The sequence below is a fragment of the Streptomyces sp. NPDC045695 genome, assembly GCF_056432025.1.
Genome location: NZ_JBWKJU010000006.1, coordinates 1 through 114591 on the forward strand (window position 1 = coordinate 1; position 114591 = coordinate 114591).

92 protein-coding genes and 6 pseudogenes (1 of these 98 only partly in view) are annotated in these 114591 nt (G+C 71.2%); 42 read left to right on the plus strand and 56 right to left on the minus strand.

Annotated elements, in window-relative coordinates:
• Positions 1-266: 266 nt before the first annotated feature.
• From AC07DU_RS12705 to AC07DU_RS12745, 9 genes and pseudogenes are all read right to left on the minus strand, one after another.
• A pseudogene (locus tag AC07DU_RS12705) lies at positions 267-575 on the minus strand (NUDIX hydrolase); the annotation flags it as partial.
• Positions 576-623: 48 nt separating this feature from the next.
• A complete protein-coding gene (locus AC07DU_RS12710) occupies positions 624-1421 on the minus strand; it encodes a class I SAM-dependent methyltransferase (protein ID WP_479111175.1) in 798 nt (265 codons plus the stop codon).
• 36 nt (positions 1422-1457) lie between these two features.
• On the minus strand, positions 1458-1676 hold the full coding sequence (locus AC07DU_RS12715; protein ID WP_479111177.1) for a hypothetical protein: 219 nt from the start codon (positions 1674-1676) through the stop codon (positions 1458-1460).
• A 6-nt stretch (positions 1677-1682) separates the two neighbouring features.
• Positions 1683-1946, minus strand: coding sequence for a class I SAM-dependent methyltransferase (locus tag AC07DU_RS12720; protein ID WP_479111179.1), 264 nt, complete (start codon positions 1944-1946; stop codon positions 1683-1685).
• Positions 1947-2548: 602 nt separating this feature from the next.
• Positions 2549-3445 carry a VOC family protein gene (locus tag AC07DU_RS12725; RefSeq protein WP_479111181.1) on the minus strand — a complete coding sequence of 299 codons (897 nt, stop codon included), beginning with the start codon at positions 3443-3445 and terminating at the stop codon, positions 2549-2551.
• A gap of 167 nt (positions 3446-3612) precedes the next feature.
• Complete coding sequence (locus AC07DU_RS12730; protein WP_479111183.1) at positions 3613-4026, minus strand: GFA family protein; 414 nt, start codon at positions 4024-4026, stop codon at positions 3613-3615.
• Positions 4027-4490: 464 nt separating this feature from the next.
• On the minus strand, positions 4491-5447 hold the full coding sequence (locus AC07DU_RS12735) for an NUDIX hydrolase (protein ID WP_479111185.1): 957 nt from the start codon (positions 5445-5447) through the stop codon (positions 4491-4493).
• An 82-nt stretch (positions 5448-5529) separates the two neighbouring features.
• On the minus strand, positions 5530-7551 hold the full coding sequence (locus AC07DU_RS12740; RefSeq protein ID WP_479111187.1) for an ATP-binding cassette domain-containing protein: 2022 nt from the start codon (positions 7549-7551) through the stop codon (positions 5530-5532).
• Positions 7552-8357: 806 nt separating this feature from the next.
• Positions 8358-9554, minus strand: a complete 1197-nt coding sequence (locus AC07DU_RS12745) for an MFS transporter (protein ID WP_479111189.1) — start codon at positions 9552-9554, stop codon at positions 8358-8360.
• A gap of 61 nt (positions 9555-9615) precedes the next feature.
• Between AC07DU_RS12745 and AC07DU_RS12750 the strand changes: the two genes are divergently transcribed.
• Together AC07DU_RS12750 and lepB are read left to right on the plus strand one after the other, a co-directional pair.
• Positions 9616-10617, plus strand: a complete 1002-nt coding sequence (locus AC07DU_RS12750) for an ArsR/SmtB family transcription factor (RefSeq protein WP_479111191.1) — start codon at positions 9616-9618, stop codon at positions 10615-10617.
• Between the two features lie 162 nt (positions 10618-10779).
• Positions 10780-11430 carry a signal peptidase I gene (lepB, locus tag AC07DU_RS12755; protein ID WP_479111193.1) on the plus strand — a complete coding sequence of 217 codons (651 nt, stop codon included), beginning with the start codon at positions 10780-10782 and terminating at the stop codon, positions 11428-11430.
• Here lepB and AC07DU_RS12760 read toward each other — a convergent pair whose 3' ends face one another.
• From AC07DU_RS12760 to AC07DU_RS12770, 3 genes are all read right to left on the minus strand, one after another.
• Complete coding sequence (locus AC07DU_RS12760) at positions 11431-12069, minus strand: SMI1/KNR4 family protein (protein ID WP_479111195.1); 639 nt, start codon at positions 12067-12069, stop codon at positions 11431-11433.
• Between the two features lie 321 nt (positions 12070-12390).
• Entirely contained in the window at positions 12391-13254 is an 864-nt protein-coding gene (locus AC07DU_RS12765; protein ID WP_479111197.1) for a haloalkane dehalogenase, read from the minus strand.
• A 63-nt stretch (positions 13255-13317) separates the two neighbouring features.
• Positions 13318-14133, minus strand: a complete 816-nt coding sequence (locus tag AC07DU_RS12770; protein ID WP_479111199.1) for an NAD(P)H-binding protein — start codon at positions 14131-14133, stop codon at positions 13318-13320.
• Positions 14134-14214: 81 nt separating this feature from the next.
• Between AC07DU_RS12770 and AC07DU_RS12775 the strand changes: the two genes are divergently transcribed.
• Positions 14215-14793, plus strand: a complete 579-nt coding sequence (locus AC07DU_RS12775) for a TetR/AcrR family transcriptional regulator (RefSeq protein ID WP_479111201.1) — start codon at positions 14215-14217, stop codon at positions 14791-14793.
• Between the two features lie 547 nt (positions 14794-15340).
• Here the strand turns inward: AC07DU_RS12775 and AC07DU_RS12780 are convergent.
• Positions 15341-15745 carry a type II toxin-antitoxin system PemK/MazF family toxin gene (locus AC07DU_RS12780; RefSeq protein ID WP_351408166.1) on the minus strand — a complete coding sequence of 135 codons (405 nt, stop codon included), beginning with the start codon at positions 15743-15745 and terminating at the stop codon, positions 15341-15343.
• A gap of 225 nt (positions 15746-15970) precedes the next feature.
• Between AC07DU_RS12780 and AC07DU_RS12785 the strand changes: the two are divergent.
• Positions 15971-16294: pseudogene (locus AC07DU_RS12785) on the plus strand (transposase); the annotation flags it as partial.
• A gap of 133 nt (positions 16295-16427) precedes the next feature.
• On the plus strand, positions 16428-16775 hold the full coding sequence (locus AC07DU_RS12790; RefSeq protein ID WP_479111203.1) for a VOC family protein: 348 nt from the start codon (positions 16428-16430) through the stop codon (positions 16773-16775).
• Positions 16776-16778: 3 nt separating this feature from the next.
• Here AC07DU_RS12790 and AC07DU_RS12795 read toward each other — a convergent pair whose 3' ends face one another.
• Positions 16779-16994 carry a hypothetical protein gene (locus AC07DU_RS12795; RefSeq protein WP_479111205.1) on the minus strand — a complete coding sequence of 72 codons (216 nt, stop codon included), beginning with the start codon at positions 16992-16994 and terminating at the stop codon, positions 16779-16781.
• A gap of 1276 nt (positions 16995-18270) precedes the next feature.
• The gene (locus tag AC07DU_RS12800) at positions 18271-18402 is read right to left on the minus strand and encodes a hypothetical protein (RefSeq protein ID WP_479033713.1); all 132 of its coding nucleotides are present in this window, start codon (positions 18400-18402) and stop codon (positions 18271-18273) included.
• 180 nt (positions 18403-18582) lie between these two features.
• Between AC07DU_RS12800 and AC07DU_RS12805 the strand changes: the two genes are divergently transcribed.
• Complete coding sequence (locus tag AC07DU_RS12805; protein WP_479033228.1) at positions 18583-18735, plus strand: hypothetical protein; 153 nt, start codon at positions 18583-18585, stop codon at positions 18733-18735.
• Between the two features lie 68 nt (positions 18736-18803).
• On the opposite strand, the gene AC07DU_RS12810 is transcribed toward AC07DU_RS12805, so the two are convergent.
• A complete protein-coding gene (locus AC07DU_RS12810; protein ID WP_479111207.1) occupies positions 18804-19493 on the minus strand; it encodes an Hsp20/alpha crystallin family protein in 690 nt (229 codons plus the stop codon).
• A 289-nt stretch (positions 19494-19782) separates the two neighbouring features.
• Here AC07DU_RS12810 and AC07DU_RS12815 point away from each other — a divergent pair, with 289 nt between their 5' ends.
• Positions 19783-20154, plus strand: coding sequence for a hypothetical protein (locus AC07DU_RS12815; RefSeq protein ID WP_479033231.1), 372 nt, complete (start codon positions 19783-19785; stop codon positions 20152-20154).
• Positions 20155-20194: 40 nt separating this feature from the next.
• On the opposite strand, the gene AC07DU_RS12820 is transcribed toward AC07DU_RS12815, so the two are convergent.
• On the minus strand, positions 20195-20620 hold the full coding sequence (locus tag AC07DU_RS12820) for an STAS domain-containing protein (RefSeq protein ID WP_479111209.1): 426 nt from the start codon (positions 20618-20620) through the stop codon (positions 20195-20197).
• 299 nt (positions 20621-20919) lie between these two features.
• Here AC07DU_RS12820 and AC07DU_RS12825 point away from each other — a divergent pair, with 299 nt between their 5' ends.
• Positions 20920-21165, plus strand: a complete 246-nt coding sequence (locus tag AC07DU_RS12825) for a hypothetical protein (RefSeq protein ID WP_360896934.1) — start codon at positions 20920-20922, stop codon at positions 21163-21165.
• 169 nt (positions 21166-21334) lie between these two features.
• On the opposite strand, the pseudogene AC07DU_RS12830 reads toward AC07DU_RS12825, so the two are convergent.
• Positions 21335-21666, minus strand: a pseudogene (locus tag AC07DU_RS12830) (hypothetical protein).
• A gap of 124 nt (positions 21667-21790) precedes the next feature.
• Positions 21791-22049, minus strand: a pseudogene (locus tag AC07DU_RS12835) (hypothetical protein); the annotation flags it as partial.
• Positions 22050-22076: 27 nt separating this feature from the next.
• On the opposite strand from AC07DU_RS12835, the gene AC07DU_RS12840 reads away from it, so the two are divergent.
• Complete coding sequence (locus AC07DU_RS12840) at positions 22077-22214, plus strand: hypothetical protein (RefSeq protein WP_479111211.1); 138 nt, start codon at positions 22077-22079, stop codon at positions 22212-22214.
• A gap of 29 nt (positions 22215-22243) precedes the next feature.
• On the opposite strand, the gene AC07DU_RS12845 is transcribed toward AC07DU_RS12840, so the two are convergent.
• Complete coding sequence (locus AC07DU_RS12845) at positions 22244-22561, minus strand: hypothetical protein (RefSeq protein ID WP_360896940.1); 318 nt, start codon at positions 22559-22561, stop codon at positions 22244-22246.
• Between the two features lie 201 nt (positions 22562-22762).
• Here AC07DU_RS12845 and AC07DU_RS12850 point away from each other — a divergent pair, with 201 nt between their 5' ends.
• Positions 22763-23296: a VOC family protein gene (locus AC07DU_RS12850; RefSeq protein ID WP_479111213.1), complete on the plus strand. Its 534-nt coding sequence runs from the start codon at positions 22763-22765 to the stop codon at positions 23294-23296.
• 496 nt (positions 23297-23792) lie between these two features.
• Here AC07DU_RS12850 and AC07DU_RS12855 read toward each other — a convergent pair whose 3' ends face one another.
• Entirely contained in the window at positions 23793-23990 is a 198-nt protein-coding gene (locus AC07DU_RS12855) for a hypothetical protein (RefSeq protein ID WP_479111215.1), read from the minus strand.
• Positions 23991-24467: 477 nt separating this feature from the next.
• Here AC07DU_RS12855 and AC07DU_RS12860 point away from each other — a divergent pair, with 477 nt between their 5' ends.
• Positions 24468-25868 carry an outer membrane protein assembly factor BamB family protein gene (locus AC07DU_RS12860; protein WP_479111217.1) on the plus strand — a complete coding sequence of 467 codons (1401 nt, stop codon included), beginning with the start codon at positions 24468-24470 and terminating at the stop codon, positions 25866-25868.
• 260 nt (positions 25869-26128) lie between these two features.
• Here AC07DU_RS12860 and AC07DU_RS12865 read toward each other — a convergent pair whose 3' ends face one another.
• The 4 genes from AC07DU_RS12865 to AC07DU_RS12880 all read right to left on the minus strand — a co-directional run bounded on the left by AC07DU_RS12865 (position 26129) and on the right by AC07DU_RS12880 (position 29101).
• Positions 26129-26935: a hypothetical protein gene (locus AC07DU_RS12865; protein ID WP_479111219.1), complete on the minus strand. Its 807-nt coding sequence runs from the start codon at positions 26933-26935 to the stop codon at positions 26129-26131.
• Positions 26932-27465: a SigE family RNA polymerase sigma factor gene (locus tag AC07DU_RS12870; RefSeq protein WP_360896960.1), complete on the minus strand. Its 534-nt coding sequence runs from the start codon at positions 27463-27465 to the stop codon at positions 26932-26934. Before AC07DU_RS12870 ends, AC07DU_RS12865 begins: the two co-directional genes overlap by 4 nt.
• 103 nt (positions 27466-27568) lie before the next feature.
• Complete coding sequence (locus AC07DU_RS12875) at positions 27569-28516, minus strand: expansin EXLX1 family cellulose-binding protein (RefSeq protein WP_479111221.1); 948 nt, start codon at positions 28514-28516, stop codon at positions 27569-27571.
• Positions 28517-28639: 123 nt separating this feature from the next.
• Positions 28640-29101, minus strand: a complete 462-nt coding sequence (locus AC07DU_RS12880; RefSeq protein WP_479111223.1) for a helix-turn-helix transcriptional regulator — start codon at positions 29099-29101, stop codon at positions 28640-28642.
• A gap of 94 nt (positions 29102-29195) precedes the next feature.
• On the opposite strand from AC07DU_RS12880, the pseudogene AC07DU_RS12885 reads away from it, so the two are divergent.
• Positions 29196-29511 (plus strand): annotated as a pseudogene (locus tag AC07DU_RS12885) (phytanoyl-CoA dioxygenase family protein); the annotation flags it as partial.
• Between the two features lie 204 nt (positions 29512-29715).
• Here AC07DU_RS12885 and mmsB read toward each other — a convergent pair.
• From mmsB to chvE, 3 genes are all read right to left on the minus strand, one after another.
• On the minus strand, positions 29716-30951 hold the full coding sequence (gene mmsB, locus AC07DU_RS12890; protein ID WP_360896969.1) for a multiple monosaccharide ABC transporter permease: 1236 nt from the start codon (positions 30949-30951) through the stop codon (positions 29716-29718).
• A 3-nt stretch (positions 30952-30954) separates the two neighbouring features.
• Positions 30955-32520: a multiple monosaccharide ABC transporter ATP-binding protein gene (gene mmsA, locus AC07DU_RS12895; protein WP_479111225.1), complete on the minus strand. Its 1566-nt coding sequence runs from the start codon at positions 32518-32520 to the stop codon at positions 30955-30957.
• Between the two features lie 126 nt (positions 32521-32646).
• Complete coding sequence (gene chvE / locus AC07DU_RS12900; protein ID WP_453371569.1) at positions 32647-33741, minus strand: multiple monosaccharide ABC transporter substrate-binding protein; 1095 nt, start codon at positions 33739-33741, stop codon at positions 32647-32649.
• Positions 33742-34568: 827 nt separating this feature from the next.
• Here chvE and AC07DU_RS12905 point away from each other — a divergent pair.
• The 3 genes from AC07DU_RS12905 to yicI all read left to right on the plus strand — a co-directional run bounded on the left by AC07DU_RS12905 (position 34569) and on the right by yicI (position 40997).
• Complete coding sequence (locus AC07DU_RS12905; RefSeq protein ID WP_479111227.1) at positions 34569-37412, plus strand: glycoside hydrolase family 3 C-terminal domain-containing protein; 2844 nt, start codon at positions 34569-34571, stop codon at positions 37410-37412.
• A gap of 73 nt (positions 37413-37485) precedes the next feature.
• Positions 37486-38469 carry an acetylxylan esterase gene (locus AC07DU_RS12910; protein ID WP_479111229.1) on the plus strand — a complete coding sequence of 328 codons (984 nt, stop codon included), beginning with the start codon at positions 37486-37488 and terminating at the stop codon, positions 38467-38469.
• 245 nt (positions 38470-38714) lie between these two features.
• Entirely contained in the window at positions 38715-40997 is a 2283-nt protein-coding gene (gene yicI / locus AC07DU_RS12915; protein WP_479111231.1) for an alpha-xylosidase, read from the plus strand.
• Positions 40998-41053: 56 nt separating this feature from the next.
• Here yicI and xylA read toward each other — a convergent pair whose 3' ends face one another.
• Positions 41054-42226, minus strand: coding sequence for a xylose isomerase (gene xylA, locus AC07DU_RS12920; protein WP_479111233.1), 1173 nt, complete (start codon positions 42224-42226; stop codon positions 41054-41056).
• Positions 42227-42318: 92 nt separating this feature from the next.
• Here xylA and xylB point away from each other — a divergent pair, with 92 nt between their 5' ends.
• Both xylB and AC07DU_RS12930 read left to right on the plus strand, forming a co-directional pair.
• Positions 42319-43749, plus strand: coding sequence for a xylulokinase (gene xylB, locus AC07DU_RS12925; RefSeq protein ID WP_479111235.1), 1431 nt, complete (start codon positions 42319-42321; stop codon positions 43747-43749).
• Positions 43750-43764: 15 nt separating this feature from the next.
• Positions 43765-44979: an ROK family protein gene (locus AC07DU_RS12930; RefSeq protein WP_479033283.1), complete on the plus strand. Its 1215-nt coding sequence runs from the start codon at positions 43765-43767 to the stop codon at positions 44977-44979.
• A gap of 42 nt (positions 44980-45021) precedes the next feature.
• Here AC07DU_RS12930 and AC07DU_RS12935 read toward each other — a convergent pair whose 3' ends face one another.
• On the minus strand, positions 45022-45510 hold the full coding sequence (locus tag AC07DU_RS12935; RefSeq protein WP_479111237.1) for a GNAT family N-acetyltransferase: 489 nt from the start codon (positions 45508-45510) through the stop codon (positions 45022-45024).
• A gap of 62 nt (positions 45511-45572) precedes the next feature.
• Between AC07DU_RS12935 and AC07DU_RS12940 the strand changes: the two are divergent.
• Positions 45573-46106, plus strand: a pseudogene (locus AC07DU_RS12940) (GH12 family glycosyl hydrolase domain-containing protein); the annotation flags it as partial.
• 117 nt (positions 46107-46223) lie between these two features.
• Here the strand turns inward: AC07DU_RS12940 and AC07DU_RS12945 are convergent.
• From AC07DU_RS12945 to AC07DU_RS12965, 5 genes are all read right to left on the minus strand, one after another.
• Positions 46224-47240 carry a LacI family DNA-binding transcriptional regulator gene (locus AC07DU_RS12945; RefSeq protein ID WP_479033301.1) on the minus strand — a complete coding sequence of 339 codons (1017 nt, stop codon included), beginning with the start codon at positions 47238-47240 and terminating at the stop codon, positions 46224-46226.
• Between the two features lie 234 nt (positions 47241-47474).
• A complete protein-coding gene (locus AC07DU_RS12950; protein ID WP_479111239.1) occupies positions 47475-49229 on the minus strand; it encodes a cellulase family glycosylhydrolase in 1755 nt (584 codons plus the stop codon).
• 43 nt (positions 49230-49272) lie between these two features.
• Positions 49273-50784: a glycoside hydrolase family 43 protein gene (locus AC07DU_RS12955; RefSeq protein WP_479111241.1), complete on the minus strand. Its 1512-nt coding sequence runs from the start codon at positions 50782-50784 to the stop codon at positions 49273-49275.
• Between the two features lie 81 nt (positions 50785-50865).
• Positions 50866-52851, minus strand: a complete 1986-nt coding sequence (locus AC07DU_RS12960; RefSeq protein ID WP_479111243.1) for a beta-galactosidase — start codon at positions 52849-52851, stop codon at positions 50866-50868.
• Between the two features lie 257 nt (positions 52852-53108).
• Entirely contained in the window at positions 53109-53270 is a 162-nt protein-coding gene (locus tag AC07DU_RS12965; protein ID WP_479111245.1) for a hypothetical protein, read from the minus strand.
• A gap of 4 nt (positions 53271-53274) precedes the next feature.
• Between AC07DU_RS12965 and AC07DU_RS12970 the strand changes: the two genes are divergently transcribed.
• A complete protein-coding gene (locus AC07DU_RS12970) occupies positions 53275-54165 on the plus strand; it encodes an SGNH/GDSL hydrolase family protein (RefSeq protein WP_479111247.1) in 891 nt (296 codons plus the stop codon).
• A 50-nt stretch (positions 54166-54215) separates the two neighbouring features.
• Here the strand turns inward: AC07DU_RS12970 and AC07DU_RS12975 are convergent, their stop codons facing one another.
• Positions 54216-56651, minus strand: a complete 2436-nt coding sequence (locus AC07DU_RS12975) for a SpoIIE family protein phosphatase (protein WP_479111602.1) — start codon at positions 56649-56651, stop codon at positions 54216-54218.
• A gap of 325 nt (positions 56652-56976) precedes the next feature.
• Here AC07DU_RS12975 and AC07DU_RS12980 point away from each other — a divergent pair, with 325 nt between their 5' ends.
• Together AC07DU_RS12980 and AC07DU_RS12985 are read left to right on the plus strand one after the other, a co-directional pair.
• Entirely contained in the window at positions 56977-59712 is a 2736-nt protein-coding gene (locus tag AC07DU_RS12980; protein WP_479111249.1) for a beta-L-arabinofuranosidase domain-containing protein, read from the plus strand.
• Positions 59713-59763: 51 nt separating this feature from the next.
• Positions 59764-59937, plus strand: a complete 174-nt coding sequence (locus tag AC07DU_RS12985; protein WP_479111251.1) for a hypothetical protein — start codon at positions 59764-59766, stop codon at positions 59935-59937.
• Positions 59938-60919: 982 nt separating this feature from the next.
• Here the strand turns inward: AC07DU_RS12985 and AC07DU_RS12990 are convergent.
• The 4 genes from AC07DU_RS12990 to AC07DU_RS13005 form a co-directional block, all read right to left on the minus strand.
• On the minus strand, positions 60920-61261 hold the full coding sequence (locus tag AC07DU_RS12990) for a hypothetical protein (protein WP_479111253.1): 342 nt from the start codon (positions 61259-61261) through the stop codon (positions 60920-60922).
• A gap of 81 nt (positions 61262-61342) precedes the next feature.
• Positions 61343-62254, minus strand: coding sequence for a helix-turn-helix domain-containing protein (locus AC07DU_RS12995; RefSeq protein WP_479033327.1), 912 nt, complete (start codon positions 62252-62254; stop codon positions 61343-61345).
• A gap of 414 nt (positions 62255-62668) precedes the next feature.
• Positions 62669-64180, minus strand: coding sequence for an L-arabinose isomerase (gene araA, locus AC07DU_RS13000; protein WP_479111255.1), 1512 nt, complete (start codon positions 64178-64180; stop codon positions 62669-62671).
• 83 nt (positions 64181-64263) lie between these two features.
• Entirely contained in the window at positions 64264-65958 is a 1695-nt protein-coding gene (locus tag AC07DU_RS13005) for a ribulokinase (RefSeq protein WP_479033332.1), read from the minus strand.
• 517 nt (positions 65959-66475) lie between these two features.
• On the opposite strand from AC07DU_RS13005, the gene AC07DU_RS13010 reads away from it, so the two are divergent.
• From AC07DU_RS13010 to AC07DU_RS13030, 5 genes are all read left to right on the plus strand, one after another.
• Positions 66476-67474: an ABC transporter substrate-binding protein gene (locus AC07DU_RS13010; RefSeq protein ID WP_479111257.1), complete on the plus strand. Its 999-nt coding sequence runs from the start codon at positions 66476-66478 to the stop codon at positions 67472-67474.
• 246 nt (positions 67475-67720) lie between these two features.
• Positions 67721-69280, plus strand: a complete 1560-nt coding sequence (locus AC07DU_RS13015; RefSeq protein ID WP_479111259.1) for a sugar ABC transporter ATP-binding protein — start codon at positions 67721-67723, stop codon at positions 69278-69280.
• A complete protein-coding gene (locus AC07DU_RS13020) occupies positions 69277-70437 on the plus strand; it encodes an ABC transporter permease (RefSeq protein ID WP_479033341.1) in 1161 nt (386 codons plus the stop codon). The genes AC07DU_RS13015 and AC07DU_RS13020 overlap by 4 nt, the downstream gene beginning before the upstream one ends.
• Positions 70434-71456, plus strand: coding sequence for a galactofuranose ABC transporter, permease protein YjfF (gene yjfF, locus AC07DU_RS13025; RefSeq protein ID WP_360897017.1), 1023 nt, complete (start codon positions 70434-70436; stop codon positions 71454-71456). Before AC07DU_RS13020 ends, yjfF begins: the two co-directional genes overlap by 4 nt.
• A gap of 132 nt (positions 71457-71588) precedes the next feature.
• Positions 71589-72713, plus strand: a complete 1125-nt coding sequence (locus AC07DU_RS13030) for an aldose epimerase family protein (protein WP_479111261.1) — start codon at positions 71589-71591, stop codon at positions 72711-72713.
• Between the two features lie 147 nt (positions 72714-72860).
• Here AC07DU_RS13030 and AC07DU_RS13035 read toward each other — a convergent pair whose 3' ends face one another.
• Positions 72861-73937 (minus strand): LacI family DNA-binding transcriptional regulator, encoded by a 1077-nt coding sequence (locus tag AC07DU_RS13035; protein WP_453371553.1) that lies wholly within the window; start codon positions 73935-73937, stop codon positions 72861-72863.
• 320 nt (positions 73938-74257) lie between these two features.
• On the opposite strand from AC07DU_RS13035, the gene araD reads away from it, so the two are divergent.
• The gene (araD, locus tag AC07DU_RS13040) at positions 74258-74995 is read left to right on the plus strand and encodes an L-ribulose-5-phosphate 4-epimerase AraD (RefSeq protein WP_392055620.1); all 738 of its coding nucleotides are present in this window, start codon (positions 74258-74260) and stop codon (positions 74993-74995) included.
• Between the two features lie 98 nt (positions 74996-75093).
• Here the strand turns inward: araD and AC07DU_RS13045 are convergent, their stop codons facing one another.
• From AC07DU_RS13045 to AC07DU_RS13055, 3 genes are all read right to left on the minus strand, one after another.
• Positions 75094-76518, minus strand: coding sequence for an endo-1,4-beta-xylanase (locus AC07DU_RS13045; RefSeq protein ID WP_479111263.1), 1425 nt, complete (start codon positions 76516-76518; stop codon positions 75094-75096).
• A gap of 353 nt (positions 76519-76871) precedes the next feature.
• The gene (locus tag AC07DU_RS13050; protein WP_479111265.1) at positions 76872-78167 is read right to left on the minus strand and encodes a glycoside hydrolase family 6 protein; all 1296 of its coding nucleotides are present in this window, start codon (positions 78165-78167) and stop codon (positions 76872-76874) included.
• 132 nt (positions 78168-78299) lie between these two features.
• Positions 78300-79271 (minus strand): glycoside hydrolase family 6 protein, encoded by a 972-nt coding sequence (locus AC07DU_RS13055; RefSeq protein ID WP_479111267.1) that lies wholly within the window; start codon positions 79269-79271, stop codon positions 78300-78302.
• Positions 79272-79539: 268 nt separating this feature from the next.
• On the opposite strand from AC07DU_RS13055, the gene AC07DU_RS13060 reads away from it, so the two are divergent.
• Positions 79540-80571 carry a LacI family DNA-binding transcriptional regulator gene (locus AC07DU_RS13060; RefSeq protein WP_479111269.1) on the plus strand — a complete coding sequence of 344 codons (1032 nt, stop codon included), beginning with the start codon at positions 79540-79542 and terminating at the stop codon, positions 80569-80571.
• Between the two features lie 149 nt (positions 80572-80720).
• On the opposite strand, the gene AC07DU_RS13065 is transcribed toward AC07DU_RS13060, so the two are convergent.
• The 3 genes from AC07DU_RS13065 to AC07DU_RS13075 are packed head-to-tail and all read right to left on the minus strand — an operon-like array spanning position 80721 to position 85489.
• Positions 80721-82238, minus strand: a complete 1518-nt coding sequence (locus tag AC07DU_RS13065; protein ID WP_479111271.1) for a glycoside hydrolase family 43 protein — start codon at positions 82236-82238, stop codon at positions 80721-80723.
• Entirely contained in the window at positions 82235-84454 is a 2220-nt protein-coding gene (locus tag AC07DU_RS13070) for a glycoside hydrolase family 3 N-terminal domain-containing protein (RefSeq protein WP_479111273.1), read from the minus strand. The genes AC07DU_RS13065 and AC07DU_RS13070 overlap by 4 nt, the downstream gene beginning before the upstream one ends.
• Before the next feature lie 9 nt (positions 84455-84463).
• On the minus strand, positions 84464-85489 hold the full coding sequence (locus AC07DU_RS13075; protein WP_360897046.1) for a LacI family DNA-binding transcriptional regulator: 1026 nt from the start codon (positions 85487-85489) through the stop codon (positions 84464-84466).
• Between the two features lie 233 nt (positions 85490-85722).
• Here AC07DU_RS13075 and AC07DU_RS13080 point away from each other — a divergent pair, with 233 nt between their 5' ends.
• From AC07DU_RS13080 to AC07DU_RS13095, 4 genes are all read left to right on the plus strand, one after another.
• Positions 85723-87015, plus strand: coding sequence for an extracellular solute-binding protein (locus AC07DU_RS13080; protein WP_479111275.1), 1293 nt, complete (start codon positions 85723-85725; stop codon positions 87013-87015).
• Positions 87016-87127: 112 nt separating this feature from the next.
• A complete protein-coding gene (locus tag AC07DU_RS13085; protein ID WP_479111604.1) occupies positions 87128-88033 on the plus strand; it encodes a carbohydrate ABC transporter permease in 906 nt (301 codons plus the stop codon).
• Positions 88030-88860 carry a carbohydrate ABC transporter permease gene (locus AC07DU_RS13090; RefSeq protein ID WP_453371544.1) on the plus strand — a complete coding sequence of 277 codons (831 nt, stop codon included), beginning with the start codon at positions 88030-88032 and terminating at the stop codon, positions 88858-88860. The genes AC07DU_RS13085 and AC07DU_RS13090 overlap by 4 nt, the downstream gene beginning before the upstream one ends.
• A 55-nt stretch (positions 88861-88915) precedes the next feature.
• A complete protein-coding gene (locus tag AC07DU_RS13095; RefSeq protein ID WP_479111278.1) occupies positions 88916-90391 on the plus strand; it encodes a non-reducing end alpha-L-arabinofuranosidase family hydrolase in 1476 nt (491 codons plus the stop codon).
• Between the two features lie 101 nt (positions 90392-90492).
• Here the strand turns inward: AC07DU_RS13095 and AC07DU_RS13100 are convergent, their stop codons facing one another.
• The 4 genes from AC07DU_RS13100 to AC07DU_RS13115 all read right to left on the minus strand — a co-directional run bounded on the left by AC07DU_RS13100 (position 90493) and on the right by AC07DU_RS13115 (position 95088).
• Complete coding sequence (locus AC07DU_RS13100) at positions 90493-91314, minus strand: 2OG-Fe dioxygenase family protein (RefSeq protein ID WP_479111280.1); 822 nt, start codon at positions 91312-91314, stop codon at positions 90493-90495.
• Positions 91315-91357: 43 nt separating this feature from the next.
• A complete protein-coding gene (locus tag AC07DU_RS13105) occupies positions 91358-91759 on the minus strand; it encodes a hypothetical protein (RefSeq protein WP_479111282.1) in 402 nt (133 codons plus the stop codon).
• Positions 91760-91843: 84 nt separating this feature from the next.
• Positions 91844-92899, minus strand: a complete 1056-nt coding sequence (locus AC07DU_RS13110) for an ArsR/SmtB family transcription factor (RefSeq protein ID WP_479111284.1) — start codon at positions 92897-92899, stop codon at positions 91844-91846.
• A gap of 86 nt (positions 92900-92985) precedes the next feature.
• A complete protein-coding gene (locus AC07DU_RS13115) occupies positions 92986-95088 on the minus strand; it encodes a SpoIIE family protein phosphatase (protein ID WP_479111286.1) in 2103 nt (700 codons plus the stop codon).
• Between the two features lie 308 nt (positions 95089-95396).
• On the opposite strand from AC07DU_RS13115, the gene AC07DU_RS13120 reads away from it, so the two are divergent.
• From AC07DU_RS13120 to AC07DU_RS13130, 3 genes are all read left to right on the plus strand, one after another.
• The gene (locus tag AC07DU_RS13120; protein WP_479111288.1) at positions 95397-96953 is read left to right on the plus strand and encodes an alpha/beta fold hydrolase; all 1557 of its coding nucleotides are present in this window, start codon (positions 95397-95399) and stop codon (positions 96951-96953) included.
• Between the two features lie 12 nt (positions 96954-96965).
• Positions 96966-98570, plus strand: a complete 1605-nt coding sequence (locus AC07DU_RS13125; RefSeq protein ID WP_479111290.1) for an alpha/beta fold hydrolase — start codon at positions 96966-96968, stop codon at positions 98568-98570.
• Positions 98571-98690: 120 nt separating this feature from the next.
• On the plus strand, positions 98691-99587 hold the full coding sequence (locus AC07DU_RS13130) for a DUF4436 family protein (protein ID WP_479111292.1): 897 nt from the start codon (positions 98691-98693) through the stop codon (positions 99585-99587).
• 48 nt (positions 99588-99635) lie between these two features.
• Here AC07DU_RS13130 and AC07DU_RS13135 read toward each other — a convergent pair whose 3' ends face one another.
• Complete coding sequence (locus AC07DU_RS13135) at positions 99636-100889, minus strand: NAD(P)/FAD-dependent oxidoreductase (protein WP_479111293.1); 1254 nt, start codon at positions 100887-100889, stop codon at positions 99636-99638.
• Positions 100890-100920: 31 nt separating this feature from the next.
• The gene (locus AC07DU_RS13140) at positions 100921-101661 is read right to left on the minus strand and encodes a helix-turn-helix transcriptional regulator (RefSeq protein WP_479111295.1); all 741 of its coding nucleotides are present in this window, start codon (positions 101659-101661) and stop codon (positions 100921-100923) included.
• Between the two features lie 120 nt (positions 101662-101781).
• Between AC07DU_RS13140 and folE the strand changes: the two genes are divergently transcribed.
• On the plus strand, positions 101782-102432 hold the full coding sequence (folE, locus tag AC07DU_RS13145) for a GTP cyclohydrolase I (RefSeq protein WP_479033398.1): 651 nt from the start codon (positions 101782-101784) through the stop codon (positions 102430-102432).
• A 55-nt stretch (positions 102433-102487) separates the two neighbouring features.
• Here folE and AC07DU_RS13150 read toward each other — a convergent pair whose 3' ends face one another.
• The 3 genes from AC07DU_RS13150 to AC07DU_RS13160 form a co-directional block, all read right to left on the minus strand.
• The gene (locus AC07DU_RS13150; RefSeq protein ID WP_479033401.1) at positions 102488-104605 is read right to left on the minus strand and encodes a SpoIIE family protein phosphatase; all 2118 of its coding nucleotides are present in this window, start codon (positions 104603-104605) and stop codon (positions 102488-102490) included.
• Positions 104606-104742: 137 nt separating this feature from the next.
• Complete coding sequence (locus AC07DU_RS13155) at positions 104743-105225, minus strand: hypothetical protein (protein WP_360902570.1); 483 nt, start codon at positions 105223-105225, stop codon at positions 104743-104745.
• On the minus strand, positions 105222-107096 hold the full coding sequence (locus AC07DU_RS13160) for a glycoside hydrolase family 15 protein (RefSeq protein ID WP_479033404.1): 1875 nt from the start codon (positions 107094-107096) through the stop codon (positions 105222-105224). The genes AC07DU_RS13155 and AC07DU_RS13160 overlap by 4 nt, the downstream gene beginning before the upstream one ends.
• Positions 107097-107342: 246 nt before the next feature.
• On the opposite strand from AC07DU_RS13160, the gene AC07DU_RS13165 reads away from it, so the two are divergent.
• From AC07DU_RS13165 to AC07DU_RS13190, 6 genes are all read left to right on the plus strand, one after another.
• On the plus strand, positions 107343-107807 hold the full coding sequence (locus AC07DU_RS13165) for a hypothetical protein (RefSeq protein ID WP_479033406.1): 465 nt from the start codon (positions 107343-107345) through the stop codon (positions 107805-107807).
• Positions 107804-109612, plus strand: a complete 1809-nt coding sequence (locus AC07DU_RS13170; protein ID WP_479111297.1) for an alpha/beta hydrolase — start codon at positions 107804-107806, stop codon at positions 109610-109612. Before AC07DU_RS13165 ends, AC07DU_RS13170 begins: the two co-directional genes overlap by 4 nt.
• Positions 109609-110199, plus strand: a complete 591-nt coding sequence (locus AC07DU_RS13175; RefSeq protein ID WP_360902558.1) for a hypothetical protein — start codon at positions 109609-109611, stop codon at positions 110197-110199. The genes AC07DU_RS13170 and AC07DU_RS13175 overlap by 4 nt, the downstream gene beginning before the upstream one ends.
• A gap of 118 nt (positions 110200-110317) precedes the next feature.
• On the plus strand, positions 110318-110962 hold the full coding sequence (locus AC07DU_RS13180; protein WP_360902555.1) for a dihydrofolate reductase family protein: 645 nt from the start codon (positions 110318-110320) through the stop codon (positions 110960-110962).
• Between the two features lie 326 nt (positions 110963-111288).
• Positions 111289-112830, plus strand: a complete 1542-nt coding sequence (locus tag AC07DU_RS13185; RefSeq protein ID WP_479111299.1) for a cellulase family glycosylhydrolase — start codon at positions 111289-111291, stop codon at positions 112828-112830.
• Positions 112827-114591: the 5' portion of a glycoside hydrolase family 6 protein gene (locus AC07DU_RS13190; RefSeq protein ID WP_479111301.1), read on the plus strand. It continues 20 nt past the right edge of the window; the window shows 1765 of its 1785 coding nt (coding positions 1-1765); the start codon lies at positions 112827-112829; its stop codon lies off the right edge, out of view. Before AC07DU_RS13185 ends, AC07DU_RS13190 begins: the two co-directional genes overlap by 4 nt.

A 114591-nucleotide genomic window follows, 5' to 3' on the forward strand; every position in this document is an offset into this window, starting at 1 on the left:
AAGGCCTCCGTGCGGTGAGTTCCTAGACAGCTCCCACCACACCGGAGGTCTTCGCCATGTTCAAGACCTGCCGAGTGTCAACAACGCTCGTGATCCATACACCTAGGTCCTGTGGTCAAAGTGGCGCCGGTCAGGCCCGCGGTGTCTGGTGCCGTGCATCGCAAGGCGGAGGGGCGCTCGTGTACGGGACGTACTCGGGCGCCCCGACAACGCGGCGCGGTGCGGTGCCGGACACCGCGGGCCAGGCGGGACTGTGACGACAGGACCTAGGGCTGGCCGGGCTGTTGGTAGGGCTGGAAGTGGGCGGGCGCGTGGTCGAGGGGGAGGGTGGGGTCCCAGGCCGTCAGGCACTGGGCGCTCGGCACGAAGAGCGGCTGGGGCAGTGCGTCGGCGGGCCAGAACCTCCAGGACCTCAGGGCTTCCTCACGCTGGTGGGGGATGCCGGTCCAGTGGGTGACGAGGACGGGGGCCGTGATCCGGACGACGTCGCCCACCCGGTCCAGGAGTGTGCCCAGCACCTGCACGGCATCGGGGTCGGCCACGATCCCGGCCTCCTCGTGGAGTTCACGGACAGCGGCCTCGGCAAGGCTTTAGCCTGGCTCCACAGTTCCGCCGGCGAGCTCCTAGGCTCCGCGGCGGTGCAGCCCGAGCAGGACGCCCTGCGGGCTGTGGACGATCACGCCGACCCCCAGCGCTGCCGTCGGCGCGGGTGGAGCGCTGCTGCGTGGGCGGGTCGGTACCCGCTCGGGGCGGCGTGCCGAGTACAGCCGGTAGGAGACCGTGCTGTCCGGCTGCGGGGAGTCGATCGCGGTGACCGACTCCATGATGAGGCCGCGTTCGCCGAGGAGGTCCTCCCACAGCTGCGGAGTCAGCGTCCACATGTTCACGGGGTGGTCTTCGGTGGTGCCGGGCAGCCGCAGGATCTCAGGCCGCGCAGCCACCCGGGTAGCGGGGCCGACCCCGGCGGAGTTCGTGTGCAGCGCGGAGAAGAGCAGGCGCCCGCCGGGCCGAAGAGCGTTCGTGAGGGCGGGCAGGAGCCGGGCCGGGTCCAGGTACGGGACCGAGCAGACGGAGTAGATCAGGTCGTACGGACGTGAGTCCCGCAGGTGGGTCACGGCGTCAGCGCGGACCAGGTGCAGGCCCGGAGTCTCCGGGTATCGGGCGAGGGCGCGCTCGTGCTGTGCGGGGGAGGCGTCCACGGCGGTGACGTCGGCGCCCGCGGCGGCCAGGCGGGCGGCGTGCCGGCCGAGACCGTTGCCGAGGTCGAGGACCCGAAGTCCCGAGACCTCGCCGAGGACCTCGATGCCGGGCCCGGCGCCCTCGATTCCCCAGTGCCACTTCTCCAGTTCGGGCAGCTCGATCCCGCGGGCCATTTGGTGTGTCCCGTAGGTGTTCCAGATTGCGACGGTGTCCTTCTCCATGGTCGACAAGTCCTCCTTCAGGAAGCGGGGCGGGGGTCAGGGGCGTAGGGCGAAGCAACGGAGCACATCGAGGTCGGCGCTCTGGACGCTGGACCAGCCGGAGGTGAGGAGTTCGGTCTCGGCGGGACTGATCCCGAGGCTGCGGAGGGGGTCGGTGTCCTCGCGGCGGCCCGCGATCTCGGTGACCACCCAGAAGACCCCACCGGGTGCGAGGAGATGGCGGACGCGGCTGAGGAAGGCCCCATTGTCGTCCATCCACCGCTACACCAGACGGCAGGTGATGACCGCGTACGCGGGATCCGGCAGGGCCGTGAGATCACCGGTGGCGATATCGGTGCACTGCCAGGCCGGCCCCGAACCGGGCCGTGCGTCATGGGAGGCGGCGAGCGCGACGGCACTGGGGGAGATGTCGATGCCGGTGGTGCGGTATCCGAGGTCGTGGTGGAGATGGCGGGCCAGGGAGCCGTCACCGCAACCGATGTCGAGGGCCGGGCGTCCGCGGCCGGCGCCGAGACGCTCGTCCATCAGGCGCGCTTCGGTACCGTCCAGGCGCCGGTAACGCCGGCCCCCGGACCACAGCGCCTCCCAGTACCAGACGGACCGGACGGACGGGCGGCACGGCGTTCCGCGCGAGCGGGGAAGGCATCTCCCGCAGCGCGCGGACCGGGGAGAGGACCAGGAGGACCACCGGGACGACCTGGAGGATCGCGCCGACGGCGAGGGTGCCGCGTACGCCCAGGAGGAGGACCAGAGCGCCGGCGACCGCGGCGGCGACGGGTCGGGCACCGGCGGTGAGCGTGGTGCTCACGGCCTGCATGCGGCCCTGGAAGCGTGGCTCGCACAAGGTCTGTCTCAGGGATCTCTGACTCGTCCCGGAGGCCGTCGCCCAGAACAACTGTGCGGTCAGCGCCGCTGCGAGGGCGATCTGCCAGGCGAGGCCGGTGCCGGCCAGCAGGAGGGGGATGTGGGCCAGCGGGCTGACAGCGAAGCCGATGATGATCGTCGGTCCGATGCCGATACGGGAGGCGATGCGCGGGGCGAGGAGCGCCCCGGCCAGGCTGCCGGCCCCGCCCCCCCGCGCTGGCCACCACGGACAAGAAACCCTAGCCGCCCGAGTAGCTCACTGGTCAGATCGTGACTGGGCCGTGGGCGGTGGCGAACTCGACCGAGACGAGGCCCGGTTCCTCGTCCCCGACCCAGGTGACGTCGATCTGGTCGAGGGGGTGGTCGGCCGGTTCGCCGAGGAATTCGGCGATGGAGGCGGCGTCGCCGGCGATGGAGACCCCGTGGATGGTGGTGGGGGTGCGCGGGTCGGCGCTCGGGCGCTCCTCGGTGGGCACCAACCACTGGAGGAAATAGGGAAGTTGGGGGTCGTCCAGCAGTTCCAGCAGGCCGATCTGCTTCCACCTCAGGTCGTACCCGTCGGGGCGGACTCGGTGGCCCTCGGCCGAGGTGCGGCCGAGGCGGCCCTCGACCGGGGTGATGTCGTCGACGGAGACCACCCAACCGAGCCAGCCGCCGCCCTCGGCGGCGCGGCGCGCGACGGCCTGGCCGAAGGGGGCGCGGTCGGCGGCGGGGTGGTCGAGTGTGGTGACGACCTCGACGTAGGTGCCGCCGCTCAGCGGGAGAATGAAATTGCGGGTGCCGAACCGCGGGTGCACGCCCCCGTCGACGAACCCGGCGCCGAGGGCCGATCCGATCCACTGGACGGTAGAGACGAAGCTGTCGCGGGCCACCGCATAGGACACGTGATCAAGTCGCACCGCGCCATCATCACCCGACAACCCGCACACATCCCGACGCCACGCCAAGGAGACCCCCGTCGCGTGCACGATCCGGCCGATGGTCTGCTCGGCGAACACGCGCAGCCGCTGCGGCGGCTCCACCTCACCGGTCGGCGGGCCGGGTAGGAGGCGCGTGCGGCCCGGCGTGACAGCAGGAGCTCGGGGCCGTTCCCGCTGTCGTTCGCGGCGCAGGACGAGGTGGACGTCGACCGGCACGGTGTGCCGGTGCCCGCCGCTCACCGCGGCGTCCCGGGGCGGTGAGCGAGCAGCGCGGTGAACACGCCGTCTTCGTGCAGGACCGCGTCGTGGTGGGGGCGGGCGGAGGGGTGGTCAGCCGAGTCGAACGGGGTCACGTCTCTCCGATCTCCAAGCGCGGGCCGCGAGCAATCGGCCGAGCCTCGCGGTGTTCAGCGGTCGGGGTGGTGCCGGGTGTCGGTGACCTGGGTCAGCCACGGGACGGCGGTGTCGCGGAAGCTCTGGTGGACCGGGATCAGGTCGGGCGGGTTGCCCAGCGCGGTCAGGGTGACGGCGATGCTGGTGGCACCGTCGTCGAGCGCGCACAGCTGGCTGCCGCAGGCCGGGCAGAAGCCGCGCCGGGAGTCCGGCCACGTGTAGTGCCACGTCGGCTCGCTGCCGCCGTTCCAGGTCAGGCCGCCCAGGGGGAAGGAGACCCAGGACATCATCGGGGCCCCGGACAGCCGCTGGCAGTGTGGGCAGCTGCAGGTGTGGGGGTAGTCGGGGTTTCCGGTAACCGTGAACTGGATCGTGCCGCACTGGCAGCCGCCGGCCCGCGGAGTCTCGGTGGGAGGGGGAGTGGTCATGGGGTCGCTTCCTTCGGTGCGTGGTGGTCGGGGTGGAACTCGTGGGGTGGGTGTGGCGCCTACCGCTTCGGGGCTGAGGGGAGCGGCCAGGAGAGTTCCGCCGTCCTGCGACATCGCCGACATCGCCGACATCGCCGACAGCGAACCGTCCGAACGCGGGCCCGGCACCCGGCCCAGGATCGGCTCACCGTCGTGCTGGATGAGCACGCTCTGGCCGCCGTACAGCAGACCGAGCATCTCCTCCCGGCGTAATGCCAGGAAGGCGTCGGGATCGGGCCCTGTTGGAGGTGGCCGGCGGCTTCCAGCCCGGCGATCATCGCCGCCCGGGCGGTCTGCGTTCTCTCCTCGAGGAGGGGTTCGGAATGGCTAGACGGCATGGCGGGCGGCACGGTGGAATCGGGCACGTACGACTCCTCACGTCGGGGTCGGAGGGACCCCGGACGGCGGGCAGAGCGGGGAGACGGTCAGGTCCAGCCGAGTTCGGTGTAGGTGCGGCCGGCCCGGATGCCGTCGATCGCGGCGCGGGTGTAGGGGACGATCCGGTCGGGGAGGGCGTCGGCGGGCCACCAGTCCCAGGAGACGCAGCGGTCCGGCTCGCGCACCTGCGGTGTGCCGGTCCACCGTCGGGCGCGGAAGACGAGCTGCATGCGGGGCTGCCCGCCGGGATGATCCACGACGTGAACGACGTGCACGAGCTCGACGTCGCCCGGATCCACGTCGATGCCGGCCTCCTCCTGCGCTTCGCGGACCAGGCAGGCGACGGCGGACTCCTGCTCGCAGTGGCCGGCGAGGAAGTGGTGGGTGGAGCCCGCGTATGCGGAGTCGGGGTGCCGTAGGCCGAGGAGTACCCTGCCGTCCTGCTCCAGATAGAGGTGGACGCCCACGACGTTGAGGCGCGCCCGCCCTCCGGCACGGGCTTGCACCGGTACCGGGACCACGGTGGGGGCAGGGGCAGGGGCAGGGGCAGGGGCAGGGGCAGGGGCAGGGGGATGGGGATGGGCATGTACCTGGGCGTGGTGGAGGTCGATGACCTCCTTCGTCCACGGGCACATCGTCAGATACCGGATGGTGCCGGCGTCGAAGTGCCGGAACATGATGCCCTCGGGACACGGCAGGCTGTCGGCGTCGCCGTCCCAGGATCCGAGGTACACGCGGATACGGCCCTTGACCCCGTCGGGGCCCCGGCTGTCGACCACCGTGAACTCCTCCAGCGGGACCACCAGGCCGGTCTCCTCCAGCAGTTCGCGCTCCACCGCTTCCCGGCAGGACTCCGCTCCTTCGCGGCCACCACCCGGGATGCTCCAGGTCCCCGGGTCGCAGATCCTCTTGTTGGCGTCCCGCAGGTGCAGCAGGTAGCGGCCTCGGGAGTCGACCAGCAGCGCGGCGGTTCCGCTGGGGTCGTCGGGCGTGGTCACGGTCATCACAGGCTCCTTGAGGTGGGGATGCGGCGGATGCGCCGGTAGAGCGGTCGGCGGCAGACGGAAGGTGGGACGGCGCCCGTGCTCACGAACGGTCCCTTGCGGCCGGTGTGTCGTGGTCACCGGTGGGCTGCCCCGGGACGGAGGCGTCGAAGGCTGAGGCCTGGACCAGGTAGGCGTCGCGGAAGTCCCCGGTTCCTGTCTTCGCGTGCATCAGCTCGGCGAAGGTCCCCGACGCGGCGACCCGGCCGTCCTTGAGGACGTGGATCAGGTCGGCGTGACGTACGGAGTGCAGGCGGTGGGTGATGAGCACGATGGTCTGCCCGGTGGTCGCGGCGAGAGCCCGGATCTGGTCGAAGACGCGTTGCTCGGCGATCGCGTCGAGGGCGCTGGTGGGCTCGTCCACGATCAGGATGTCGGCTTGCCGGTACTTGGCGCGGGCGATGCCGATGCGCTGCCACTGGCCGCCGGAGATCTGGTGGCCGCCGCGGTAGCCGCGTGCCAGCAGGGTGCCGAGCCCCCGGGGCAGGTCCGCGAGGACCTCGTCGGCCCCGGAGAAAGCGGAGGCCCTCTCCACCGCCGGGTCGTCGATGGCCTGGCCGGCCTGGCCGATGCCGACGTTGACGCGGAAGGTGAACGGCCATTGGTAGAAGTCCTGTGACATCAGGGCGACGCGTCCGAAGACCTGGTCGCGGTCCGCGGCGGCGGCGTCGACGTCGTCCCACCAGATCGTCCCGCTGCCCTCATCGGGCAGGTACAGGCCGGCGAGCAGTTTGACCAGGGTGGACTTGCCGGAGCCGTTCTCACCCACCAGCGCGATGATCTTTCCCGTGGGGAACGCCAGGCTGACGTCGCGCAGCGTGGGTGATGGCTCCTCGGAGCCGCTGCCGGGGTAGGTGAAGGTCACCGCCTCGAACCGGACCTCCCGCAACCGCTCGGGCAGCGGCAGCCTGCCCACGGGGATGGCCCGGGTCCTCGCCTCCCGGCACAGCCGCTCGAAGTCGGCGACGAACAGCGATTCCTGGTGCAGGTCGGTGATCTGCAGCACCAGGGTGTCCAGGCTCGCGGCGCCGGTACGGATGGCCAGGACGGCCGTGCCCGCGACGGCGAGTTCCATCGCCCCGCCCCAGAGCAGCGCGCCCAGCGCTCCGTAGGCGAGGAGGGTGGCGATACCGCCGGCGCCGTCGGCGATGAGGCCGATGCGCGCGGCGCGGCGGGCCAGCCGGGTCTGCTCGCGTTCGCCGGTCTCGGCCATGGCCCGGAAGTGGCCCAGCAGGAACGGGCCGACGCCGTGGACGCGGACCTCCGCCGCCGCCTCCTTCTGGGTCAGCAGCTGCCCGAGCAGATGCCCGGCGCGGGCGTGCTGGACGAAGGCGTGGAAGGAGATGTACCGCTGCTTGGCGATCGTCAGCGAACTCCAGGCGCTGGGCAGGGTCATCAGGACCAGCAGCGGGAGCAGTACCGGGTGCAGGACGGTCAGCACACCGGCCGCGGCGATGAGCGAGACAGCGGAGTTGAGGGTGTTGGTGCAGTAACGGATCATGCGCCGGGCGGAGTCGGCCCCGTACCGGGCCGCGTCCAGGAGCCGGTGGAACTCGTCGTCCTCGATCGCTGCGAGCTCCGTACGGTGCACCAGCCCCAGGTACTGCTCGGTCGCGACCCGCTGCACCTTCGGCTCCAGCGCCCCTGTGGCGGCCGTCGACGCCGACCGCAGCAAGGACCCGAGTAATGCGGTGACGGCCACGACGACGAGCGCGGGCACTGCCTGAGTGAGCCGCGCGTTGGTGCTGCCGGTGCCGAGGATGTGGGCGAGCACGCTGTTGACCGCGACGAGTCCCACGGCCTGGGCGATGCCCCGGCCGGCCTCGGAGGCCAGGACGATGCGCAGGGCCCGGCCGTCGGCCAGGTGCGCGAGCCGCAGGCCGGTCCCGGCCAGGCGCGGCAGTTGCTTGGCCATGGTCCACAGCCCGAGCTTCAGCCAGGCACCCTCGTGCCGCTCCCAGCCGATGTCGTAGGCGAGCTCGCCGCCGAAGAGGAGCCGCTCGGACTCCGACACCCGCGCGGCGCCCGATCCAGATCCGGATCCGGTCTTCTCGTGCTCGCTCATGCGGACCTCCCGGTGGCCAGTCGTGACGCACCGGAGCGCGTGGGGAGCGCGTCAACGTGGCGCCCGTGCGCCGGGCGGGGGCGGAGGGCGGCCTTGGCTTGTTCGATTGCGGCAGGCGCTGCGTGGTGGGGCGGCGACGGATTCACGAGGTCCTCCGGACGGGCGTACGGCTGGTACTGGTGCTCTAAGAACGGCTGCCGATCGGGTCCGTCACGGCCGATCCGGGGGCGAAGGGTGAACGAATGTTCTCGTCGGCTCGGGTGGGCTTGGCGTACCTGTGGTGGCGGAGCTGAAACTCGCTCGAACAGGGTGGACTCACCCGGCCGGGGGATTGTCGGCTGTGGTGCGGTCGCCCGGTTCCGCGGCCTTGCGCGGGCATGCAGGGGGCAGTGTCTTCCGCGCCTGGGCCGGGATGTTGGCATAGGGGGTCAGCCAGCCCGCCGGCCCGCTGCAGTGAGGGTGCGTGAGCCGTCGGCGAGGTCGTTTCCGACTTCGCCTCCCTGCGCCTGCCCCGTGCAGGAAACCAGGGGTTCCGAAAGCTGCTCCGGTAGAGCTGAGACGAGACGATGTCAGGGCTCGGGCAATCCCGAAGTCGAGCACACGCGGCCCGTCGTCCGCCCCGCCCAGCCGTCGGCGGACGGTGCTTTTCGTCGCCGAACCGGCCACCCTGCACGCCGACGCCCTCCACGTCCTGCGGGGCGCGGCCTCGGCCCGAGAGGCAGGACCACGGACCTGAGCCGGCATCCGCAAGCGGTATCCGGTGTCCGGCAACCGGCAACCGGCATCCGGCAACGGTCATCCGGCAATCAAACGCCCGCCAAGTCCGTGGCGGCGTCGCCCGCCGCAGTGCCCCCGCGTAGCCCTGGCGCGAGAAGCAAGGTCGCGGCCAGCGAGGCCGCCGCCGTCACCACGATCCCGGTGGCCGGTGACGTCAGCTCGGCCACGGCCCCGGCCACTGCCGCGCCGATCCCCTGCATGGTGAGCATCCCGGAGCTGTGGAGGCCCAGCGCCTGCCCGCTGAGGGCGTCAGGCGTCAGCGCCATCAGCCGTTCCTGGAGCAGGAGTCCCGCCGCGTACCCGAACGTGGCGACGGTGGCCAGCGCCAGGGCGACGGGCAACCCCGGGCTCAGGGAGAAGAGCAGGTAGGGGGCGGCGAGCAGGACGCACAACGGTACGGTCAGCCGCTCTCGCCACCGGGCCGGCAGGAAACGGCCCGCGGCGACGTCCCCGACGAGCATCCCCACAGCCCCGAAGGCGAAGAGGAGGCCCGCGTCATCGGGCGAGTACGGGACGTACAGCGACTCGACCCCGACGATCAGTCCGTTCGGTACCCACAGCGCGAGGTAGACGTACCGCCGGGGCACCGACGACCAGAGCCGTGCGTTGGTGCGCCAGCTCTCGGCGACCGAGGCCCTCCCCGTGCCCCGGGGCGGCCGGCTGCTGAGACCGCAGCCCGCCGCCACAGCGGCCAGCACGTACAGGCCGGCGGACAGGAGCAGCGTGCCGCGCGCCGAGAACACCGTCACCAGCGCGCCGCCGAGCGCGAAGCCGAAGATCTGGACGACCCCGGCCGACATGTTGAGGACGGAGCGCCCCAACAGGTAGCCGTCCCGGGTCAGGACCTCGTTGAGCAGCCCGTACCTCACCCCGCCGCTGACCGACCCGACCACGCCGAGCCCCAGGAGGACCCCGAACACGGCCCAGACCGGCAGCCCGGGAACGGCCTGCACGGCTGTGCCCGCACCGAAGAGGAGGCTGAGGACCGTCATGGCGGCGCGCGGTGGCAGCCGATCCGCACCGGACAGTACGGTGGCCGCCCCCACGACCTGGGCGAACGCGGTACCGAACATGGCCAGGGAGGACAGCAGGGCCGAGTCCGTCTGCTGGTACACCAGGACGCTCAGGGCCAGCCCGCTCACCGTCTGGGCCATGGTCTGCCCGGCCGAGGCGAGGAAGAGGGGGGTGAACTCGCCGGTACGAAAGAGCTTCCGATACGAACGCATGTCGGGCAGCCTCTCCGGCATGCGAGCCCGGTCGTTAGATTTTCGCGGGGAGGCGAAACCAATGGGCTGGTGGCGAGTCGATACGGGCACTCTTGCCGGGAGCCATTTCGTCATCTCTCCGCTGGCCGAGGTGCTCGCCGGCCTGAAGACCCTGCATCGCGGCCGCGGCGCACACGTCGGTGAGCACCGGTGGCTCGCCGCTCACCTCTCCGGCTACCGGAACCGTCTTGCCGGTGACCGCGTCACAGCCACCCTGATCAGGGCCGGGCTCGGGCGCCGGTGGAACGCAACCTTCCTCACTCCCACCCCCTCGGGCGACGGCGGTCGCGCGTTCGCCGAGGAGTTGGAGCAGATCCGCAGCAGTGAACCTGCGGCCGTTCGCACCGACCTCGAGGAGTCACTGAACGGCTCGCTGCCGACCCTCCTGCGCCGCGATGACCTGGCCCAGCGGGCTGCGGACCTGTTGGAGTGGGTGTGGACGGAGGCCGTCGAGCCCACCTGGCCGCGCCGGCTTCGGATGATCGAGGCGGACATCGTCGCCCGTACCGCGCAGCTCGGGCTGCACGGCTGGGCCACCGCTCTGAACGAGATGCGCCCGGGCATGCGCTGGCTCGGGGACGACCGTCTGCAGATCACCGTTTGCGACAGCCCACCGCTGGAGCTTTCACGCGGGCAGCTGATGTTCGTCCCGGTCACTCCGAGCCAGAGCTGGGTTTGTTGGGACGTCCCGTCCGCCGACCCCCGGCGCTCGCGTTCCGCCCCGCGGCACGCGGTCGTCTACCCGTGCTCGGGGGTCCTGGCCGACGACGACCTCCGCGCGCCGCCGCAGGCTCTGGCCGCTCTACTCGGCCCCGCCCGGGCCGAACTCCTCACCCTGCTCGACACTCCGAAGAGCACGACCCAGCTCGTGGCTCTCACCGGCCTCCCCCTGGGCTCGGTGGGCCGGCACCTGCGCATCCTGCGCGAGGCCCGTCTGGCCCAGCGCCGGCGCGCGGGCCGCTCGGTCCTCTACTTCCGCACTCCGACCGGCCAGACCCTCGTTGCAGCACAATTCACCGGGTGAGGACGGGCATGCCCAGGTCGACCAGCTGTGGCCGGCCGGCGGTGGGAGCGGCCGGCGGTGGGGGCGGCCGTCGGTGGGGGCGGCCAGGGCCCCTGTGTCGTGTGGTTTCGGCCAGACCGTAGTCTTCTGGCCATACGCACGGGTGGGAGGGGGTATGGATTCATGGCACGCAAACCTGGACGTCGAAGGGGCATTTGGGCGATCGCCCTGCTGGTGCTGGGCGTCGCACTGATCGGCGGACCGATCGCGTTCATGCTGAGCTCGTTCACCGCGACGCATCAATCCGGCGACAGCATGCGGCCCACGTTCGCGCCGGGGGATCTCATCGTCCTGCGCAAGGATCCGGCCGAGGTCCGGCGCGGAGACGTAGTGGTCTACGATTCCGGCGAGTGGGGGATGCAGGGCCTGCTCCTGGGACGAGTGGTAGCGGTGGGTGGAGACCGCATCTCCTACGCCCTGGGGAACGCGGCCCTGACCCTGAACGGTCAGCCGCTCGGCGAGCCGTACGTGAACGGCGCTCCCGGTGACGGTGGGGTGCCCTTCGACGTCGAGGTGCCGAAGGACCGGGTATTCATCCTGGGCGACAACCGCGGCAACGCCGCCGACTCGCGCTTCCATCAGGACAGCAACAGGGGCACACTGCCGGAATCGGCCGTGACGGGGGTCGAAGAGGACCAGGAGGGCACGGTGTCCATGGGCCTCGGCTTGGCGCTGTTCGCGGGGATATGCCTGCTGCCCGTGGGGGTGGGTTTGGGGATTTCCGCACGTGTGGTGCGGCGGCGGGAGTCCGTGCCGGCGGCGGTCCGGTCCTGATCAGGGCCAGTCCTCGGTGATGGGGTACATGTGGGCGTAGGGGTTTGGCTCCCCTGTGGAGGGATCCAGCCCGGCCCTGAGCCGTCGATGTTGCTCTCGCCAGCTGACGAACGTGTCCGTCCGCTTCCACAGCGACGCATCGCCGAGTGGGCACGCCTCGAACTGGCCCAGCATCATGCGGGTGATGAACTGGACCATGTTGCAGTCGAACAACGCCCATGGCGCCTCGCCCCACGAATGGTGCCGGCGCCAGGCTATGACGGGCCACCTGTCCGGATCTGGGCCGTTCATGAGCCAACCCATCTCGTTGGCGTTCATTCCAGAACCCCAGGGCAGGATGGCATCGCCACCCAGCGTCACGTCCTGGACTCCTCCCTCGTCCTCCCAGAGCTGGCGCAGGCCGACCGCCATGCCCCCGATGTGACACCCTTCCCACCCGCGCACGTCACTCGGGAGCGGGGGCAGAATGACGAGGTCTCCGAGATCGCCCACGCCGTACGTGTCCAGCAGAGCCTTGTAGTCACTGGGCAGCTTGGCGCCCAGCGCCGCTTCTGCCGCAGCCCAGTCGATCTGCTCGCCGCCTGCGAGGTCTGCCGGCACAAGGTCGAGCAGTCCCGCGACGTCGGGATGAACACCCATGACGAAGCCCCCCCTTGGATCAGTGGTCCCCACCTTAGTTGTGTGGTCTGACACCGACGTCACACCATGAAGTCGCACCGACGTCGCACCGCGGCATCGGGCCGACCGCACTGTCGCTCAGTGGCACTCATCGTCCTCTCGATTGGGGCTCGAGCCGCCGGTTCGCGGCCGGCTACTGGCAGGCCCACAGACGTACGGTCAGCACCGACACGACGGCGGCCGCGCGACCTCGCTTGGCGTCCGACGCGGGGGCTCACCGTGCTCGGCGGCTCAATGATCGCCGGGCACCCGGCCGGGCGGCGGCCGGGGGAGCGGCCGTACTCAGTGAAGGGCGTGCCGGTCCGCCCAGGCGGTGAGGGCGGCGGCGATCGTGAGGGGCTGGTCCTCGGGGGTGTGGTGACCGGCGACCGCGTCGTGGTGCTCGATCTCGAGACCGGCGATGTTGCGCGCGCACCAGTCGACTATCTCCGGGCCCATCATGGTGCCGGGCCCGGCCGCGAAGGTGAGCAGCAGTTTGGGTACGTCCGTACTGGTGGCCAGCCACTTGTCGTAGTCCTGGATCCGGGCGACGACGTCGGTGGGTTCGCCTCCCAGTGGCATCGAGCGTGGCCACTGCAACAGCGGGCGGCGGCTCTCCCTGGTGGGGAACGGGCGCCGGTAGACGTCCAGGTCGGCCGGGTCGAGCGGGGTGGCGACGGTCCCGGGCAGGGCCTGCTCGATGAAGGTGTTGTCATCGAGGATCATGGCCTCGCCAATCTGAGGCGTCTTGATCGCCCGGAACATCGGACGACCGCCCTCGGGGAACTCCTCCCAGGTCATGGGCTTGACGATGGTCTCGGTGAACGCGACGCCCCGCACGCGCCCGGGGTGCCGGGCGGCCCAGTCGAAGGCAAGGGCACCGCCCCAGTCATGCCCGACCAGCACCACGTCGTCGAGGCCGAGCGCATCGAACCAGGCGTCCAGGTAACGGGCTTGGTCGGCGAAGGTGTAGCGGATGTCGGGCTTGCCCGAGACCCCCATTCCGATCAGGTCCGGGGCCAGCAGCCGGCCCGGTGCGCCGACGGTGGGCAGGACGTTGCGCCACAGATGGGAGGAGGTGGGGTTGCCGTGCAGGAAGACCATCGGCGCACCGGCGCCGAGTTCGCGGTGGTACATGGTGGAGTCGAGAACGGGCTGAACGGGCAAGGTCGTTGCTCCTGGCGGGGCGTGGTTCCGGGGGCTTGGTACTCAGTGCTCGGTGCTGGGAGGTCAGCGGAAAGCGGGCGCGGTGCGTGCGGCCCAGTCCGCGAAGGTGCGCGGCGCCCGGCCGAGGAGGTGCTCGACAGCGGGGCTGGGCCGCTGCTCGGCGGGCAGCGGCTCGCCGAGGATGGCGAGGGTGCCCTCCACCACCGGTTCGGGCATGAAGGCCAGCATCTGCGCGCGGGCCTCTTCGCGGGACTGCTCGACGAACCGCACCGGCGTACCCAGGGCCTCGCCGATCACGGTGGCCCGTTGACGCGGTGTCACGGGGGCGGGTCCGGTGAGGTCATACGTGCTGCCCGCGTGGCCGGTCCCGCGCAGAACCGCAGCCGCGACCTCGGCGACGTCCGCCGGGTCGACGGTGGGTAGTCCTACGTCGCCGAACGGCGCGGCAGCCGTACGGTTCGCGCGGATCGTTCCGGCCCAGGCGAAGGTGTTGGAGTTCAGGCCACCGGACCGCAGGATCGTCCAGTCGAGCCCCGACTGGCGCACGGCCTCTTCGAAGGCCACGTGGTGCCGGTAGACCTCCGGCCGTGTGCCAGCCCCTTGCGAGGAGAGCAGGACCACCCGCCGTACTCCGGCTGTCCTGGCGAGGTCGAGGATGCCCTGCGGGTCCTCGCCGGCCACCAGCAGGAACAGCGCCCGGGCGCCGTCGAGTGCGGGGCGCAGGCTCTGCGGGTCGGCCAGGTCGGCGGCGAAGTGCCGTACGCCGTCGGGGCGTTCCTCTGCGTGACGGGAGACGGCGGTCACCTGCTCGCCGTCCTCGGCGAGGATCCGGACCAGCACCCGGCCGACGTTTCCGGTGGCACCCGTGACAACGAACATGAAGACTCCCTGTGTAAGTTAGTTGGCTGACTTAAAACGGGATCGTAGCCCGCATCGCGTCAGGCGTCTACAGTTAGTCAGGTGACTCACTCAAAGAATGTCCGTCGCTCATCGGGCAAGCGGGAACGGCTGGCGGCCGCGGCGGCGCAGGTGCTGCACGAGAAGGGCGTCGAACAGACCACGCTCGCCGACATCGCCCGCGCGGCGGACGTCCCGGTCGGCAACGTGTACTACTACTTCAAGACCAAGAACGAGCTGGTCGAGGCGGCGATCGACGCCCACATGCAGGGGCTGCGGGCCGCGATCGACGCGCTCGACGCACTGCCCACCCCGCAGGAGAGGCTGAAGGCTCTTCTGCGGGACTGGGTGGAGCAACGCGACGTCACCGCCCGGTACGGCTGCCCCACCGGGAGCCTCGCCTCGGAACTCGACAAGCGGGCCGACGGCCTCGACACGGCGGTGGCCAAGGTGATGCAGCACCTCATCGACTGGGCCGCAGAACAGTTCCGGGCCATGGGTCGCGAGGACTCGGGCGAGCTCGCGGTCGCCCTGGTCGCCGCGTACCAAGGGATCTCCCTCCTCACCAATACGTTCCGCGACCCCGACCTGATGACGGCCGAAGGGTGCCGCCTGGAACGGTGGATCGACTCGCTCACCTGATGCGGCGCCGTCGGCCGGAGGCGCGGGGCAGTGGTCCTGGGGACCTGGGCGTGCGGGTATCGCCGTAGCCGGTGGCGGCGTGAACGGCCGAACCGGCGCCCCCGGCGTGCGGCGGCGCGTTGTGGATCCGGCCCGGGTGAAGGCGATAGCGATGGCTGGGGGAGGGGCGGTGGCGATGGGGGAGGGGCGGCGGCCGGGCACCCGGACGTCTCCGTCTTCGCCGCCGCCCGGCAGGGCCAGGCCCGGATTCCCAGATGCCCGAGATGTCATCACGAAGGTGGAGCAGGTAGCGCCCGACGCCGTCGTGGAGGAGCGCAGGCGCGTTAACCGGCTCGATCCGGCCGTCGAGCCCCGGAGAGATCAGCTTGGCCCGCAGGCTGGGGTATGCGCCCTCGTCGAAGGGGGGCCACCCACTATGCCCCCGATACCTAGTACTCCAGCCGTAGTTCGTGATCTCGATCGTGAGGGGCGCCGAGGAGGCAGCTGGCAGCGTCGATCATCTGGACGAGACCGACCACGCCGTCGCGGGCGTCCGTTCCTTCTCCGCCTACCCGAGTCCACCGAGACGGAGGGCGTTCCTTATCTCGCTGAGCTTCGCGGTCGTCGCCGGGGTCCACTCCTTCGCCTGCTCACCGAGACGGAGGGCGTTCTCAATCTCGCTGAGTTTCGCGGAGGACAGAACGCCCGCTCGCTCGATCAGGTCGTCCCGGGACACGGTGGTCAGCCACGTGCAAGGGGTAAAGCCCGGACGTGGCAACGCGAACCGCAGCACGCCTTCAAAGGGCAGTCCTTCCACGGCGCCTACTGCCACTTCGACGCCCAGACCGGTGATGTCGACACCCGCCCGAGCGACGACCTGCATCACCCGGATCCCGGAGGCGTCGTCTCCCGACAGCAGCACGACGGGCCGCCGCTCGTCGAACTCCACCCACCAGACTTCGCCACGTTGCACATGTCCTCCTGACACAGGAACGGCGGGCGGACGCTGCGCGACCCCGACGCGCTGTGGAAACGGGTGCGGCGACCCGTTGATCATCGGTGTGTGAAGACAAACGATCACGCGGTGGCCACAGGTCACAGCGTAGACCCTGCCCGCTGGCAGGAGGCGTTCGAGGGCCTGATGAGCCGGATAGCGGGACGGTTCACAGGGGTCGAAGCCCGGTGCCGGGTCTAGAAGTTGGTGCTCGGACTGCTGTCGGATCTGCCGCGCAAGAACTGCTGGACCATCGCCGAATGGGCCGGGGAGAGGACCCCGGACGGCATGCAGCACCTGCTCGGCCGGGCCAAGTGGGACGCCGACCGGGTCCGCGACGATGTGGGTGACTACGTGGTCGACCACCTGCACGACGACCAGGCGGTAGTGGTGGTCGACGAGACCGGGGACGTGAAGAAGGGCACCGGCACGGGCGTCCAGCGCCAGTACACCGATACCGCGGGCAGGATCAAAAATGCCCAGCACGCGGCAGTGGACCGGGAACTGTACGTCCCGCGTTCCAGAACGCTCGTGATGACTCACGGCATCTTGATCCAAACGAAGCGACCTAGTTGGGCGTGTATCGAAAGTGCGTGTGGCGACAGGTGTGGCGTAGTACTCCTGGAGACCTCAGGACATGCCTCTTCACTTGGAGCTGTTGATGGCCATTCGCCGTGTCGTACCCAATGTCCAGTCGGAGGCTGTGCAGGAGAGCCGGGAGTTCTACGGCCTGCTCGGGTTCGAGGAGGTCATGAATCACGGCTGGATCATGACGCTCGGCTCCCCGTCCAGCCCGGCGGCGCAGGTCAGTTTCATGGCCAGCGACAAGACCGCACCAGTCACACCCGACATGAGTGTCGAGGTGGACGATGTGGACGCGGCCTACGAGGTCATGCAGGCGAGCGGCGCGGAGATCGTGCACCCGTTGCAGGACGAGGAATGGGGCGTGCGCCGGTTCTTCGTCCGTGACCCCAACGGCCGGGGGGTCAACGTGCTGGGCCACCGCTGACACTCATTCCGGCCGCGCGACAGTCGATCTTGCCGAGTGCTGGCGGACGGCCGCCGTGGGAGCCCGTTTCTTGCGGGAGGCGTACGCCTTGTCGGCCTGCACCCCGTCGGGCCGGGTGCGCGGCCTGCCGGGACCGATACGACGCACCCGGATCTTCTTCAGCTCGGGCTCGCACTGAGGGGAGCCACCGTGCTGTCCGGCAGCGATCATCATCGACATGGGCTCCTGGCCCTGCTCGATGGCCAGGGCGGCCGCGCGAGTGTCCTAGTCCCCTTTTTCCGCGCTCTGGCGGCGTGCTAATGAGCCCGACAGGCCGTGGAGTTGACGTGACGTCCAGGTGATCAGCTGCTTCACGTCGGTCTACGCCTGGGCCTGGGGTCCGGCGAAGATGGGCTGCCAAGTGCCCCTCCGGCTGCCAGCGGCGGAACAGGTTGTACACCCGGGCCCATAAGCCGCGACCCACCAGGCGATCGCTTCATTGGTTTCGGACCGTTCGGCTCGCCGACCGGACCCGCCGCAAGCCGAGCACCGATAGCGTGCTCGCCCGGCGGGCCGCCTGCCGATCAACCACCAGCCGACCCGCCAGGCCAGCATGCCCAGACCTCAATCGCGGACCAAGTCGTAACCGGCTGGACGCCGTGGTTGGCGTAGTTGCGAGGCAGGGACGGCAGGAGCGGGGAGGCTGAAGACGGCGTAGGCGTGCGACTCAGGACCGGCGGGCCATCCTCGGCTCAACCCCCGTGAGTGCCCGGAGCGGTTCGATGTCGGCGGCGGCCACGGCGGCCCGGCATCATGGGCGCCGCGACGAAGGGGAGGTGGGTGGGGGGCGTCGTCAGCATTGATCGCTGAACGGGTCCATTGGGGCGTCCTGGTCCGCCGCCCTTGGTCGGGTACCTGTCTGGTTCCTGCCTGTGAAGTCACCGGCTGGTCCGGTGTCGGTCAGCACCAGGCGGTGCCGTCGTGGCTGGCTGTCAGTTCGATGGTGTACTCGCTCGGTTTCGCCTGGGGTTCACCCGGGATGTTGAAGGCGTCGGGAAAGGACATCGAGAGACCCGGTAGTGGGCGATGAGGTCGTCGCGACTTCCGGGGTGGTCAAAGGTCCGGCCGGCGTACGCGAAGCCGTCGTCTTCGTCGCACCCGCTGTAGGGATCACCGACCTGTGTGGACCCGGGCCACGCGGCAGTCAGAATCGGATCCTCTTGCAGTTCGTCTGCAAGGTGCGCATCGCGCTGCGAGCAGCCGATCATGGTAGACGCCGCTACCCACACCCCTGCGCAGCAGGCTGCGGGCACGGCGAGTGCCAGCAGGACTACGGCAGCACGCTTGAGTATTTGCATAGCCGAGGAGCCTAACCAGCCCGCCCATGGCTGCAACACTTCCTCGACCTCCGGGTGTGGCCGGGGCTGCGAGCATCGCGGGACGGACGTCGCATCGCTGCTGTCCCGACAGCTCTCGGGTGAGCTTCGGCGGTACTCGGTCCGACTGCGGTGGCACGTCACGTCGTACGTGGCAACAGGCCGACGCCCTGCCCGTCCCGGAAACGCTGCGGCGCCTCGTCCGAGCCGTCCTCAGGCACCATGACGGTCGGCTCGGCGACGACGCCGCTGTCCTGCTGTGCGAATGGCACGACCGCCGGACCCGGTACCCGCAACAGTCCCCATGCCGCCCGGCGCTCCCTGATCCCTGAAGCAGGTGCCCCTGGCGGCAATATCTGCCGGTTGTCCGTCTATCGGACAGGGCATTGCGTCGTGTCCCTGGTACGCCCAGACTGAGCGGATTACCAGCCGACAGAACAGCAGGTACCGTCATGGATCAACACATACACGTCCGCGTGAAGGACGGCGTGAACGTGTCTGCTGTCGGGGAACTGGTCGAGACCTACCGCTGCAAGTGCGGCAGTACCTGGACGAAGATCTACCAGGTAGAGGGCCGGGAGCCGGACGCGCTGCCGGGCGCCTGAGGGGCCCTGACCCGGATTCCTCCGCGATCCGCACCCTCGGCGCCCAGTTTTCTTGCGCGGCCGTTTCCTTACGCCATGTCCCCCGTAAGACCCAGACCCGTCGAACCCTGCTCTCCTTCAGTCGTGCGGGATCCCTCCGCGCGGCCGGGCTCCTGGAACCCCTGAGTGCCCCGCATGCTCTGAGGGGTCTCGGTCGCGGTCTGCATGCCTTGAGCGGACCCGCTTCCCTGGGCGCCCTGCATTCCCTGCATTCCCTGCGCTCCCTGGCTTCCCTGCGTTCCCTCGATGCCCTTGGATCCCTTGCTCTTGAGCTCGATCTTGTGCCGCCTGCTTTCGGACGCCTTCGGAATACGAACCGTGAGTAGTCCCTCACTGAGGTCAGCGTCGCACTCGTCCGCGTTGACTGTGCCCGGCAGGCTGGTGCGGTAGGAGAACTTGCCGGTCCTGCGGGAGAGGACCTTGCCCCGGTGCTCCTCGGAGACCTCGCCGGTGATACTCAGTTCGTTGTCGTCTATTTCGATGTTCACGTTCTCGCCGGGTACGCCGGGCAGCTCCATCGGCACGACGTACGCGTCATCCGTCTCTTCTTCCTCGGCCATCGGCAGCCACTGGCCGCCGCCGACGGTGGCTGCCGGCGCAGCGGCCTGCTCCAGCAGCCGGCCCATCTCACCCCACATGTTCTCGAAATCCCGGAACGGGTCCCACGACGGCCGCAGCCGCTCGGAAAGACCGCCTCCGCGCCGAATGGGCAGCGCCATTGTTGACACCTCCATGTCATGCGACCGGGAGGTCGAACGAGAAGCAGCCACCAGGACCGCTTCCTGCTCCCGGTATTCGGCCCTGTCCGCCCTGTCGTCGGCTAAACCAGCGCCACCGAAGCAATCGGTTGCCGGTTCCAACGGCCGCTGGAACCCTTGGGGTGACAGCGCGTACGGGACCTGGAGGGAGCCGGAGCAGGACAGCCCGGGTAGGTGCGCTGCTCCGGCAAGGTAACAACGCCGTCTGCCCGTCCGGGGTCACGCCCGCGGCGGCGAAAGGAGTCCTCCCATGGCACGGATAGTGGTGCGGGGCGCCGAGATCGTCGTGTGCCTGTCGTGGTGGGAGAAGCTCCTCACGCGCTCCCGCGGGGTACGGGTCCCGCTCTCCGCGCTCCGCCGTGTGTACGTCCAGCCCGACTGGTGGCGTGCGCTGCGGGGCACCTGTGGCAGGGGAACCCGGATCCCGGCGCGGCGATGTGCCGGCGTGCGGCACGTGGGACAGCTGAAGGACTTCGTGGTCGTCCGTGCCGACGGGCCGGTCCTGTGCGTGGAACTCGGCCCTTCGGCTCCCTTCAGTCGCCTGGCTGTCTCGGACCCCGAGCCCCACAAGGCGCTGAGAGCCCTGGAACCCCACGTCCCGGACAGCCTCCTTTCGGGCTGATGCGCACAGACCTGCACTGGCCCCGCGCCGCCTCGTCCGACTACCGCAGGGGCAGCGGGGGAATCCCCGCCCGGTCGGCGGCGGTCCACTGGTGCTCGGCCCGCTGCTGGATCAGGCGGCGGAAACCGACAAGGGTGCTGTGCCGGACGGCGTACGGTCCGTCGTCGTCTGGGGGGAGACCGGCGACGCGGCTCATGAGGCGCTGCGGCTGCGGCTGCCACCCCACGACCAGGACGCGCAGGCCGCCGAGTTCCAGGCGCCGGTGCAGGTCGAGGAGGAGCAGCAGGCCGGTCGAGTCCATGAACGGCACCCCGTGCACGTCGATCAAGGCGACGGTCGTCCCCGTCGGCACGGCGTCGGGCACATGGCGGAGGGACGGTTCGGCGGCCGCGTCCAGGTCCCCGATGGCGGCGACCATGACCGTAGGTGCGGTGTGCTGGATCGCCGTCTCGAAGGTGGTCTTCATGGTGGTGTCCTCCGGCTGCCAGTTGCCCTGCCCCGGGCTGATGCGTCTGGCAGGGTCATCCTGCCGGTGCGGGAGGCGGCCTGAATACGAGGCGCGCCAAGGCGGAGACGGGCCCGTCGCCTGAGGGGCGGCAGCTCAGGGCGCCATTCGGGTACCGGACGGGGGTAATCCCCGGCAAACCTGGCGATGGCCGATTTCCCCCTGTTGGCCTACGTCCGTTGGCCTCTTTGGAGCAGGGGCGCTCTCATGGTCAGGGACGGCCGGTTGATCCGGCCGCCACGGCAGAAAGGGAACGGCCCATGTACGAAATGCGCGCCGAGTTCACCCCCGAACGATCTGAAACGCTGTGGCACGTCCTCGCCAAGCGGCAGACCACGACCACGCTCTGCGGCTACGTGCTACCGCAAGCGTCGACGGTCGCCGCGCTCATGTCGGAAGGAACGGCGGAGCGCTACTGCGCCCGCTGCATGGCCGCCTTCCGCAGCATGGTGGGGCAGGACGCCGATCCTGCGGCCGAGGCCGGAAGGGAGTCGGCGGCGGTCTGACCGCGGTCCGGTGCGTTGCGTCTCCACGGGGGTTTGGGCACGTGGTGGGGGCGGCGAGAAGCCAGGAAGAGCAGGTGTTTCGCCGACCACATCAGTGCCGACCTGTCCCACGGCGTGCTCACCGTGCGGATCCCCAGGGCGCCGAGCGGCACGTCCCACCGCATCGAGCTCACCAGCCGGTGAGCCCGGGTCCGGCTTCCGGGGGCTGCCAGGCGACGGTGAGGTGATCGTCGCCGACGTCCAGGGTCACGGTGGAGCCGTCGGCGACATCACCGGCGAGCAGGGCGCGTCCGGTACGGGTCTCCACCTCGCGCTGGATGAACCGGCGCAGTGGCCGGGCTCCGTAGACCGGTCGAAGCCTTCGGCCGCGATGTGGCGGCGGGCGGCTTCGGTCAGGAGCAGTTCGAGGCGGCGGTCGGCGAGCCGGTGGCGCAGGTCCTCGGTCAGCAGGTCCACGACCTGCTCGATCTCCGGCAGTGTCAGCGGTTTGAAGAGGACCACGTCATCGACGCGGTTGAGGGACTCCGGGGGGAAGTGGGCGCGCAGTTCGGCCGTGACCGCGGCGCGGGCCTCGTCCTTGGCTTGCGGCGTACGGCCTCGTCGATCTCGGTGCGCAGCATGGCGCAGCCTCGTCGACGAGGTCGATGGCCTTGTCGGGGAGGAACCGGTCGGGGTTGTAGCGGTGGGAGAGCGTGACCGCGGCGACCAGGCCCCGTCCTGGATCTGCACGCCGTGGAAGACTTCCAGGCGCTCCCGGAGGCCGCGGAGGACGGAGACGGCGTCTTCCTCGCTGCGCTCGTCGATCATGACGGGCTGGAAGCGGCGCTCCAGTGCCGCGTCCTTCTCGACGTGTTGCGGTACTCGTCCGGCGTGGTCGCGCCGATACGTCCGCGACCTGAAGGCCGCCACCGATGCGGCTGTCGAACAGGGCGGCAGCGGCGTCCCCGGCGACGGCCGTGGCCGAGCGCCAGGTCACCGTATGCGACCCGGACGGCGCCCTGTTCACGCTCGACCAGTCGCTCACCGCCCCTTGGCCCGTCGTGCCCTGACGGCAGAGGGCAAGCCCGAAGTCTGCTTCTCAGCCCAGATCTTCGCCGGCCAGCCGGAGCGCCAGTTCCTGGAGGATCCCCTCGGTCTGCGGCTCGGCGCCCGTCTCGTCGTAGGCGTCCGCGACCGCCTCGAAGGCGGTGATGAACCCGCTGACCAGGGCGCTCAGCGGCTCGGACAGCTGACTGAGCACGGCGAAGCCAACCTCTTCGGGCCCCGCTTCCGCCGGAACCGTGAACTGGTCCGGGATGACCTCGCCCAGCAGATCCGAGACGAGGCCCTCGTCGACGTCGGCGCGCAGAGCCGTCAGGGCGGCAATGGCCTTGAGCTTGATCTCGTTCTCGGTCATGTTCCGAGGATGCCTTGGAGGTGGCGCAGGAGAGCGGAAATGGATGCCCAGGTTCCGGAGATTGCGCGGTCCCGGGGCTCAGTCTCGCGTTCGAGGGCGCCGGTGGCCTCCAGCGGTTCCACACGCTGATCGAGGGCCGAATCTGTCCTAGATGGCCTCTACCGTCCTCACATCACGACATCACGCAGGACCACAGGAAGGATGAGGCCGATGAGTCACACCGCGCCCGACGGCTATACCAGCGTCGCGCCGTGGGTGGTCACCGACGATACGGGGGCACTGATGGACTTCATCACCGCCGCGTTCGGCGGTGAGGAGATCGCACGGGTGGCGGTCGAGGACGGCACCATCGGCCACGGTGAGATCCGAGTCGGCGACACGGTCGTGCTGGCTTTCGACCGACGGCCCGACTGGCCGGTCATGCCCTCGCTGCTGCGGGTCTACGTTTCGGACGCGGACGGCGCCATGAGGGCTGCTGTCGCCCACGGGGCACGGGTGATCACTGAGATCGCCGACAGCGCCTGGGGGGACCGCGGCGGCAGAGTGCAGGACCCGTTCGGCAACATCTGGTGGATCATGAGTCGGGAGGAGCAAGTCCCCCCGGACCTCGCCTGGAAGCGCATGTCCGAGCCGAAGTACGCCGACGCGATGCGCACGGCGCAGGAAACCCTGGACGCCACGCTCAGCGGCCGCGGGACGGGAGTGGCCAGCGCCCCGCAGCGCCCGACCGGCTGAGCGGGCTCGCGGCTGCACCCAGCAGGCGAAGGGCGTAGGGCCCCGTAGCGACGTACGGGGCCCTACGGTCAGCGAACTGAGTGGTCATCGTACTGAGAAGGGCCGCCGTGGCGCCGCGGCCGAACGGCGTCGGCTCAGAAGCTGCACACGACCATGCCGGCGGTGGCTTCGCCCAGCAAGCCGAGAACGCCGCCGGGGACAGCGCCGACGCCTGTCGTGAAGAAGCCTGGAAACCGGGCCGACCCTCGCGTCCCAGGCGGTGATCAGGGCCTTGGTGCGGAGCTTGCCGTCGTAGGAGGCCACGGCCGCGCCGCGGCGGGAGCGCGGGGCCGTGTGGAGGGCCGTTTCGTCCTGGGCCGTGCCGGGTGAGAGGGGAGCGCCGCCCGTCCATGCCCTGCCGTCGTAGGTGGCGTGCCGCAGGAGCGACTCGACGGGTCCTTCCCGGCAGACCACGTGCAGCTTTCCGCCGTGGGCGGCCAGCGCCGGGCTGCCGGAACTACTCCCAGAACTCGAAGGCCCGCACCTGGCTCAGGGCCGGCCAGCGGTCCGTGGGCATCGACCAGCCGTCGTGGTCCGCGTCACGGACGAGGTGCCTGACCAGGCCGTTGTAGCGGTCGGCGTAGACGAGGTGGACGGCCCCGTCGTACACGGCCAGGGCCGGCCGAGCGGCAGCTGCCTCGTCTCCTCCGGCCATGCCGACTGCTGCCCTTCCCAGGGCCCCTCGTCGTCTCCGGAGGAGATGACGACGCGTGGCTCGGCCCATACGGCCTCGCCGTCGCGATGCTCCAGGGCGTCGGCCGCGGCCCGCCGCTCGGCGTTCCACCGCTCGGTCTGCTCGGCGGTGGCATCCGCGGGCAGCGCCTTGCCGGCCGCCTCGAGAGCGGCGACGAACGGCTGGGTGGCCGGCGGGGTGAACGAGGTCCGGCGCACCGGCGGCTGGTCCTCGCTCCTCGATCCCACCCCGGTGGGCGCAGTACAGGGTGCCGCGGAGCTCGGCCAGGGCCGGGGCGGCCGCGCTGACGTGGTCGGCGAACATCACACCGGGAGACCATCCCCCGTCGGTGCTGAACACCGCCCGCCGCAGATTCTGGTCGTCTTCCTGCTGGGCCTCGGCCACAGCAGTCCGCGCGTGGCCGTATCGCGGCTAGGCTGCCGGCCGGGGGGATAGATCATGAACGCGTCACCGCCGCTCGTGAAGCGGCTCCGGGACCACGTACGGCTCGCCGCGGCCTGCGCCTTCAGCGCCGTCGCGGTGATGTACGCCGTCCTGTGCCTGAAGTTGAACCTCGTGGACATGTCCCCCGACGCCGTGTGCAGTTCCGGCGGCTGCCCGCGCGGGCTGGGATGGCTGACGCTGTGGACGCTGGTCGCCGGGCTCGCCGCGGGCGGCCTGTGGTGGTCGGCCGTGAAGGGACGCGGGTACCGCTCCGCCGTCGGCTGGGTCGCAGCGGTCGCCGTCGCGCTCGTCGCGCTGTGGCCGGGCTGGCTCGGTTTCTCGTGGCTGAGGGGCCCGCACATGGACCTCTTCTCGTACCAGGTACCGGACGGCACGGGCGTGGACAGGCCGATCGGCTCCTGGCCGGGGACCCCGGGGACGGGGTTCGTGATCCGGGGACGCGCGGACGTCGTGACCGGCTACGACGGTGAGGGCCGCCGCGGCTGGAGTCTGCCCGCCCCGGCCGGCGGCGCGGTGTGCGCGATGAGCAGCGGCGCCCCCTCCGGCACCGGCCTGCTCACCGTGACCACCGCGGAGAGCACCTGCGGCAACCGGCTGGTGGCGGTGGACGTCTCGTCCGGCGAGCAGCGCTGGACCAAGGACATCCCGAAACTCGTGGGCCGGCCGTCCGCGAGCGGCTCCCTGGCCGTGACGGCGACCGCGGACGCCGTGTTCGCCCACGACCTGGTCACCGGTGCCGAGTCGTGGCGCTCCCCGCTGCCCGCGGGCGCCGTCGCCTCGGAGGTCGTCGCCGGCCCCGACCGGGTCCTGCTCCTGGCCCGGACCGACCAGGGCGTCGAGCTGTTCGCGCTCGACGCCCGCAGCGGCGCCCTCGCCTGGCGGTTCGCGATGCCGGTCGGGACCGAGCCTCCGCGCATCGTGTCGGCCTCCCCGGCCGCCGCCGTCGGTGACGGGCGCCTGCTGACGTTCGACGAGTCCGGCCGCCAGAGCGCGCAGTCTGAGGGGTCGTACGTCCCGGCCAAGGACGCCACCGAGTGGCTGGTCGTCGGCGAGGTGCTGTACGCGCCGGTCTGGGAAAGGGAGAAGCGGGAGGTCCTGGCCGCCTTCTCCCTGAAGGACGGCCGCCGCTTGTGGACCCGCGCCTTCGACCACGACTGGCGGGTGCGCGCGCTGGCCGCCGACCGGAGCGGCCGGATCGCCGTGGTCACGGAGGGCGCGTACTTCCACCTCTGGCACGTCGACCCGGGCACCGGGAAGCCGGGTGGCGAGTCGACGGTCCTGCGGGGCCTGCGGCTGGGCACGTCGTTCGCCCTCTACGGCAGGACCTTCGTCAACCTCGACGACGACGGCCGCCTCCCGCCGATCTTCGACGTGGCGCCGACGGTCGGCTGGTGAGTCAGGCCCGGCCGAACGGGGCCCGGCCGAAGGGGGCTCGGCCGAACGGGGCCCGGCCGAACGGGGCTCGGCCGAACGGGGCCCGGCCGAACGGGGCTCGGCCGATCACCTGTGACCGGGCTTCATCGTGGCCTTCGTCCTCTCGGGCGCGGGGATCGTCCTGACGGAGGCAGGCGCCACGAAGGCATACCTCGGCTCGTTCTGACGCCCCCTGGAAACCGCCGCCCCGCCGGGGCTTCACCGAGGCCAGGGGCACGGCCTCAGCGCGCCGGGGTGAAGCCGCCCCACACCGAGAGGGCGCCGCGGGCGCCGTTGGCGTCGACGCGGTAGCGGTCGTTGCCCGCCTCGCGCTCGCCGGCGGCGTGGTTGTACTGCCCGGCGAAGACGTGCTGTCCCGCCGGGACGGTGCGGCCCGGCTTGAGGGTCCAGCGGTAGACCACGGCCGCGGCCTCCTGCTGCACGGTGACGGTGAAGTCTTCGGCGGGCAGGGTCCGCCAGCTGCCGGTGCTCTGCACCCCGCCGGTCTGCGCGACGCGCAGTTCCACGGTGAGCGCGGTGAGCGGCTGGGCGGTCTTGAGGGTGATGTCGCTCTGCGCCCAGTAGGTGTTTCCGCCCGGGTTCAGGGAGCCGGCCGACGACAGGGGTCCGTCCTGGACGCGCGCGCCGTCGGGCCGGGCCGAGCCCGCGCCGCCCGACGCCGCGGGGCCCGGGCTCGGCGGGGACGGGCGGTCCGGCGCGGTCGGGCCGCCGGTGGCGGGCGCCGACGGTGTGGAGCGGGGAGTCCCGGACGCGGGCGGGGCGGAGGGCGTGGCCGGCGCGGCGGGGGTGGCCGGGACGGCCGGAGGGGACTGGACGATGGCGGCGACGGCGAAACCGCCGACCGCCAGGACGCTGACCGCGGCGAGGGAGGCGAGCGCCACCCTGGGCCAGGGCATCGCGCCGGACGACCCGCGGTGGTGGTCGGGGGCGCCGGACATGCCGCGTTCCACGCGTGCCAGGATGCGCGCGCGGTCGGGCTGGTGGGCCTCGGCGGCTGCGCGCAGCCGCCCGGTGAGGTCCTCGTTCACCGGCTCCTCCTTCCCGCCAACAGTTCCCCGGCTGCGCCCGTGCTGCCCAGCATCCGTTCCAGTTCGGCCATCCCCTTCGAGGTCTGGCTCTTCACCGTACCGACCGATATTCCCAGGGCCAGAGCGGTGTCCTTCTCCGAGAGGTCGAAGGCGTGTCGCAGGACCACGCACGTGCGCTTGCGGAACGGCAACCGGGCGAGAGCCGTACGCACGTCCACCGCCGCGGCCACGTCCGGTCCCTCCGACGGCTCCTGACCGCGGGACCAGAACAGGGCGATCCGGCGGCGCTCGCGCACCGCGCTGCGGATCCGTGACCGTACCAGGTTGGCCACCACGCCGCGGGCATAGGCGAGCGGGTGCTCGGCCTGGCGCATCCGGTCCCAGCGCTGCCACAGCGCGATCAGGGCGTCCGCCGCCAGGTCGTCGGCACCGTCCGCCTCACCCGTCAGGAGATGGGCAAAGCGGGCGAGTTCGGCGTAGTGGCGTTCGAAGAAGTCGTGGAACTCCGCGGACGCGTCATCGAGGACCATGTCCGTCGATCGCCCCCTCCGGCAAAATGTGTGCGCTAACATCCGGGCGGCAGCGTACCAGCGCCCGGCCGCGGCGCGGTGTGAGTGCCGTGCCAGTGCGGTCTCAGTGCGGCGTGAACTGGACTCGGGTCGGTTGTATGACGTCCGGCAGCAACGCCGTCCCGTCGACCGTCAGTTGCTCCCCGTAGATGTCGGTGATCCTCATCGCGCCGCCGCACCCGCTGCCGTCGGCGGCGAGGAAGTAGTTGTACACGGTGCGGGGCAGTGCGCGCCAGCCCTTGGCGGTGCGCACCTCCAGCCGCGCGACCGGGTTCCGGTGGCCGAGCACCTGGATGCCGCACCAGTGGGGGCTGGAGCCTGTCTTGTACCGGACGGAGAGGGGGCCGGACGTGGGGGAGCTCAGCAGGCTCCAGGTGATCGGGACGCGGCCGAGCTTGGGATCGGCCAGTTTCGCGAAGGCCTGTTCACTGAGGTCCAGTTGGCCCGGTGCGCAGGGCAGCGGGCATTCGTTGGTGATCCGGACCGTGATCGAGGCGCCGCTCGCGGCGCGGACGCGTACGTAAGCGCCGCACGCCCTGGACGACTCGTAGTCGGTGGTGTTCATCGCCGCGACCATGAGGTCGTCGCTCGGGCCGAACAGGCAGGCGCCGTTGCCGTCGCCGGCGGCGTATGCGGTGGCGACGCCCTTGTAGGTGGTCCCGGGCCGGATGCGTCCCGGCGAAGGCGCCGTGCCGGACGCCGCCTGCGGGCTCGCCTCCACCGAAGGCCGTGGCGCCTCGGTGGCCGTACCGGCGGCCGCGGTCGGGGTCGCGGTCGCCGCGGCAGGCGGGCTGTCCGTCGGCGGCGCGGGGGCCGTCGGGGCCGAGGGCGTGGCGTCCGGCTGGCTGACGGCGGGCGCGGCCGTGCCGGCCGCGGTCCCGGCCTCCTGGCCGGGGAGCATGGCCGTCACGAGGCAGACGAGCACGCCCGCGGCGGTCATCACCACCGCCGTACCCGTGATCAGCCTGAGTCTGCGCCTGCGCTGCCGCGCGGCCTGCCGTGCAGTGTGCATGTCGGTCCGTTCGAAGGTCGAGTCGAGTGCACTGCCTGGTCGCCGCAGGATGCGAAAAGGTTGCCGACGGGGCGCAGGCGCGCGGCGGATCTTCCCGGGCAGCCGCGTCCGGTGCCGGCCCGCTCACTCGGCGGCGGAGCGGGGCGAGAGGGGCCGAGAGGCACGGACGGCCCGGGGAGACGCTCCGAGTACGCGGCGGCAGGCCTTGTTGAGCGCCTGGAGGTCGGGAATGCCGACCGATGCGGCGACGGCGGGGACGGAGAGCGTGGTGGCCTGGAGGAAGTGGCGGGCCCGTTCCATGCGCCGGGCCCGGATGTAGCCGACGACCGTCTCTCCCGTCGCGGCGCGGAAGAGCCGCGTCAGGTGGTTGTGGGAGACACCGGCCGCCGCCGCGATGTCCGGCACCGTCAGGGGCTGACCCAGCCGCGCCTCGATGAGGGCCACGGCGGCTGCGACCGCCGGATGAGCGGCCCGCGTGTTCCGTTCCCGCGCAGGGGTGAGCTGCGAGACCCGCCACAGGGCGGCCCACACCTCGGCGGCGGCCCGTGCCGGGGTGTTCGGCCTTGCGGCCAGTGCGTGCCGCAACGGGTGGTGAGCAGAGCGAGATGAGGCCCGGCGTGCTGAACGACCGGAATGCAGCGTGGGGTTCCACCCGCGCCCAGACGGAGGGGGACGCGGTTTGCTGGAGGTCCCGCAGGTCGCGGGGGCCCGGCACAGCCTCGGGGGCCCGGAGCCGTGGGTGGACCACCACTTCGTACACATCCGCGAGCCCCACGGCGGCCACGCGCAGCCGTTGCACGGGGACGCCATCATCGACGTCCGCCAGGACGCCTTCGACGTGCCAGTTGATGTACTTTCCGCAGGCGGTGACGCTGGAGAGGGGCGGAACGCCCAGCGTGCCGGGCAGCCACCTCCGGCGGATCAACGAGTCCGACACCAGCCGCTACCAGAACCTGCTCGGCCAGGACCGGCTGGTCTGCCCCGCCGGGACAGTCGGCGCTGGACTCCCATGTCGTCGGCCGGTCCGTGTACGACGGCACGGGCCGCACCTCGCCCACCACGGGCGACGGCGACGAGCCGCCGAGTTCTTCTTCGAGCGGATCGTGGACGCGCGAGCGGAGCCGCACGAGGAGGGCCACCGGTAGGCGGGGCACCCTTCCTCGTGCGGGCTGCGGCGCCCGGCCCAGGAAGCGGCGGGGTCAGCCTCCGGCCTTGCGCTTGTTGTAGACGTCGAAGCCGACGGCCGCCAGCAGCACCAGGCCCTTGATCACCTGCTGGTAGTCGGTACCGACGCCGACCAGCGACATGCCGTTGTTCAGCACCCCGAGCACCAGACCGCCGATGAGGGCACCGAGTACGGTCCCCACACCGCCGCTCGCGGAGGCGCCTCCGATGAAGGCGGCGGCGATCGCCTCCAGCTCGAAGTTGATGCCGGCCTGCGGCGTACCGGCGTTGAGGCGCGCCGCGAAGACCAGCCCGGCGAGGGCCGCGAGGACGCCCATGTTCACGAAGGCCAGGAAGACGACCCGCTTGCTCTTCACCCCGGACAGCCGCGCCGCGGCTTCGTTGCCGCCGATGGCGTAGGTGTGCCGGCCGAGGATCGAGTTGCGCATCACGTAGCCGAAGCCGACCAGCAGGACGCCGAGGATCAGCAGTACGACCGGTACGCCGTGGTAGCTGGCCAGCAGCAGCGTGAAGGCCACCACGGCCGCCGTGATCGCGCCGAGCTTCATCAGGAACAGTCCCGCCGGGAGCGGTTCCAGCCCGTACGAGACGGCCCGGCGCCGTCCGCGCACCTCTTGCAGGATCGCGACGGCCCACACGACGAGGCCCAGCAGCAGGGTGAGGTTGTGGTAGTCGGTGTGCGGACCGACCGCGGGGAGGAAGCCGCTGCTGATGTTCTGGAAGGACTTGGGGAACGGCGCCACCGACTGGCCCTGGAGGAGGATCTGGGTCCCGCCGCGGAACAGCAGCATGCCGGCCAGCGTGACGATGAACGAGGGGATCCCGAGGTAGGCGATCCAGAACCCCTGCCAGGCTCCGGCGAGGGCACCGATCAGCAGCGCGGCCACCAGCGCCACGGGCCACGGCACGTGGTGCTTGACCATCATCACCGCCGCGGCCGCCCCGACGAACGCGGCGAGCGACCCCACCGACAGGTCGATGTGCCCGGCGATGATGACGATCATCATGCCGATGGCCAGGATGAGGATGTAGCCGTTCTGCTGGATCAGATTGGTGATGTTGAGCGGCTGGAGCAGGATGCCGTCCGTCCAGAACTGGAACAGCAGCACGATCAGCGCCAGCGCGACCAGCATCCCGTACTGGCGCAGATTGCCGCGCAGCGCTCCGGCCAGTACGGCACCGGCCGACGGCCGTGGGCCGGTGGGCCGTGTGCCGGGCTTGATGTCGGGGGTGGTCTGGGTCTGGGCCATGCCTCACACCTGCTTGTCGGGGTATGCGGGGCTCATGGTCATGAGCCGCATGAGGGATTCCTGGGTGGCGTCGGCACGGGGCACCTCACCGGTGATCCGGCCTTCGGCCATGGTGTAGATCCGGTCGCACAGGCCCAGGAGTTCGGGGAGTTCCGAGGAGATGACGAGGATCGTCTTGCCCTGGGCGGCGAGGTCCGCGATGACGGTGTAGATCTCCGCCTTGGCGCCGATGTCGATGCCCCGGGTGGGTTCGTCGAGGATCAGCACCTCCGGGTCGGCGAAGATCCACTTGCTGAGGACGACCTTCTGCTGGTTGCCGCCGCTGAGCTTGCCGGTCTGCGCGAACACCGAGGGGGCTTTGATGTTCATGGTCCGCCGGAACGATTCGGCGATCCGCGCCTCCTCGTGCCGGTTGACCCAGCCCCGCCGGGCGACCTTGCCGAGGGAGCTCAGCGAGATGTTCCGGCTGATGTCGTCATTGAGGTCGAGGCCGAGCTGCTTGCGGTCCTCGGTCACGTACGCGATGCCGTGCCCGATCGCCTCCGGTACCGTCCGGGTGCGGATCTCCCGGCCGTGCAGCCGCACCCGGCCGCCGGTCCACCGTCCGTAGGAACGGCCGAAGACGCTCATGGCCAGTTCGGTGCGGCCGGCGCCCATGAGGCCGGCGATGCCGACGATCTCGCCGCGGCGCGCGTTCAGCGAAGCGCCGTCGACCACCTTGCGCCGGTGGTCGATCGGGTGCCGGACGCTCCAGTCCTCGATCTCGAAGGCGGGCGCGCCGATCTCCGCCCCTGGTGCCGAGTAGGGCTGCCGCTCGGGGTAGCGGTGTTCCAGGTCGCGGCCGACCATGCCACGGATGATCCGCTCCTCTGAGATGCCCCCGGAGCCGATCGCGAGGGTCTCGATGGTCCGCCCGTCGCGCAGGATGGTGACGGAGTCGGCGACGCGCGCGATCTCGTTCAGCTTGTGCGAGATCAGGATGCAGGAGATGCCCTGTGCCTTGAGTTCGACGATCAGGTCGAGCAGATTGCGGCTGTCCTCGTCGTTCAGGGCGGCCGTCGGCTCGTCCAGGATGAGCAGCTTGACCTTCTTGGCGAGCGCCTTGGCGATCTCGACCAGCTGCTGTTTGCCGACGCCGAGATCGGCGATCCTCGTGTGCGGGCTCTCGTCGAGTCCGACCTGCCGGATCAGTGCGGCGGCGTGGGTCAGCGTACGGTGCCAGCTGATGACGCCGCGGGTGGCGTGCTCGTTGCCGAGGAAGATGTTCTCGGCGATGGACAGGTAGGGCACCAGCGCGAGTTCCTGGTGGATGATCACGATGCCGCGCTGCTCGCTGGCGCGGATGTCCCGGAACCGGCAGGGCTCACCCTCGAAGTAGATGTCGCCCTGGTAGCTGCCGTAGGGGTGGACCCCGCTGAGCACCTTCATCAGGGTGGACTTGCCGGCGCCGTTCTCACCGCAGACGGCGTGGACCTCACCTGCGGCGACGGTCAGGTTGACCTCGGAGAGGGCCTTGACACCGGGAAACGTCTTGCTGATCGACCGCATCTCGAGAACGGGTCGGGCCATGGTTGTGCATCCGTATCGTCGGGGCGGTGCGGTGCCGGGCGCTCTCCCGGGCATCGCACCGCCGGTTCGGCCGGGCATCGCGCCGCCGGTTCGGCGTCGCCGGACCCCTCGGTTCGGCCCCGTGGGCTACTTGAGCTGGTCCGCGGTGTACTGGCCGCTGTCCACCAGGACCTTCTGGTAGTTCTCCTTGTCGACGCTGACCGGCTGGAGCAGCTGCGCCGGGACGGTCTTGACACCGTTGTCGTACTGACTGGTGTCATTGACCTCGGGCTTGCCGCCGGTCAGCAGTGCGTCGCCCATCTGGACGGCGGCCTTGGCCAGTTGGCGGGTGTCCTTGTAGACGGTCTGGGTCTGCTCGCCCGCGATGATCGACTTCACCGAGGCCAGCTCGGCGTCCTGGCCCGTGACGACGGGCAGTGGCTGGCCGGCGCCGTAGCCGACGCCCTTGAGCGAGGAGATGATGCCGATCGAGATGCCGTCGTACGGGGAGAGCACGGCGTCGACGCGGGCGGCGGTGTACGACTTGCTCAGCAGGTTGTCCATCCGGGACTGGGCGAGACCTCCGTCCCAGCGCAGCGTGGCGCTCTGGTTGAAGGAGGTCTGGCCGCTCTGCACGACCAGCTTCTTGTCGTCGACGTACGGCTTGAGGACGCTCATCGCACCGTTGAAGAAGAAGGTGGCGTTGTTGTCGTCCGGTGAGCCGGCGAACAGCTCGATGTTGAACGGGCCCTTGCCGTCCTTGAGGCCGAGCTTGTCGACGATGTAACTGCCCTGGAGGACGCCGACCTTGTAGTTGTCGAAGGTCGCGTAGTAGTCGACGTTCCCGGTGCCGCGGATCAGCCGGTCGTAGGAGATGACGGGGATGTGGGCGTCGGCGGCCTTCTGCAGCACGTTGGTGAGGGAGGAGCCGTCGATGGCGGCGATCACCAGCAGCTTGGCCCCCTTGGTGATCATGTTCTCCACCTGGGAGACCTGGTTCTCCACGACGTTGTTGCCGTACTGGAGGTCGGTCTTGTACCCCTTGGCCTGGAACTCCTTGACCATGTTGTTGCCGTCGTTGATCCAGCGCTCCGACGACTTGGTCGGCATCGCGATGCCGACGAGGCCGCCCTTGGCGTCCCCTCCGCCCCCGCCGTCGCCCGCTCCGTTGGCGCTCTGGCCGCAGGCTGCCAGCGACAGCGTGAGACCCACGGTGACAAGACCCGCTGCAAGCTTCCGCACAGTTCCTCCAGTGATGTTCCGCGACCGGCACGGTGCGACCCGGTGGGTGACCGGAAGCGGTCGAGCGGGGCCGGCCGGGAGTCGTTTCCTCGCGCGGGGCGAAGTCGCGTGGGAGCGGCTCCGGCCTGGCGATACCTGAGTGTTAACGCTCACAAGAGTGTCGTCAAGAGTCTGTTCGGATCGCCGTCGACCAAGACCGGGGCGGGCCCTCAGCAACCCCGGCGGGGGCCTGTCTTCAGATCGGGCCAGGGCGGCCCTGTGCGACCCCGCCCCGACGCCTGAAGGTGTCGAGCGGGCGGCGCGCCGTGCGGGGCGTCTCGGCGGGGTGCGGGAATCCGGCGCCCAGGCGGCGACCAGGCACTTGATCGATCTGGCACCGCACCGCGCGCCACCGGACCGGCCCCTCGGCCCCCCTCGGGCCGGCGTCTCCGGTCCCGTCGCCGGCCGCCGCGCCGGCCCGGGCCCCGCGTCGCGGCGGTCGCCCTCCGGCGAGGCTCGACGGGCTCCTTGTCGGCAAGATTGTGAGCGCTAACATCGAGGGGCGGTGGCCCATTGGCCCGCTCGTGCCGCCCGCCGTCGCACCGACCCCACCGTGATAGCCCGGGGGAGAGGTGCCGCTCCCGTGCCCGCCCCGGCCCTTTCCGTCGACGTTTCGAAGCGCTTGGACATCGCCGCGCCGCTGACAGACGGGTCACGCATCCGGCAAGAAGCCTGAGTAAATACAAAACTGGTTTAACCAGCGACAGTTGACAGTGGCACTGGTTCATGTCAGCGTCGAAGCGCTTCGACAAATACTCGTCACATCAACCTGCCGAGGGGTCGTCCACGTGAGTTCCCTGTTCGCGCCCGCAGCCGGTCCGCCTCCTTTCCGCAATCCGGCGCTCCCCCTGCGCGAGCGCGTCGACGACCTGCTCGAACGGCTCACGCTCGACGAGCGGACCGCGATGCTGCACCAGTGCGCACCGGCCGTCCCGCGCCTGGGCGTCGGCCCCTTCCGCACCGGCAGCGAGGCCCTGCACGGTGTCTCCTGGCTGGGCGTGGCGACCGTCTTCCCGCAGGCCGTCGGCCTCGGCGCCACCTGGGACGAGGGCCTGGTGCGCCGGGTCGCCGAGGCGGTCTCGACCGAACTGCGCGCCTTCCACCGCCACCGCCCGCCCGCCGTCGGCAGTGCTCCGCACAGCCTCCAGGCCTGGGCGCCCGTACTGAACCTGCTGCGCGACCCGCGCTGGGGGCGCAACGAGGAGGGGTACTCCGAGGACCCGGTGCACACCGCCCGCCTCGGAGAGGCCTTCTGCCGGGGCCTGTCCGGCGACCACCCGGCCTACCTGCGGACGGCTCCGGTGCTCAAGCACTTCCTCGCCTACAACAACGAGGACGACCGTTGCACCACCTCTTCCGGGCTGCGCCCGCGCGTGCTCCACGAGTACGACCTGGCCGCCTTCCGCCCCGTCGTCGCATCCGGCGCCGCGACCGGTGCCATGGCCGCCTACAACCTCGTCAACGGCCGCCCCTGCCACGTGAGCCCGCTCATCGAGCAGCAGCTGCGCCGCTGGGCGGCGCCGACCGGCCACGAGCTGTTCGTCGTCAGTGACGCCGAAGCCCCGTCCAACCTGGTCGACCCGGAGGAGTACTTCGACGACCACGCCGAGTCCCACGCGGCGGCGCTCAAGGCCGGCATCGACAGCTTCACCGACCACGGTGAGGACAGCGCGACCCCGGTCGGCCGGCTGCGCGAGGCCCTGGAGCGCGGCCTCATCGACGCGGCCGACGTGACCCGCGCGGTCCGCCGCCAGCTGGAACTGCGCTTCCGGCTCGGCGAGTTCGACCCCGAACTGGACCCCTACGCCGGCATCGGTCCCGAGGTCATCGACTGCACCGAGCACCGTGAGCTGGCGCGGCATGCCGCCACCGAGTCGGTGGTGCTGCTCAAGAACGAGGGCCTGCTGCCGTTCGATGCGGGGCGGTCACCGCGGATCGCCGTCATCGGCCCGCTCGCCGACACGCTGTACGAGGACTGGTACAGCGGCACCCTGCCCTACGAGGTCGGCGTCGCCGCCGGACTCGCCGAGGCGCTCGGCGTCCACGGCGGCGAGGTGGTGTGCGAGGAGGGCGCCGACCGGATCGCGCTGCGCTCCACCGTCACCGGGGAACTGCTGGGCAAGACCGCCTTCGACGTGGCCGACTGGGGACGCGGCGTACTGACCCTGCGCGCCGCCGACACCGGCCGCTACCTGAGCCTCAAGGACGACGACACCCTGGCGGCCGACCGGGAGGTGCTCAAGAGCTGGGAGATCCACGAGACCTTCCGGCTCGAACCGGCCGGGGACGGCGTCGTGGTGCTCCGGTCCGTGCTCACCGGACGCTACGCCGCCGTGGACCCGGACGACGGCGCGGTGAGCGTCACCGCCCTGACCCCGGACGCCGCCGAGCGCTGGCAGCGGGAGCTGCTGCGCGACGGCGCGGCCGAGGCCCGGGCGGCCGCCGAGACGGCCGACGTGACGGTCGTCGTCCTCGGCAACCACCCGATGGTCAACGGCCGCGAGACCGAGGACCGCGCGGGCATCGGCCTGCCCGAGACGCAGGAGGCACTGCTGCGCACGGTCGCCGCCGCCTGCCCCGCGACGGCGCTGGTGGTCATGAGCAGCTACCCGTACGCCGTCGACTGGGCCGACGCGCACCTGCCCGCCGTGGTGTGGACCTCCCACGGTGGGCAGGAGACGGGCCACGCACTGGCCGCGGTGCTGCTGGGGGAGGCCGAGCCCGCCGGGCGCCTGCCGCAGACCTGGTACCGGGGCGAGGACCCGCTGCCGGACCCGCTCGACTACGACATCATCAAGGCCGGCTGGACCTACCAGTACCACCGGGCCGCACCCCTCTATCCCTTCGGCCACGGGCTGTCCTACACCGACTTCGCCCACCGCGGCCTGACCCTGTCGCAGCCGTCCATCGGCCAGGACGGCTCGGTCGACGTCACGGTGACCCTGGCCAACACCGGCCGACGGGCCGGCAGCGAGGTGGTCCAGCTCTACGTCCGGGCACTGGACACCCGCTACGAAGCCCCCCGACGGCGCCTCGCCGACTTCCGCAAGGTCCGCCTGGAGCCGGGCGAGACCCGGGAGCTGACGTTCCCGATCCCGGCCGAGCGGCTCGCCCACTGGGACGTGGCGGCCGGCGCCTTCACCGTCGACCCCGGCCGCTACGAGATCACCGTCGGCCGCTCCGCCGAGCACCCGGTCCTCACCGCACAGCTCGCGGTGACCGGGACGGCCCCCGCCCCCCGCGTGGTCGTCGGACGACGAACCCTGACCGTCGACTTCGACGACCACGCGGGCACCACCATCGTCGACGCCACCCGCACCTGCGGGGACGCGATGAGTCCGGCCGACCCGACGCGGCCCGCGACGCTCCTCTTCCGCGACGTCGACCTCTCCGGGGCGGCCCGGGTCGAGGCCGAGACCGCCCGGGAGAACGCGGGCACCACCCCGGCCCGGCTGGAACTGCGCACCGACGGCGTGCTGTTGGCCGCCCTCGATGTTCCCGTCACCGGCAGCCGCTATGCGTGGACCACCGTCGGGGCCGAGCTCGCCGCTGCGCCGGACGGCGTCCACGACTTGGAGCTGACACTGCACGGCGGCTTCCGCCTGGCCGCCTTCGGCTTCACGGCCTTGTGAGACCGCCGCGCACCGTCACCCCGTCACCCCGTCACCCCGTCACCCCGTCACCACTTCGACCGAGGAAGCCCCCATGCCGCTCACAGACCTCGGTGCGGACGAACTGGTCAACTACCGCCCCGCATTGTCCGAGCCCACGGACTTCGACGCCTTCTGGCGGCGGACCCTTGTTGAAGCCCGCTCGCAGGACGGGGCGGTCAAGGTGGACCGGGTCACCGCCCAGCACCTCCTGCACACCGTCGAGGTCGACGACGTACGCTTCCCCGGCTGGAACGGCGAGCCGGTGGCCGCCTGGCTGCTGCGCCCGCGCGACGCGGCCGGACCGCTGCCGGTCGTCCTCACCTACATGGGCTACAAAGGCGGTCGGGGACTGCCCACCGACCACCTGTTCTGGTCCGCCGCGGGCTACGCCCACCTCGTCGTCGACAGCCGGGGCCAGGGCCACGACACCCCGGACCGGGGCGAGGGCGACGGCACGCAGTGGGCCGAGGGCTTCATGACCCGAGGCATCGACTCTCCCGACCACTATTACTACCGGCGACTGATCACGGACTGCGTGCGAGCCGTGGACGCGGTCGCGGAGCTGCCCGGACTCGACAGCACTCGGATCGTGGTGACCGGGGGCAGCCAGGGCGGCGGTCTGGCGCTCGCCGTCGCCGCTCTCGCGGGCGGCCGCGTGGCGGCGGCGATGCCGGACGTCCCGTTCCTGTGCCACTTCCGCCGCGCCGCCGCGATCTGCGGCGACGGGCCGTACCAGGAGATCGCCCTGTACCTGCGCTGGCACAGCCGCCACCGCGTGGAGCCCGCCTTCGCCACCCTCGACCTCTTCGACGGCGTCCACTTCGCCCGGCGGGCCACCGCGCCGACGCTGTTCAGCGTGGGCCTGATGGACCCGGTCTGCCCGCCCTCCACGGTCTACGCCGCCTTCAACCGGTACGCGGGCGAGGACCGCACCATGACCGTCTGGCCGTTCGGCGACCACGGCGGCGGCTGCGGCTCCAACCCGCCCGTCCAACTGGCCTGGCTGCACGAGCGCGGCCTGACACCGAAGCTCTGACCGCCTGGCCCGCCCCTCCCCGCACCACCGGACCGGTCAGACCGCGCCAGGGCGGCCCGCGCCAAGGCGGCCCGCTTCTTTCGCCGTCGCCCACGCCGTCTGCGCAGGGTGGGCGCGCGCTGACGGCCAGCGCTTCGCCCTGGTCCACGTCGACTACGACACGCTGACCCGAACGCCCAAGGACCGTTACCACTGGTTCAGGGGCCTGATCACCGCGCACCGCGCGCGGGCGGAGGAACCACCCGATGAAGTTCACCGAAGGCTACTGGCTGATGCGCCCGGGCGTCACCGCGAGGTACGCCGCCGAGGTCGCGGACGTCCGGGCCGACGAGCACCGGATGACCCTCCACGCGCCGGTGAAGCACGTGCGCGGCCGCGGCGGCATGCTCAACAGCGCGCTCCTGACGGTCGATTGCTGGTCACCGGCCGAGGGTGTGATCGGGGTGCGCGTCACCCACCACGCCGGTTCGGTGCGGCGCGAGCCGGAGTTCGCGCTGCCCGGCGCGCAGCAGGACAGCGGGAAGGTGCACCGGGACGGCCCGGTGGTCGAACTCAGGGCGGGTGAGCTGTCGCTGCGGGTGGACACCTCGCAGCCGTGGCACCTGGAGTTCACCGCCGGCGGGCAGGTGCTGACGTCCGTCGGCGAACGCGGTACCGGATTCGTCACGGACGACACCGGGCGGCACTTCATGCTCGGGCAACTCGCCCTCGGTGTGGGGGAGCTGGTCTACGGCCTGGGGGAGCGGTTCACTCCGTTCGTCAAGAACGGTCAAGCCGTGGACATCTGGCAGGCCGACGGCGGCACCAGCAGCGAGCAGGCGTACAAGAACATCCCCTTCCACCTGACGAACCGGGGCTACGGTGTCTTCGTCAACCACCCCGGCAAGGTCAGTTACGAGGTCGGCTCCGAGTCGGTCGGTCACGTGCAGTTCAGCGTCGAGGACCAGTCGCTGGAGTACTTCGTCGTCCACGGCCCGACCCCGAAGCAGATCCTGGAGCGCTACACCGCGCTCACCGGCCGCCCCGCCCTGCCCCCGGCCTGGGCGCTGGGCCTGTGGCTGACCACCTCGTTCACGACCGACTACGACGAGGCCACCGTCAACCGCTTCGTCGCCGGCATGGCCGAGCGCGGCATCCCGCTGAGCGTCTTCCACTTCGACTGCTTCTGGATGCGCGGCTACCAGTGGTGCGACTTCGCATGGGACTCCGACACCTTCCCCGACCCGGCCGGCATGCTGACCCGCCTGGGGCAGCGGGGCCTGCGGATCTCGGCCTGGATCAACCCGTACATCGCGCAGAAGTCGGAGGTGTTCGAGGAAGGCATGCGCGAGGGTTATCTGGTGCGGCGCCCGGACGGCAGCGTGTGGCAGTGGGACCTGTGGCAGCCCGGCATGGCCTTGGTGGACTTCACCAATCCGGCCGCCCGCGCCTGGTACACCGGCAAGCTGAAGACGCTGCTCGACCAGGGCGTCGACTGCTTCAAGACCGACTTCGGCGAGCGCATCCCCACGGACGTCGTCTGGCACGACGGCTCCGACCCCGAGCGCATGCACAACTACTACACCCACGTCTACAACCAGGCCGTCTTCGATCTGCTGCGGGCCGAACGCGGCGAGGGCGAGGCGCTGCTCTTCGCCCGCTCCGCCACCGCCGGCGGCCAGCAGTACCCCGTGCACTGGGGCGGCGACTGCGAATCGCACTTCAACGCCATGGCCGAGTCGCTGCGCGGCGGTCTCTCCCTGGGCATGTCCGGATTCGGCTTCTGGAGCCACGACATCGGCGGCTTCGAGGGCACCCCGACCCCCACCGTCTTCAAGCGCTGGGTGCAGTTCGGCCTGCTCTCCTCGCACAGCCGCCTGCACGGCAGCAAGTCCTACCGCGTGCCGTGGGACTACGGCGAGGAGGCCGTCGAGGTCACCCGGGAGTTCACCCTTCTCAAGCACCGCCTCGCCCCGTACCTCCAGCGCGCCGCCCAGCAGGCCCACACGACCGGCATCCCCGTCATGCGCGCCATGGTGCTGGAATTCCCCGACGACCCGGCGGCCGCCGCGCTGGAGCGGCAGTACCTGCTCGGGGAGGACCTGCTCGTCGCCCCCGTGTTCACCGACGACGGCACGGTCGAGTACTACGTGCCGGAAGGGACGTGGACCAACGTCCTGACCGGTGCCCAGCTCACCGGCCCCCGCTGGATCCGAGAGCAGCACGGTTTCCACACCCTGCCGCTGCTGGCCCGCCCCGACTCGGTCATCCCGCTCGCCGCCGACGACCAGCGCCCGGTCTCCGCCTGGGCGGACGGCGTCGAGCTGCGGGTGCACGCCTTCGCCGACGGCGCCGAGCGCACCGTGGTGATCCCGCGCTCCGACGGCCCCGGCGAGGCGGCCCGCTTCCACCTGCGCCGCCGGGGCGAGCGCCTCCACGTGACCACCGACAGCCCGCACCCCTGGCAGCTGCGGATCGGCGGGCCGGCCGGAACCGTCCACCCCCAGCCCGCCGGCACCCTGGAGGCCGAGCTGCCCCACCCCGCCTGAGGGAGGGCTGAGCCGGGCCGTGGAACCGTCACGGCCCGGCTCGCGGGCGCACCGGCTCAGCGGGCGCCGAGGAGGTGTTCCAGGGCGAGCTGGTCCAGCTGTTCGAAGGCCATGCCGCGCTGGGCGGCGGCGTCGGCGTCGAACTCGTCGAAGGCGGACCGGTCGGCCAGGAGCCCGGCCAGGCCGTCCTCCGCGGTGGGCAGGGCGAGGTCGGGCAGCCGGGAGGCGGCGAGCGCCGCCTGGACCTCCGGATCGGCCCGGAAGGCCCGCGAACGCTCTGCCAGGAGCAGGTAGTTGCGCATGCAGGCGGCCGCCGAGGCCCACACCCCGGCGGAGTCCTCCGTGCGCGGCGGCTTGAAGTCGAAGTGGCGGGGGCCGTCGTAGCCCGCCGACTCCAGCAGGTCGACCAGCCAGAAGGCCTGGCGCAGGTCGCCCGCGCCGAAGCGCAGGTCCTGGTCGTACTTGATGCCGGTCTGGCCGTTGAGGTCGATGTGGAACAGCTTGCCGTGCCACAGGGCCTGGGCGATGCCGTGCGGGAAGTTCAGCCCGGCCATCTGCTCGTGGCCGACCTCCGGGTTGAGGCCGACCCGCTCGGGCCGGTCCAGCTCGTTGATGAACGCCAGGGCGTGGCCGATGGTGGGCAGCAGGATGTCACCGCGCGGCTCGTTGGGCTTGGGCTCGATCGCGAAGCGCAGGTCGTAGCCCTGGTCCTCGACGTACTCGCCCAGCAGGTCGAATGCCTCCTTCAGCCGGTCCAGGGCGGTGCGCACGTCCTTGGCCGCGCCCGACTCCGCGCCCTCGCGGCCGCCCCAGGCGACGTAGACCGAGGCGCCGAGCTCCACGGCCAGGTCGATGTTGCGGATGGTCTTGCGCAGCGCGTACCGGCGCACGTCCCGGTCGTTGGCGGTGAAGGCGCCGTCCTTGAACACCGGGTGGGTGAAGAGGTTGGTGGTGGCCATCGGCACCTTCAGCCCGGCCGTGTCGAGCGCCGTGCGAAAGCGCTTGACCGCCTGCTCGCGGGCGGCGTCGCCGGCGCCGAAGGGGATCAGGTCGTCGTCGTGGAACGTGACGCCGTAGGCGCCGAGCCCGGCCAGCCGCTCCACGGTCTCGACCGGGTCGAGGGCGGGGCGGGTGGCGTCGCCGAAGGGGTCCCGCCCCTGCCAGCCGACGGTCCACAGGCCGAAGGTGAACCTGTGCGCGGGGGTGGGGACGAGCGGGTCGCTGGTCATGAGGCGCTCCGGATCAGGCCGAGGTCTATTTGTAATGACGAAAAACAAATTAGTATGCCGGGACGCCAGAAGGAACCCCACCGGAGGAACGCATGTCTGCTCAGCGTGTCGTCATCGGTGTCGACAGCTCGACCCAGTCCACCAAGGCCCTCGCCGTCGACGTGGACACCGGCGCCGTCCTGGGCGAGGGCCGCGCCGCGCACGCCGTCAGCGCGGGCGCCGGACGCGAGAGCGACCCCGAACAGTGGTGGACGGCGCTCGGCGAGGCCGTGGCGGCCACCGGCTGGGCCGATCGCGCCGCCGCCTGCTCGATCGCCGGCCAGCAGCACGGCCTGGTCACCCTCGACACGGCCGGGCGGCCGGTGCGCCCCGCGCTGCTGTGGAACGACGTCCGCTCCGCCCCCCAGGCCGCCGAACTGACCGCCGCCTTCGGCCCGGCCGAGCTCGCCCGCCGCACCGGCAGCGTCCCGACGGCCGCCTTCACCTCCGCCAAGTGGGCCTGGCTCCACGCGAACGAGCCGGCCGCCGCCGAGCGCGCCGCGGCCGTCCGCCTTCCCCACGACTTCCTTACGGAGCGGCTGACCGGCGAGGCGGTGACGGACCGCGGTGACGCGTCGGGAACCGGCTGGTGGGGCCCGGACGGCTACGACCAGGACGTCCTCGGCCGGATCGGCCTCGACCCCGCACTGCTGCCCCGGGTCCTGCCGCCCGGCGCCCCGGCGGGCACCGTCCGGGCCGGGACGCCCCTGCGCGAAGGCGCGTTGGTGGCCACCGGGACCGGGGACAACATGGCCGCCGCCCTCGGGCTGGGCCTGACCCCCGGACGTCCGGTGCTGAGCCTGGGTACCTCCGGCACGGTCTACGCCGTCGGCCGGACCCGGCCCGCCGACCCCGGCGGAACCGTCGCCGGCTTCGCCGACGCCCTCGGCGGCTGGCTGCCGCTCGCCTGCACGCTCAACTGCACCCTCGCCGTCGACCGCCTCGCCGCCCTCGTCGGACGCGACCGCGAGGACGTGGAGGCGGGCGGCACGGTGGTGGTGCTTCCCTATCTGGACGGCGAGCGCACTCCGGACCTCCCGGGAGCCTCCGGCCTGGTCCACGGTCTGCGCCACGACACCACGCCGGGCCAGCTGCTCCAGGCCGGCTACGACGGCGCCGCCCACGCCCTGCTCGCGGCCCTGGACGAGGTGCTGCGCGCCGGAGGCGAGAGCCCCGCCCCCGACGAACCGCTGCTGCTGATCGGCGGCGGCGCCCGCGGCAGGGCCTGGCAGCGGACCGTCCTGCGGCTGTCCGGCCGAGCGGTCCAGGTGCCCGAGGCCCGGGAACTCGTCGCACTCGGGGCCGCCGCCCAGGCCGCCGCTCTGCTCACCGGCGAGCCCGCCGACGCCGTCGCCCGGCGCTGGCGGACCGCCGAGGGCCGGGTGCTGGACCCCCTGCCCCGCGACGACGACACGCTCGAACGGATCACCAGTACGCTGCGGCGGGCGCGGGCCTTGCAGGAGGCCGCGCCGGAACAGGGATAGGGAGGGACCGGCTCAATGACCGGGATGGGCAGGGCGAGCGGGGGCGCGGAGGCCGCGCCCGCCTCGCAGCAGGGGATGCGGCGGCAGAACCTCGCGGTGGTGATCGGCGCGGTCGCCGCGCACGGCCCGCTCTCCCGCGCGGACGTCGCCGGGCACACGGGCCTGACCAGGCCCGCCGTCTCCTCCCTGGTCGACGAGCTCATCGGACGCGGAGCGGTCACCGAGACGGAGACCGCGCCCAGCGGACGGGTCGGGCGCCCCGGACGTGCACTGGCCCTCAACGACCGTGGCCCCGCGGGCCTCGGCCTGGAGATCGGCGTCACCCACCTCGCCGCGTGCGTCGTGGACCTGCGCGGTGAACCCAGAGTGTGGCGCCGGGTGGAGCGGGCCAACGCGGGCCGGCCGGCCGGGCAGGTGCTGGCGGAGGCCGCCGCGCTGGGCGCCGAGGCGGAGGCGGAGGCCGCCGCCCTCGGCCTGCGCGTCGCGGGCCGCGTCCTGGCCGTGCCGGGAGTGGTGCCGAACGAGCCGGGCGGGCTGATCGGACACGCCCCCAACCTGGGCTGGCAGGCCGTCCGCCCCGCCGACCACTGGCCCGACCCGGACACCGTGCCCGAGCCGGAGAACGAGGCCAACCTCGGGGCGCTGGCCGAGCAGTGGCACCAGGGACACCCCGCCGAGACCTTCGTACACGTCTCCGCCGAGGCCGGCATCGGCGCCGCACTGGTCGTCGGCGGGCAGCTGTTCCGCGGCGCCCGCGGCTTCGCGGGCGAACTCGGCCACCTGCCCGTGCACCCGGAGGGCGCGCTCTGTGCCTGCGGGGCACGCGGCTGCCTGGAGCAGTACGCGGGCGAAGCGGCCGTGCTGCGCGAGGCCGGACTCGCGCACGTCGGCGACCCGGTGGCCCTGCTGGCCGAGCGGGCGGGCGCCGGGGACGCGGCGACCCTGCGCGCCCTGGACCGTGCGGGACGGGCCCTGGGCCTCGCCCTCACCTCGGCGGTGAACCTGATCGACCCGGACGCCCTCGTGCTGGGCGGCGCCTACGCCGAACTCGCCGACTGGCTCCTCCCGTCCGTCCGCGCCGAACTCGCCGCCCGGATCACCGTCCGGCCCTGGACCCCGGAGGCGGTACGCCCCTCCGCCCTGGGCCGACGCGGCCCGGTGTTGGGCGCGGCCTGGTCGACGGTCCGCCGCATCATCGCCGACCCCAGCCGTCTGCCGGAGCGCTCCTAGGCCGACGTCAGGGCTGTGGCCGTGCGGTGCGTCCGACCCGGCTCACCGGGCGGCATCCGACGGCTCGTAGCACAGGCTCGTCATGGGGGAGCGCACGGTCCAACCCAGCGAGGAGTAGAGCGCCCGGCCCTCGGGAGTGCCGACCAGGAGGCCGGTCCGTGCACCGGCCTCGTACGCGGTGCTCTGCAGCGTGCGCATCACCAGGCCGCCCAGGCCCTTGCGCCGGTGCTCGGCGGCGCTCTCGACCTGGTCGACCACGGCGCCGTGGCCGACATGGGCTATCTGTCCACGGGCGGCGAAGTGCCCGTCGCGCGTACGGACCAGCACCCGGCTGAGGCCGCCCCGGGTCCAACGGGTGAGCGTATAGCCGGCTGGCACCTCGGTGCGCTCCGGTTCAAGGCGACAGGTCATCAGGAAGCCGGGACCGTCGAGCCGCCAGCCCGGCCCGACCCAGGGCAGGACCGCCTGCTCCTCGGCGAACAGCTTCAGCCACGTCCCGGGCGCGCTCGTCGCGGCGACGATCTTGCGCACATCACCCTCGGAGGGCTCCGGCAGCACGTGCCGGGCGACGTGCTGGGGCTGTCCGACGTCGAGGCAGTCAGTGCCTGTGGGCCAACTCCGGCACCAGCTGGGGCGTCTGGGCCGACCACCCCAACACCGGGGGCATCAAGTCCTACCCCAACTCCACGAAAGCGATCAACAAGACGATCGACTCCCTCGGCTGGCTCACGAGCGACTACGACGTCAGCGTCCCGTCGTCCGGCGCGTACAACACGTCGTACGACATCTGGGACACCGACCACCAGTACGAGATCATGCTCTGGGTCAACTACAACGGAGCCGTCGGTCCGATCGGCACCTGGCAGGCCAACGTCTCGCTCGGCGGACACAACTGGAACGTGTACAAGGGCACCAACGGGTCGAACCAGGTGTTCTCGTTCCTGCGGACGTCCGACTCCAGCTCCGGCACCGTGGACGTCAAGCCGATCCTCCGGTGGATCGCGCACACCAGGGGCTGGATGTCCGGCGGCAAGACCATCGGCGACGTGCAGTTCGGCTATGAGATCACCTCGTCGTCCGGTGGCCTCAACTTCACCACCAACAACCTGACGGTCAGCGGAGGCTGACCCCGCATCAGGGCAGAGGCCGGTCCGCGCCCTCACCGGGGCCCGGACCGGCCTCGGCCGCCGTGCGTTCAGGTGTCCACGGGCGCGGCGGGAGTGCCTCGGGAGGAAGGCCTCGGGTCAGGAGGCGGCGGAGGGAGCCGGCCCCGTGCTCTCGCGCTCCGTCAACTCGGGTGCTATGAGCACGACTTCATCAGTGCCCCGGCCGTCCAGCTTGGCGACCAGACGCTCCACCGCGTGCCGGCCCATCTCCTGTGCGGGGATGGAGACCGACGTGAGCCGGACCGAGGCCTGGACGGCCACCTGGTCCGGGCAGATGGCGACCACCGACACGTCCTCGGGCACGGCGCGGCCCTGCCGGCGCAGCAGGGCGAGCAGCGGCTCGACGGCCTGCTCGTTCTGCACGACGAACCCGGAGGTGCCCGGACGCTCGTCGAGGATGCGGGCGAGGGTGACGGCCATCGCGTCGTAGCCGCCCCCGCACGGCCGGTGCAGCATCCTGATGTCCCACGTGCGTGCCCGGGAGCGCAGTCCGTCGAGGGTGCGCTCGGCGAAGCCGGTGTGCCGTTCGTAGACCGCGGGGGCCTCACCGATGACGGCGATGTCGCGGTGGCCGAGCTTCGCCAGATGCTCGACGCACAACGCGCCGGTCGCCTTGAAGTCGAGGTCGACGCAGGTCAGCCCCGAGGGGTCGGCGGGCAGCCCGATCAGCACGGACGGCAGGTCGGTGCCGCGCAGCAGCGGCAGCCGCTCGTCGTCGAGTTCCACGTCCATCAGGATCATCGCGTCCGCGAGTCCGCTGCCGGTGACGCGGCGGACGGCGTCGGGGCCCTCCTCGCCGGTCAGCAGCAGCACGTCGTACCCGTGCGTCCGGGCCGTCGTGGCGACCGCGATGGCGATCTCCATCATCACCGGCACGTACATGTCGGTGCGCAGGGGAACCATCAGCGCGATGATGTTCGACCTGCTGCTGGCCAGGGCGCGAGCGCCCGCGTTCGGGTGGTAGCCCAGCTCGCGGATGCTCTCCTCCACCCGCAGCCGGGTGGTCGCGGAGATGGACCGCTTGCCGCTGAGGACGTAGCTCACCGTGCTCGCCGACACTCCGGCGCGCTGAGCGACCTCGGCGAGGGTGACCATCCAGTTCTCCCAGGTGTGTAGAACGCTTCGACAGTGCGGGTCGACAGTGCGGGTCGGCAGTGCGGTTCGGCAGTACGCGCGTCCTTACGCGAGTAAGGACGCGCGCGTCATGTACGCCGACCCTACTGCCGGCCCGAGGGGGTGTCCATCTCTGGCGTCGAAGCGCTTCGACTAGCGCCAGGCCCCTGCTCCGGCCGCCGCGGGGGCGGGCGGCCGGAGCGGGGACCCGGTAGGTCAGGAGACCGTGCCGGTGACCGAGCTCCCGGACTTGGTGACGTGGTAGGTGACGGTGGCGCCGCTGTAGAAGTGGAAGACCAGCGTCGCCGGTTCTCCGTCGCGGAGCGCGTTCAGGAAATCGGGGGTCAGCACGATCGCGCCGTTCGCGTAGTCCGGGGAGAACGCCTTGTTGAACTCCTGGAACGGAGTCCAGTCGGTCGGGCCGGCGTTGCCGCCGTCGGCGTACGTGGCGTGCAGGGTGGCCACGTCGTTGCCCCGGTACTGGGTGGGAACGGAGAACGAGCCGGTGGTGCCGCCCGCGTCCGACACCGTCGGGGCGTCGTGGGTGACGATGTCGATGTTCCAGGGCAGCCCACTGGTGAACCGGGCCTGGAGCGTCGCGTTGACGCCGTAGGCGCGGTCGCCGACCAGACGGGTCAGCGTCTTGGCGGTGAAGGTGAGCTGGGCACCGGAGACGGTGTAGTCCCGTCCGGCCATCAGCTTGGTGCCGCCCTGCCACACCCCCCGGAAGTAGGTGCCGTTGAGGTTCAGGGTGAGCGACTTGGCGGTGACCGGGCTGGACTTCGGCACGAAGACCTTGTCGAAGGAGGCCGTGCCCGAGCGGGTGGTCCAGCTCGACTTGATCACGGCGAACAGCGCCGGATCACGCCACTGCAGGGTCTCGCGGTTCAGGTAGGAGAACGGGTCCCACAGGGCGGTGGTGATGCCGTACTTGCGCGCTCCGTAACCCACGTGCTCGAAGTACTTCAGCGCCTCGCCCCGCTCTATACGGGAGGGGGCGAAGTGGTTGGGGTAATCGAGCAGACCGTACTCGCCGAGATAGAGCGGGATGCCGCGGGCGACGAAGGTGCGGTGCAGGTTGGCGAAGGTGTCCTCCAGGTGCTTTTGCGCGACGGCGTCGTACAGGGTGCCGCCCGCGACGTTCACGCTGAACGGGTACCAGCTGTAGAAGTGCACCTGCGCGATGAGCTGGCGGTCCTTCAGCGCGGCGATGGTGTTGTACAGGTTGTCCAGGTGGACCTGGTCACCACTGCCGCCCGGTGTGGTCAGCGACAGCATGCGGCTCGCGTTCGCACCGCCCGAGGCGCGGACCACGGAGTGGAACGAGGTCTGCAGCTCCTTCAGGTAGGAGGCCTTCTGCGCGTCCGTGGCGTTGGCGAAGCTCGGCTCGTTGATGCCCTCGAAGATCAGAGTGCGCGGCGCGTCACGGAAGACCGTGGAGATCTGGGACCAGGTGGAGTTGAACCGGGCCATCACGTTGTCGTGGTCGCTCGTGATCTTCTCGACCCACAGCCACGAGTCGTGGTGGACGTTCAGCACCACGTACAGGCCGTCGGCCAGCGCCCAGTCGACGAGCTGCTCGACCCGGGCCATGTAGGCGGCGTCGACGGTGTACGGCGCGGTGGTGGACTGGTGGTCGGTCCAGGTCACCGGGATGCGCACGCTGCGGAACCCTTGGGCGGCGATGGTGTCGAAGGTCGCCTTGGTGGTCTGCCCGTTGCCCCAGGAGGACTCGTTGGGGAAGGCGTCCAGGGTGTTGCCCAGGTTCCAGCTGGGCTGCATCTGCGCGACGGCGTCCATGGGGTCGTCCGGAACCCTGACCGCCGGCCACGAGGGCTTGCGGTGGGCGTCGGGCGCGGCCAGGGCGGTGCCGCCGGTCAGCCCCAGCATGACGACCAGCGTCAGCAGGAGGGCGGCCAGGCGGCCCGTGCCCCTGCCGCGGTGCCGCGCGCGGTGCCGTATGTCGTTCATGTGGCATGCCTTTCGGTCGGTGGTGCGAAGGGAGGCTCTGGGTTCAGCCGTCGAGGGGCTCGTAGTCGAACCAGTCGAAGTGGACGGTGCCTTCGGCGGCGTACATGCCGATGACGCGGCCGGTGAAGCCGCCGGCGACCTCGGTCGACAGGTAGCGGCCGTCGAGGCTCGCGAGCTCGGCGAACGTGCCGTCGGGCTGCTCGACGCCGAAGGAGACGACGTCGGGTCCGCCGCACGGTCCGTCCGCGGGCGGCTGCGTGACCGTGACGGCGAGGACCACCGGCCCGGCGGACACCGGCCGTGCCGCCACGACCGTGCGCAGCGGGCCGACGCGCGCGATGACCCGTACCTCCGCGGCGGACGCCTCGATCGCGTAGTGGTGCTGCTCGTCGAGCCGGACGGCGAGGCCGCCGCGCCCTTGCGAGGAGTCGGTCAGGGTCCGCGCCCGGCACGCGAGGTGCTGCTGGCGCCGGCCGGTGAACACCGCGTCGGGGTCGTCCAGGGAGCGGCTCCGCGCGCGGAGCGTCAGCCAGCCGGGGCGCTCCTTGGTGGTGCAGTGTGCGGCGGGCCGGTCGCGCAGGGAGATCCAGGACGGTCGCAGCCCGGCGAGCTCGAAGTCGTCCCGCTGCTCCTCCACGGGCCCGGGGGAGAGCGGCCACGGGAGCTCGGGCAGCTCCAGGGCGACCTGGCCAACGATCGGCCAGCCGTCCACCCAGGTCACGGGGGTCAGGAAGGTCTCCCGGCCGAGCACGTGCCAGCCCGGCGTGCCGCCGCCCGGCCGGACGCCGAGCAGGACCATCCACCAGGAGCCGTCGGGGCCTTGGACCAGATCGGCGTGCCCGGTGTTCTGGACGGGGTGGTCGGTGCCGCGGTGGGTGAGGACCGGGTTGGCCGGGCACGGCTCGAACGGGCCGGCGGGCGTGGGCCCGCGGGCGATCGACACGGCGTGGCCGCGTTCGGTGCCGCCCTCGGCGATGAGCAGGTACCAGTGGTCGCCGATCCGGTACAGGTGCGGCGCCTCCGGGGCCTTGGCGTCCGGCCCGCCGGACCAGACCTGGTGCGGGGTTCCGTACGTCTGCCCGGTGTACGGGTCGATGCGGACCTGCGAGCCCCCGGCGACCGTGCACCAGCAGGTGCCGTCCTCGTCCCAGACCAGGTCGGGATCGATGCCGGGGACACCCGGCGCCCGGACGGGCTCCGACCACGGTCCGGCGGGATCGGTGGCCGTGACGATCAGGTTGCCGCCGCCCTCGCTGCAGTTGGTGACGATCAACCAGAAGCGGCCGTCGTGGTGGCGCAGCGTGGGGGCGTAGATCCCGCCGGAGGACAGCATGGAGAACGGCAGACGCAGTTGCTCCGGCCGGTCCAGGGCGTTGCCGATCTGCGTCCAGTGCACCAGGTCCCGGCTGTGGAAGAGGGGGACGCCGGGGAAGTACTCGAAGCTGGAGCAGGCCAGGTAGTAGTCGTCGCCGACACGGCAGACGCTGGGGTCGGGGTGGAGGCCGGGGAGCACGGGGTTGGCGGGGCGTCGGTCCGGCTGGCGCAGCGGGGGCACCCGAGGGGTCCTCTCGTCGGTTCGCGATGCGTGGGTGGGGTGGTGCGGAGCCTGTGTGGGCCGGTGGCCCCCGGGCGGGGGTCAGTGCCCGCGCAGAACCGCGCAGCCGCCGGGCGGCAGCTCGTGCGCGACGGCGTCGGTGAGCAGGTCGTAGGCGGGTACCGGCAGGGACACGGCCTCGGCGGTGTGGTTGAGCAGGATCTGCCAGCGGCGGCCGTCGGACGCGTGCCGGGTGACGGCTTCGACACCGGCCGGCAGGCCCGGCACGTCCGGTCCGACCCCCGCCTCCTTCAGCAGGCGGCCGACCAGGGCGGCGTAGTCGGCGCCGTCCAGGCGGGTGGAGAGGTACCAGCCCTGTCCGGTGCCGGAGCGGTGCCGGGTGAGGGCGGGGCTGCCCGTGAGCATGCCGTGGGTGTAGGCGGCGAGCGTCTGCGCGCCCTCCGTGCGCAGGCACTCGCTCCAGACCGTGCCGTGCGACCCGTCCGACAGGGTGATGCGTTCGTCCGTCCGCAGCGGCCGGTGCTCCTCGACGCGGATGCCCAGCGCCTCGCGCAGCGGGCCCGCCGGGTAGCCGCCCAGCCGGGCGTGCACGCGGCCGTCGACGAATCCGCTCGCGTGCTGGACGAGGAGCGTGCCGCCGCCCTCGACGTACCGGCGCAGATTGTCGGCGCCCTGGTCGGACAGCAGGAACAAGGACGGGGCGATGACCAGCCGGTAGCCGCCCAACCCGTGCTCCGGGTGGGCGAAGTCGGCCGTGACGCCCGCGTCCCACAGCGCCCGGTGCGCCTCGGCGAGCGGCGCGTGGTACTCCAGCCGGGCGGAGGGCAGGCCGTCCACCTCCAGCGCCCACATGGCGTCCGGGTCGTCGAGTACGGCGACCTGCGCGGTGACCGTGGATCCCGCCAGCTCGCCGAGCCGGGCGACCGCCTCGCCGGTCCGGGTGACCTCGCGGAAGATGCGGCTGTCGGGACCCGCGTGCGGCATCATCGCCGAGTGCCAGGTCTCGGCGCCGGCCCGGGCCTGGCGCCACTGGAAGAAGAGCGCCCCCTCCGACCCGCGCGCGATGTGGCCGAGGCTGTGGCGCAGGATCTCGCCGGGTTCCTTGCCGATCACCTGGTCGCCGTCGTATACCGTGCTGGTGCCCTGTTCCATCAGCAGCCACGGGCGGCCGCCGGCCAGGGAGCGGGAGCGGTCGGCGTAGAGGGCGACGTGGGCGGCGGAGTCCAGGCCCGGCTCGGACGGGTACTGGTCGGAGGTCACGACGTCGAGTTCACGCGCGAACGCCGACAGGTTGAGCCTCAGGTCGTAGGGCAGCATCAGGTTCGTCGTCACCGGGCGGTCGCTGTGCGCGCGGATCGCGTCGCGCTGCTCGCAGTACGCGGCGATGATCTCGTCGCCCCAGAAACGGTGGAAGTCCACCGTCTGGCCCGGGTTCTTGTGGTAGTTGGTCGCGCGTGGCGGCAGCACCTGCTCCCAGGCGGTGTAGCGCTGGCTCCAGAAGGCCGTTCCCCAGGCCTCGTTGAGTGCGTCGAGCGAACCGTGCCGGGCGCGCAGCCACACCCGGAAGGCCGCGGCCGTGTGGTCGCACCAGCAGAGCGTGCCGTACTCGTTGTGCACGTGCCACAGCGCGAGGGCGGGGTGGTCGCCGTACCGTTCGGCGAGCGCGGAGGCGATCTTGCGGGCCGCGCTGCGGTAGGCGGGGGAGGCGAGGCAGTACGTGTCACGGCTGCCGTGGACGTGGCGGGTGCCATCGGGCCGGACCGGCAGCGCGTCGGGGTGGGCCAGGGTGAACCAGGGCGGCGGGGAGGCGGTCGGGGTGGCCAGGTCGACGGCCACGCCGTTCGCGTGCAGGCGCTCGATGTGGGCGTCGAGCCAGGCGAAGTCGTAGCGGCCCTCCTCCGGTTCGAGCAGGGCCCACGAGAAGACGCCCACCGTGGCCAGGTTGACCCTGGCCCGGCGCATGAGCTCGTCGTCCTCCTTCCAGACCGGCTCGTCCCACTGCTCGGGGTTGTAGTCGCCGCCGAAGGCCAGGCCACCCAGGCGGTCGGTGATGCTGCGAGTCGTCATGACGGTTCCTCCGGTGCGGAGAGTGGAGTCGTGCTCTGACGAGGCGTCGGAGCCGAGGGGAGCGGCGTTCGGCCACGGCTTCGTGTGACGCCTGTCGAAGCGCTTCACCTCGGGCGACAAAAAGTAACGGACAAGTTTCGTGTTAAACAAGGGCATCTACCCATCCAGTGATGTCTGCGAGCCCACTTGGTGGCCTGGTGGGGAGGTTGAAGCGCTTCGACATGCCATGTGCGAAGCCCGCGACGACGTCGAACAGCTCACCGCGCCGTCGTCGCGGCCACGGGCCGCAGGGTGCGGCCGGAGATGCCTTCCAGGAGGGTGAGGAGGGTCTCGTTCTGTCCACCCGCGACGCCGCCCGCAGGGAACACGGTGCAGTACAGCTGGCCCGGCGTGTACTTCGAGGGCCGCGTCAGGGGCACCGGTGTGGGTATCGCGCTCAACGACCCGGCGGCCGACTACGACGTCCAGGTCGACCGAGCCACCGTCGCCACGCTTGTCAAGCCCGGCAGCACCACGCACTGGATCAGCGGACTCCAGGACCGCGAGCACGCCGTCCGGCTCGTCAAGCGCAACGACACCCCGGGGGACACCAGTACGTTCGGTGGATTCTCAGCCGCACCAGGCGGTGCCGTACTGGACGAACCGACGGCCCGCAGCCGTCAGATCGAGTTCATCGGCGACTCCCTCACGGTGGGCTACGGCAACCTCTCGATCTCCCGCACCTGCACCTGGGACCAGGTCCAGCGGAGCACCAACTCCGATGTGAGCTACGGGGCACTCGCCGCCCGGCAGCTGAACGCCGACTACCAGATCAACGGCTACTCGGGCCGCGGCATGGTGCGCAACTACAATGGAAGCTCGCCGGACGTCACCTACCGGACCTTCTACGACCGCGCCCTGTTGAGCGTGTCCGGCGACGTCTGGCAGAACCCGGGCACCCGGCGCCCCCAGGTCGTGGTGGTCAACCTCGGCACCAACGACTTCTCGACCGCCGTCAACCCCGGCGAGCCGTGGACGCCGGAAAGCCTCGCCGCCGACTACCGCAGCGCCTACGGCGACTTCCTCCAGAAGCTGCGCACGCGCTACGGGGCCGGGACGACCCTCGTCGCAGTCGGCGCCGGCCCGTACGCCGCCCATGTCCAGCAGGTGGTCAAGGCACGCAACGACGGCGGCGACAGCGGGGTTCGCTACTGGCACCTCGACGACTCGGGCCTGGACTTCCTCGGCTGCGACTGGCACTACTCGGCCCATGACGACCGACTCATCGCCGACCGCCTCGCCCCGTTCATCGCCGGCCTCCCGACGGGCTGGTGACGGGCAGGGCCTCACGTACGGACCTCAACGAAGAGCCTCAGGGAAGGGTCTCAAGGAAGGGCCTGCGCACACCAGATCGTTTTGCCGCGGGCGGTCTGCCGGGTGCCCCAGCCCTGGGTGAGCTGGGCGACCAGCAGCAGGCCCCGGCCGCCCTCGTCGAAGGCGCGGGCCCGGCGGAGGTGCGGAGCGGTGTTGCTCGCGTCGGAGACCTCGCAGATCAGGGACGCATCGCGAATCAGCCGCAGCCTGATCGGCGGCTCGCCGTACCTGATGGCGTTGGTGACCAGCTCGCTGACGACCAGTTCGGTGACGAACGACGCCTCCTCCAGCCCCCAGGCGTCCACCTGGTCCACGGCGAACTTCCTGACGAGCGGCACCTGCGCGGGGTCGGGCTCGACGTCCCAGTCGCTGACGTGGTGGGGGTCCAGGGCGTGCGTGCGAGCGAGCAGCAGGGCGGCGTCGTCGGTACGGCGTGCGGGGAGCATGACGTCCAACACCGTGTCGCACAGGGCCTCCAGTGAGGTGGCCGAGTGGTTCAGGACCCGCTGGAGTGCGGCGGTCCCCTGGTCGAGGTCGCGCTCGCGGCTCGCCACCAGTCCGTTGGTGTAGAGGGCGAGCAGACTGTCCTCGGGCAGTTCGAGCTCGGTGGCCTCGAAAGGCAGCCCACCGACGCCGAGCGGCGGTCCCGGCTGGACGAGTACCGGGGTCCTGGTGCCGTCCGGGGAGATGACCAGCGGCAGCGGATGGCCGGCGCTGGCCAGCGTGAAGCGGCGGGAGACCGGATCGTAGACCGCGTACAAGCAGGTCGCCCCGAACTCGCCGGCCGTCTCGACGTCGCCGGCTGACTGAAGGTCGCCCGACAGGTGGAGGACCAGGTCGTCCAGGTGGGTCAGCAGCTCGTCCGGCGGCAGATCGACGTCGGCGAGGGTGCGGACCGCCGTACGCAGCCGGCCCATGCTGGCCGAGGCGTGCAGGCCGTGGCCGACGACATCGCCGACGACCAGGGCGACCCGGGCGCCGGACAGTGCGATGACGTCGAACCAGTCACCGCCCACCTCAGCGCCGGTCCCGGCGGGCAGGTAGCGGGACGCCACCTCGATCGCCGCCGGGCTGGGCAGTCGCTGCGGCAGCAGGCTGCGCTGCAGGGTCAGCGCCGTGGTGCGCTCGCGCGAGTACCGGCGGGCGTTGTCGACGGCGACCGCCGCCTTGGCCGTCAGCTCTTCGGCGAGGATCAGGTCGTCGGCGGTGAAGGCCTCGGGCCGCTCGCGGCGGGAGAAGGCGACGACGCCGAGCAGCGCGCCGCGCGCCCGGAGCGGAACGGTGATCCGGCCGGTCAGTCCGTCCGCGGCGAGGGACCCGTTGATCACCGGATGGCCCGGTGGCCAGTGGGCCGGGTCGGCGGCGAGCCCGGGCCCGAAGGCCCATTCGCCGCCCTGGCCCGGCTCGGTGGCGAGCTCGACGGTGGACCCGCCGGTGGCCATGCAGCGGGCGGCGACGGAACCGGGAGGATGGCTGACCGGGGTCCTGGGACCGGGCGCCCGGTCGGTGTCGGTGTCCGCCCTCACGCTGTGCCGGGCGGCGCGGCTGAGCGCGATGCTCTCGCCAGGGGTGAACGCGGACGCGGAGGGCGGTTCCTCTCCGCGCAGCACCTCGTCGAAGAGGTCCACGGTGACGAGGTCGGCGAATCCCGGCACCGGGGCCCTGGCCAGTTCCTGGGCGGTTCCGAGCACGTCGAGTGTCCGGCCGATGCCCCCGCCGGCCTTGTTGAGGAGGAGCAGGCGCTGCCGGGCCCAGTACTCGGCGCTCATGTCGAATCCCCAGTTGGCGACCGCGCGGATCCTGCCCTCGGCATCTCGGACGGGCCACATGCTGGTGGCCCACGCGTTGGCGTAATCGCTGCCGAGCGGGCGGAAGACGGTGATGAGACGCGCGGGCTCCCCGGTCCTCGCCACCTCGGAGAGCCGGTCGGTGTACGCCATGTCGTCCAGTTCGGGGAAGAGCTCGCGGTACTTCTCACCGAGCACCTGCTCCTCGGAGTGCGCCATCACCCGGCAGGCGGAGGCGTTGACCCACAGGAACCGCAGCTCGGGGTCGTAGACGCCCAGGGCGAAGGGGCACTGCTCGAAGGCCCGGTCGGCGATCACCGGGCGCCGTCCCCACGGCTGGGCGGTCACCACGTGGCCCAGCGCGCGGCCGTCCGCGCCGTGCAGCGGATGAGCCGTCAGCGCGGCGTCCACCGTCGAACCGTTCCGGTGGCGCAGCGGGACGACCCCCGTGAGGTCGGAGCCGATGCCCTGGTTCCAGGGCACGCCGGGGGTGTGAGCGGCCAACAGGTCGGTTACGGGCCGTCCCACAGTCTCCTCCGCCGTCCAGCCCAGCAGCAGCCGCCCGCCCTCGCTCCAGCCGCTCACCATACCGTCCGGGTCGACCACGACCGCGGCGGTCGGGGCATCCTGCTTGGTCGGGGCATCCTGCTTGGCATCCATCTCCACGCGCCACGCCTCCGTCCGGACAGCGGAGCCGGCCAGGACCAGTTTCCAGCGGTCGCTTCCAGCCTAGGTCCGCTCCCTGCGGGACGCGTTCCCGGTCACCTTTCGTAGGAGGCCGTGAACACCACGTGACCGACGGTCTGGTCCGGGCGCTCCCGGGCGGGGCGCCGGGTGTCGCGTCGAAAGCATTGACACACCTAATTGTTAGCGTTAACACTCGTGCGGGAGTGGGCGCCGCACCACCACCCCGGGCCCGCCGACCAGGGCCGCGCACACCGGCCCCCGTTCCCGACTTCCTCCCCCACGGACCACGGAGTTCGCCATGCCGGCTCACCCCTTCAGCCGCCGCGCCATGATCAAGGCGACCGGCGTCGCCGCCGTGGCCGCGGCCACCGGCCCCGTCCTCGGCCTCGCCTCCGCCACCGCCACCGCCACCGCGCAGGCCTCCCCGGTCAGGTCCGACGTCGGAGTGTCGACGTTCCCGTTCGACATGGGCCAAGTCCGGCTCACCAACAGCCGATGGCTCGACAACCAGAACCGCACCCTCGCCTACCTCCGCTTCGTCGACGTCGACCGCCTGCTGTACAACTTCCGTGCCAACCACCGGCTTTCCACCAACGCCGCAGCCCCGCCCGGAGGCTGGGACGACCCGGCGTTCCCCTTCCGCACCCACGTGCAGGGCCACTTCCTCACGGCGTGGGCCCAGGCCTACGCCGCACTCGGGGACACCACCTGCCGCGACAAGGCCGACCGCATGGTGGCCGAACTCGCCAGGTGCCAGGCCAACAACGCCACCGCGGGCTTCTCCACCGGCTACCTCTCGGGCTTCCCCGAGAGCGACTTCACCAGCCTCGAAGCAGGCAGGCTGAGCAACGGCAACGTCCCGTACTACTGCATCCACAAGACCATGGCCGGTCTGCTCGACGTGTGGCGCCTCATCGGGAACACCCAGGCCCGCGACGTGCTCCTCGCGCTCGCCGGCTGGGTCGACCGACGCACCGCCCCCCTCAGCCGCAGCACGATGCAGTCGTTGATGGGCGTCGAGTTCGGCGGCATGAACGAGGTACTGGCCGACCTCTACCAACAGACCGGCGACGCACGCTGGCTGACCTGCGCCCAGCGCTTCGACCACGCCGCGGTCTTCGACCCCCTCGCCGCGAACCAGGACCAGCTGAGCGGCCTGCACGCCAATACGCAGGTGCCCAAGTGGATCGGAGCCGTCCGCGAGTACAAGGCCACCGGGACGACCCGCTACCGCGACATCGCCACCCACGCATGGGCGATCTGCACCACCTCGCACACCTACGCCATCGGCGGCAACAGCCAGGCGGAACACTTCCGGGCCCCGAACGCCATCGCCGGCTTTCTCGTCCGCGACACCTGCGAGCTCTGCAACTCCTACAACATGCTCAAGCTGACCCGGGAACTGTGGCAGCTGGAGCCCGACCGGGCGTCGTACTTCGACTTCTACGAGAAGGCGCTGCTCAACCATGTCATCGGCGCCCAGAACCCGGCCGACCCGCACGGACACGTCACCTACTTCACCCCCCTCAACCCGGGCGGCCGCCGCGGCGTGGGCCCGGCCTGGGGCGGCGGCACCTGGAGCACCGACTACGGCACCTTCTGGTGCTGCCAGGGCACGGGCGTCGAGTCCAACACCAAGCTGATGGACTCGATCTACTTCCACGACGGCACCACCCTCACGGTGAACCTGTTCCTCCCCTCCGTCCTGAACTGGACCCAGCGAGGGATCACGGTCACCCAGACCACCTCCTATCCGGCCGGCGACACCACGACGCTCAAGGTCACCGGCAGCGTCGGCGGGACCTGGTCGATGCGCGTCCGCATCCCCGGTTGGACCGCGGGCGCCACCCTCAGCGTCAACGGCGTCGCCCAGAGCGTCACGGCCGACCCGGGCACCTACGCCACCCTCACCCGGTCCTGGGCCCCCGGCGACACCGTCACCGTCAAGCTCCCCATGCGCGTGGCCCTCCACGCCGCCAACGACGACCCCGCCGTCGCGGCGATCACCTACGGCCCCGTCGTCCTCGCGGGCAACTACGGCAGCACCGCACTGTCCGCCCTCCCGGCCCTGGACCCCTCCTCGATCACCCGGACCAGCGCCGCCGCCCTCACCTTCACGGCCACCGCCAACGGGACGAAGGTCGACCTCGCCCCCTTCCACGACGCCCAGGGCTTCAACTACACCGTCTACTGGCGGACCGACCGCCCCGGCCTCCGTCTCGTCAACGCGGCCAGCGGACTCGTCCTCGGCATCCGGGACATGTCCACGGCCGACGGGGGCCTCGCCCTGCAGTGGACCGACTCCGGTACCACCGACCACACATGGATCCCCCTCGTCGACGGCGCCGCACTGCGGCTGCGCAACCTCAACAGCGGCAAGGTCCTCGGCGTGAAGGACATGTCCACCGCCGACAACGCCCCGATCCTCCAATGGGCCGACACCGGCACCGCCGACCACCGGTGGACCGTCGTGGACGCCGGCAACGGCTACCACAAGCTCCGGAACGTCCACACGGGAAAGCTGCTCGGCATCGAGGGCGGCTCCACCGCCAACGGCGCCGCGGCCGTGCAGGTGCCCGACACCGGCGCCCCCTCCGGCCAGTGGCAGCTCGTCCCCGACGGTGCCAGGCGCATCCAGAACGTCGCCAGCGGGCGGGTCCTCGGCGTGCAGGCCATGTCCACCGCCGACGGCGGCCTCGCCGTCCAGTGGGACGACAACGGCACCGCCGACCATCTCTGGACGGCCGTCGTCGACACCGGCGGCCACCTGCGCCTGCGCAACTCCCACAGCGGCAAGGTCCTCGCCGTGGAGAACGGCGGCACCGCCAACGGCTCCCGGATCGTCCAGTGGGCGGACAACGGCGCCGCCGACCACCGCTGGCGCCTGCGCCACGGCGGCGGCGACACCTTCAGGATCCAGTGCGCCACCAGCGGCCGCGTCCTCGGTGTCTCCGGCGCCTCCACGGCCCAGGGAGCCCAGACCGTCCTGTGGGACGACAACGGCACCGATGACCACCTATGGCGATTCATCTGACCCCGCGCCGAGTCCCGCGCGCACCATCTACGACCGCCGGAGGATCCCGCATTGTCCGCGCGCTATTTCGAGGACTACACCCCCGGTCTCGGCAGGGCGGCGCCGCGCGCGGCCCTGGACTCCGACGCCCCGGACTTCGACGACGGCTCCTGGGACGCCCTTCGCGTCCCCTCCCACTGGCAGCTGCACGGCTACGGCCGGCCCCTCTGCGTCAGCATCGCCTAGCCGATATCTGTCGACCCGCCCTTCGCCCCGACGAGAACGAGATCGGGGACTACCGCCGGACCTTGGACCTCCCCCCCCGACCTGGGCGGGCACACCGGCCGCAACGTGCTGGCGGTGCGGGTGTACCAGTTCTCCGCGGGCACCTACCTCCCGAAGGTCACGTGGTCGGCTGGGGGCAACTGCGGCTCTCCCCGGCGGGCCGCCGCCGGCGGATCGGCCCGCCGGGGCGGGCCCGCAGCGAGGGCGAGCACATCCTGCTCGGCCCCGGCCGCTTCGACCGCACCACCGGAGCGCTGGTCGCGATCGGCGGACTTGCCCTCCGCGGGCCACGGCTGAACCTGTGGCGTGCCCCCACCGACAACGACCGTGGCTGGTCGCAGCGCGACGCCGCCTACGGGAAGGACCGCGGACTGGACCGACTGCGCCGGCGCACCGTCTCCGTCACTCCCGACGCACAGGGCATGACGTCGTCGTCCGCAGCGCCGCCGCCGCGGGCAGCTGCGGCTACCTCACCACCTACAGCTGGGACGGCGACGGCGAACTGCGCCTGCGGGTCCACGCCGAACCCTGCGGCCACTGGCCCGAGCGCGACGACACCTTCCACGACACCATGGTCGACCCGGCGCTCCCGCCGGAGGAATACCAGGAGCTGCTCCGCAGGAACAGGTCCCGCTCCCTGGCCGCATCGGACTGGACTGGGAGGTTCCCGCCGACTGGTCCCGGGTGGAGTGGTTCGGCGCGGGAGCGGGCGAGGCCTACCCCACTCCTGGCAGGCAGTTCACGTCGGACGTTTCCGCGCGGCCGTGGACGAGCTGCAGACGCCCTACGTACGCTCGACGCCGCACGGCACCACGGCGACCTCGTCCCGGGCCCGGTGATCCACCTTCACACCGACCATGCCGTCCAGGGCCTCGGCAGCGCCGCTGTGGGACCCCGTGTCGTGCTCAGTACCGGCCCGAACTCGCGTCGGCGGACTTCGCGTTCATCCGGACTCCCCTGCAGCAGAGCTGAGACCGTCGAGCGGCCCGGCGCACCAGAGTTCCTGGTGCGCCGGGCCGCTCCGTCGATGGCCAGCCCCTGCCTCGGCCCCACGCGAGGACGGCATCTGCTTGACGTCGTCCGAGGTCGCGGCCGTGATCGAGGGCATGCTGCGGACCAAGGCCCGGTCGACGTCACTCGTGATCCAGCGGCTCCAGCCGCGGGCCTCGCCCAGGGCTCGGGCCGTCTGCCGGGCCCGGACGAGCCAAGGGCCGGCCAGGTCGGCGTGCCGTTCCCGGTCTGACCGGTGAAAGTCCCGGACCGTGGTGAAGAGCGGCAGCTGCACCCAGCCCGTGATCACACGCGGCGGAGCGGGAACAGGTGGTCGCTTCGCCTCAAACCATGCGGGCAGGGGCGGTACGGCTGGTCAGGCTTGATCCGCGGCACGCAGGGCTCGCGCCAGCCACTCCAGCTCCTCGGACGCGTCGGGAGACGAATACTGTCCGCGCACGCGGGCGACGAGCCTGCGGTAGCGATCTGCCCCTGCCTCGATCCCGGCCTCCAGGCACAACAGGACGGCGGCCCGATCGGCGTCGCCGAACAACTCGGACAACACTTCGGCCGCTGCCGGTCCCTCAGGGGCGATCCCGCGTTTTCTCACCTCCGCGACGGTCTCCACGACCTGCCTGGCCCACCAGATGGACGCCCCGGGGGCACGACTCTGCCCGGGGACCGGGGTGCTCAGCTCCAGCATGGTGCGCATCCGGGCGCGGAAGCCGGGGTCCCGCACCAGCTCGGCCAGTTCGATCCAGGCGTCGACCTGCTCGGGTGCGGGGTCGTCGGGCAGTTCGACGCTGAAGGTGCGCATGCGGTCACGCAGGCGCGGGTCGACGTCGAGACCGCCGAACACCTCCTCCTTGAACTCGTCGATGATCTGCTTGCGTTCGGCGGCGGACAGCCGTGCCAACCGGTTCATCAGTGCTGTCTCCTCAGCGGTCGAACCACGCTTCGATACGGTGGACAGGACGGCCCGGCTCACCTTGAGGGAGCGGATCTGCGCGTCGAGCGCGGCCACGTGCGCGTCGGCGACCTCGGCGACCGTGGTGCGGCCGCTCAGGACGCGGCACACGTCGTCGAGCCCGAGGCCCAGCTCCCGCAGGGTGCGGACCAGCTCGACGCGGGCCACGGACTCGGCGTCGTACAGCCGGTAGCCGCTCGCGGAGCGGGCCACGGGCGGCACTGCTCCCTCGTCCGACCAGAAGCGCAGGGTGCGCACCGGAAGGCCGGTGCGGTGCGCGAGCCGGCCGATGGTGAGCACGTCGGGGCGTTCGTCTTCCATGGGTGAGATCCTGGACCCTCCAGCCGCTGGAGACTCAAGCACCCGGGCACGCGAGCCGGTGGATCTTGACGTCGAGGGGCTTTCCGCCGCTTGCCGTGTCGGTCATGCAGGTCCACAGGAGCTCGTGGACCCGGGACACGACGGGGCTCAGCGAAGGCGCATCAGTCCTGGCAGCAACACCACCTGCCGTGGATGCGCACCTCAAGAGGATCGCCTGCACCACTGCGCAGGGCAGGGAAAGCAGGAGACGTGCCGGGAACCTCGCCTGTCAGTGCTGCCGGCCTCGTGTTCCTCAAGTGCGTCATCTCGTCGTGCCGGGCGGCGAGCCGGGACAGCACGAGCTTCCGACGCCCAGACGTCGAGGCCGGTCGGCCGGGGCCCGGCTGCGGGGAACCGGGCTGGGCTTCAACGGGTTCACAGGCCGCGTGCCAGCCGGTAGTACGCCTGGTTCCAGCGCAGATCGCGCCGGAACTGCTTCGCGGTGGTGGTCTCGTCGATGAGGAGGAGCTCCACGCTGAGCATGTCCGCCAGGTCGTCGAGGTGGTCGGAGGTGAGGGCGGTGCTGAGGACGGTGTGGTGCGGTGCTCCGGCCGTCAGCCAGGATTCGGTGGAGGTCCGAAGATCGGGACGGGGCCGCCAGACCGCGCGGGCGACGGGCAGGGCGGGCAGCGGGTGAGGGGGTGCCACCACGTCGATGTCGTTGGCGATCAGACGGAAGCGGTCACCGAGGTCGGCCAGACCGACCACCACGGCCGGGCCGGGCGCGGCGTCGAACACCAGCCGGACCGGGTCCTCCCGCCCGCCGATGCCGAGGGGATGGATCTCGCAACGGGGCCTGTCGGTCGCCAGGGTGGGGCAGACCTCCAGCATGTGCGCGCCGAGGATGAGCTCGTCGCCGGGCGTCATGTCGTAGGTGTAGTCCTCCATGAAGGAGGTGCCGCCCGGGAGACCGGCCGCGGCCACCTTGAGCGCGCGCAGCAGGACGGCGGTCTTCCAGTCGCCCTCTCCGCCGAAGCCGTACCCCTGGGCCATCAGCCGCTGGACCGCGAGGCCGGGCAGCTGGCGCAGTCCGCCCAGGTCCTCGAAGTTGGTGGTGAAGGCCCCGAAGCCGCCGGCTTCGAGGAAGGTGCGCAGACCGGCCTCGATGCGGGCCGCGTAGCGCAGCGAGTCGTGCCGCTCGCCTCCCGGTCGCAGCTGCGGTGTCAGCTCGTACAGGTCCTCGTACTCCTTGACGAGGGTCGTCACCTCGGTCTCGTCCGCGCTGTCGACGACCTCCACCAGGTCGTTGACGCCGTACGTGTTGACGGAGACGCCCAAGCGCAGCTGCGCCTCGACCTTGTCGCCCTCGGTCACGGCCACGTCGCGCATGTTGTCGCCGAACCGGGCGACCTTGAGGGTGGCCAGTTCCGTACGCGCGGCGGCGGCCCGCGCCCAGGTCGCGACGCGTGTGATCGTCACCGGATCGGTTACGTGCCCGGCCACCGTCTTGCGGGGTACGCCCAGACGGGCCTGGATGTGCCCGAACTCGCGGTCGCCGTGGGCGGCTTGGTTGAGGTTCATGAAGTCCATGTCGATGGTGTCCCAGGGCAGGGCCACGTTCGACTGGGTGTGGAGGTGCAGCAACGGCTTGCGCAGGGCGTCCAGTCCGGCGATCCACATCTTGGCCGGCGAGAAGGTGTGCATCCACGCGATGAGCCCGATGCACCGGTCGTCGGCGTTCGCGTCGAGGCACACCCGGCGGATGGCCCCGGCGTCCGTTAGCACCGGCTTCCACACCACGCGTGCGGGAATGCCGGAGTCGTCGGCCAGCGCTGTGGCGATCTGCCGTGACTGGTGGGCGACCTGCTGGAGCGTCTCCTCCCCGTACAGGCCTTGGCTGCCGGTGAGGAACCAGATTTCCTGGGCGGGAGACGTGGGGCTGGGCACATGGACTCCTGAAGGTGACGTCCCGCAACGGTGGTGAGGGCACGGCGGGCGGGTGGGGAAGGGGTGATGAGCAGCGGGGGCGGTCAGCCCGCGGTGCGGGCCGTGTCGCGGATCCTCCTCAGGCGGTGCAGCGGGCCGCCGTCGGCGAAGTGGTCGTGCAGGAGCCGGTACTCGGCGAAGAGGGCGTCGTAGGCGTCGGCCCGGGAGGTGTCGGGCACGTACCCGGCGGGCCGTCGGCGGCCCATGGCGGCGGTGGCCGTGCGCACGTCGGGGTGCGCGCCGGCGGCTACGGCAGCGTGGATGGCCGACCCCAGGGCCGGGCCCTGGTCGGACGCGGCGAGGGAGACGGGGCGGCGCAGCACGTCGGCGTAGATCTGCATCAGCAGCTCGTTCTTGGCCAGTCCGCCGGCGACGATGAACTCGTGCACCGGTACGCCGCCCGACTCCAGGGCCTCCACGATGACACGGGTGCCGAACGCGGTGGCTTCGAGCAGCGCGCGGTAGACGTCCTCGGGGCGGGTCGCGAGGGTGAGACCCACGATGACCCCGGACAGGTGGTGGTCGACGAGGACCGAACGGTTGCCGTTCAGCCAGTCGAGGGCGACCAGTCCGTGGCCGCCCACCGGCTGGTCCGCGGCTTTGCGGGTCAGCAGGGTGTGCAGGTCCTCGCCGCGGTCGGCGGCCTCGGCCAGGTAGTCCGACGGGACTCCCTGGTCCAGCACCCAGGCGAAGATGTCACCGACCGCGCTCTGGCCGGCCTCGTAGCCGTAGGTCCCCTCGACGATCCCACCGTGGACGACACCGCAGATGCCGGGGACGTCGGCGAGGACGGGAGCGTTCACGACGTGGCAGGTGGAGGTGCCCATGATGGCGAGCAGTTGACCGTCCTCGACGGCCTGGGCCGCCGCCGCGGTGACATGGGCGTCGACGTTGCCCGCGGCCACGGCGATGCCGGGGCGCAGCCCCGTCCAGGCGGCCGCCTCAGTACTGAGTGAGCCCACGCGGGAGCCCAGCGCGGAGAGGGGGAAGGCGAGGCGGGTGCGTGCGAAGTCGGCGAACCGGGGGTTCAGCGCGGCCAGGTAATCCTCGCTCGGGTAGGCGCCGTCCTGGTGGATGCCCTTGTATCCGGCCGTGCAGGCGTTGCGGGACTCGGTTCCGGTGAGCTGCCACACGATCCAGTCGGCGGCCTCGATCCACCGCGCGCACGTGTCGTAGACCAGCGGATCCTCCTCCAGGACCTGGAGGGCCTTCGCGAACTGCCACTCGGCGGAGATCCGGCCGCCGTAGCGGGCGATCCACTTCTCGCCGCGGGCGTGGGCGAGTTCGTTGATGCGGTCGGCGTGCGACTGGGCCGCGTGGTGTTTCCAGAGCTTGGGCCACGCGTGCGGCCGTCCGGCGAGCTCCGTCTCGGCGAGGGGAGTGCCGTCGGCCAGCGTGGGCAGGACGGTGCAGGCGGTGAAGTCGGTGGCGATGCCGATCACCGCGGCGGGATCGATCCCGGCCGCCGCCACGGCCTGCGGGACGGCGCTGCGCAGGACCTCCCTCCAGTCCTGGGGGTGTTGCAGGGCCCAGTCCGGGGGCAGCCCGGCACCGCCGTTCGGCAGCTGGCGGTCGATGACGCCGTGCCGGTACGGGTGGACCGCCGCGGCCAGCTCCTGACCGTCGCGCACCCGCACCACGACGGCGCGGCCCGACAGCGTGCCGAAGTCGACGCCGACCGTGTACTGCTCCGATTCCTCGGAGTGCGGGGCGTGGGCGGGGGGGTGGGGTGACGTCAACGGAGTGCCTTTCGAAGGAGCCGTGGGGCTGGCCGGCCGTGCGGCCGGGCGCGGCGGGGCAGGCGCAGGTGCCGCCCCGCGGACCTGGCGGTCGGACGGTGGTTCCCCCGCAGTGTGAGCGCTAACAATGTCGATAGGCAAGGGGTGGGCGCGGGTCGCCTGTGAGCTCCAGCCTCGCGGGGGCCGCCCGGATGGGTCGGGCGCCCGAGTCGATCTCGCGTCCAGGTGCGGTGGGTACGCGCTTCCCGCGGGTGGTCGGCCGGGCCGACGGCGTCGCGAAGGACGCGCCCCGCCCCGGCATCGCACCCGGCGCGGTAACGGACAGGTAACGCACGCAAGGGGGTTGAGAACGCGGCTTGTTAGCGCTCACAATGCGACAGCGCCGCCGCCCTCAGGAAATCCCCTCCTGCCGGTTCCGACTTCGACTGCGACTCCGGTTCCCCTTCCGGCTTCGACGTCGACGCCGGCCACCCGGCCGTGCGGCGCCTCTTCCGTACACCGTGAAAGGACACACGACATGGCTCGCAGAGCAGCTATCGTCCTCACCGCCGCCCTCCTCGCCTCCTCGGCGTTGACCGCCTGCTCGACCGAGAAGCCCGCCTCCGACTCCTCCCCGGGAGCCAAGACGGGCTCCGGCGGCACGATCACCCTCGGCTTCGCCCAGGTCGGCGCGGAGAGCGGTTGGCGTACCGCCAACACCAAGTCCGTCCAGGAGGCGGCGAAGAAGGCCGGCATCACCCTCAAGTTCTCCGACGCGCAGCAGAAGCAGGAGAACCAGATCAAGGCGATCCGCACCTTCATCCAGCAGAAGGTCGACGTCATCGCCTTCTCGCCGGTCGTGGAGTCCGGCTGGGACACGGTGCTGAAGGAGGCCAAGGACGCGGGCATCCCGGTCATCCTCACCGACCGGGCCGTGGACACCAAGGACACCTCCCTCTACAAGACCTTCCTGGGCTCGGACTTCGTCAAGGAGGGCAAGTCCGCGGGCGAGTGGCTGACCGCCGCCTACGCGAACGAGCAGGGCCCGGTCAACATCGTCGAGCTCCAGGGCACCACCGGATCCGCACCCGCCAACGACCGCAAGTCCGGCTTCGCCGACGTCATCCGCGCCGACGACAAGTTCAAGATCGTGGCCTCGCAGTCGGGCGACTTCACCCGCGCCAAGGGCAAGGAGGTCATGCAGGCGTTCCTGAAGTCCCAGAAGGACATCGACGTCCTCTACGCCCACAACGACGACATGGCCCTCGGCGCCATCCAGGCCATCGAGGAGTCCGGCAAGAAGCCCGGGACGGACATCAAGGTGATCTCGGTGGACGGCATCAAGGACGCGTTCGTCGCGATGACCGAGGGCAAGATCAACGTCGTGGTGGAGTGCAACCCGCTGCTCGGTGACCAGCTGATGGAGCTGACCAAGAAGGTCGCGGCGGGGCAGGAGGTCCCGACGCGCGTCGAGACCGAGGAGGGCGTCTTCCCGCAGGACAAGGCCGCGGCCGCGCTGCCGACCCGGAACTACTGACGGGGCGCGGTTCCGGGGCCGGAGGAGGCCCGTCGCAGGCCCGGAGCAGGCCCGGAGCCCGGAGCAGGCCCGGAGCAGGCCCGGAGCGGACCCGGAGCGGGCCGTCCCCTCCCGTTCCCGCTCTCCCGGCCACAGCCGGGAGGTGCCCCGCGCGGGCGGCCGGGCAAACCTTCCGGCCGCTGCACCACTTGCCTCCTTCACCGCCCGGAGCACGGCTCCACCACCCCACCCACGAGAGGAGGGCGGATGGCATCCCCGTCCACCCCGCGGCCCACGGACGCCGCAGGCCCGCGGCCGGTCCTGGAAGCCCAGGGCATCCGCAAGCAGTTCCCGGGCGTGCTCGCCCTCGACGGAGTCGCCCTGCGGCTCTTCCCCGGCGAGGTGCACGCCCTGATGGGCGAGAACGGCGCCGGTAAGTCCACCTTGATCAAGGTGCTCACCGGCGTCCACCCCGCCGACGGCGGCGCCATCCTCGTCGACGGCCGGCCCCATGTGTTCGCGGACCCCCTCCAGGCGCAGCGGGCCGGAATCAGCACCGTCTACCAGGAGGTCAACCTCTGCCCGAACATCTCGGTCGCCGAGAACATCCTCATCGGGCGCGAACCGCGCCGGTTCGGTCTCATCCACTGGTCCGCGATGCGACAGCGGGCGGCGGAGCTGCTGACGGAACTCGACCTCGGCCTGGACGTCACCAGTCTGCTCGGATCGCACTCCCTGGCGGTGCAGCAGCTGGTCGCCATCGTCCGGGCGGTGGACGTCTCGGCGAAGGTGCTCGTGCTGGACGAACCCACCTCCAGCCTGGACCGCGAGGAGGTCAGCCAGCTCTTCTCCCTGGTGCGGCGCCTGCGGGACCGTGGTGTGGCCATCCTGTTCGTCACGCACTTCCTGGACCAGGTGTTCGACCTCTGCGACCGCGTCACCATCCTCCGCAACGGCCGTCTGGAAGGTGAGTACCCCATCGGGGAACTCACTCCGATGACCCTGGTCCAGCGCATGATCGGCGGAGAACTGGCCACCCTGGACCAGTTGTCCGGCCGTGCCCGCGAGGAAGCGGCCGGGCGGGCGACCAGCGAGCCGTTCCTGCGGGCCCGACAACTGACCCGCACGGGCTCGATCGAGCCGTACGACCTCGACGTCCATGCCGGCGAGGTCATCGGACTGGCAGGTCTCCTCGGCTCGGGCCGCACCGAGGCGGCGCGCCTCCTGTTCGGCGCGGACAGCGCGGACGGCGGAGACGTGAGCATCGAGGGCGAGAAGGTACTCCTGCGCACCCCCCGCCACGCCATCGCCCGCGGCATCGCGTTCTGCTCCGAGAACCGCAAGTCGGAGGGACTGGTGGGCGAGCTCACGGTCCGCGAGAACATCGTCCTGGCCCTGCAGGCCGCCCGCGGCTGGACCAGGCCGCTGGCCCGTGCGAAGCAGGACGAACTGGCACGGCACTGGATCGAAGCCCTGGACATCCGCCCCGCCGACCCCGAAGCGCAGGTACGCCACCTCAGCGGAGGCAACCAGCAGAAGGTCCTCCTCGCGCGGTGGCTGCTGACCGCACCCCGGCTCCTGATCCTCGACGAACCCACCCGGGGCATCGACATCGGGGCCAAGGCGGAGATCCAGAAACTCGTGGCCCGCCTGGCGAGCGAAGGCACCGCCGTGCTGTTCATCTCGGCGGAGCTGGAAGAGGTCCTGCGCCTGAGCCACCACATCGCCGTGCTCCGCGACCACCGCGTGGTGGCCACCCTCACCAATGACGACAGCGTCACGCCCGAACGCATCCTGACGGCCATCGCCACCGGAGCGGACTCATGACTCCCCAACCCGACACGTCCACGTCCACCACCTCCACGCCCACCTCCACGCCCACCTCCAAGCACCGCTCGGCGTCCGGGTCCGGGGCGCCCGGCGGAATCCGGAGACGACTGGCCGGCCACCGCCTCCTGTGGCCCACGCTCATCCTGCTGGCCCTGCTCCTCGGCAACCTCGCCTTCCAGCACGACTTCTTCTCCGTCCGCGTACGCGACGGCCACCTCTACGGCAGCCTCATCGACATCCTCCAGTTCGGCGCGCCCCTCACCCTGGTGGCGCTCGGCATGACCCTCGTCATCGCCACCCGCGGCATCGACCTCTCGGTCGGTTCCACCGTCGCCATCGCCGGAGCCCTCGCCTGCGGGCACATCTCCACCGCCGCGGATCCCGGCAGCGTCGCCACCATGCTCACGGCCGTCGCCCTCGCGCTCGGCGTCGCCCTCGTGCTGGGCCTCGCCAACGGCTTGCTGGTGTCCGGGCTGGGAGTGCAGCCCATCGTGGCCACCCTGATCCTGATGGTCGCGGGCCGCGGCGTCGCCCAGCTGATCACCGACGGCCAGATCATCACGGTGACCAGCTCCCCCTACAAGATGATCGGCGGCGGCTACTGGCTGACCTTCCCGTTCGCCGTCCTCCTGGCGACCGCCCTCGTCGCGGTCACCGCCTTCGTCACCCGCCGCAGCGCCCTGGGCATGCTCATCGAGTCCGTGGGCGGCAACCCCGCCGCCAGCCGCCTGGTCGGCATCCGCGCCGGCGGTCTGCTCGTCCTGGTCTACGTCTTCAGCGCGCTGTTCGCCGCCGTCGCCGGGCTGATGATCAGCTCCAACGTCTCCAGCGCCGACGGCAACAACGCCGGCCTGTGGATCGAGCTCGACGCGATCCTCGCCGTCGTCGTCGGCGGCACCGCCCTGACCGGAGGTCGCTTCTCCTTCGGCGGCACCGTCCTGGGCGCCCTGATCATCCAGACCCTGTCCACCACCGTCTACACCCTCGGCGTCCCACCCGAGACCACCCTCGTCTTCAAGGCCGTCGTCGTCATCGTCGTCTGCCTCGTGCAGTCCCCGGTCTTCCGGGCCAAGGTGCTGCGCCGCCGCGCGGCGACCACCGACCGATCCCCCACCACGGCGGGCGCCGCCCCGCAGCAGGAGGTACCCGCATGAGTACCGGCATCGCGGGCGCCGCCGCGGCCCTCACCCGCCCCTTCGCGACCGTGTCCCCACGCACCCGGACCCGTATCCCACTCATCGTCACGGCCGTCCTGCTGGCCGTCATGTTCAGCGTCGGATCGGTGCGCTACGAGGGCTTCCTCTCCACGCAGGTCGTGCTGAACCTGCTGATCGACAACGGATTCCTCCTCGTGGTGGCGGTCGGGGCGACCTTCGTCATCCTCACCGGCGGCATCGACCTGTCCGTCGGCTCCATGGTGGCCCTGTCGACCATGCTCACCGCCTGGCTGGTCGAGTCGCACGGCTGGCCCCTGGCCACCGTCGTTCCGCTGGTCCTGCTGGTCGGCGCCGCGAGCGGGACGCTCATGGGCTGGATCATCCACACCTTCGAGATCCAGCCGTTCATCGTCACCCTGGCCGGCATGTTCCTCGCCCGCGGGCTCTGCTACACGATCAGCACCGAATCCATCACGATCAGCGATCCCACCACGGCGGGCATCGCGCAGACGCGGCTGTACGGCCCCGGTGGACTGTTCGTCTCGGTCCCGGTGGTCATCGCCCTGGCCGTGCTGGTGATCGCCTTCGTCGTCCTGCACCACACGCGCTTCGGCCGCAACGTGTACGCGCTCGGCGGCAACGAGTCCTCCGCACGTCTGATGGGTCTCCCGGTCGGCTCGACCAAGATCGCCGTGTACGCCGTCAGCGGTCTGTGCTCCGCGCTCGGCGGCCTGTTGCTGACCTTCTACATGCTCTCCGGCTACGCCCTCCACGCCATGGGCATGGAACTCGACGCGATCGCCGCCACCGTGATCGGCGGCACGCTGCTGACGGGCGGCTCCGGCTTCGTCCTGGGCACCGCCCTCGGCGTGCTCGTCCTCGGCATGATCCAGACGGTCGTCAACTTCCAGGGCACCCTCAGCTCCTGGTGGACCCGCATCGTCATCGGCGCCCTGCTGCTCGTGTTCATCGTGCTGCAACGCCTGATGAGCGGACGCCGCCCCGCCGCCGACTGACTCCCGGCCCCGCCGCCCACCAGCCCGTACCCCCGCGTTCGCGTGCCGTGATCACCCCGTGCCTCCCGGCGCGCCCTGCGGCGGGCCGACTTCCAGGGGAACCCCGCCATGGAACACGCAAGGGAACACGCAATGGACCACGCATGTGAAACCACCCACCAGGCCGCAGAGCCCGGGCAGAGCGCCCCCGGCCCCCGGGCGGACCGTCCCCTGCGCCTGGCCGACGAGGGAACGGGGGAGAGGTGGCGTTTCGGCTTCCCCGGCCGGGCCCGCGCGGAGGTCCACACGCGCGGCGCCCGTCTCCACTCCCTGATCCTGCCGGACCGCTGGGGCCACACGGCCGATGTGGTGCTCGCCGCCCGCGACCCCGCAGCCGTCCGGGGCTCCGCACGCTACTTCGGTGCGACGGTGGGCCGATACGCCAACCGCATCGCGGGCGGCCGGCTCGTCGTCGACGGCGTCACCCACCGGCTCGCCACCCAGGAGACCGGGCACACGCTGCACGGCGGTCCCGACGGGTTCGACCAGCGCGTGTGGCGGTGCGAACCCTTCCACTCCGTGCACCGCACCGGTGTCCGCCTGTGCCTGCACAGCCCGGACGGCGACCAGGGATTCCCCGGCGCCCTGAACGTCCGCGTCACCTACACGCTGGACCGGGACGACAACCTGACCCTGTCCTACCAGGCGGTCGCCGACGCGCCGACGGTCGTCAACCTCACCAACCACGCCTACTGGAACCTCGAAGGGGAGGGGCGCGGAGACGTCCTGTCCCACCACCTCCATGTGGCGGCCCCCCTCTACACCCCCGTGGACGCCGAGCTGATCCCCGACGGCCCCCACCGCGCGGTCAGCGGCACGCCGTTCGACCTGCGCAGGCAGCGCCGGCTCGGCGAGGTCCTGACCCATGCGGACGCACAACTGGCGCTCGCGGGCGGCGGCTTCGACCACAACTGGGTCCTCGACGGCGCCCCGCGAGCCACTCCCCGCAAGGCCGCCGTGCTGTACGCCCCCGCATCCGGACGCCGCATGGAGGTGCGCACCACGGAACCGGGCATCCAGGTCTACACCGCCCAAGGCCTGACCGGTGACATCACGGGCAAGGGGGGCAGACCGTACCGTGCCTACGCGGGGGTCGCGCTGGAGACCCAGCACTTCCCGGACTCCCCGAACCGCCCCGGCTACCCGACGGTCGTCCTGCGCCCGGGTGAGCTGTACCGGTCCACCACGATCCACAGTTTCACCACGGCCACCGCCTGAGAGGGCCGATGCCGACCGACCCGCCGCCCGGAACCGCAAGGGCGGCGGGCGGCGGCTTTCGCGCCCGCCGCCCCTCCCCGTACGACGTGTCGTCGGGCCCGGGGCACGACCACCGCCAGGGAGGGGGAAATCCCCCGATGGCGGGCGTCAGGCGCCGGGGGAAGCGCTCCGGCGGGCCGTACTGGCGCGCACGATGAGCTCGGGCGCCACCACCAGGTGCGTCGACTCCGCGGTGCGGCCTTCGATGTGGTCCAGGAGCAGCCCGATGCTGTCGCGGCCGATCGAGGCGAAGTCCTGACGGATCGTCGTCAGCGGCGGCGGGAAGAACTCCGCCTCGGGGATGTCGTCGAAGCCGGCGACCGCCACGTCCTCCGGCGTGCGCAGGCCCGCCTCCCGCAGGGCCCGCAGGACACCGAGGGCCATCTGGTCGTTGGCGACGAACACCGCGGTGAGGCCCGCTCCGCGCCCCCGTGACGCCCGGACCCGGCCCGCGAGCTGCTGCCCGGCCTGGTATCCCGACAGCGGACTCCAGTCGCCGCGCAGCGGGGGCGGCACCTCGGCGCCGGCCTCCCGGAGCGCGTCCTGCCACCCCTGCGTGCGGGCCTCGCTCTCCAGCCAGTCGGGAGGGCCCGCGACATGCCACACGGTGGCGTGGCCCGACGCGAGGAGGTGTTCCGTGATCATGCGGGCGCCGAGGTTCTGGTCCAGCGACACCCCCGGCAGGTCCAGCGTGTGGCCGCCTTCCACGGTGACCACCGGGCACGGGGCCTCCAAGGCCGCCAGGGCCCGCACCGCGTCGCGCTGGGGAGTGACGGCGACGATCCCCTCCACGCCCCAGCCCGCGAGGTGCTGCATGGCCTCGGCGAGGGCCGTCTGCGTGGCGGTCCGCAGCGTGACGGCGGACGTCAGGTACCCGCGGTCCCGAGCCGCCTCCTGCACGCCCGCGACGGTGCTGGCGGGCCCGTGCAGGGTGGTGTTCACGGCGATGACGCCCAGCGTGTGGGTCCGGCGGGTGGCCAGGGCCCGGGCTGCCGAGTTACGGCGGTACCCCAGCTGCTCGATGACCTGCGTCACCGCGGCCCGGGTCTTGGCGCTGACGTTCGGGTGGTCGCTGAGCACCCGTGAAACGGTCTGGTGGGACACGCCGGCGACGCGTGCGACGTCCGTCATCGTGGGCGCTCGCGAGACGTCTGGGAGCTGGGTCAACTCTCTTCCTTTCCTCATCGAGCGGCCTTCCCTCAAGGTACCGAACCGGCCGGGGCCCGCACACGTCTCGGACCGATCGGGCGATGCTCGGCCCGCTATCGATGTTGGCGTTCACATTATGCAGCGCTCACGGCATGTTGTGGGGAGGAATCTTCTCGTACCTCTTGAGATTGCCTCTTGTTAGCGCTCACAATTCGATCGGAGGCCGCCCGGTAGCGCAGCCACGATGCCCGGTACGGCCCCCGATCAGTCCAGCCCACTCATGCGCGACCGCGGGTCCTGCCGGACGCCGGCCCCGGAGCAGCCGCCGCGCATGCCGGAGAGACGGTGAGAGCGCAGTGAGCAAGACCCCCCTCAAGGACCTCCGGCGCGAGGTCCTCGCGGCCAACCTGCGCATCCCGCAGGCCGGTCTGGCCACCCTCACCTGGGGGAACGTCAGCGCGGTGGACCGGGACGCCGGAGTCTTCGTCATCAAGCCGTCGGGGGTCTCCTACGCCGACCTCACCGAGGAGGACCTGGTGACGGTGGCACTGGAGGACGGGCGGGTCGTCGACGGGCACCTCAGGCCGTCCACCGACACCGAAACGCACCGCTGCCTCTACCGGGCCTTCCCCTCCATCGGCGGCGTGACCCACACGCACTCGACGCACGCCGTCGCCTTCGCCCAGGCACGCTGCCCGATCCCCGTGCTCGGGACGACGCACGCCGACACCTTCAACGGGCCGGTTCCCGTGACGGCGGACCTCAGCGCCGAGCAGTGCGCGAAGGACTACGAGTACAACACCGGACAGGTGATCGTCGCCCGGCTCGACGGCGATCCCCGCCGGGCCGAAGAGGTCCCCGGAGCGCTCGTCTCACGGCACGGCCCCTTCACCTGGGGCCCCACCGCGAAGGCCGCGCTGGAGAACGCCATCGTCTGCGAGGCCGTGGCGGAGATGGCGCTGCACACGCTGGCGCTGGGGTCCCGCCTCGGGGACGCCTCCGAACCGCCGAGGCATCTGCTGGAGCGGCACTTCACCCGTAAGCACGGACCGGACGCCTATTACGGCAACCCCCCGCACGGACGGGGTGCCTGAGACGGGTTGCTGCCGCAGCCGCAGCCGCAGCCGCAGCCGCAGCCGCAGCCGTCGGACGACGGTGTGACCGGCTGCGGCTCCCCGTTCACTGCGACCGGTTATGTGCGGGTCCAGCGCTGGTTGCTGCCGGTCGAGCAGGAGTAGAGCTGGATCAGGGTGCCGTTGGCGGTGCCGTTGGCGGCGGCGTCAAGGCAGAGGCCGGACTGGACTCCTACGATGGATCCGTCGGAGTTGAGGCGCCATTTCTGGTTGTCGCCGCCCCAGCAGCTGTAAATCTGCACTTTGGCGCCGTTGCCGGTGCCGCCGGCGTCCAGGCACTTGTTGCCGTAGACCCTGAGCTCACCCGCGGCGGTGTACGACCACTGCTGGTTGGTGCGGTTGTTGCAGTCCCACAGGTTCAGCTGGGTGCCGTCGGTGGTGCCGGCGCCGGGTACGTCCAGGCAGTGGCCCGACCCGACGCCCTTGATCTGTCCGGAACCGGTCCCGGGGGAGCCGCCGTTGAGCGCGTTGAGCACGGAGGCGTAGGCCGGCTTCTTGCCGCCGTTGCCGTCGAACAGCAGCGGCGACTGCTCCGAGCGCCAGGAATCGGTGTCGCGCACACCCCAGACGGTGATGCCGAGGCAGCGCGGGACGGCCAGGCAGTCGTTGGTCACGTTGGCGTAGGTCGTCGCCGAGGCGCCCTGGATGTCGAGTTCGGTGACGGCCACGTCGACGCCGAGGGCGGCGAAGTTCTGCAGAGTGGTCCGGAAATTGCCGTTGTACGGGCTGTCGTTGTTGAAGTGGGACTGGAAGCCGACGCAGTCGATCGGCACGCCGCGCTGCTTGAAGTCCCGGACCATGGCGTACACGGCCTGGGTCTTGGCCCAGGTCCAGTTCTCGACGTTGTAGTCGTTGTAGCAGAGCTTGGCGGCCGGGTCGGCGGCGCGTGCGGTGCGGAAGGCGACCTCGATCCAGTCATTGCCGGTGCGTTGCAGGTTGGAGTCGCGCCTGGCTCCCGAACTGCCGTCGGCGAACGCCTCGTTCACGACGTCCCACTGGGCCACCTTGCCCTTGTAGTGGGCCATCACGCCGTTGATGTGGTGGGTCATCGCAGCGCGCAGCGCGCTGCCGCTGAGGCTCTGCATCCAGCCGGGCTGCTGGGAGTGCCAGGCCAGGGTGTGGCCGCGTACCTGCTTGCCGTTCTGCACCGCCCAGTTGTGGACGCGGTCACCGGCGGCGAAGTTGAACTGGCCCTGCTGCGGTTCGGTGGCGTCGATCTTCATCTCGTTCTCGGGCGTCACCGAGTTGAACTCGCGGCCTGCGATCGTCGTGTACGCCGGGTCGCCCAGCCGGCCCGAGGCGATGGCGGTGCCGAAGTAGCGGCCGCTCTGCGCCGCCGCGGCGCCGAGCGTGCTCTCGGCGGCGTGCGAGGCCGGCGGAGCCACCAGCACGGCGGCCGAACCGAGGACGCCGACGAGCAGGGCCGTACGAAGACCGCCGATCAACCGGCGGACGGTGCGTGGGGGAATGGCATGTGAGCCCATGAAAGAACCTCCAGGACGGAAATGCGCGGAAGGATGGGAGCGCGGTCAGCGTGAATCCGTGTGAACGACGCCCGCGTCCCGTGACGAAGGACGCTCATCGCGAGGGCGTACAGATCCAAGGCGGCCGACACCCGGCACCCGGACAGAGACGTGACACCACGTCAGACCTCAGTCTGGAAACCCCGCTGAAACAAGTCAAGAGTTTCGAAAGCATTTCGAGAATGCGAGGTCCCTTGCGCTCTCTATGAGTCGCTCAGCATAAAGCGATCCCCATCGAAAGTATTTCGATGGGGATCGCCCAGGAAAAAGAGGAGGGGGCCCGTATTTCCCTCGGGTCGCCTCTCGTTACGCGGTCAGTGCAGGGCCGTGTTGAACTCCAGGGCCGGGTTGGCGTTGCGGACGAGGGACTTGGCCTGCTCCGGCCACCACACGCCGGCCGCGGGGTCGACGATGCCGTACTCCGGGTCGATGGTGCCGCCCGGGATGCTGCGGTTGCACTGGCCGTCGGACTGGCCGATGGTTTTGATCCACAGGTAGGCGTCGACGAGCGGGACGCGGGTGTTCGCGGTCGGCCGGTCGCCTATGCCGCGGCCGGGGGCGTTGCACCAGGTCTGCGGGTCGCCGCTGTACTTGCCCGCGGGCGGGGTCCAGGCGCCCCTGCCGTTGCGGCTGGTGTCGACGACGAAGTGGGTGAGCTCCTGCGCGGGCGGGGTGCCGACGTTCTGCTGGAACCACTGGTCGGTCCAGTGCCAGGTGGACGGGTCGTCCACGTTCACGGAGTTGCCCGGCTGCCCGTCGTTCGGTGCTGAGGGGGAGTAGTACTGGCTCGCGCACCAGTCGGGGTGCCCCCTGGCCCAGTCCGGGCCCTCGGCGGCGAACCACAGGCACTGGGAGACCCAGGTGCCGTAGTGGGTGGACAGATCGGTGGCCAGATAGTTCGACACGTTCAGCGAGAAGCCCTGGGTGCGGGTGACGCCGGCCTGGAGGAGGCGCTGCGCGATGTCGCCGACGCTGCGCCAGTGGCTGTTGCCGGCGTCCAGGTAGACGACGCTGTTCGGCTGTCGTCCCAGTGCGTCGATCGCATGGTTGAGGTCGGCGAAGCGTCCCGTGGTGATCGCACCGGTGGGGTCGCTGTCGGGACCGCAGTCGGAGGGAAGGTTGGCCAGCCCGTCCGGTTCGAGGATGACGACAGCCTTGCTGCGGCCGAGCCCCCGGGCGAAGGCGCTGATCCAGGCCTGGTACTCGGTGTCCGACTGCGCACCGCCCGAGGAGTACTGGGAGCAGTCGCGCAGCGGGATGTTGTAGGCCACCAGGACGGGAACCGTCCGGTTTCGCTCGGCGCGGCGCACCAGGTCGCGTACGCGGGATTCGACCTGCGCCGGTGTGCCGTCGGTGAACCAGGCGGCCTCCGGCCAACTGGCCAGCTTGGCCAGGGACTTGGCGCCCGCGAAGTCACCGTGGAGGAGGTCGGTGACGGCCTGGTGGGCCGCGTCGCCGTCGGGATCGACGAAGAAGCGGGTGTTCGTGGGGAGCGTGTGGGAGTCGGGCGCCGGGCCCGTCGCCGCGGAGGCGGGGGAGGGGGAGGCGGCGCCGAGGAGCAGCGTCACTGCGCTCGCTGCCAGGGCCCATCGGTGCAGGGGGATGCGCACGGGGTTCCTTCGGTAGGGGGGTCGGGACGCGGGCCCCGGCGTCGGACCGCGTGGGGGCCGGCCCGGCGCCATGGCGGGCCCGGCCCGGCGCCGTGGTCCGACCGGGCGGCCGGCCTTTCGGCGGGGAAAGACTCAGTAGCCGTAGATCATCTTGTAGGCGACCTCCGGCAGGAACTGGCCCGCCGAAGAGCCCGCCCCCACGCCGCAGTTGCCGTCGGACTCGCCGGGGATCTTGATCCACAGCAGCATCTCGGCGCCGCCGCCGCGCTGGCTGGGCGCACCGATCCGGCGGCCGGCGGGGTTGCACCACTGACCGTTGGAGCCGTTGCCGTTGCGGCTGGTGTCGACGACGAACGGCTTGGTGTAACCGTAGGAGACCAGCGCGGAGTTGACCGCGTTGCCGTAGGAGGTGTTCTGGTCGGTGGTGAAGTAGTTGGAGACGTTCAGCGAGAAGCCGTGCGCTCCGCTTACACCGGCGGCGGCGAGCTGCTGCGCCATGGTCGAGGCGCCGATCCAGCCGGGGTTCCCGGCGTCGAGGTAGACCCAGGTGTTGGGTGCCTTCGTCTTGAACTGGGCGATGGCGTTCTTCAGCATGGCGTTGCGCTCGGCGATCTGGCCGGCCGTCATGCAGCTTTCGTGGCCGAGCGCGTCGGGTTCGAGGACGACGACGGCCGGGCGGCTGCCGATGCCACTGGCGAAGGCCGCGATCCAGGCGTCGTACGCGGCGCGGCTGCCGGCGCCGCCGCCGGAGTGACCGGCGCAGATGTCCCGGTTGGGGATGTTGTACGCGACCAGGATCGGCAGCTTGTCGAAGGAGTCCGCGCGGCCGACGTAGGCGCCGGCGGCCGCGCCGATGTCGCCGCTCCAGTTGCCGAACCAGCGGGCTGCCGGGGTGTTGGCGATGGACGTCCGGATCGCCGCCGCCCGCCCGTCCCCCGGGTTCGCATTGGCCCACCGCAGGGCGGAGTTGTCGGGATCGGCGTAGAAACCGCTGGTCATGGTGGTCGGATCGGCGGCGTACGCCGGGCTGGCGTTGATCACGCCGAGACCGCCGGCGAGGACGGCGGCCAGCAGGGCGGATGCGGCTCGGACGGACTTGCGCATGGTTCTTCCTCCGATGGATGGGGAAGTGGAAGCGCTTCCAGTTTTGATGGTGCGTCGGACCGCACTGATGGGATGATTGGGTCCGTCGCCAGGGTGTGTCAAGAGGTTGAACGCGGTAGCGCCGCAACGGCCGGTATGGCGCGATTGGTTGGAAGCGCTACCAGACCTAGGCCAAGGGCGTCCTCCGCGTGCGGGCCCGAAGCCGGGACGGTGCATGGAATCATGGCCGCTGTTCGCCGTCCGCGTGAGCCCGAGGAGCAGCTTTTCCATGGAGCCGTCACCCAAGCGCATGCCCACGCTCGACGAGGTGGCCGCACGAGCCGGTGTGTCACGCACGGCGGCCTCCCGAGTGATCAACAACGCCCCGCACGTCAGCCGCGCCAAGCGCGAGGCGGTCCAGCGGGCCGTGCGCGAGCTGGATTTCGTACCCAACCCGTCCGCGCAGGCCCTGGCGACGCGCCGGGTCGGAGCGGTGGTACTGGCGCTCTCCAGCGACGAGCCGGGGCTCTTCGCGGACCCGTTCTTCGCGGAGATCATCGTCGGCGTCAGCGCGGCGCTGGAGCAGACCGATCTGGAACTGATCCTGCTGCTGGCCAACACCCCGCGCGGCCGGGAGCGGTTCGAGCGGTTGCTTCGCTCCCGCCGGGCCGACGGCGTCATGCTGATGGCACTGCGCGGCGACGATCCGCTGGCCCGCCTGGGCGAGGAAGTCGATCTCCCCGTCGTCTTCGGCGGACTCCCGCTCGTCGGGGAGCCCACGTGGTACGTCGACGCCGACAACCGGGGCGGTGCCCGTCTGGCCGCCGAGCACTTCGCGCGCACGGGCCGCCGACGGCCCGTCATGATCACCGGGCAGGTGGACGCCAGGGCCTCCGTCGCGCGGGAGCAGGGGTTCACCGAGGGGCTGCTGTTGTCCGGCCTGACGCTGCTCGGAGTCGAGCCCGGGCAGTTCACCGAGGACGGCGGCGCCGGGGCGATGGACCGGCTGCTGCGGGCACACCCCGGCCCCGACGCCGTGTTCGCGGCCTCCGACGCCATGGCCATCGGCGCTCTGCGCACCTTGCGGGAACGCGGGCTGCGGGTGCCCGAGGACGTCGCGGTGATCGGCTTCGACGACCTGGCGAGCGCCCGGCACACCAGCCCGCCGCTGACCACGGTCCATCAGCCGGTGCGGGCGCTGGGGCAGGAGATGGCCAGGATGCTGGTCAGTGCCATCGAAGGACACCGACCCACCCCGCTGATCCTCCCGACCCGCCTGACCGTGCGCGAGTCCGCCCCCGAACTGCCCGCGCCGGCCTGACCGGTGGGCGCGGTGAGAGGGGCGCGGTGAGGCGGTCGCGGTGAAAGCGGTCGCAGCGCAGACGGTCGCAGTGCAGGCGGTCGCCGTGAGGTGGCCCGCGCCGTGCCCCGGCGACGAGCGCCGGCGCCGCCGGTCCACGGCCGCGGGCGTCATCCACGCTGCTGTCCAGGCGGTTCCTCCTTGCTCGGGTACCTGATGTCGAACCACGCGAAGTGGGCGTGCCGGGTGGAGGGGCGGCCGTTGGAGGTGGCGTAGAGGCCGAGCTGGACGCTGGTGAACAGCGGGGTCAAGAAGCTGGCTTCGACGGTGGTCAGGTCCTGCCAGGCGCCGTCGGGGCCCGCGTGGGTGAAGGTGTGGCCGAAACCGCGGATGCGGACCCCCAGACGGACGGGGCCCGGGGGGACGGGAACGCCGGCCAGGACCTCGGATCCGTGGCGGAGGCTGAGTCCTTCCGTGGTGCGGAGGAAGAGGAGATGGGCGTCGTCGTCGAGGACCACGGCGAGGCCCGCCTCTTCCTCCGGTGCAGCGGGAGTGAAGTGCAGTTCGGTGGAGACGTCGCAATCGGGCTGTTCCTGGGGGCGGGCCAGGAGGGACGGGGCCGTGTGGGCGCCGAGGCGTTCGGGGCGCAGCCGCAGGCGCAGCCCGTCGCCGGTGGTCCAGAACCGCGTGCGTGGGGTGCGCAGGGTGTTCCAGTCGGCGCAGAGGGTGGCGAAGCCGTCGTGGACGGGGCGGCGATGACCGGTGTGGACGACGGGGGAGAAGACCGGCCAGCCGTCGTCCCAGGTGATCCGGCTGAGGAAGGTCTCGCGCCCGAGGGCGGAACCGGGGCGCACGCCCAGGAGGACGGCCCGCCAGTCGCCGTGCGGGGTCTGTACGAGGTCGGCGTGCCCGGTGCAGGTGACGGGGCCCTGGGCGGGTGGGAGCACCGGGTTGCCGGGGGCGCCCTCGTACGGGCCGCTCACGCGGTCGGCGCGGGCCGCCACCACCGTGTGGTCCACATCGGTGCCGCCCTCCGCGGTGAGCAGGAGGTAGGTGCCGTCGATCTTGTAGAGGTGGGGGGCCTCCGACCATCGGGCGCCCGGGTGGCTTCCCGACCACAGGACGTGCTCGGGTCCCGTGAGCCGTCGTTCGCGGGGAAGGTACTCGCGCATCCAGATCTCGGTGCGGCCGGCGGCCTCGTCCAGCACGCGGGCGGCGGTGAACCAGGCCCGGCCGTCGCCGCGGTGCGTCCCGTCGCGCGCCCCGCCGTCCGTTTCGCCGTCCGTCTCGCCGCCCGCCCCGTCGTCGAAGAACAGCGACGGGTCGAAGCCCTCGCCGTCCAGCCAGTGCGGCTGCGACCACGGCCCCGCCGGGTCGGTCGCCGTGACGACGAAATGGCCGGGGCCGTCCATCAGCGTGCAGACGAGGTGGAAGACCCCGTCATGGTGCCGGATCGTCGGTGCGAACAGACCCCGTGAGGGCGCGCACCCGTCGAGGTCGAGCTGGGAGGGCCGGTCGAGCGCGGAGCCGATGCGCCGCCAGTCCACGAGATCGCGGCTGTGGAACACGGGAAGTCCCGGGAACCATTCAAAACTTGACGTCACCAGGTAGTAGTCCGCTCCCACCCGGCAGACGGACGGATCGGGCCGGAACCCGGGCAGCACGGGATCACCGGAGAAGCCGTTCATGGCACCGGGACGGTCTCGACCGGCACGGACAGCACCCGGTCGGCCCCCGGATGACGTACGGGACCCTCCAGAGTGAAGGAGCCCTGGAGCGGAAGATCCCCGCTGGACCGCCCGACGGCCACGCCGATCTCCCCCGGTTCCACTCTTCTGCGCAGGTCGAGCCCGGTGAAGGAGGTCCGGTCGGCGTGGACGCGGAAGGTGACACGGGCGGCCGCGCCCGGCCGCAGCTCGACCCTGGCGAATCCGGCGAGCCACCGCTGCGGCCGGACGACGGACGCCACCGGGTCCGAGAGGTACAGCTGGACGACCTCCGTCCCGGCCACCTCGCCCACGTTGCGTACGGTGACCGAAACCGCGACGGCCCCGTCCGTCGCGGCGACGGGGTCCACCGAGAGCTCCGAGTACGAGAAGCTGGTCCAGCTCAGCCCGTGTCCGAAGGGGAACAGCGGGGTCGGGTCCGCCGAGCTCCAGTCGGTGTGCCCGCCGAGCCGGGCGTGCAGGTAGGTGCCGGGCTGGCCGCCGACCTGCCGGGGAATGGAGACGGGCAGCCGCCCGGAGGGTTCGGCGGCGCCGCCGATGATCCGGGCCAGCGCCGTGCCGCCCTCCTCGCCGGGGAAGAAGGCCTGCACCACGGCCGAGGCGCGCTCGGCCAGCGTGCCGAGCGCGTAGGGCCGTCCGGAGACGAGGACCAGGACGGTCGGCACCCCGGAGTCCAGCACGGCGCGGGCGAGTGCGGCCTGGTCGCCGGGCAGGTCGAGGGTCTCGGCGTCGCAGCCCTCGCCGGAGGTGCCCCGGCCGAACATGCCCGCCCGGTCCCCGAGCACCAGCACGTTCACGTCCGGATCGTCGTCGGTGACGGTGAACCCGGCAGCGGTGAGCGCCTCGCCGAGCGTCGGTATCTCCAGCCCGAGGTCCCCGGGCAGCGCGACGTGGTTGGGGAAGGAGTAGCAGCCGAGGAAGGACCGGGGGTCGTCGGCGTACGGCCCGCTGACCGCCACCCGGCACGGGCGCAGCGGCAGGATGCCGTCGTTGGCGAGCAGCACGGTGGACCGTTCGGCCAGGAGCCTGGCCAGGGCCCGGTTCTCCGGCGGATCGAGGTCGACCGGCTCGGGCGTGACGGGTTCCCAGCCGGGGTCGAGCAGGCCGAGCCCGGCCTTCTGGAGCAGGACCCGTTCCGCGGCCCGGTCGATGAGCTCCTCGGACACGCTTCCCGACCGTACGAGTTCGAGCAGCGGCTCGCCGTAGCAGCGGGCCGTGGGCAGCTCGACGTCGATTCCGGCGGTCAGCGCCAGTGCCCCGGCCGCGCCGCGCGATCCGGTGACACCGTGCCGGGTCTCCAGGAAGGAGACGGCGTAGTAGTCGGCGACGACCACACCGCTGAAACCGAGCTCATCCCTGAGCAGTCCGGTCAGCAGCCGTTCGTCGGCGGCCACGGGGACACCGTCCACATCGGTGTAACTGTTCATCACCGAGCGGGCACCGCCCTCGCGCAGGGCCCGTACGAAGGGCTCGACCAGCACGTCGGCGAACTCGCGCGGTCCCGAGGCGACGGGGGCCATGTTCCGGCCGCCGCGCGAGGCCGAGTACCCGGCGAAGTGCTTGAGCGTCGCCACGACCCCGGCGCCCTCCAAGCCCTGTACGTAGGCGGTGCCGATGGCTCCGACGAGATAGGGGTCCTCGCCGACGCACTCCTCGGTCCTGCCCCACCGGTAGTCGCGGACCACGTCGAGCACCGGAGCGAGCCCCTGGTGGACGCCGACCCGCCGCATCCCCGCGCCGATGACGCCGGCCATCTCGCGCACGAGCCCGGGATCGAAGGAGGCGCCCCAGGCCAGCGGCCCGGGGAAGACCGTAGCCCCGAACGTCATGAACCCGGTCAGGCACTCCTCGTGGGCGAGCGCCGGGATCCCGAACCGGCCGGCTCCGGTCACCTGCCGCTGGAGCGAGGCGAGCCGCCGCATCCCGGCTTCCGCGGTGATCGGCGCGGTGCCGTACACCCGGGTGAGCTGGCCGAGCCCGTGGGCGACGATGTCGTCGAGGCCCGGGGCGGACTCGCCGGAATCGTCCTCCATGGGCGCGACCGGTACGCCCGCGTCCGAGGGCAGCGCCCAGAAGCCGGCGAGCTGGCCCGCCTTCTCTTCCAGCGTCATCCGTTCCAGCAGATCGGCGACTCGTACGGACACGGGCAGGAGGGGGTCGCGCCAGGGCTCGGTCAAGGAGTTCTCCTAGAGACGGGGCGGGGCGGGGGGCGGGGCGGTGGAGAGCCGGACCTTGAGCTCGGTCGAGAGCTCCATCCGGGGGCTGACCAGGGGCGGCCCGTCCAGGAGCTGGAACAGCGTGCGGGCGGCGAGCCGGCCCATCTCCTCCAGGGGCTGGCGCACCGTCGTCAGCGGGGGTGACAGCCATTCGCACATCGGCAGGTCGTCGAAGCCGACCACGCTGAGGTCCTGCGGGATGCTCAGCCCGCCCTGCCGGGCGGCTTCGTAGACGCCCATCGCCTGCTGGTCGCTGCCCGCGAAAACGGCGGTCGGTGGATCGGGGAGGGCGAGCAGTTCCCGGGCGCACCGGAACCCGCCCTCGTGCTGGAAGTCGCCGAACCGGATCAGGTCGCGGTCGACCTCGACCCCGGCCCGCTCCAGCGCGGCGCGGTACCCGTCGATGCGGGCCTGGCTGCAGAGCATCTCCTTGCGCCCGCCGATCGTGGCGATCCGGCGGTGCCCCAGCCCCAGCAGATGCTCGGTGGCGGCGAGGCCGCCCGCCCAGTTGGTCGCGCCGATGCTCGGCACCCCGTTGCCCGGCAGATCGATCGGGTCGATGACGACCAGCGCCACACCTGCTTGTTCGACCTGGGCGCGCTGGGCCTGGGTGACCGAGGCAGTGACGAGGATGACGCCGTCGCTGTGGTGCAGGACGGGCAGTGCGGCCCAGCTCGACGGCGTGGCCTCGCCCGGCGGGACGAGCGATACGACGGTGCCGACGCTGCGCTGGGCGCACTCGGCCTCGACGCCGCGCAGTATCTCCACCGCCCACGCGCTGTCCAGACCGCCGATGATCAAGTCGACCAGGCCCGACCTGCGGGCCCTGCCCTGCCGGCCGGGGTGAAGGTAGTTGCGGGAGCGCAGCAGGCTCTCGATCCGTTCGCGCGTCGAGGGTGCGACATCGGAGCGGCCGTTGATCACCTTGGACACGGTGGCCTGGGACACCCCTGCCTCCGCGGCGATGAGGGCCAGGGTCGGACGCTGCTCGCTCAACTTCTCTCCTCTGCGCGAACGCCGTGGGTCGGGCGACGGATATCGCAAACTTTCGAAGAGTTTCCGGTCGGCGCAACCTGGTTGTCAAGCTCCAAGACGGCTGCTGCACAAGGAAATTCGGTAAGAAGGCTTGACCGGTGGGCCCCGCGTTCCTAGTTTGTGGCAGCACTCGATCCGAGAAGGTTACGAAATGTTTTCGAGGTCGAACCGGCATCCCCCACCCCGGAGGTTCCATGGCCAGCACACCCCCGAGCCGACGAAGCTTCCTGGCGCTCTCGGGCCTGACCGTCCTGTCCGTCTCGCTGACCGCGGCCTGCGGCGGCGGGGACTCCGGCTCCGGCCCGGCGGCCGACGGCAAGGTGAGCTTCGCCTGGTGGAACATCGCCACCACGGAACCGGGCAAGTCTCTCTTCCCGCAGATCTCCTCGGCGTTCACGGACGCCCACCCGAACCTCACGATCAAGACGACGTCGTTGGAGAACGAGGCGTTCAAGTCCAAGCTGACCGCGACCACTTCTTCGGGCCGGCTCCCCGACGTCTTCCAGACCTGGGGCGGCGGCGTGTTGCGGCAGCAGGTCGACGCGGGGCTGGTCGAGGACCTCACCGACGCGTTCGGCTGGTCGTCCGAGCTCACCCCCGTCTCGCTGCAGGCCTATCAGATCGAGGGCCGGACCTACGCCGTGCCCTACGACGTCGGCATGGTCGGCTTCTGGTACAACAAGAAGCTCTTCGCCCAGGCCGGGATCACCGCTCCGCCGGCCACCTGGGCCGAATTCCTCGAAGACGTCAGGAAGCTCAAGGCGGCGGGCGTCACCCCGATCGCCCTCGCGGGCAAGGAGAACTGGCCGGGCCACTACTACTGGGCCTACCTCGCGATGCGCGTCGCAGGCCTCCCCGCGCTGCAAGAGGCGGCGACCGCCAAGGACTTCACCGGCGCCGGCTTCGTCCGGGCCGGCGCCCAACTCAAGGAGCTGGTCGACCTCCAGCCGTTCCAGACGGGATTCCTCGGCGCCGGCTACTCCACCCCCGGCGGCCAGGCCGCGACCATGGGCAACGGCAAGGCCGCCATGGAGCTGATGGGGCAGTGGGCGCCGTCGGTGCAGAAGGACGCGGGCGCGGACCTCGGAGCGGACCTGGGCTTCTTCCCCTTCCCGACGGTCGACGGCGGCGTCGGTCAGGTCACCGAGGTGTTCGGCGGTGGCAACGGTTTCGCGCTGCGCAAGGGAGCGCCGAAGGAGGCGCTGGAGTTCCTGAAGTTCTTCGTGCTGGAGAACGAGTCCAAGCTGCTGGCCTCCAACGGCTACCTGCCGGTGGTCAAGGGAGCGGAGAGCCAGCTCACCGAGCCCAACAGGAAGGCGGTCGCCGACAGCCTGGTCAAGGCGACGGGCTTCCAGCTCTTCCTCGACCAGGCCTACCCGCCCGCGGTGGGCCAGCAGGTCAACGACAGCGTCGCGGACCTCATCGCGGGCAAGAAGACGCCCGAGCAGGTCACCGCGTCGATCACCCAGGCTGCGAAGGGTGCCTAGCTCCGTGGCCACCCCGACCAAGGACCCGACCAAGGACCTGACCAAGGACCCGGCCGAGGAGCGGACGCGGGACGCCGAGCCGGTGCACCCGCCCGCCCCGTCGCGCTCGCTCCTGCGCCGGTGGGGAAACTGGGCGTCGGTCGCGTGGTTCCTCCTCCCGGCTCTGGTCCTCTTCCTCGTCTTCGTCCTCGCCCCGATCGCCGTCGCCGTCTACACCGGTTTCTTCAAGTGGGGCGGGGTCGGCCCCATGGACGACTTCGTCGGCTTCGAGAACTACGCCGAGCTCTTCGACGACGAGGTCTTCCGCGGCGATCTGGGGCGCGGGCTGTACCTGATCGCCCTGTCGCTCACGGTGCAGTTGCCCTTCGCGTTGTTCACCGCGGTCCTGCTCAACCAGAGGCTGCGCGGCCGGGCCGTCTACCGGATGCTGTTCTTCGCGCCGTACATCCTGTCCGAGGTGGTCACGGCGGTCCTCTTCACGATGATCTTCCTGCCCGACGCCGGCATGGCCGACCACCTCGCCGGCGCGCTCGGCCTGGAGGGGCTGCAGGGCAAGTGGCTCGCCGACCCCTCGACGGTCATGCCGACCCTCTTCACGGTCATGACCTGGAAGTACTTCGGCTTCCACATGATGCTCTTCCTCGCCGGTCTGCAGGGCATCCCGGGCGAGATCCTCGAAGCCGCCTCCATCGACGGCGCCGGCGCCTGGCAGCGCTTCCGGAACGTGACGCTGCCGCTGCTCGGCCCGACGATCAGGATCAGCGCCTTCCTCTCGGTCATCGGGGCCATCCAGCTCTTCGACCTCGTCTGGGTCATGACCGCGGGCGGGCCCAACCACTCCTCCGAGACGATGGCCGTCTCGATCTTCCAGTACGGGTTCAAGCGCTACCAGGTCGGCTACGCCAGCGCGATCAGCGTCGTGCTGTTCATGATCAGCCTGGTCTTCTCCCTCTTCTACCAGCGCTACGTGCTCCGCCGCGACCTGAGCGGGGCCATCACCTCGGGAGGTGGCCGATGAACGCCCGCAGGACCGCACGCGGCCTGTCCCTGCACGCCGTGGTCTGGCTGATCGGCGCGTTCGTCGCCGTGCCGCTGGTCTACGCCGTGATGTCCGGGTTCAAGAGCACCGGCGAGCTGACCACCAACCCGTTCGGGCCGCCGGAGCACTGGAAGACCGGCAACTACACCGCCATTCTCGGCGACGGAATGTTCTGGCGGCAGATCGCCAACAGTGCGGGCATCGCGATCGGGACGACGTGCTGCACGGTGGCGGCGTCCGCGATGGCGGCGTTCGTGCTGGCCCGCTACGCCTTCCGGGGCAGGGAGTTGTTCTACACGCTGTTCACGATCGGGCTCATGTTCCCGTTCGCCGTGGCCGTCCTGCCGCTGTTCCTGCTGCTGCGCAACGTCGAACTGCTCGACAACCCGCTCGGAGTGATCCTCCCGCAGGCGGCCTTCGGTCTCCCCATGACGATCATCATCCTGCGCGGCTTCTTCCGGACCATCCCGGCGGAGGTCGAGGAGGCGGCCGTCATGGACGGCTGCGGCAAGTTCCGCTTCTTCTGGAAGATCCTGCTCCCGATGGCCCGTCCGGCGCTCGGCACGGTGTCGGTGCTGGCGATCGTCGCGAGCTGGAACAACTTCCTCCTGCCGCTGCTGGTGTTCAACGGCCCGACCTGGCAGACGGTCCCGGTCGGAGTCCAGCAGTTCCAGGGCCAGTACTCGACCGACTACGCGCTCGTCCTCGCCTACATCGTGCTCGCCATGGTCCCCGCCCTCGCCTTCTACGCCGTCGCCGAGCGGCAGTTGATCGGCGGCCTCACCGCAGGCGCCACCAAGGGCTGACGCGTCGCGCGTGACCTCCCCCCTCCCGTCCCCGACCTGCGAAGGAGCTCTTCCCATGTGGTTTCGCCATCCGTCCCCGGTCGACCTGAGACGACGCCTGCTCGCCGTCCTCACGCCCCTGCTGCTCCTGGCCGCCTTCCTCGGTGTCCAGCCCGCCGGGGCCGCGACGACCATCGACCCCAACGCCTCGTACGTACTGGTCAACCGCAACAGCGGCAAGGCCCTGGACGTCTACAACCTGTCGACCGGCGACGGCGCCCGCATCACCCAGTGGACCAGGAACGATCAGAACCAGCAGCAGTGGCAGTTCGTCGACTCCGGCGGCGGCTACTACCGCATCAAGTCCCGCCACTCCGGCAAGGTGCTGGACGTCCAGAACGGGTCCACCGCGAACGGCGCCCCGATCGTCCAGTGGGCGGACCTGAACGCCACCAACCAGCAGTGGCGGCTGGCCGAGAGCCCGGACGGCTACGTCAGGCTCATCGCGCGCCACAGCAACAAGGCCCTCGAAGTACAAGGCGGCTCCACCGCCGACAACGCGAACGTCGTCCAGTACGACGACTGGGGCGGTACCAACCAGCAGTGGCAGCTCGTCCGGGTCGGCGGCGGCAGCCCCGGCACCTGCACCCTCCCCTCGACGTACCGCTGGACGTCGACGGGCCCGCTGGCGCAGCCGAAGCCGGGGTGGGCTTCGCTCAAGGACTTCACCGTCGCCCCCTACAACGGCCGGCACCTGGTCTACGCGACCACGCACGACACGGGGAAGAACTGGGGCTCGATGAACTTCGGCCTGTTCACCAACTGGTCGGAGATGGCCTCGGCCAGCCAGAACACGATGTCGACGTCCACCGTCGCGCCCACGCTCTTCTACTTCGCGCCGAAGAACATCTGGGTGCTCGCCTACCAGTGGGGTGGCGGCAGCGCCTTCTCCTACCGGACGTCGAGCGACCCCACCAACCCGAACGGCTGGTCGTCACAGCAGGTGCTCTTCTCCGGGAGCATCACCGGCTCCACCACCGGACCCATCGACCAGACGCTCATCGCCGACAGCACGAACATGTACCTGTTCTTCGCCGGTGACAACGGAAAGATCTACCGGGCCAGCATGCCGATCGGGAACTTCCCGGGCAGTTTCGGCGCCACCTCGACCGTGGTCATGAGCGACACGACGAACAACCTGTTCGAAGCCGTCCAGGTCTACAAGCTCCAGGGCCAGAACCGCTACCTCATGATCGTCGAGGCGGACGGCGCGCAGGGCCGCTACTTCCGCTCGTTCACGGCCACCAGTCTGGACGGCTCCTGGACGCCCCAGGCCGCGACCGAGAGCAACCCCTTCGCCGGAAAGGCCAACAGCGGCGCCACCTGGACCAACGACATCAGCCACGGCGAACTGATCCGCACCAGCGCCGACCAGACCTTCACCGTCGACCCGTGCAACCTGCAGTTCCTCTACCAGGGACGCAACCCCAACGTCGGCGGCGACTACGGCCTGTGGCCCTACCGGCCGGGTCTGCTGACACTCCAGCGCTGACGGCGTGACCGGTCCGGCTCGGCAGCGGAGCCGGCGTGGCGGGCCCGGCGCAGCGCCGGGCCCGCCACGGTCACGCGAAGGGGCCGCCGCTCAGCGCGGCGTCACAGCTGGGGGACGTACGGGGCGAGGCCGACGATGAGGACGGACCGTTCGCCCGGGCCCGCCCCGGAGCCCGCGCGGACCGGGCCGACGTAATGGCTGACTCTGTGGTCGTGGACGGCGTACCCGTCCAGCGGGTCGGTGAGGGTGAAAGCGGCGTGGACGTCAGCCCACGGGTCCTCGGGCTGGAGGCCCGCGCTGCCCGGTGTCGCGATGACGTTCTGCCCGCCGGTGACGTTGGTACGGCTGATCAGATGGGCGAAGGTGAACGTACTGGCCGAACCGCCGTCCTGGTGCAGGCAGTCCGGCGACGAGACGGCGATCTGGCCCGGGTGGTCGACGCCGAGCCTGATCAGGTGGACACCGGCCCACAGCGGTCGGCGCCCCAGATCCCTCAGCGACAGGACCTGTTCGATGTCCCAGCGCAGGAGCCGCAACAGCAGGGCGTTGCCGCGCAGTGCCTCGGGAAGGTCGGGGAGCACCCGTCGCGTTCGCGGATGCCCGGGATCGCCCTCGCCCTGGGAGAAGTCGGTGACCGTGCCGTGGACGGGGTCCGGGGTGCCGGGGATCCAGGACAGTTCGTCCTTCCAGGGCAGGTACACGGCATGGGAGTACCGGCGGAACCGGTTCGTCCCCGGGGCGTACGGGTCGGGCGGCAGAGCCGCGAAGACCTCCCGGATCCCGGCCAGGTCCCGGGCCGCGGAGCCGGTCAGGGTGATGCCGAGCTGCTCCGCGCCGTAGCGGGCGAACCCGCGCTCGCGCAGCGCATCCCTGCCCTCACCCGGACCCGCTGCCTCCCCCTGCGGGGGCTCCGCCTTCTCCACGTGTTCCTCCCACGGGCCACCGCCCTCGCGGCGTGCGGAGGCGTCAGGGCCGGTCGTACTGTACGCACTTGAGCGAGTTGGCGTTCGCGTCGTCCAAGCAGACGAGGACATGCGCGGCCCCACCGGGGACGTCCGTGGGGATCGAGGCGCTGACGGTATACGTCACGTCGCACTTGGTACTGGTGCTCCTGGCGCCGAACTCGTTGCCGGAGGCATCGTACGCAGCGAGCCACGCCCTGCGGCAGCCGACGGCCCGCAGTGTCCCGCTGAAACCGACCGACCGGTTGTACCAGGTCAGGGTGCCGTGGACATAGCTCGCCCCGTAGGGGACGTCGACGGTGGTGGTCGGGTAGGTGGTGGTCTGCGCACTGGCGGCGGGAGCGCCCAGCAGCATGCCCGCGGTCAGGGCGACGGAACCGAGGGCGGCGGCGAAACGAGTCTTCATGCGATCTCCAAGAGACGATGAGCCGGTTGCGGCTTCCCATCCTGGGCGGGCCTGGCGCCCGCGGCCCAGCCCTTAAGCCACGGCTTAAAGGGGGGCCGGGACAGCTGGCGAGGCGCCGCCCCCGTCTCCCTCCCCGCCTCCCGTTTCCGGCAGGGCTCCGGTCCGCAGCAGGGCCAGACCGAGGGGAGTGATGAGGTGCAGCACGGACCCGCCCCGGCGGCTGGTGGTGATGAGGCCCGCGTTCCGCAGTACGGTCGTGTGCTGACTGGCCGCTGCGGCCGTGACGCCGAGGCGGCGGGCCAGTTCGCTCGTCGTGCACCCGTCCGCCGTCACGTGCAGGGCGGCGGCTCGCGTGCGGCCGAGCAGAGGCCCCAGGTCCCGCACGGCGGAGCCCTCCGCTTCCACCGGTCCGGTACCGGCCAGAGGCCCGCGCAGAGCCGGTACGGTCAGCCGGGGCGGCTGGGCGGTATCCAGCGGATCCCACAGGAAGCTCACCGGACGCGTCGAGAAGACCGTGGGCGTGATGATCAGCCCCCTCCCCTGGAGACGCACCTCGACCCGGCGCGGGTAGGGGGCTTCGAGCACCGGCGGCCGCCAGCGCACCAGTGGTGCGCCGATCGAACGCAGCAGCAGATCGATGCCGCCCTCCACCATCAGGTCCGCGCATCGGGTGGACAGCGCGACCAGATCGGACCGTCCCCGCTGCCAGTACGGCTCCACGGTCACCCGGTGGCAGGCGCGCACGGCCCCGGCGAGCTCCCGGCGCGCCTCACGGTCGCCCTCGGACACCCGCCTGGCCCACGACCGGTGTCCGGGGTGGAAGTCGAGACCCTCGAACTCGCGTCGCAGCTGGGACACCGGGGCGCGCAGCAAGTTGTCCACGGCATGGTCCAGCGAGGGCACGTCGCCCATCAGGGCCAGCAGATCGAGCCCGGGACCGCGCACCGGGACCAGGGACGTCAGGGGGCGCGTGTCGGCTCCCATCCGGCCGGCGACCGCTGACCGCCACGTGCGGAAGTGCGGCAGTTCCCGCTGATCCCTCAGCAGCTCCAGGCTGTAGTAGACCTCCGCCGCGACGCCGATCGTCGCGGCCACCCGTGTCCGGGCGAGGTCCTCCCTCGTGAAGTGAATGCGTAACACCGACCGGCCCCCTGCCACCGAAGTAGAGCGCGCGAGCACCCCCAGCATGCCCGACCCCGCCGTGCGGCACCCCGGGTTCCACGTCGTCAGGCGGGGATGGGCCGCCCGGGGGCGGGCGTGACCGTGGCCTCGGCGATGAGCAGGGCGACGTCGTCGTGGTCGTCGGGGTGACGCAGGGAGTCGAGGAGCCAGTGGCAGGTCTCGTCCAGCGGCCGGCGCGGTGCGTCCAGGGTGCGCAGCAGGGTGTTCAGGCGGTCGTCGATGGAATGGCGGCGGGTTTCGACGAGGCCGTCGGTGTACAGGATGAGCCGGTCGCCCGTGCCCAGGTCGAAGGAGGTGGTGTGGAAGGGGATGCCGCCGACGCCGAGCGGCGCGCCGGTGGGCAGGTCCAGCAGCCGCGGGGGTCCGTCGGCCGGGGCGAGGACGGGCGGCAGATGCCCGGCGTTGGCGATGCGGCAGGTGTGGTCGTGGGGGTCGTAGACGGCGTAGATGCACGTGGCGATGTAGTGCTCCAGTCCTTGGGTGATCTTGTCGAGGTGGTGGAGGACCTCCTCGGGGGTGAGGTCGAGGTCGGCGAAGGCGCACGTAGCGGTGCGCAGGCGGCCCATGGTGGCGGCGGCGTCGATGCCGTTGCCCATGACGTCGCCGACCACCAGGGCGGTCCTGTCGCGTGCGAGGGGGATGACGTCGTACCAGTCGCCTCCCACCTCGTGGGTGGCCTGGGCCGGCTGGTAGAGGGAGGCGATGGTCAGCCCGGCGAGGGGAGGCGGGGGACTGGGCAGGAGGCTGCGCTGGAGGGTTTCGGCGGTGTTGCGGACGCTCTGGTGCCAGCGGGCGTTGTCGATGGCGATCGCGGCCCGGGCGGCCAGCTCACCGGCGAGCAGGACGTCGTCCTCGTCGAAGGGCTGGGGGTTGCGCGCGCGCAGCAGGTCGAGGACGCCGAGGACCTCGTTGCGGGCGATCAGCGGCACCGCGAGGTAGGAGTGCACCCCGGCCTCGGCGAAGGCGGCCGCGGCTTCGGCGTCGCGGGCGATGTGCTGGAGATCGCTGCCGCTGGCGTGGGTGACGACGATGGGCGCCCCGGTGTGCACGCAGCGGGTGATGAGCCGGTCGGCTCCGTACGCCGCGAGGTCGCCGGCGGCCAGCGCGGCGGTGGCCGCGGGGGTGGGGTAGGCGGCCGCCACGGCGAGCGCCCGGAACATCTCCGGGCCCGGCTCACGGGGCGGTGCGGCCCGGCGGAAGGCCAGGACGTCGTCGAGGACGTCGACGGTGGCGATGTCGGCGAGGTCGGGAACGGCGACGTCGACCAGCTCCCGCGCGGTGTGCTCGACCTCCAGGGTGGTGCCGACGCGGGCGGAGGCGTCGGCGATCACGGCCAGACGGCGCCGCGCCCGGTCCGCCGCGGTGGTGGCCTGGTGGCGTTCGCTGACGTCGACCACCGAGTTCGCCACGCCGATGACGCGGCCGCCGGCGCCTTCGATGCGGAAGTACGACACCGACCAGGCGTGGTCGTGTTCCAGGTCGGCCGGGGTGCGGCCGACGGTGTACTGGTCGATCACCGGAGTGCCGGTGAGCAGCACTTGGCGCAGTGCCGACTCGATGGTGTCCACGTCGAGGAAGGTGAGGAGGTCGCGGGGGTGCTTGCCGATGTGGTCGGCGGCCGGGACGCCGTTGATGCGTTCCAGGGCCGGGTTGATCAGCAGGTAGCGCAGGTCGGTGTCCAGGAGGGCGATGCCGATGGGGGCCTGCGCCACCAGGCGCTGGGAGAGCGCCAGGTCGGTCTCGACCTGCTGCAGGGTGCTCTGGTCGGCTGCGATGCCCAGGGCGTAGACGTCGCCGAGGTCGTCCAGCAGCCGCACGTTGCGGAACTCCACCAGGCGCGTGCTGCCGTCCTTGTGCCGGATCGGGAACGCGCCGGCCCAGCTCGTCCCGGTGCTCATCACCTCGGCGAACAGCCTGGTCACCAGGTCGCGGTGCTCGTCGCGGACCAGCATGGCCGCGTACTGGCCGAGCGCCTCCCTGGCGGTGTAGCCGAAGACCTCCTCCGCCTGGGGGCTCCAGAACACGATGCGCCCCCGGGTGTCGAGCACCACGGCGGCCACGCTGAGCAGATCGAGCAGCCCTCCCGGCGGCAACGGCCCCGGCGAGCGGTCCCGCTCGTCCCACCGGAGCGGCTCGTGTGCGGCCATGACGGAACGCTCCCTAGAAGAAGCGCCTGCCCGCAGGACCTTCCCGTCGGACAGGGGTCGTTCAGGTCGTTCAGCGCGTGATCGCCCCGGGTTCCCTGTCGAACGCAGGCACATTCAACGCTACCGGCTGGTCCGAGGACGCGCACAAGGGGACGTGGCGGGATGCCGCGGTGGGCCCGCGGGTGGTGACTGCTCCGCGTGGCGGGTGTACGGGCCACCCGGTAGCGTCGAAAACGCGCGTTCCGCCCCAACCGCTGCGGCCTGGCCCGGCAGGGTCGCCGCCGATGTCGGCAGAGGAACGGAATCACATGCCAAAGCACAGCATTCCCGCGGTGACTGCCGGGGCAGCTCTGGTCTGTCTGGCGGCATTGGGCCCCACCACCGGCAGCGCCGCGTCAGCACCCGTCCAGCCCACCTGGCAGCCCAGCCCGGCGGGCTCGGCCCGGTTCGTGCCCGGCTCCTGCCCGAAGCCGCCCGAGCCGATCGAAGCGCTGACCGACGCACGGTGCGGCTTCCTGGAGGTCCCCGAGAACCGCTCCCGCCCCGGAAGCCGGACCATCAGGCTGGCCGTGGCCGTCATCCCGGCCGTCACCCCCGCGAAGCCCGCGCAGGCCCCCGTGGTGTTCATGGCGGGCGGCCCCGGTGCCGACACGTTCGACGACATTCCGTTCCTCGTCGACTCCGGCCTGAACAAGGACCGCGAGCTGATCATCATGGCCCAGCGCGGCAACCTCTACAACCGGCCGAACCTCGCCTGTCCGGAGGTCGACCGGTTCAACGCGCAGGCCGTCGGCCTGGGCTACGACGCACAGGAGGCAGAACAGCGCTTCCTGAAAGCGGTGAAGGACTGCCGGGACCGCCTGACGGCCGACGGGACGGACCTGAGTGCCTACAACTCCACAGAGAACGCAGCCGACTTCGTCGACCTGCGCAAGGCACTGGACATCCCCCAGTGGAACGTCTACGGCTACTCCTACGGCAGCAACCTGGCGCTCACGTACCTGCGCCTGCACCCCGAGGGAATCCGCGCGTTCGCGATCGACTCGATCACCCCTCCCCAGGTCGTGACCCTGCCGTGGACCTGGGGCAGCACCGCCGAGGGGATCGACAACATCTTCGAGGCGTGCGAGGCGCAGCCCGCCTGCAAGGACCGGTACCCGGACCTCCCCGGCATGCTGACGGAGCAGGTGCGCAAGCTGGAGGCACAGCCCCTGACGCTGAACGTCCCGCCGCCGAGCGGAGGAAAGCCGGTCAAGGTCGTCCTCGACGGGGGCGCACTGCTCAACATGATCGTCGCCTTCAACCCCGGCCCCAAGGACCTCCCGGCGGCGCTCGCGGAACTGAGCAACGGAAACCCGGAGCGCTTCGCGAAGGCCCGCGCGGCCGGCTCGGTCCAGAAGGTCGGCGAGTTCGCCCACGGCCTGACGAACTCGGTGGTGTGCAGCGAGTGGGCGCCGCGGTACTCGGAGGCCGACGTGCTGAAGGCGGGGCGCGAGGCCTACCCCGGGTGGCCGGACACGGTCCTGGCCCAGGTGCCGCAACTCCCCTTCCAGTATGCGGCATGCGGGATCTGGAACGTCCCGGACCGCGCGTCCGTCCAGCGGGTGGCCACGGTCAGCTCCGTACCGGCGCTCGTCATCTCCGGCACGTTCGACGTGAAGACAGCGGTGAGCTGGGCGAAGGACGTCGCCCGCAACCTGTCCGGCTCGACCGCCATACAGGTCCCCGGCATCGGCCACTGGGTGGTCCCGCAGTCGCACTGCGCGCAGAGCGTGCTCGCCTCGTTCTTCGCTCGCCCGACCGCGCCCGACACCCGTTGCGTGGACGATCTCAAGCCCGAACCGTTCACGATCATCCCGAAGTAACCGGGAGGGCAGATGACACCGCATCAAGCGCACCGTCGTCGCCGCACCTCACGACGGCTCCTGGCCGCGTCGGCCGGCATGGCGACGGGTCTCCTCGTCACCGGCCTTCTCACCGCGCCCGCTCAGGCCCGTCCGCATGCCGACGACGGCACCGGAGCGCCGATCGGCACGACCGCCCGGACGGTGGGCGACGCCCGCTACGAGCCGGGTGCTTGCCCGAAGACACCGGAGCCGATCGAGGAGCTCGAAGGGGCCCGCTGCGGAACGCTCACCGTGCCCGAGAACCGTGCCGAACCCAGCAGTGAAACGATCAGACTCGGTGTCGCGATCGTGCCCGCCACGGCCGGCACACCGAAATCCGACCCCATCGTGTGGCTCGCGGGCGGACCGGGTGACGACGCCGTGGGCGAGGCGAAGATGGCGATCGACGGCGGCCTGAACCGCGACCGTGACGTGGTCCTCATGTCCCAGCGCGGTACGTACTCGGCCGACCCGACGGCCCTTTGCCCCAACATCGACGCATTCAACGCACGCGCGGTCGGCCTGGTCTACGACGCTCCGTCCACCGAACGCCTGCACGTCGAGGCCACGAAGGCCTGCCGCGACGAACTGGCGGGCCGAGGGCTGGACCTCAGCGCCTACAACGACACCGAGAGCGCCGCCGACTACGAGGACCTGCGCACCACGCTGGGCGTCAAGCAGTGGAACCTGTACGGCATCTCCTACGGCACCCACCTGGCGCTGGTCTACATGCGCCTGCACCCCGAGGGGCTCCGCTCGGTGGGCATCGACGGCATACTGCCGCCGTCCAGGTCCGGTTCGGCTTCCACCTGGAGCAGCTTCCGGCAGGGTGTGGACGGCCTGTTCAAGGCCTGCGCGGACCAGCCGGCGTGCAACAAGCGCTACCCGAACCTGTCGGCCACCTTCGACAAGCTCGTCAGCGACCTCGAAGCCAAGCCCGTCACCACCACCGTTACGCTCCCCGGCAACGACAAGCCGGTGAAGGTCGTACTGGACGGCGGAGCGCTGGTGAACTGGATGACCTCCGCCACCCACGTGGCACCCCAGGTACCCCGCGCCCTCGACGAGCTGGCCAACGGCAAACCACAGCGAATCGCCCGGCAGTGGGCGGGCGGGAAGCTCAGCCCGGCTGCCATGGGCAGGGTTGGGCACGGTCTCGCCTACGGGGTCTTCTGCAGCGAGTGGACGCCGTACGAGAGCCAGGAGGAGGCGCTCCGGGGCGGACAGGAAGCGTTCCCGTCGTTCCCCCGCTCGGTGCAGGCCCAGGCGCCGCAGCTCACCTTCCTCCGTCCCGACTGCGACGTCTGGAACGTCCCCCCTGCGGCGCCCTCGATCCGGGATGCCACGCGCGGTGACATCCCCACCCTCGCCCTGTCGGGCAGCTTCGACTCCCAGACCGGGGCGGACAACGGGCCGTACGTCGCCCGTACGCTGAGCAAGGCCAAGGTCGTCACGATCCCCTACGAGCCGCACGTGGTGTTCGCCACGTCGAAGTGCGCCCAGAAGATCGCCGTCTCGTTCTTCGAGACCCCGGCCGCGCCGAAGACCGAATGCCTGAAGGGCCTGGAGCCGCCCGAGTTCGAGATCGCTCCCTGATCACCGGTCGTGGTCCACTGCGGGACCACCGTCCTGGTCGTCACGAACCGGCGACCAGGACGCTCCCGGTGTCGGGCCCGACGAAATGCGTGCCCCTTCCCACCCGTCGGAGCCACCACCATGGCCACCACCTGGGACCCCCGTCACCCACGCCGCTCCGGAGCCTCGCTCCTGACGGTCCTGCTTCCCCTCGCGGTGCTGATCGTGATGGCGGTGGCGGTGGGGTCGTGGCTGCAGTTCACCGAGCGCCAGGCGCTCGACACGGTCCACACGGTCGGATCCCAGGCCGCGGACCGGGTGGACGTGGAGGCCAACGTGCAACGCGTCGACGCCGCGGCCAGAGAGCTGGCACTGCGGGTCCGGGTCACCGCGCGCGGGGCCCTCGGCGAGGAGGAGGGGACCGCCCCGGTGGCCGATCTCAGCCTCCAGACCTCCGCGCAGACACTCGGCGACCTGGAGTTCAAGGCGCACGAGCGGCTCACGACCAGGGACGTGCAGGTCGCGCTCACGGACGGGTCGATCAGCGACTACCCCTTCGATACCTACGAGACCGACATCGAGTTCTGGGCGCAGTTGGACGGCAAGCCGGTGCCGGTGCGGATGCTGTTCTCCAACAACGACCCGCTCTTCTCGGTCTCCGCGACACCCGCTCCGTCCGAGCAGGGTGCTGTCGGCGCGGCGCTGGGGCTGGGACTGGCCCGATCGGGCAGCCTGCTCGTCTTCGTGGTCTTCATGATGGCCGTGATGTGGGCGCTGGCGGCGTCCGTGCTCATGGGGGCCTGGTACCTGACGACCCGCGGAGAGGGTCTGGTCTGGGCCGCCCTCGGCTGGATGGCCGCCACCCTCTTCGCCCTCTCGGCCTTCCGCAACAACGCGCCCGGCACACCGCCGATCGGCTGCGTGATGGACTGGTTCGCCTTCCTGTGGGCCGAAACCCTCATCGCCCTCTGCCTGATCGCCGTGGTCGTCACCGGCGTCCGCACCGCCCTCCGGCACGACGACGCCCGTCCCCCCTGACGTCGAGAGGGGAGGGCACGCGCGCCACCTGGACTGCCTGCAACGTGTTCAGGACCCGACGGGTCCGGGCCGCTCCAGAAGGTCATCCAGCGGTACGTCGGGATCGGCGAGCTCCGCCGGGTCGACCGGGTGCCCGCAGGTCACCAGGGCGCGGATCGGGTCGGTGACGTCCCAGACGTTGACGTTCATCCCGGCCAGGACGCGGCCCGCGGAGAGCCAGAAGGCGATGAACTCGCGGGAGTCCCGCCGGCCGCGGAAGACGACCTGGTCGTAGCCGCCGGGGTCCACGTAGCCGGTGTACTCCATGCCCAGGTCGTACTGGTCGGTGAAGAAGTACGGGACACGGTCGTAGGCCACGTCCTGGCCGAGCATCGCCTTGGCCGCGACCTGCGGCTGGTTGACGGCGTTGGCCCAGTGCTCGACACGGATGTGCTTGCCGAGCAGCGGGTGGAAGGCGTTGGCGACGTCCCCGGCGGCGTGGATGTCCGGGTGCGAGGTGCGCAGGCGGGCGTCGACGCGGATGCCGTTGTCGACCTCCAGGCGTGCCGCCTCGGCCAGCCTGGTGTTGGGCGTGATGCCGACCCCGACGATGACCGCGTCGGCGTCGATGCGGGTGCCGTCGGCCAGCAGTACGCCGTCCGCCCGCCCGCCGTCGCCCGTGATCTCGGCGATCTGGACACCGAAGCGCAGATCCACTCCGTGATCGGCGTGCAGGTCGGCGAAGACCTGGGAGACCTCGCGGCCCAGCACGCGCAGCAGCGGCAGCTCCGCCATCTCCAGTACGGTGACCTCCGCGCCCGCCGCGCGGGCGGCCGCCGCCGTCTCCAGGCCGATCCAGCCGGCGCCGATCACCGCGATGCGGGAGGCCGACGCGAACGACTCCCTGATGCGGTCGCTGTCGGCGAGCCGGCGCAGGTAGAGCACTCCGTCGAGGCCGGCCCCCGGCACGGTGAGGCGGCGCGGGGAGGAGCCCGTGGTCAGGAGCAGTTTCGCGTAGCCGATGCGACTGCCGTCGGCGAGCGTCACCTCGTGTCCGTCCGGGTCGATCGCGGTGACCGCGCTGCCCAGGCGCAGGTCGATGTCGTGCTCGGCGTACCACGGCTCGGGATGGACGTAGACCGTTTCCCGCTCGTCCTTGCCCAGCAGGTAGCCCTTGGAGAGCGGCGGCCGTTCGTAGGGGCGCTCGCTCTCCTCTCCGAGCAGTGCGACGGGGCCGTCGAAGCCCTCTTCGCGGAGGGTCTGTGCTGCCTTCGCGCCGGCCAGGCTCGCTCCGACGATCACGAATGCGGTGTGCGCGGTCATGTTCGCTCCTCGCTTGACGCTGTCTGCGTGTCTACGGTGTGGTGCCCTCGCCCGCGGCGCGCAGCTCGACACAGCACCGTCCCGGGTGGGGTGCGAGGACCGCGTCGATGCCGTTGGCCTGCAGTCCGGTGAGGAAGCCGCCGAGGAAGGCGTGGTTGATGCCGCAGACCAGGCCGGGGGAGCGGGTGGCGAGAGGGTGGAAGGGGCAGTTCAGCAGCCGCAGCTCCGTCGGGGCCCGGCGGTCGGGCTCGAAGCCGTGCTGTTCCAGCACCGCTTCCGTGAGCGTGAGGGAGCGTTCGGCTCCCAGGCGGCCGGGCCGGCTGTGGGCGCGGGTGCGCGCTCCGAGCGCGTTGCCCCGGTCGCGGGCCGTGCGCAGGGCGGCGGCCTGCGCGTCCTCTCCCGGCTGCTGGCCGGCGACCGCGTCGATGAGGATCTCGGCGAGGACGTCGGGACGGCGCTCGGGGATGCTGACGCGGATGTCGGTCGCGGCCGGCTCGTAGACCTTGGGCTTGCGGCCGACCTTGCGGAGGCCCGCCGGGTCGTCGTAGCGGGAGACCAGCAACCCGGCCGCGACGAGCTTGTCCAGGTGGAAGGCGGCCAGCTTCACGGAGATCCCCGCCTCCGAGGCCGCGTCCTCTCGGGTCACCGGCCGATGGGCGCGGCGTACGAAGCCGTACATCCTGCGGCGCAGCCCGTCCGAGAGGACGGCGACCTCGTCCAGCCCGCCGACGGCGGGGAGCGGGTCGGGAACCGGAGTCAGTTCGGAGGTCATGTCTCCACCATAACCCCAGCCATCGCTGACATAACCGCCATCGTCGGCCCGTTTTCTCCTGCTCTTGACCCGCTCCCGGAATAAATCCAATACTAGTTGGTGAAATCGAGGAGGGCCGACATGCAGAGCGAACCGTACGGATCGGTGACCGACATGCCCCAGCGCATCCCGTCCGTAGCCGCGCCACCGCCTCTGCGGGTGGTGCACGACTCGGACGGGGTGGACCTGGCGGCCGCGGAACTCGCGGCGGGCCAGTTCCTGGAGGCGCTGGGCATCACCACCGATTCGGAGAGCCTGCGGGGCACCCCGGGCCGGATGACCCGCGCCTACGCGGAACTGTTCAGCCCCCGCCCCTTCGACCTGACCACGTTCCCCAACGACGAGGGCTACGACGAACTGGTCCTCGCCCGCAGCATCCCGCTCCGGAGCGTCTGCGAACATCACCTTCTGCCCTTCGTCGGGACCGCCCACATCGGCTACCTCCCCGGGCAGCGGATCCTCGGTCTGTCGAAGCTCGCCCGCGTACTGGAGCACTTCGCCTGCCGTCCCCAGGTCCAGGAGCGCCTCACCAAACAGGTCGCCGACTGGCTCCAGACGCACCTGGAACCCAAGGGCGTCGGCGTCGTGATCCAGGCCGAGCACACCTGCATGACCCTGCGCGGCGTCCAGGCCGTCGGCGCCACCACCATGACCTCCACCCTCCTGGGGCTGCTGCGCACCGACCCCCGGTCGCGCGGTGAGTTCCTCGCCCTGACCGCCCTGCCCCGCTGACGTCCGGCCCGGGGGGACGGCCACGCCGGGCCGTGCGGGCCACCGGGGTGGCGCGTCACCGGTCAGAGGCCTGGATGAGCAGGAGGGCGATGTCGTCGTGACGGGGCGCGGACGCGGTGGCGTAGGCGACGAGGCGGTCAGCGACCTCGTCCATCGTGCGGCCTTCGACGTCGGCGAGCTGGCGGGCGAGGTCGGCCGTGGTGTCGTCGATGTCGCTGCCGGGGATCTCGACGAGTCCGTCGGTGTACAGGGCGAGCATGCCGCCGGGAGGCAGCGCCACCTCGGTGGTCGGGTAGCCGGCGTCGGGGTCGATGCCGAGGAGCAGGCCCGGGGGCACGTGCAGCACCTCGGTGCGTCCGTCGGGGTGACGCAGGATCGGCGGGGGGTGCCCGGCGGTGGCGAGGTGCGCCCGGTGCCGCGCGAGGTCGATGTGGGCGATCAGGCAGCTGGTGAAGAGCCCCGGGTCGAGGTCGACCAGCAGGCGGTTGGTGCGGGCGAGCACCTCGCCGGGCGGGGTGCCGATGGTGGCGTGGGCGTGGACGGCGGTGCGGACCTGCCCCATCAGGGCCGCGGCGGTGATGCTGTGGCCCTGGACGTCACCGATCGCCACGGTGACCGTGGTGTCGTCGCGGCGGATGAGGTCGTAGAAGTCGCCGCCGATGTCCATGCCACGGCCGGCGGGGAGGTAGCGGGCGGCCACGTCGAGGCCCTGGATGCGCGGGAGGGTGTGCGGCAGCAGGACCGATTGCAGGGTGTGGGCCAGCTCGTGCTTGGTGTCGTAGAGGCGGGCGCGGTCCAGTGCCTGGGCGACGAGGCCCGCCAGTGAGGTCAGTACGGCGCGTTCGGCGGGCGTGAAGGAATGGGGTCGGCCGTAGGCGAGGACCAGGGAGCCGACGACGCGGTCGGATGCGATCAGCGGCAGGAAGGCCCAGGACGCCATGCCGTCCACATGGACGGCCGAGGAATACTCGCGCTGTAGCTCGGCGAAGGTGGTGAAGAAGCTGGGCACCCCGGTGCTCAGCACCCGTGCCGTCGGCGTGTGGGCGGTCAGCGGCTGGAGGTCGAATCGCTCCATCAGCTCGGCGGTGTAGCCGCGGTAGCCGATGACGCGGAGCCTGCCTTCCTCCGCTGTCAGCACGGCCATGGCCTGGGGGCCGAAGGCGGGCACGATCTGGTCCGCCACCAGATCGACGACCTCCTGCACTCCCACGGCTTCGGTCAGGGCAGCGGCCAGGTGCATCAGATGGTAGAGCGAGGTCACGCCGGCCAGCTCTGCGGAGGGCAGCGGCTCGCGGCGGGTGTCCGACCCCTCAGGGCCCGCGACGGGGGTGATGTGGACGCTGATGCCGGACGCGTCGGGGTAGAGCTGGAACGACAGCCACGTGCCCGGCGGGCGCAGCGCCGTGAACGAAGTGGGCTGGCGGCTGACCACCGCCGCCCGGTAGTGGTCTTCGAAGACGGGCTCGCGCATCCACGCCAGCACCTCCCATGGCCGGGCACCCCGGAGGACCGCCCCGTCGGCGCCGACGAGGTCGGTGGCGGCGGAGTTGATGAAGGTGATGCGGCCGTCCAGGTCCATGGCGCAGCAGCCCACCGGCAGGCGCTCGGCGAAGCTGACCCCGGCCAGCGCCTCGTCCGGATCGGGGACGCGGGAAGCGGGCGGGGGCAGCACGCGGGGCGTGTTCCCCGGCGTCAGGTGCCCGTGGTCGGCGGCCTGCCGCAGCACCCCCCACGCCGTACGGCAGAAGGCGTCGATCGCCGCGCGTTCGGCCGGGCTCGGTTCCGGCGGGCGGAAGACGGGCCACAGCAGCACGAGTCCGCCCGACGCGACGGCGTCGTCCGTGATCGGGGCAGCGGCGAGCATGAAGTCGTACGGCAGCACGAGCCCGAGCCGGGGATAGCGTCGCGCGACCTCTTGCCGGCCGCCCAACCACACCAGGCGGTCTTCCCGTACGGCGTCCGCGACGGGGATCGGTGCGCCGAGGTCGATGCGCGCCCACGGGGCGGTGATGTGCCCCGGAGCTCCGGAGACCACCGCCAGATGCAGGACGCGCTCGCCCGGCGGAAGGAGGTACACGAGAGCCACGGAAGCCCCGGTGGCCTGGACCACTTCGGCTACGGCGGCATCGAGCCGCTCCAGACCGGCCCCTGCGGCGGAAGCAGCCGGCCGCACGTCTTCAGCGCCCGTCGTCCGTGGCCGCGGTGCCCTGGCGGCACCGGGCGGCGACAGACGCGCCGCACCCGCCACACCGGCCGTCACCCATAGAGCGACGATATGCCCGCCGTGCGGTGACGGCATCCCCGGCCGCGTCACGCTCCGAGTGTGGTGAAACCGCCCACGATGGCCCCGTAGCCGATGTGGGCGAGGACGGTGACCACGGGTGTGCTCGGTCCGTAGTTGAGCATCAGGAAACCGGGTGGTTCCAGCAGGGCCACGTCGGGTGCGCTGGTGAGCGGGCTGCCCATCCGGGGGTGGACGAGCGGCAGCAGCACGCCGACCAGCGCGGTGCCGGCGAACAGGCCGTGCAGGAGACCGAAGAGGGCGCCCAGCCACCAGCCCGCCATGCCGATCGCGAGGAAGACGGCGTAGTAGACGAACGCGAAGACCTCGCCGTTGAGGAAGTGCATCAGGTAGCCCACGGCCTTGGCGCGCGTGCGGTTGGCGGTCACCGCCGTGCCGAGCAGGAAGGGCAGGTCCATGCGCGTCAGGCGCATCTCACCGGCGGCGCGCAAGGCGGTGGTCAGCACCAGCGTGCCGACGAAAGCTCCGGCGGCGGTCCCCCAGGCGCTCACCCGTCCGCCTCCTCGTCGTCCGTGTCGTGCTTGTCGGCGCTGGTAGCGGTGGCGGCGCTGATGGCATGGGCGGCGCTGATGAGCGCGAGGTGGCTCAGCCCCTGGGGCAGGTTTCCCAGGAAGTCGCCGGTGGCCGGGTCGATCTCCTCGCTGTAGAGGCCGACGTCGTTGGCCAGACGCACCAGATCGTCCATCAGTGCGGTGGCCCGGGCGAGTTCTCCGCTGCGGGCGAGGGATTCGGCGAGCCAGAAGGAACAGGCGAGGAAGGCGCCCTCGGGGCCGCTCAGGCCGTCTTCGCCGGAGTAGCGGTCGACGAACGGCCCGTGCCGCAGTTCCCTCCCCACGGCACTGACCGTCCCGGCCATGCGCGCCGCGTCACCGCCGTAGCCGTAGAGGTGGCCGAGGAGGACCGCGGCGTCCAGCTCCTCGCTGCCGGCGGAGCGCACGTAGCAGTTGCGGCGCGGTGAGACGCAACGCGTTTCGATGAACGTGGCGATCTGCCGACGGGTGGACCGCCAGCGGGCCAGGTGCCTGCCGGGAACGAGGTGGTGCTCGGCGAGGTCGGCCGCGCGGTCCAGAGCCACCCAGCACATCATCTTCGACTGGGTGAAGTGGCGGGGTGCGCTGCGCACCTCCCAGATACCCGCGTCGGGTTCCTGCCACGTGGCGCAGACCAGGTCGGCGAGTTCCGCCAGGCGGCGGCCCACGTCCGCGTCCAGCCGCCCGCCGGCCCGCGCGTACAGCCAGGCGGTCTGCATCAGTTCGCCGTAGGTGTCGAGCTGGACCTGGCCGGCGGCCGCGTTGCCGGTGCGGACGGGTGAAGAGCCGCGGTAGCCCTCCCACGGGAGCGCCTCCTCCGTCGTGCGGGGGCCGCCGTCCAGCCGGTAGAGGACCTGTAGGTGGGGGTGGGTGAGCTGGGAGGCGTGCATCAGCCACCAGAAGTAGGCGCGTGCTTCCGCCGGGCAGCCGAGCTGAAGGAAGGCGGCCACGGTGAAGGCGGAGTCGCGGAGCCACGAGAAGCGGTAGTCCCAGTTGCGCTCCCCGCCGACGTGTTCGGGCAGCGAGGTCGTCACCGCGGCCGCTATCGCGCCCGACGGAGCGAAGACCAGCAGTTTCAAGGTGAGCAGGCTGCGCAGCACCGCTGCCCGCCACCTGCCGGTGTAGACCCGGCCGTCCGCCCATCGGCGCCACGCCGCGCAGGTGCGCTCCAGGCGCGCGGCGCATTCGGCTCGGGCAGGCAGGACCAGCGGCTCCTGGTGGGCGAACGGCATGGCGAGCAGGGCGGTGGTGCCCGGCGCCGTGAGGAAGCCGCCCGTGACGGCCTCCGCCTCGTACCGGGGTTCGCCGGCCTCCCAGGCGCACAGCGCGAGCGCGTCCGCCCCGGCCGTCGCCACGGGCACTCCGGCACGCCGGGCCAGCCGCGTGGTGCGGTTGCCGTATCCGAAGCGGGGCTGCACGCGCCACCGCATCGGCACGGCCCCGGACACCCCCTCGACGCGCCGGAGCAGCTCGCGCATGGGGGTGAGCGCGACGTCGTCGTGCAGGGTCAGCGCGTCGGTGACCCGGGCCGTGCCCTGCGGGGTGACGAACGTGGTCTCCAGGACGTTCGTGCCGGGCAGGTAGCGGCGCTCACTGCGGTAAGGCGCCGCCGGTTCGAGGAGGAACCGGCCGCCGCGGTCGGCGTCGAGCACGGCGCCGAACACCGCGGGCGAGTCCAGATCCGGCAGTCCGAGCCAGTCCACCGATCCGTCGCGGGCCACGAGCGCCGCGGTCCGGCCGTCGCCGATCACCGCGTAGTCGCGCAGCGGAACGTAGCCACCGGTCCGTGCCACCGCCGGGGGAGGGCGGTCGGTTCCGGGAGAAGGTCCCATGGCTTCACCATCTCACCGGCAGGCCGCGCGGGCTTCAGGAAGACGGCCGCGCGGCGGCGCCGTACGGCCCAACCGGCCAGGACGGCGGCTGCGGCTTGCCGCAGCGGGGACGGAAGGTGGATACGGAACGGGCCGAGAGTCGAGCCGTCCCGCAGTACGCAAGCCGTCCTCGCTCGCACACACGTCCGTGGCCTGCGTTAGTCTCTCGGGGCGCGGAAGCGGAACGCACATGCAGACGGGGGAGCCGTGTCCTATTCGGAGCGCTGGCAGGAGTTGTTCGGACCGGCGGACGGACCGGCGGACGGACCGGTGGACGGACCGGCGGGCGGCGGGCCCGTGATGCGGCTCGCCTCGACGGCCCCCGAGCCCACGACCGGCGCGGGCGGGACCGGAGACCTCCAGCACAGCAAGGGTCCCTGGACCAGCGCCTCCGCCACCGCCGGCGAACTGCGCACCAGCACGGAGACGAGCCGGGCGGCGCTCGGCCCCGGCCACGAAGGCGTCGAGGCCGGAGCCGCCGGTCTCAGCTCCGCCGCGGCCCTCAAGAGCGTGCTGACGAGCTGGGAGGAACGCCTCCAGGCGGTGCGGGACGAGTGCGAGCAGCTCACGGGGACCCTGCTGAAGGTCGCCAAGGAGATGGGCGAGACGGACGCCGCGATCGAGACGTCCTTCAAGGGCGTCGGCGGCGGCAAGGCGGATGCGAAGCGATGACCTCGACCCTCACCTGGCAGCAGCTGCGCGACCTGAAGACGTCCGAGTTCACGGAGGCGGGCGACACCTGGCACAAGGTCTCGGACCGCTCGGACTCCGACCGCGTACGGGTCGACCGGGCGATGTCCGCGAAGCTCCGGGAGACCCAACAGAGCGAGTCGGCGCAGGCGGCCCTCGGCAGGCTCCAGCGCCTCAGCCGCAACTTCCAGTACCTGCACACCGAGTGCGGGCTCGTCCGTACGGTGCTCAACGGGCTCGCCGCCGATCTCGCGGAGCCCAAGAACCAGTTGAAGCAGGCCCTCGCGGACGCCGCCGCCCTGAACTTCACCGTGCACGAGGACGGTTCCGTCAGCTATCCGGCCACCGAGGTGGCGGACCTGACCGGCGCGAAGAAGCAGGCCCCGGGAAGCACGGTCCAGGGCAGCTCCCGCCTCCCGCTGGAACCGCCCGGCTTCGGTGCGCAGGGGCAGTCGCCGTTCTACCCCGGCTACTCGGGCTTCAAGCCGCTCAACCCGAACGCGGCGAAGGCGCAGGACGTGGCCGACCGCATCGCCCGGGCCGTACGGTCCGCCCGCGAGACGGACGCCCGGTACGCGAAGACCCTCGGCGCCCTGAAGGCGGAGAAGGGCCTCGACGTCACCGAGGCCACCCTCAAGGACGTCTTCCGCGACACCTCCGACGTCCGCTCCACCGCGGGCGCGTACCTCGGCGAGGGCGTTCCGCAGGACAAGAGCCCCGCCGAGCGCAAGAAGTGGTGGGACGGCCTGACCGAGGAGCAGCGCCAGGAGTACCTGGAGGTCGCGCCGGACCTGATCGGCGGCCTGGACGGCATCCCGGCGGCCTCCCGCGACGAGGCGAACCGCAACTACCTGCCGGTCCTCATCGACGACCTCGCGCACCGGGGCGGCGACGACGCGCAGACCAAGCTCGACGCCCTGCGCATGATCCAGGACAAACTCAACGAGCCGAGCCGCCCGCCCATGTTCCTGCTGGGCATCGGCGACGAGGGCAACGGGCGCGCGATCGTCTCGTACGGCAACCCCGACACCTCCAAGAACGTCTCGGCGTACGTCCCCGGACTCAGCACCAGGCTGAACGAGGAGTTCGTCAAGGACACGATGAAGCGGGCCCAGGACACGGCCATCGGTGCCCAGCGACTGGACCGGTCCAGTGCCGCGATCGTCTGGCTGGGCTACGACGCCCCGCAGAACGTGGACGTGATGACGAGGGGCGACGCGCAGCGGGGCGCCCCGGCGTACAACCAGTTCATGGCGGGCCTCTCGGCGACGAACGAGAACGCGGACCCCCATGTGACGGCGATCGGGCATTCCTACGGCTCGCTCACCGTCGGCACGGCCGCCAAGCAGTCCGGCGGGATCCCGGGCGTCGACGACGTGATCCTGCTCGGCAGCCCCGGCGTGGACGCGCAGAAGGCGACGGAGCTCGGCGTGGGCAAGGACCACGTGTTCGTCGGCGCCGCCGACAACGACCCGGTCACTCACCTGCCCTCGAAGGACGAGGCGGCGCTCGGCTTGCTGGTGGGAGGCCCGCTGGGAGTCGCGGTCGGCCGCGACCTCTTCGACATCGGCAATGACGACGTGTACTTCGGCAAGGATCCGGCGAGCGAGGCCTTCGGGGCACAGCGCTTCCTGGTCGACGACGGGCCCAGGATGGTCTTCGACGGCGGAGGGTTCGACGCCCACTCCCAGTACTTCACTCCGGAGAAGGACCAGACGTCGGCGAACAACATCGCCAGGATCGTCGCCGGACACCCCGAGGACATCGTGAGGGAAGATTACCGATGAAGCGCATCACCCGGACCGTTCGCCTGAGCTGTGCGCTGGCCCTGGCCGGCGCCCTGCTCGCAGGATGCGGGCCGTCGGACGGCACCAAGGACGGACACGGACGAGGGACAGTGGCAGGCATGGACATGCAGGGAGCGGCGGAGCGCGCCGACGCGATGTTCTACGCGACGGTCGGCGCGATCAAGCCGGAGGTCGAATGGGTCCACTACACGACGACGACCGGCAGCTGTGACGTGACGCGCTACTGGAACGTGATGACGATCGTCTCCGAGCAGCGCCGCGGCAACTTCCTCGGAGTGGTCGAGAGCTTCTGGAAGGCGAGCGGCTATCAGATCAAGACGGTGAATCCGGACAAGGACATGCCTGAGATCGTCGCCACGTCCCCCGACGGCTTCGGCATCATGGTCCTCTTCGGTCACGAGGGGCAGGCCTTCTTCGAGGTCACCACCCCGTGCGTGAAGGAGTCGAAGGTGGCGGCGCCGACGAAGGCGGCGAACGGCCGCACGTACGAGGGCGAGATCCCCACCCCCAACGTCCGCTCCGACTTCTGGTCCGCCGAGACCCCGGCGCCGAGCCCCGCCTCCTAGGAGGAAGGGCCCGGTGACCACTCGCGTGATCCGGGGCCGGGCCCGGCGCGGCGATGAGTCTGCGCGCACCCGTAGGTCTATCTCTTGACGGAGACAACCGACTCATCGGGAGCAAGACATGGGCCTCATCCACATCGAGATGTTCGCGACCCTCGACCTCGTCGGCCAGGCACCCGGCGGCCCCGACGAGGACCCGGTGGGTTTCCCGTTCGGCGGCTGGCAGGCACCCCTGCTGGACGAGGTCGCCGGGGCGCAGGTCGGTGCCGCGTACGAGGACACGGACGCCCTCCTGCTCGGCCGGCGGACCTACGACATCTTCGCCGCCTACTGGCCCCACCAGGAGGGCGGCGCCGACGACGACATCGCCACGCTCTTCAACCGCGTCCCGAAGTACGTCGCCTCCCGCGGCCGGCCCGACCTCTCCTGGGCCGGGTCCACGCAGCTCGGCCCGGACCTCGCCGGCGCGGTGCGTGAGATCCGTGAACGGCACGGACACGTGAAGGTCGTCGGGAGCCTGAACCTCGTGCAGACGCTCCTGCGGGAGAAGCTCTTCGACCGTCTCGACCTCTGGCTGCACCCGATCGTGCTGGGCGTCGGCAAGAAGGTGTTCGACGAGGGCGCGGTGCCCACCAACGTCACGCTCCTCGCGCCCCCGGCGGCCAGCCCGAACGGCATCGTCCACCTGCGCTACGGGCTCGCCGACGGCATTCCGGCGACGGGGGACATGAGTGCGCCCGACCGCGGTCTCGGAAGCGTCGACTGACTCCATCCCGCGCTGGGTGGAGCCGGGGGTGCCCTGTCGAGGCAGTGCGTGGTGTTGCGCATGTGGGGGTTCTCCTCGCGACTCGGGAAAGTGCGGGGCGTGCGAAGAGCGTGAGCACAAGCTCTGAACCAGTGGGAGCGCTCCCACTGTGGGGACCCGGGGCAGTGACGTCAAGACGCGCGAAGAAATGAAGGCGTGCCCGGGGGAATTCGGTGACTGCCCTTTCGCACGGCGTCAGTTGCCGCTACGGTCTGGCCCCAACCAGTGGGAGCGATTCCGTCAGTCGGCGCGCCGTCAGGGCGTAGCCCTTCTGCAAGGAGTCGCTCATGCGACACCCCCCGCGTTTTTCCGCCCTGCTCGGCGGAGCGGTGCTCACCTTGGCGAGCACCGCTCTCGCCGTAGTGGGTTCGGCCCCAGGAGCAGCGGCCGCACCTCCCTGCACCGTCCAGTACTCCGTCGTCGGTTCCTGGCCCGGCGGCTTCCAAGGGTCCGTCACCCTCACCAACAACGGCGCGCCCTTGCACGGCTGGAGTCTCGGCTTCGGCTTTCCCGACGGTCAGCAGATCAGTCAGGGCTGGGGCGCCGCCTGGTCCCAGTCCGGGGCGAGCGCCACAGCCGTGAACGAGAGCTGGAACGGGACGCTGGGCGAGGGCGCCAGCGTCACCGCCGGCTTCATCGCCTCATGGTCGCTCTCCAACAGCGCGCCCAGCGCGTTCACCCTCAACGGCGCGGCCTGCACCACAGTGCCGGGTCCCACCAACCCCACCCCGACACCCACACCGACACCCACACCGACACCCACCCCCACCGGCCCGACCGATCCCCCCGGCCCGGTCTCCGGGGCGCCCGAGCTGAGCGTCAGCGGCAACCGTCTCACCGACCAGAAGGGCGCCACCCGTCGCCTCCTCGGCGTCAACCGGTCCGGGGGCGAGTTCATGTGCGTCCAGGGCCACGGCATCTTCGACGGTCCCGTCGACGACGCCGCGGTGCGCGCCATCGCCGACTGGAAGGCCAACACCGTCCGCATCCCCCTCAACGAGGAATGCTGGCTCGGCCTCGACCCCATCAAGCCCGAATACCGCGGCGCGCAGTACGTCGACGCCGTCAAGGGCCTGGTGGGCCGGGTCCTGGCCCACGGCATGACGCCGATCGTCGAACTGCACTGGACGTACGGCCAGTACACCGGCAACTCCTCGGGGTGCTCCGACGTCCACGCCTCCTGCCAGAAGCCGATGCCGGACGCGCAGTACACCCCCGCCTTCTGGACCTCGGTGGCGGACACCTTCAAGAACGACCGCCGGGTCGTGTTCGACCTGTTCAACGAGCCGTACCCCGACCGGGCGACCCCCACCGCCGGCCAGGCCTGGTCCTGCTGGCGCGACGGCGGCACCTGCCCGGGCATCGGTTACGAGGTCGCCGGCATGCAGGACCTCGTGGACGCGGTCCGCGCGACCGGGGCCCGCAATCTCGTCCTCGTACCCGGCATCGCCTACTCCAACGACCTGAGCCAGTGGCTCACCCACGCACCCGTCGACCCCACGGGCAATCTGGCCGCGGCCTGGCACGTCTACAACTTCAACGCCTGTGTCGACGAAGCGTGTTGGCAGAGCAGCCTGGCACCGGTCGCGGCCAAGGTCCCCCTGGTGGCGGGCGAGATCGGTGAGAACACCTGCGGACACGGGTTCATCGACCAGGTCATGAAGTGGTTCGACGACCGCTCCCTCTCGTATCTCGGCTGGACCTGGAACACCTGGAACTGCGCCTCCGGTCCCGCCCTGATCACCTCGTACGACGGCACGCCCACCGCATTCGGAGCCGGGCTGCGCGACCACCTGCGCGCCCTGACGGAAAGGAACACCTCGAAATGAGCCGCACGCCGCACCGCACGACCCCACGCACGACCCAGCGCACGATCAGCCGTACGACCAGCCGTACCGCCCTGCTGGCGGCCCTCGGCCTCGTCACGGCCGCGGGGGCCACCGCCACCGTGTTCGGCACCACCGCCGGCGCCGCCACTGCCGGCTGCAAGGTCGAGTACCAGGTCACCAACCAGTGGAACACCGGATTCGGCGCCAATGTGAGCGTCACCAACACCGGCGACCCGCTCACCGCCTGGACCCTGGAATGGTCCTACGGGGGCGATCAGACCGTCACACAGGGCTGGAACGCCGCCATCACCCAGTCCGGCACGGCCGTGACCGCCAAGAACGTCTCCTACAACGGGTCGTTAGCCACGGGCGCTTCGACGTCCTTCGGCTTCAACGCCTCGTACAGCGGTACCAACGCCGTCCCCGCCACCTTCAAGCTCAACGGCGTCATCTGCAACGGCGCCACGGTGCCGACGCAGCCGCCGACCACTCCGCCCACGACGCCACCCACGACCCCGCCGCCCTCCGGCGGTAAGGCCGACAACCCGTACGCCGGCGCCAAGGTGTACGTGAACCCCGAATGGTCCGCCAAGGCGGCCGCCGAGCCGGGCGGCACCAAGGTGTCCAACCAGCCCACCGGCGTCTGGCTGGACCGCATCGCCTCCATCCAGGGTGCGAACGGCAGGATGGGCCTGCGCGACCACCTGGACGCGGCCCTGGCGCAGAAGGGCAGCGGCGAGCTCGTCGTACAACTGGTGATCTACAACCTGCCGGGCCGGGACTGCTCCGCGCTCGCCTCCAACGGTGAACTGGGACCCACCGAGATCGACAAGTACAAGACGCAGTACATCGACCCGATCGCCGCGATCCTCGCCGACGCCAAGTACGCGGGGCTGCGGATCGTCACCACGGTCGAGATCGACTCGCTGCCGAACCTGGTCACCAACGTCTCCGGTCGTCCGACGGCCACCCCGAACTGCGACGTGATGAAGACCAACGGCAACTACATCAAGGGCGTCGGCTACGCGCTGAACAAGCTGGGCTCGATCGCCAACGTCTACAACTACGTGGATGCGGGCCACCACGGCTGGCTCGGCTGGGACGACAACTTCGGCGCCTCCGCGGAACTGTTCAAGCAGGCGGCCACCGCCGAGGGCTCCACGCTCTCCAAGGTGCACGGCTTCATCGTGAACACCGCCAACTTCAGCGCCCTGAAGGAGGACCACTTCAAGATCGAGGACTCCGTCAACGGCACCTCCGTACGGCAGTCGAAGTGGGTCGACTGGAACCGGTACACCGACGAGTTGTCCTACGCCCAGGCCATGCGGGCCAAGGCGGTCTCCCTGGGCTTCGACGCGAACGTCGGCATGCTCATCGACACCTCCCGCAACGGGTGGGGCGGCGCGGCCAGGCCGACCGGACCCGGCGCGCTGACCAGCGTCGACACGTACGTCAACGGGGGCCGCTACGACCGGCGCATCCACCTCGGCAACTGGTGCAACCAGGCGGGGGCCGGGCTCGGCGAGAGGCCGCAGGCGGCTCCGGCCGCGGGCATCGACGCGTATGTGTGGATCAAGCCGCCGGGCGAGTCCGACGGGGCGAGCAAGGAGATCCCGAACGACGAGGGCAAGGGCTTCGACCGGATGTGCGACCCGACCTACGCCGGTAACGCCCGCAACGGGAACAGCATGTCGGGTTCCCTGCCGAACGCGCCCCTGGCCGGCCAGTGGTTCTCGGCCCAGTTCCAGGAGCTCCTGAAGA

Excerpts from the sequence above, each read along its gene's own strand:
- AC07DU_RS12710 (WP_479111175.1), bottom strand. The coding sequence starts at position 1,421 with ATGGAGAAGGACACCGTCGCAATCTGGAACACCTACGGGACACACCAA.
- AC07DU_RS12715 (WP_479111177.1), bottom strand. The coding sequence starts at position 1,676 with ATGGACGACAATGGGGCCTTCCTCAGCCGCGTCCGCCATCTCCTCGCA.
- AC07DU_RS12720 (WP_479111179.1), bottom strand. The coding sequence starts at position 1,946 with ATGGACGAGCGTCTCGGCGCCGGCCGCGGACGCCCGGCCCTCGACATC.
- AC07DU_RS12730 (WP_479111183.1), bottom strand. The coding sequence starts at position 4,026 with ATGACCACTCCCCCTCCCACCGAGACTCCGCGGGCCGGCGGCTGCCAG.
- AC07DU_RS12735 (WP_479111185.1), bottom strand. The coding sequence starts at position 5,447 with ATGACCGTGACCACGCCCGACGACCCCAGCGGAACCGCCGCGCTGCTG.
- AC07DU_RS12740 (WP_479111187.1), bottom strand. The coding sequence starts at position 7,551 with ATGAGCGAGCACGAGAAGACCGGATCCGGATCTGGATCGGGCGCCGCG.
- AC07DU_RS12745 (WP_479111189.1), bottom strand. The coding sequence starts at position 9,554 with ATGCGTTCGTATCGGAAGCTCTTTCGTACCGGCGAGTTCACCCCCCTC.
- AC07DU_RS12750 (WP_479111191.1), top strand. The coding sequence starts at position 9,616 with ATGGGCTGGTGGCGAGTCGATACGGGCACTCTTGCCGGGAGCCATTTC.
- lepB (WP_479111193.1), top strand. The coding sequence starts at position 10,780 with ATGGCACGCAAACCTGGACGTCGAAGGGGCATTTGGGCGATCGCCCTG.
- AC07DU_RS12760 (WP_479111195.1), bottom strand. The coding sequence starts at position 12,069 with ATGGGTGTTCATCCCGACGTCGCGGGACTGCTCGACCTTGTGCCGGCA.
- AC07DU_RS12770 (WP_479111199.1), bottom strand. The coding sequence starts at position 14,133 with ATGTTCGTTGTCACGGGTGCCACCGGAAACGTCGGCCGGGTGCTGGTC.
- AC07DU_RS12790 (WP_479111203.1), top strand. The coding sequence starts at position 16,428 with ATGGCCATTCGCCGTGTCGTACCCAATGTCCAGTCGGAGGCTGTGCAG.
- AC07DU_RS12795 (WP_479111205.1), bottom strand. The coding sequence starts at position 16,994 with ATGTCGATGATGATCGCTGCCGGACAGCACGGTGGCTCCCCTCAGTGC.
- AC07DU_RS12805 (WP_479033228.1), top strand. The coding sequence starts at position 18,583 with ATGGATCAACACATACACGTCCGCGTGAAGGACGGCGTGAACGTGTCT.
- AC07DU_RS12810 (WP_479111207.1), bottom strand. The coding sequence starts at position 19,493 with ATGGCGCTGCCCATTCGGCGCGGAGGCGGTCTTTCCGAGCGGCTGCGG.
- AC07DU_RS12815 (WP_479033231.1), top strand. The coding sequence starts at position 19,783 with ATGGCACGGATAGTGGTGCGGGGCGCCGAGATCGTCGTGTGCCTGTCG.
- AC07DU_RS12820 (WP_479111209.1), bottom strand. The coding sequence starts at position 20,620 with ATGAAGACCACCTTCGAGACGGCGATCCAGCACACCGCACCTACGGTC.
- AC07DU_RS12825 (WP_360896934.1), top strand. The coding sequence starts at position 20,920 with ATGTACGAAATGCGCGCCGAGTTCACCCCCGAACGATCTGAAACGCTG.
- AC07DU_RS12840 (WP_479111211.1), top strand. The coding sequence starts at position 22,077 with ATGCGGCTGTCGAACAGGGCGGCAGCGGCGTCCCCGGCGACGGCCGTG.
- AC07DU_RS12845 (WP_360896940.1), bottom strand. The coding sequence starts at position 22,561 with ATGACCGAGAACGAGATCAAGCTCAAGGCCATTGCCGCCCTGACGGCT.
- AC07DU_RS12850 (WP_479111213.1), top strand. The coding sequence starts at position 22,763 with ATGAGGCCGATGAGTCACACCGCGCCCGACGGCTATACCAGCGTCGCG.
- AC07DU_RS12855 (WP_479111215.1), bottom strand. The coding sequence starts at position 23,990 with ATGGCCGGAGGAGACGAGGCAGCTGCCGCTCGGCCGGCCCTGGCCGTG.
- AC07DU_RS12860 (WP_479111217.1), top strand. The coding sequence starts at position 24,468 with ATGAACGCGTCACCGCCGCTCGTGAAGCGGCTCCGGGACCACGTACGG.
- AC07DU_RS12870 (WP_360896960.1), bottom strand. The coding sequence starts at position 27,465 with ATGGTCCTCGATGACGCGTCCGCGGAGTTCCACGACTTCTTCGAACGC.
- AC07DU_RS12875 (WP_479111221.1), bottom strand. The coding sequence starts at position 28,516 with ATGCACACTGCACGGCAGGCCGCGCGGCAGCGCAGGCGCAGACTCAGG.
- mmsB (WP_360896969.1), bottom strand. The coding sequence starts at position 30,951 with ATGGCCCAGACCCAGACCACCCCCGACATCAAGCCCGGCACACGGCCC.
- mmsA (WP_479111225.1), bottom strand. The coding sequence starts at position 32,520 with ATGGCCCGACCCGTTCTCGAGATGCGGTCGATCAGCAAGACGTTTCCC.
- AC07DU_RS12910 (WP_479111229.1), top strand. The coding sequence starts at position 37,486 with ATGCCGCTCACAGACCTCGGTGCGGACGAACTGGTCAACTACCGCCCC.
- yicI (WP_479111231.1), top strand. The coding sequence starts at position 38,715 with ATGAAGTTCACCGAAGGCTACTGGCTGATGCGCCCGGGCGTCACCGCG.
- xylA (WP_479111233.1), bottom strand. The coding sequence starts at position 42,226 with ATGACCAGCGACCCGCTCGTCCCCACCCCCGCGCACAGGTTCACCTTC.
- xylB (WP_479111235.1), top strand. The coding sequence starts at position 42,319 with ATGTCTGCTCAGCGTGTCGTCATCGGTGTCGACAGCTCGACCCAGTCC.
- AC07DU_RS12930 (WP_479033283.1), top strand. The coding sequence starts at position 43,765 with ATGACCGGGATGGGCAGGGCGAGCGGGGGCGCGGAGGCCGCGCCCGCC.
- AC07DU_RS12945 (WP_479033301.1), bottom strand. The coding sequence starts at position 47,240 with ATGGTCACCCTCGCCGAGGTCGCTCAGCGCGCCGGAGTGTCGGCGAGC.
- AC07DU_RS12950 (WP_479111239.1), bottom strand. The coding sequence starts at position 49,229 with ATGAACGACATACGGCACCGCGCGCGGCACCGCGGCAGGGGCACGGGC.
- AC07DU_RS12960 (WP_479111243.1), bottom strand. The coding sequence starts at position 52,851 with ATGACGACTCGCAGCATCACCGACCGCCTGGGTGGCCTGGCCTTCGGC.
- AC07DU_RS12975 (WP_479111602.1), bottom strand. The coding sequence starts at position 56,651 with ATGGATGCCAAGCAGGATGCCCCGACCAAGCAGGATGCCCCGACCGCC.
- AC07DU_RS12980 (WP_479111249.1), top strand. The coding sequence starts at position 56,977 with ATGCCGGCTCACCCCTTCAGCCGCCGCGCCATGATCAAGGCGACCGGC.
- AC07DU_RS12995 (WP_479033327.1), bottom strand. The coding sequence starts at position 62,254 with ATGGAAGACGAACGCCCCGACGTGCTCACCATCGGCCGGCTCGCGCAC.
- AC07DU_RS13010 (WP_479111257.1), top strand. The coding sequence starts at position 66,476 with ATGGCTCGCAGAGCAGCTATCGTCCTCACCGCCGCCCTCCTCGCCTCC.
- AC07DU_RS13015 (WP_479111259.1), top strand. The coding sequence starts at position 67,721 with ATGGCATCCCCGTCCACCCCGCGGCCCACGGACGCCGCAGGCCCGCGG.
- AC07DU_RS13020 (WP_479033341.1), top strand. The coding sequence starts at position 69,277 with ATGACTCCCCAACCCGACACGTCCACGTCCACCACCTCCACGCCCACC.
- yjfF (WP_360897017.1), top strand. The coding sequence starts at position 70,434 with ATGAGTACCGGCATCGCGGGCGCCGCCGCGGCCCTCACCCGCCCCTTC.
- AC07DU_RS13030 (WP_479111261.1), top strand. The coding sequence starts at position 71,589 with ATGGACCACGCATGTGAAACCACCCACCAGGCCGCAGAGCCCGGGCAG.
- AC07DU_RS13035 (WP_453371553.1), bottom strand. The coding sequence starts at position 73,937 with ATGAGGAAAGGAAGAGAGTTGACCCAGCTCCCAGACGTCTCGCGAGCG.
- AC07DU_RS13045 (WP_479111263.1), bottom strand. The coding sequence starts at position 76,518 with ATGGGCTCACATGCCATTCCCCCACGCACCGTCCGCCGGTTGATCGGC.
- AC07DU_RS13055 (WP_479111267.1), bottom strand. The coding sequence starts at position 79,271 with ATGCGCAAGTCCGTCCGAGCCGCATCCGCCCTGCTGGCCGCCGTCCTC.
- AC07DU_RS13060 (WP_479111269.1), top strand. The coding sequence starts at position 79,540 with ATGGAGCCGTCACCCAAGCGCATGCCCACGCTCGACGAGGTGGCCGCA.
- AC07DU_RS13065 (WP_479111271.1), bottom strand. The coding sequence starts at position 82,238 with ATGAACGGCTTCTCCGGTGATCCCGTGCTGCCCGGGTTCCGGCCCGAT.
- AC07DU_RS13080 (WP_479111275.1), top strand. The coding sequence starts at position 85,723 with ATGGCCAGCACACCCCCGAGCCGACGAAGCTTCCTGGCGCTCTCGGGC.
- AC07DU_RS13090 (WP_453371544.1), top strand. The coding sequence starts at position 88,030 with ATGAACGCCCGCAGGACCGCACGCGGCCTGTCCCTGCACGCCGTGGTC.
- AC07DU_RS13095 (WP_479111278.1), top strand. The coding sequence starts at position 88,916 with ATGTGGTTTCGCCATCCGTCCCCGGTCGACCTGAGACGACGCCTGCTC.
- AC07DU_RS13105 (WP_479111282.1), bottom strand. The coding sequence starts at position 91,759 with ATGAAGACTCGTTTCGCCGCCGCCCTCGGTTCCGTCGCCCTGACCGCG.
- AC07DU_RS13115 (WP_479111286.1), bottom strand. The coding sequence starts at position 95,088 with ATGGCCGCACACGAGCCGCTCCGGTGGGACGAGCGGGACCGCTCGCCG.
- AC07DU_RS13120 (WP_479111288.1), top strand. The coding sequence starts at position 95,397 with ATGCCAAAGCACAGCATTCCCGCGGTGACTGCCGGGGCAGCTCTGGTC.
- AC07DU_RS13125 (WP_479111290.1), top strand. The coding sequence starts at position 96,966 with ATGACACCGCATCAAGCGCACCGTCGTCGCCGCACCTCACGACGGCTC.
- AC07DU_RS13130 (WP_479111292.1), top strand. The coding sequence starts at position 98,691 with ATGGCCACCACCTGGGACCCCCGTCACCCACGCCGCTCCGGAGCCTCG.
- AC07DU_RS13135 (WP_479111293.1), bottom strand. The coding sequence starts at position 100,889 with ATGACCGCGCACACCGCATTCGTGATCGTCGGAGCGAGCCTGGCCGGC.
- AC07DU_RS13140 (WP_479111295.1), bottom strand. The coding sequence starts at position 101,661 with ATGACCTCCGAACTGACTCCGGTTCCCGACCCGCTCCCCGCCGTCGGC.
- folE (WP_479033398.1), top strand. The coding sequence starts at position 101,782 with ATGCAGAGCGAACCGTACGGATCGGTGACCGACATGCCCCAGCGCATC.
- AC07DU_RS13160 (WP_479033404.1), bottom strand. The coding sequence starts at position 107,096 with ATGGGACCTTCTCCCGGAACCGACCGCCCTCCCCCGGCGGTGGCACGG.
- AC07DU_RS13170 (WP_479111297.1), top strand. The coding sequence starts at position 107,804 with ATGACCTCGACCCTCACCTGGCAGCAGCTGCGCGACCTGAAGACGTCC.
- AC07DU_RS13175 (WP_360902558.1), top strand. The coding sequence starts at position 109,609 with ATGAAGCGCATCACCCGGACCGTTCGCCTGAGCTGTGCGCTGGCCCTG.
- AC07DU_RS13180 (WP_360902555.1), top strand. The coding sequence starts at position 110,318 with ATGGGCCTCATCCACATCGAGATGTTCGCGACCCTCGACCTCGTCGGC.
- AC07DU_RS13185 (WP_479111299.1), top strand. The coding sequence starts at position 111,289 with ATGCGACACCCCCCGCGTTTTTCCGCCCTGCTCGGCGGAGCGGTGCTC.